We start from the raw sequence: 111,242 nt of genomic DNA on the forward strand, positions 1-111,242 counted from the left end.
ACCGGCTCGCTGGCCCGCGCGGACCGGACCGCCAAATACAACCAGTTGCTGCGCATCGAGCAGGAACTCGGCAATCAGGCGGTTTATGCAGGCCGTTCAGCGCTCAAGGCGCTGGCGTAAATCGTTATGCGCCGGAAGTCACACCGGCGCATCGCTGCATTTCATTTCCGGACGCGATTGACGGCTTGCCTTGGCAAGCCGTCGCCGTTTTGATCTGGCCACATCTGCCGGGATTCTGCCGGCACAGGAGATACGACGATGCAGGGTCCGCTGACCGGAATCAAAGTCATTGAAATCGGGCAGGCGCTCGCGGGTCCGCTGGCCGGCGCGATCATGGCCGACATGGGTGCGGACGTGATCAAGATCGAGAAGCCCGACGGCGGCGACGACGCGCGAAGCTGGGGCCCTCCGTTCATCGAGGACGCCTCGATCATGTTTCATGTCACCAACCGCAACAAGCGGTCCGTGACGCTCGACATGAAGAACGCCGCTGACATCGAGAAACTGAAGACGCTTGTCCGTGATGCCGACATTCTGATCCAGAATTTGCGTTCGGGTGTGGTCAACGATCTCGGCATCGGCCCGGAGCATATGCACGCGATCAATCCGCGCCTGATCTACTGCTCGATCTGGGCATTCGGGCCGAAGGGACCGCTGTCGAAAGCGCCGGGCTTCGATCCGCTGCTGCAGGCCTATGGCGGCGTGATGATGCAGACCGGCCGCCACGACGATCCGCCGACATTCTGCGCACCGGCGATCAACGACAAGGCGACCGCGCAATGGTGCGTGATCGGCGCGCTCGGCGCGCTGCAGCAGCGTCATGTCACCGGGAAGGGCTGCGTGATCGACACGTCGCTGCTCGACAGCGCTGCCTCGTGGGTGGATGCCTCGCTCGCGACTTATCACATCACGCAGGAACTCTCGCCACGCACCGGCGCTGCGACACCGACCATTGTGCCGTATCAGGCGTTTGAGACCGCGGATCATCCGCTGGTGATCGCGGCGGGGTATGACCGGCTGTTTCACAAGCTCGCCACCGTGCTCGGCTTTCCCGAATGGTGCACTGATCCGCGCTTTGCCAAGGGCAGGGACCGCTTCGTTCATCGCGACACGCTGATCGGATTGCTGAAGCCGGTGTTGCTGACCAAGACTCGCGCCGAATGGCTCGCCGCCTTCGAGGCAGCGGGCGTTCCGTGCGCTCCGGTCAATACCATCGCGGAATTGCAGCAGACCGAACAGTTCAAGGCGTCCGACCTGCTGCGCACCTTGCCCGGCAGCGACCTGCCGGTGGTGGGCTTGCCGATTTCCTTCGATGGCCAGCGCCCGCATCCGCATTCCGGCGCACCGCGCCTCGGGCAGCACAACGACGAACTGCTCGGGTAGGATATCGGAACACGATCTCGCGAGTGGAAGTTAATGCACTTGCATCCTTTTGGGACGAAGGCTAATTCGCCTCTGAAGGTTCGCTTTGTCCTGTTGCTTAAAAGGATCGTCCCATGGCCCATTCCGTCGCCGTCATTGTCGGTAGTCTCCGCAAGGAGTCGTTTTCGCTCAAGATCGCCAAGGCGCTTGCAAAAATTGCTCCGCCGTCGCTGAAACTGGGCATCGTGACCCTGCACGACCTGTCGTTCTTCAATCAGGACCTGGAAGCCACCCCGCCGGCGGACTGGCTCAAATTCCGCGAGACCGTGCAGAAATCGGACGCCGTGCTTTTCGTCTCGCCGGAGTACAACCGGTCCGTTCCGGGTGTGCTGAAGAACGCGATTGATGTGGGCTCGCGTCCCTACGGCAAGAGTTCGTTCCTGGGCAAGCCCACCGGAATCGTGGTCAGCTCGCCGGGACCGCTCGGCGGCGTCGCGGCGGCGATGCACCTGAAGGCGCTGCTCCCCGGCATTTGCGGCCCAATTCTGCAGCAGCCGGAAATCTACCTCAACGGGGTGGGCGACGCGTTCGACGACAAGGGCGAACTGACCAAGGAATCCCTTGAAAAGGTGCTGAGGGACTACATCACCGCCTTCGCGGCGTGGGTCGGCAAGCAGGCGGCGTGACGTTGCGATGACGAGACAGCCCGGCTGTTAGCGATGGGTTAACCGGGCTGTCCCATCGTGCGTACATGGTTTCACGCACGCGACTCAAAGCAATCATGACCGGCCTCGCGCTCTATGCGATCGCGGCGGCGCTGATTGCCTATTTCGGGGTCAATGCCTACACCGGCAAATACGGCCTCAATGCGCGGCAGGAGCTGGACCACGAAATCGTGCTGCTGACAGCCGAACTGGCCCGGCTCAAAGCCGAACGGGTGGCGGCCGAGCAGAGAGTCTCGTCGCTTCGCTCGGACCGGGTCGATCCCGACATGCTCGACGAGCGCGCACGCTACCAGCTCGACTATGTGCATCCGCGCGACCTTGTCCGGATGATCGGTCAGAACTAGTATTCCGAACTAGATGTTCGCCTGACAGTCTCGCAACACGTCTGCTTGCGAATGACGGATTTTCAAACACACCAGGAACTATGATTCTGGTGATGGTATAACGCGTAGATCTGCGATGCTCTGTGACGGCACGTTGCTTGGCGCAATTTGCCGCAACAGGTTTCAAATTTCAAAAATCCGTCGCTTTCGATTCTAAAGTTGCCCTCGCTGCATTGCGTCATAGATGAGTTCGGCGCTGACGCACGCTTTCCTTTCATGGCGGTATGAGTTGGAGTAGAGAGGATTGTATCCGCTCTCTTATCCGGACATGACATGTCGCCAAAAGAAACGGCCTCAGCGAAGAAAAGCGCAGCCTCCAAAGACGCTGGTAACGGCTCCCGCCATCCGAACAATCTGACATTTTCAAAGGATCAGGAGCTTCACGCGTTTCGCGAGATGATGCTGATCCGCCGCTTCGAGGAAAAGGCGGGCCAGCTCTACGGCATGGGGGCCATCGGCGGTTTCTGCCATCTCTATATCGGTCAGGAAGCCGTGGTGGTCGGCATGCAGATGTCGCTGGAGAAGGGCGACCAGATCATCACCAGCTATCGCGATCATGGTCACATGCTCGCTTGCGGCATGGAGCCCAAGGGGGTGATGGCTGAACTGACAGGACGTGAAGCCGGCTATTCCAAGGGGAAGGGCGGCTCCATGCATATGTTCAGCAAGGAGAAGAACTTTTACGGCGGTCACGGCATTGTCGGGGCGCAGGTTCCGCTCGGCACCGGGCTTGCTTTCGCCAACCGCTATCGCGGCAACAAGAATGTCGCGGTTGCCTATTTCGGCGACGGCGCGGCCAATCAGGGGCAGGTCTACGAGAGCTTCAACATGGCGGAGCTGTGGAAGCTCCCCGTCATCTTCGTTGTCGAGAACAATCGCTACGCCATGGGCACCTCGGTGACCCGCTCGTCGGCACAGACCGATTTCTCCAAGCGTGGCGCATCGTTCAACATTCCCGGCGAACAGGTCGATGGCATGGATGTCCGCGCGGTGAAGGCTGCGGGTGACAAGGCGGTGCAGTGGTGCCGCGAGGGCAACGGTCCCTACATTCTCGAAATGCAGACCTATCGTTACCGCGGACATTCGATGTCCGATCCCGCGAAGTACCGGACCCGCGAGGAAGTGGACAAGGTGCGTCACGACAGCGACCCGATCGAACAGGTGCGCCAGAGACTGCTGGAGTTGAAGGTGAGCGAGCAGGACTTGAAGGCGATCGACGGCGAGGTTCGCGAGATCGTCAACGAGGCGGCGGATTTCGCGCAGCACACGCCAGAGCCGCCTGTGTCAGAGCTTTACACCGACATTTACCGTTAAGCTTGCGAAAGAGAGTCCGGAGCGACCATGCCGATTCAAGTTCTGATGCCCGCGCTTTCGCCGACGATGGAGAAAGGCAACCTCGCCAAATGGCTGAAAAAAGAGGGTGACACGGTCAAGTCCGGCGATGTCATCGCTGAAATCGAAACCGACAAGGCGACGATGGAAGTCGAGGCGACCGATGAAGGCACGCTCGGGAAGATATTGATCCCCGAAGGCACCAGCGACGTTGCGGTCAACACGCCCATCGCAACCATTCTCGCTGACGGCGAAAGCGCCGCCGATCTCGGCAAGGCGCCGGCGGCGGCAAAAGCGCCCGCGCCGAATGTTCAGCAGGAAGTTGCCGAGTCCCGCGCTCCCGTCGGAGAGGGCAAGCCGCAGATCAGCGCACCCGCGACACCGGGCGTTCTGCCGATGCCTGCTCCGATTGCCGAAGCCGATCCGGAAGTGCCGCCCGGCACCGAGATGGTGAAGATGACGGTGCGCGAAGCGCTGCGCGACGCAATGGCCGAGGAAATGCGCCGCGACGAAGACGTCTTCGTCATGGGCGAGGAAGTCGCCGAATATCAGGGCGCCTACAAGATCACGCAGGGTCTTCTGCAGGAGTTCGGCGAACGCCGCGTGATCGATACGCCGATCACCGAGCATGGCTTCGCGGGTGTCGGAGTCGGCGCGGCGATGGCTGGGCTAAAACCCATCGTGGAGTTCATGACCTTCAACTTCGCGATGCAGGCCATCGACCAGATCATCAATTCCGCTGCGAAGACCCTCTACATGTCCGGCGGGCAGATGGGCTGTTCCATCGTGTTCCGCGGCCCGAACGGCGCGGCCGCGCGCGTCGCCGCCCAGCACAGCCAGGACTACTCGGCCTGGTACTCGCAGATTCCGGGCCTCAAGGTTGTATCACCGTATTCGGCGGCGGATGCGAAGGGGTTGCTGAAAGCCGCGATCCGCGATCCCAACCCGGTGATCTTCCTCGAAAACGAAATTCTCTACGGTCACTCCGGTGATGTGCCGAAGCTCGACGACTACGTCATTCCGATCGGCAAGGCGCGCATCGTGCGTTCCGGCAAGGACGTGACGCTGATCGCATGGTCGAACGGCATGACCTATGCGCTGCATGCCGCCGATGAACTCGCCAAGGAAGGCATCGAGGCCGAAGTCATCGACCTGCGTACGCTGCGTCCGCTCGACACCGAGACGATCATCAATTCGGTGAAGAAGACCGGACGCGCAGTTGCCGTCGAAGAAGGCTGGCAGCAGTCCGGTGTCGGCGCGGAAATCGCAGCAAGGATCATGGAGCAGGCGTTCGATTATCTCGATGCGCCCGTGGCGCGTGTGTCCGGCAAGGACGTGCCGATGCCGTATGCGGCGAACCTCGAGAAGCTGGCGCTGCCCTCGGTGGCCGAAGTCGTCGATGCGGCCAAGGCCGTGATGTATCGCTGAGAAAGCGGGAAGAAGATCATGCCGATCAACATTCTGATGCCCGCGCTGTCGCCGACCATGGAGAAGGGCAACCTTGCCAAGTGGCTCAAGAAAGAGGGCGACAAGGTCAAGTCCGGCGATGTGATTGCCGAGATCGAGACCGACAAGGCGACGATGGAAGTCGAGGCCGTCGATGAAGGCACGATCGCGAAGATTCTCGTGCCTGAAGGCACGCAGGACATTCCAGTCAACACCATGATCGCGGTGCTTGCCGGTGACGGCGAGGACGTGAAAGCGGCGGGAGCAGGGGCCGGATCGGCGCCCGCGAAGTCCGAAGCTCCGAAAGCCGAAGCGCCCAAATCTGAAGCACCGAAAGCTGCGGCACCTGCAACTGCGTCAGCACCTGCTGCTGCACCGGCTCCCGCGAAACCCGCTGCTGCGCCTGCCGCTGCGGCCGCTCCTGCGCAGAGCGATGGTGCACGTATTTTCTCGTCGCCCTTGGCGCGCCGTCTCGCCAAGGAAGCGGGTATCGACCTGTCGCGCGTGACCGGCACCGGCCCGCATGGCCGCGTGGTCGCCCGTGACATCGGCGAAGCCAAATCCGGCAAGGGCCTCAAGCCTGCGGCCGCTGCGGGCGCGCCTGCCGCCAGCGCAGGCGCAATCGGCGCGCCGGCGATGTCGGATCAGCAGATCCTCGCGCTGTACGAGGAAGGCGCTTACGAAAGCATCCCGCATGACTCCATGCGCCGGACGATTGCGCAGCGTCTCACCGCTGCGACCAATTCGATGCCGACGTTCTACCTCACGGTGGATTGCGATCTCGGCAAGCTCAATGCGGCGCGCGAGGAGATCAATGCTGCCGCGGGCAAGAACGCGGACGGCAAGCCACTTTACAAGCTCTCGGTGAATGACTTCGTCATCAAGGCGATGGCGATCGCGCTGCAGAAGATTCCGGAAGCCAACGTGTCGTGGACGGAAGCTGCGATGCTCCGCCACAGGCATTCGGACATCGGCGTCGCCGTGGCGCTGCCGTTCGGCCTGATTACGCCGATCATCCGGCAAGCCGAAGTGAAAACGCTCTCGGCCATCTCCAACGAGATGAAGGACCTCGCCGCGCGCGCGAAGGGCAAGAAGCTCAAGCCGAACGAATATCAGGGCGGCACATCGTCGGTGTCGAACCTCGGCATGTACGGCATCAAGGATTTTACCGCGGTGATCAATCCGCCGCAGTCCTCGATCCTGGCCGTCGGCACCAGCGAGGAGCGCGCCGTGGTCCGCAACGGTCAGATCGTCGCCGCCAGCATGATGAGCGTGACCCTGTCCTGCGATCATCGCGCGATCGATGGTGCGCTGGGCGCGGAACTGATCACGGCCTTCAAGAAGCTGATCGAAAATCCGGTGATGATGGTCGTGTAGGCCGGGAGCGCGCATGCGCCGGTTTCTGGTTATCGTTCTGGCCTGCGCGCTCGGTTTGGCCGTCGCCTTCGCTTTCGGTCTCGCAGCCGACTTGCTGCGGCCATGCACGGGCGAAGGGCTGTCCTGTTCGATGACCAAGGTGATCGGGTTTATCTACACGCCGGTCTTCAGCGCTGTTGCGCTGATCTGTTTCACGGCCGCTGTATTCTGGAAAGGCGGGCGCGCTCTGAACGTCGCGCTGCTGCTGCCGTTGGTGCCGTTTCTGTTGCTGGTCTTGGTGTTGAAGTACTCGGATATCTCGGTGCGCGAGTTTCGTGAAATTCGCGAGCACGACATTCAGGAAATCCTGCAGATCGCCATTCCCATCATCCTGACCCTGATCGTCCCATGGGCCTTGCTTCGGCGTTTTGCGACCTGGCTCGAACCCGGCAACGTCGCCGGCACATCTTTCAGCGGAGGCGTCCGCTGAGGAACTCCGCAACCATCGGATCGGAAGGCTGGGCGCTGTCCGCTGTTGCGGGCGCGGTCATGGTGCTGTGCGCGAGCACGGCAGCGCTTGCGTTGACTCGCCCGAAGGTCGCCAAACTGCCTGTCGCGCCGAAATCCGTTTTGTTCGTCGGAAACAGCTATTTTTACTACAACAACAGCCTGCACGATCATGTGCTCAATCTGTTGCGCAGCGCCGATCCCGCCGGAACATACACCGCGACCTCCGCGACCATCAGCGGTGCGTCGCTGACCATGCACGATGTGGACAGATTGCTTTCGTCGCACAGGCGCAGGGAATTCGATGCCGTCATCATGATGGATTGCAGTTGGTGCGCGGTCGATCGTACATCTGTCTTCAGGAAAACCGTTGCGAAAGACGTTGCAATCGTCCGCAGGCACCGGGCCGCGCCGGTGCTGTTCATGACATGGGCCTATGCCGACAAGCCGCAGATGATCGGTGCGCTTTCGGACGTCTATACGGCGGCAGGCAATGACAACAACGCGCTGGTCGTTCCGGCCGGGCTGGCGTTTGCACGGTCGCTGTCGCAGCGGCCAGAGCTCGCGCTCTATGTGCCGGACCGGAGCCATCCAACTCTTGCGGGAACGTATCTCGCGGCCTGCGTGGTGATGGCGTCGGTCTATCGGCGCTCGCCGGTCGGCAATGCCTATCGTGCGGGTCTCGATGACGGGACCGCGGCGTTTCTGCAAACCATCGCGTGGGACACCGTGCAGGACTACTACAGGCAATAATTGAGGGAAGCGCCGGCAGGGCGACGCCAGCCGCTTTCGATGTTAGATTTGTTCGCTACCGGGTGAATGGAGTTTGTTATGGCTGATACATCCTTCGACGTTGTCGTGATTGGCTCCGGCCCCGGCGGGTACGTGACCGCGATCCGCGCCGCGCAACTCGGCTTCAAGACAGCCATTGTCGAGAAGGCCTATCTCGGCGGCATCTGCAACAACTGGGGCTGTATCCCGACCAAGGCGCTGCTGCGCTCGGCGGAAATCTATCACTACATGAAACACGCCAAGGATTACGGCCTGTCGGCGGACAATGTATCGTTCGATCCGAAAGCGGTGATCGCGCGCTCGCGCGGCGTGGTGAAGCGCCTCAACGGCGGCGTCGAATTCCTGATGAAGAAGAACAAGATTTCGATCATCTGGGGCGAGGCCATATTGGATGCGCCCGGCAAGTTCACGGTGAAGAAGTCCGCCGCCGAAGCGCCGAAGGGATCGCTGGGTGAGGGCACCTACACCGCCAAGCATATCATCGTCGCGACCGGTGCGCGGCCGCGCGTGCTGCCGGGTCTCGAGCCGGACAAGAAGCTGGTCTGGACCTACTTCGAGGCGATGAACCCCGACAAGATGCCGAAGTCCCTGCTGGTCGTCGGCTCCGGCGCCATCGGCATCGAGTTCGCTTCGTTCTATCGCACCATGGGGGCGGAGGTGACCGTGGTCGAGGTGTTGCCGCAGATCCTGCCGGTCGAGGATGCGGAGATCGCAGCCTTCGCCCGCAAGCAGTTCGAGAAACAGGGCATCAAGGTGATGTCGGGCACCAAGGTCACCAAGCTCGACAAGAAAGCAGACAGCGTGGTCGCCACCATCGACGATGGAAAGAAGCCGTTCACGCTGGAAGTGGATCGCGTGATTTCAGCGGTCGGCGTGGTCGGAAATATCGAAGGCTTCGGACTCGAAAAGCTCGGTGTGAAGACCGATCGCGGCTGCATCGTCATCGACGGCTATGGCAAGACCAACGTGCCGGGCATCTATGCCATCGGCGATGTCGCAGGTCCTCCGATGCTGGCGCACAAGGCGGAGCACGAGGGCGTGATTTGCGTCGAGGCCATCAAGGGGCTGCATCCGCATCCGATGGACAAGACCTTGATCCCGGGCTGCACGTATTGCCATCCGCAGATCGCGTCGGTTGGCCTCACTGAAGCGAAAGCGAAGGAAGCCGGCAAGGACATCCGGGTCGGGCGCTTCCCGTTCGTCGGCAACGGCAAGGCCATTGCGCAAGGCGAAGACCAGGGCATGGTGAAGGTAATCTTCGACAAGAGGACCGGACAACTGCTCGGCGCGCATATGACGGGTCACGAAGTGACCGAACTCATTCAGGGCTTCGTCGTCGCCATGAATCTGGAAACCACCGAGGAAGAACTTTTCCACACCATCTTCCCGCATCCGACCATTTCGGAGACCATGAAGGAAGCGGTGCTCGATGCTTACGGGCGCGTGCTGAACATGTAGCCGGCGACCTGGCGCCTGATCCAGATCAAGGCGCGAGGCTTTGAAGAGGCCTGCAATCGTCAGTGTGAGGACAGTCCGACGTGCTGATTGCAGCGTTTGCCGATATCCATGCCAACCGTCAGGCGTTCGAGGCCTGCCTTGCGCGCGCGAGAAAAGATGGCGCGGAGAAAATCTATCTGCTCGGCGACATTGTGGGGTATGGCGCGGACCCGGACTGGTGCGTGCAGACGGCGATGGACCTGGTCGGGCAGGGCGCGCTAGCCGTGCGCGGCAATCATGACAACGCCATTGCCGTTCCCAATGAGCGCATGAATGCAAAGGCGCAACTCGCGATCGAATGGACGCGGAATGTGCTGGGGCAAGCCGAGCGGCGCTTTCTCGCGGAGTTACCCTTGGCGCTTGAAGACGCCGGACGTCTTCTTGTCCACGCCGATGCCACCGCGCCGGCCAGGTGGCATTATGTGACCGACGGCCAGAGCGCGGCCCAAAGTCTGGAAGCGACGCAATTGCCGCTGACGCTGTGCGGCCACGTCCACATCCCGGCGCTCTACTCGCTCTCGTCGGTTGGAAAGATCACGCCGTTCACCCCGAAGACAGGCGTGCCGATCCAGTTGTTGAAGGGCCGGCAATGGCTCGCCGTTCTGGGCTCCGTTGGCCAGCCGCGCGACGGCAATCCGGCGGCGTCCTATCTCATGCTCGACACCGATCGCAACGAGATCACCTTCTGCCGCGCGGCGTATGATATCGACGCGGCTGCCGCGCGGATTCGCGACAACGGACTGCCCCCATCGCTCGCCGAGCGATTGTACGAGGGGCATTGATGGCCAAACCAGATCTCGTTCCCGGCGAAGTGCTGGACGGGTTCCTCGTGGAGGAACAACTGCATCGCGGCGGCATGGCGACGCTGTGGCAAGTATCACATCCGGATCATCCGGAGCCGATGCTGATGAAAGTGCCGCGGTTCGGTGACAGTCCGGATCCTGCTGCCATCGTCAGCTTCGAGATGGAGCAGATGATCCTGCCGCGCCTCTCTGGCGTCCACGTCCCGAAATTCATTGCAGCCGGTGACTTCGCGACACCGCAGCCTTACATCGTGATGGAGCGCATTCCCGGCAACACGCTTTACAAGCGATTGCCGGACCTTCCGCTGCCGTATGACGAAGTTGTCGGGATCGGGATCAAGGTCGCAACGGCGCTGGACGATCTGCATCGGCAGAACGTCGTGCATCTCGACCTCAAGCCAAGCAACATCATGTTCCGGCCGACGGGCGAGGCGGTGCTGATCGACTATGGCCTGTCGCATCACGATCATCTGCCCGATCTGATGCTGGAGGAGTTTCGCGTTCCGTTCGGGACCGCGCCTTACATGGCGCCCGAACAACTGCTGGACATCCGCAACGATCCCCGCAGCGATCTGTTCGCGCTCGGTGTGCTGCTTTACTTTTTCACGACAGGCGAGCGGCCGTTCGGTGAATCGGAAACGTTGAGCGGGATGCGGCGGCGGCTTTGGCGCGACCCGGTTCCGCCGCGCCGCCTGCGGCCGGACTATCCTCCTTGGCTGCAGGAAATCGTGCTGCACTGTCTCGCGGTGCAGCCGGCATGGCGCTATTCGTCGGCCCGGCAGCTTGCCTTCGATCTCGGCAATCCCGATCAGGTCAAGCTCACCGCACGCGCCGAAAGGCTGAAACGTGACGGGCTCGCCACCGTCATCCGTCGGCGCTTCAACGACGAGCTTATGCTGGCGCAGCCGCGGCCGGATATCGCCTCGCACCTGGCCCAGGTTCCGATCGTCGCTGTCGCTATCAATCTCGATGACTCCGGTGAGGCTCTCAACGAAGCCCTTCGCACGGAGGCCGCGCGCATTGTCAGCGCCGTTCCCCGCGCGCGACTTGCTTGTGTCAACGTGCTCAAGCTCGCACGCCTTGCCGTCGATCACGCGCTGGATGAGGAGGGACACAGCAAGCATATCGGCCGACTCGCCGAGTTGAAGAACTGGGCGCGGACGCTTGGACTCGGCGAGGAGAGTTATACGGTTCATGTGATCGAAGCCTTCGATCCGGCGAACGCCATTATCGAGTTCGCCAGCTCCAATCTGGTCGATCACATTCTGATCGGAGCGCGGGAAAAGTCGTTCCGGAAGAAGGTCCTTGGCAGCGTATCGGCCAAGGTCGCGGCGGAGGCGCCGTGCAGTGTTACAGTTGTCCGTCCGACTCGCCTGCGGCCAGGTCACGATGCAGAAGGGCGGGCCTAGCGGGGTTACTCCGGCGGCGTAAGCGTGCTGCCACACCGTTCTGCTAAAATCGGGCTATGATTCAATAGGCAATGAGGGAATTCGACGATGAACGAAGCACAGGCGTTTCTGAGCCAGCCCGGGGTGGGTTTCTTCACCATGCTCCTGATCGGCGCCATCGCTGGCTGGATCGCGGAGCGGGTCACCTCGTCGGACCACGGCATCTTTACCAACATCCTTGTCGGCATTGCCGGATCGTTCGTCGGCGCGAAACTGGCCGAGATCGCGGAAGTGCCCGTGTTCGGCTTCTGGCGCACGCTGGTTTCAGCCGCCATCGGTGCGGTGATCCTGCTGTTTGCCTGGCGCATGATCCGCGGCGGGCGTTAAACCGCGCGGATGCTGAGGTCCGAAGACAGGCGCGGCTTCGTTGCCGCGCCGCAACGTATGTTGCGGCTCTACAACACTTTGTGAACATTTAACCCTTGCCCCAGCAAGCGCTTGCGCGCGCCGCTATTTAGCCACACGCCTCCATGAGATCATTTCTTCGTAGGCTGAATGCTGCGGCCTCCGCGATGACATTGGAAGAAACTCCCATTTTCAGGGGTTTTCCGGATCTTCGCGGACGGACCGCGGGACAAGGGTCACGATGGACGCGAAGACCAACATCAAGGCGCGACTGCCAAGCCGTCATGTGACGGAAGGTCCCGCGCGCGCGCCCCATCGGTCCTACCTCTATGCCATGGGCCTCACCACCGAGCAGATTCACCAGCCGTTCGTCGGCGTGGCGTCGTGCTGGAACGAGGCCGCTCCCTGCAATATCTCCCTGATGCGCCAAGCCCAGGCTGCCAAGAAGGGCGTCGCCTCGGCGGGCGGCACCCCCCGCGAATTCTGCACCATCACCGTGACCGACGGTATCGCCATGGGCCATGACGGCATGCGCTCGTCGCTTCCGTCGCGCGAAACCATTGCGGACTCGGTGGAATTGACCGTCCGCGGCCATTCCTACGATGCCCTGATCGGGCTGGCCGGTTGCGACAAGTCGCTGCCCGGCATGATGATGGCCATGCTGCGGCTCAACGTGCCGTCGATCTTCATCTATGGCGGGTCGATCCTGCCCGGCAACTTCCGGGGCCAGCAGGTCACCGTCCAGGACATGTTCGAGGCGGTCGGCAAGCACTCGGTCGGCGAAATGTCCGACGAGGATCTGGACGAAATCGAGCGGGTGGCGTGCCCGTCGGCGGGCGCCTGCGGCGCCCAGTTTACCGCCAACACCATGGCGACCGTGTCCGAGGCCATCGGTCTGGCCCTGCCGTATTCGGCCGGGGCGCCTGCGCCTTACGAAATCCGGGACAGCTTCTGCATGGCGGCGGGCGAAAAGATCATGGAATTGATCGCCAAGAACATCCGCCCGCGCGACATCGTCACCCGCAAGTCATTGGAAAACGCCGCGGCCGTCGTCGCGGCCTCGGGCGGCTCCACCAATGCCGCGCTGCATCTGCCCGCGATGGCCCATGAATGCGGCATTGAATTCGATCTGTTCGACGTTGCCGAAATCTTCAAAAAGACACCGTATATCGCGGATTTGAAGCCGGGCGGTCGTTATGTCGCCAAAGATATGTTCGAGGCTGGTGGAATACCGCTTCTGATGAAGACGCTGCTTGATCACGGATATCTGCACGGCGACTGCATGACGGTCACCGGCCGCACCATTGCCGAAAACCTCAAGAGCGTGAAATGGAATCCGCATCAGGATGTGGTGCGTCCTGCCGACAAGCCGATCACCGTGACCGGTGGCGTTGTCGGCATGAAGGGCAATCTCGCGCCGGACGGCGCGATTGTGAAAGTCGCTGGAATGTCGGTGTTGAAGTTCACGGGACCTGCGCGTTGCTTCGATTGCGAAGAAGATGCGTTCGAGTCCGTCAACAACAGGACCTACAAGGAAGGCGACGTGATCGTGATCCGCTACGAGGGCCCCAAAGGCGGCCCCGGCATGCGCGAAATGCTTCAGACCACCGCGGCGCTGACCGGCCAGGGCATGGGCGGCAAGGTGGCTCTCATCACCGACGGACGTTTCTCCGGCGCCACGCGCGGTTTCTGCGTTGGCCATGTCGGGCCGGAGGCTGCCGTCGGCGGTCCCATCGGGCTGATCCGCGACGGCGACATGATCGAACTTGATGCGGTCAACGGCACACTCCAAGTTAAGTTGACAGACGAAGAGTTGGCCGAACGCAGGAAGGCGTGGACTCCGCGCGAAACCTCGGTCGGTTCCGGCGTGCTCTGGAAATATGCCCAGCAGGTCGGCCCTGCGGTCAAGGGCGCGGTGACCCATCCGGGCGGGTCGGCTGAAAAGGTGTGCTATGCGGACATCTGAGCGCATGTACATCAGGAAGAATCTGGGCCTTGCCGCCACCCTGACGTTCGCCGTTTTCGCGGCGGCCCCAGCCATGGCCTTCGAGGGCACACAGCCGGGCGGGCAGGAGGTTGCGCTGCCGATGGTTCCTGCCCCCGGCGGCATCGGCCTCATCAAGAAGCCCGTTCCGCCAGCCGATATTCCGCAGGCGGCTCCTGCTGCCTCGCTAACGGCCCTGCAGTACGCCGCCGAAGGCGGGCATCCGATCGCGCAGTGGAAACTCGGGCGCATGTACGCCAGGGGCGACGGCGTGGCGCAGGATGACCTGCGCGCCTACGACTATTTCAGCAAGATCGCGAATGCCCATGCGGAAGATTCTCCGTCTGCGCCGCAGGCCGCGATCGTCGCCAATGCCTTCGTTGCGCTGGGTCGTTACTACGTGTCCGGCATCCCGAACTCGAAAGTGAAGCCCGATCCGGAACGGGCACGCGAGATGTTCTCCTACGCCGCCTCGTATTTCGGCAACGCCGAAGCCCAGTACAATCTGGCGCGGATGTATCTCGATGGCGTCGGCATGCCGCCCGACTCCAAGTACGGCATCCGCTGGCTTGGCCTTGCCGCGCGCAAGGGCCAGCATCAGGCGCAGGCGCTGCTCGGCCAGATGCTGTTCAACGGCAAGGGCCTGCAGCGGCAGGCCGCGCGCGGACTGATGTGGCTGACGCTCGCGCAGGACAGCGCCGCGCCGGATGAAGTCTGGATCAAGGACAGCTACAAGACCGCGATGGCCAAGGCGTCGGACGATGACCGCGCCATGGCTCTGCAGATGCTGGAGCGCTGGGTGCAGGGCCGGCGGGATTGAACCGTTCGCTTCGCGAACTGCACCGCTATCTAGTTCAGATCGAGATCGATCCACACCGGAACGTGATCTGACGCCTTTTCCCAACCGCGCACATGCTTGTCGATGCCGGCATCCATCAACCTGTCGCTGGCCTGCGGCGACAGCAGCAGGTGGTCGATCCGGATGCCGTTGTTCTTAGGCCATGCGCCGGCCTGATAATCCCAGAAGGTGTACTGTCCCGGCTGGTCATTGACCGCGCGGAACGCGTCGGTGAGGCCGAGGTTGAGCAGGGCGCGGAAACGCTCGCGGGTCTTGGGCAGGAACAGCGCATCGTTCGCCCAGGCCGCCGGGTTATAAACGTCGCCATTGGCGGGAATGACGTTGAAATCACCCGCCAGAACCAGCGGCTGCTCGCCTTTCATGCGCTCTTTCGTATAATCAAGAAGTCGTTCCATCCATTTGATTTTGTAAGGATATTTCTCTGTTTCCGGAGGGTTCCCGTTGGGCAGGTAAAGGCACGCGATCCGCAGCGAGCCGCTCGGATACGACACCACGCCTTCGAGGAAACGGGCGTGCAGGTCGTCGGGATCGCCGCCGAGACGGGGCGTGGTTTCGTCGAAACGATACTTCGACAACAGCGCCACGCCGTTGAAGGTCTTCTGCCCATGGGTGACCACGTTGTAGCCGAGCGCCTCGATCGGCTCGCGCGGGAACGCCTCGTCCATGCACTTGATCTCCTGCAGGCAGACGATGTCCGGCTCGCGCTCCCTGAGCCATGTGAGCAGGTGATCCAGCCGCTGCCGGATGGAATTCACGTTCCAGGTGGCGATCCGCATGGGCAGTCCGTTAGCTAAATGAGCGATATTTCATGTGTGTGGCGTACCACGATCCCGGCGGGTGTGATAAGCCGGATGCAAATAACGCTGGAAAACCAGTGGAAAGGGAGACAGGGCCGTCCGCCGGGAGCGGGACCGCGCCTGTAAGGCATGATGACGGGTTCAACTTTCAAGAAGCGCGGTTTGCTGATCGCCGGCCTTTGTGTCGTTGCGGTAGCCGTTTACGCGACGCGCGACATGTGGACGGGCGGCACGGCCCCGGCAAGGCAGGCGCCACGGCCGCGCGCGGTTTCCGTGGAAATCGCAAAGGCGGAGAAGAAGCAGGTTCCTGTGGACGTGGATTCCATCGGAACGGTGGTGCCGATTTCGAGTGTTGCGCTGAAATCGCGGCTGGAGACCACCATCATTGCGGTTCACTTCGAGGACGGCGCGCGGGTGAAGCAGGGCGATCTGCTGTTCACGCTCGATTCCCGCCAGATCGACGCGCAGATCGCGCAGGCCGAAGGCAACCTTGCGCGTGATCGTTCGCAGCTTGCCGCCGCTGACCGCGACATGAAGCGTTTCAACGAATTGATCGGCAAGGGCGCCACCACGCAGGTCAATGTCGACAACGCCAAGACCGCGTTCGACAACGCCACCGCGACCATTCAGGCCGATGAGGCTATCCTCGACAATCTCAAGGTTCAGAAAAGCTTCACTCTGATCAAAGCGCCGATCAGCGGCCGGATCAGCGCGGCCTCGGTCAAGGTCGGCAACTTCGTGCGGCCTGCGGACACATCGCCGCTCGCCACCATCAACCAGATGGCGCCGGTTTACGTGGCCTTTGCCATTCCGCAGCGTGTGCTGAGTGATCTGCGTGACGCGATGAAAGACGGCAAATCGTCGGTGACCGCGACCATTCCAGGCAATGACAAGTCTGAAACCGGCACCGTGGCGATGGTCGAGAATGCGGTCGACGCCACCACCGGCATGGTGACGGTTCGCGGCATGATGGGCAACGAGAGCGAGGTTCTCTGGCCCGGCGTTCTCGTCAATGCGACTCTGACGATCCGGACCGAGAGCGCTGTTGTTGTGCCTTCGGTCGCTGTGCAGCGGAGCCAGACCGGCAACTTTGTGTTCATGGTCAAGGACGGGAAGGCGCAGATGCAGCCGGTGACGGTCAATCGCACCTTCCGTGGTCATTCGGTGATCGAAAGCGGCCTTCAGGGCGGCGAGGATGTCGTCATCGACGGACAATTGCTGCTGTCCAACGGCTCGCCCGTCGAACCGCGCAGCCGCAAGGCCGGAGCGTAATTCATGAATCTGTCGGAACTCTGTATCCGCAGACCGGTGATGACGACGCTGATGACGGCGTCGATCATCGCGTTCGGCGTCTTCGGCTTCCGGCTACTGCCCGTCTCGGCTCTGCCGAAGGTGGACTTTCCCACCATTGCCGTGACGGCGACACTGCCCGGCGCCAGCGCGGATACGATGGCGGCCTCGGTCGCGGGGCCGATCGAACGCCAGTTGTCGACGGTCGCGGGCATCTCCTCGATGTCGTCGAGCTCATCGCAGGGCACGACCACCATCACGATCCAGTTCGATCTGAACCGCAGCATCGACGGCGCCGCGCTCGATGTGCAGACCGCGCTGACGGTGGCCCAGCGCCGCCTGCCGGTCGAAATGATTATCCCGCCGACCTTCCGCAAAGTGAACCCGGCCGAATTCCCGATCCTGTTCCTGTCGATGAATTCGGAGACGTTGCCGCTCTCCACCGTCAATGAATATGGCGACATCACCGTGGGGCAGGCGCTGTCGCAGATTCCCGGCGTCGCGCAGGTTCTGATTTACGGCGCGCAGAAGTTCGCCATTCGCGTGCAGGCCGATCCGGAAGTCGCAGCCGCGCGCGGACTGTCGCTGGAAGATATCCGCGCCGCGGTCTCGCGCGCCAATTCGTCGACGCCGGTCGGCACGCTCAACGGTCCCAAGCAGGACATTGCGCTGCAGGCCTCGGCGCAGTTGAACAAGGCCATCGACTACCGGCAGGTCGTGGTGGCCTGGCGGAACGGATCGCCGGTCAAGCTCGATGAAGTCGCCAAGATTTACGACAGCGTGGAGAATGACAAGATCGCCACCTGGTTCAATGGCCGGCGTGCGATCGTGCTGGCGATCCAGAAGCAGCCCGACGCCAATACCGTCGCGGTGGTCGATGCCGTGCGGGCGAAGCTGCCGTCGCTGCGCGCGCAGATCCCGCCGTCGGTGACGATGGATGTGATGCTGGATCGCTCGGTGTCGGTGCGCGAGTCCGTGGCGGACGTCGAGGAAACGCTGCTGATCGCCATTGGTCTCGTGATCGTGGTCATCTTCCTGTTCCTGAGGTCGGCATCCGCGACCTTCATTCCGGCGCTGGCGGTTCCGATCTCGCTGTTCGGCACCTGCGCCGTGATGTACACGCTCGATTATTCCATCAACAACATGACGCTGTTGGCGCTGACCCTGTCGGTCGGATTCGTGGTGGACGACGCTATCGTCATGCTCGAAAACATCGTGCGGCATATCGAAGAGGGCATGAATCCCTATGAGGCTGCGCTGAAGGGCGCGCGCGAAATCGGGTTCACGATTTTGTCGATCACGTTTTCGCTGATCGCGGTGTTCATCCCGGTGCTGCTGATGGGCGGCATCGTCGGCCGCGTGTTCCGCGAATTCGCGGTGACCATTTCCGTCGCCATCATCGTGTCGGGCTTCGTGTCGCTGACGCTGACGCCGATGCTGTGCGCGCGGGTGCTGAAGGCCCACGATCCGCACCATCGCCCCAACTTCATTCTTCGCGGCTTCGAGGCGATGTTCAACGGATGGCTGCGCGCCTACGAGTGGGCGCTCGATCGCGTGCTGGCCTACAAGTTCATCATGTTGCTGGTGACGCTGGCGACACTCGGCGCAACCGTCTGGCTGTACGTCATTGTGCCCAAGGGATTCTTCCCGCAGGAAGACACCGGCTTCCTTGTCGGCGTTACCGAGGCTGCGACTGATACGTCATTCGCGGCGATGAGCGAGCGGCAGAAGATCCTGGCCGATGCCCTGCGGGCCGATCCGGCGGTGGAATTCGTCAACAGCACGGTCGGCTCGGGCGGCCCCAACGCGACCGCCAACTACGGCCGGCTGTTCATCGGGTTGAAACCGAAGGATGAGCGGGCACCGGTTCAGCAGGTCGTCGCCCGTTTCCGCCAGACGGCGCTGCAGGTGCCCGGGATGCAGGCCTTCTTCCAGAGCATCCAGAACCTCAACGTCGGCGGACGTCCATCGAAAAGCCAATATCAGTACACGTTGCAAAGCGGCGACACGGAATCGCTGTATCGCGTCGCGCCCGAGATGCGCGACCGCATCGCCAAGGTGCCCGGGCTACTGGACGTCACCACCGATCTCTACATCAAGAACCCGCAGCTCACGGTCGAGATCGACCGCGAAAAGGCGGCGGTCTATGGCGTGACGGCGGACCAAATCCGCAACCAGTTGTTCAACGCCTATGGCGCGCGGCAGGTCGGCACGATCTACATGCCGTCGAACGACTATCAGATCATTCTCGAAGTGCAGCCCAAGTTCCGGGTCGATCCGACCGACCTGTCGAAACTGTACGTCAAGACGGCCAACAACCAGACTATCCCGCTCGAAACCGTGGCGAAGATGGTGCCAACCGTCGGTCCGCTGCAGATCAACCATCAGGGACAGCAGCCGGCGGTGACGATCTCGTTCAATCTCGCGCCAGGGACCTCGCTCGGCTATGCGGTGGACAAGATCACCCAGATCGAACAGGACTCAAATCTGCCGGCGACGATCGCCACCGGCTTCTCCGGCACCGCGCAGGTGTTCCAGGATTCGCTCCGCGGGCAGGGCGTCCTGATCCTCGCCGCCGTGTTCGCGGCGTTTGTGATCCTCGGCATCCTCTACGAGAGCTTCATTCACCCGATCACGATCATCTCCGGCCTGCCTTCGGCGGGCATCGGCGCGATCCTGACACTGATGCTGTTCAAGATGGAGCTGTCGGTGATCGCGATGATCGGCATCGTCATGCTGGTCGGTATCGTCAAGAAGAACGCGATCATGATGGTCGACTTCGCCATCGAGCGCCGCGCTGTCGGTCTCAGCGCCGAACATGCGATCCGCGAAGCGGCGTTGCTGCGGTTCCGCCCGATCATGATGACCACCTTCGCGGCGATCTTTGGCACGCTGCCGATTGCGCTGGGTGCAGGCGCGGGTGCCGAATTGCGTCAGCCGCTCGGCGTGTCCGTGGTCGGCGGTCTTCTGGTGTCGCAATTGCTGACGCTGTTCATCACGCCGGTGATCTACATCTATCTCGACCGGATCGACCGCCGGCTGCGCCGCCGTCTCGATCCGACCCTGCAGGAGCCGGCGGACGCGCCGCGCGTCGCGGCGGCCGAATAGAATGTTCGCGCGAAGGGGACAGATGAGGGCACGCGGGTGGGTCGCAATCGCCGCTATCGTGATGTGCGCCGCCGGTCCGGTGCGCGCATCCGAAGAGCCGATCGAAATCTTCGACGCGCACCTGCACTATAACTGGGAGCCGAAGCCGTATTACGAACTCGACGAAGTGCTCGTGTTGTTCAAAAAACATCGTGTCACGGGTATCCTCGCGACCAGCCGTCCCAACACCGGCACACATGCCCTGATGGACGCAAAAGCGGACGGTCTGTGGATCGTCCCGTTCATCCGGCCTTATCGCGTGCGTCCCGATATCCAGACCTGGTTCAACGATCCCACGATCTTCGATCTCGTGCAGGACGAGTTCAAGCGCGGCTACTATCGCGGCATCGGCGAGTTTCACCTGTCGGGAAAGGCGGCTGCGAGCGAGTGGGTGAAGAAGGCGGTCGATTTCGCCGTCGCCAACGATCTCTATCTGCACGCCCATGCCGACGATGAGGCCGTCGAGATTCTGATGCGTCACAACGGCCGCGCCAGGATCATCTGGGCGCATACCGGTTTCGGCCTCGCGCCGCACCGTGTTGCGGCGATGCTGGCGACCTATCCGAATTTATGGGGCGAGTTGTCCTACCGCAGCGGCATCACCGGCGCGGGCGGCGTGCTGACGCCGGAATGGCGTGCGATGTTTGAAAAATATCCGGACAGGTTTTTGCTGGGATCGGACACCTGGATCAGCGAACGCTGGTCAAGCTACGGCGCGATCATGGCCGAGTATCGCGGCTGGCTGAAGCAATTGCCGCCGGGGATCGCCAAACAGATCGCGCATGGCAACGCCAAGCGGCTCTTCGCCGAGAGGAAGTAGCCCCGCATCCTGTCGTCATCCTGAGGTGCGAGCTGTCTTTGGCGAGCCTCGAAGGATGAGAGTTTGCCTTACCTCTCCCATGGGGAGAGGTCGGCGCGCAGCGCCGGGTGAGGGGGTACGCTCTCTCGATAGATTCTACGCCCTCACCCCAACCCTCTCCCCACGGGAGAGGGAGTTAGACTGCGCTCGCGTCGGAGCAGGAGTCTAATTCAAAGAAACTAGATCGAAAAGCTGGTGCCGCAACCGCAGGACGCAGTGGCGTTCGGGTTGTTGACGCGGAACGACGCGCCGATCAGGTCGTCCACGAAGTCGACTTCCGATCCGGCGAGGAACGGCACCGATGACGGGTCGACCAGCACCACCGCGTTGTCCCGCTCGATCACGAGATCGTCGTCAGCACGGGCGCGTTCGACATCGAACTTGTACTGAAAGCCCGAGCAGCCGCCGCCTTCGACGCTGATGCGGAGCATCGCGCCGTCGCCTTCCGATTTCAGGATGGCGCCGATTCGCTTGGCGGCCCGTTCCGAAATCGTGACGTTGGTGGCGGTATCGGTCATAACAGTCTCCGAAATCACGGGTATTTAACTGGTTCCGTGTGGCATAGTTAAGTGCGCTGAACGCCAGAATCAAACACCGAAAGTAGAATAATTCGTATGTCGGTCGGAATGGCTGCCCCTCCTGCGGTCTATGGCTCCGATCCCGGTCAGAGCCGGGGCAGGCGCTATAACGAGCCGCCGAGCCTGCGCCGCAGCGCCTTTCGGCGGGATTGCGACCGGGTGATCCATTCCAACGCCTTCCGGCGCCTGAAGCACAAAACCCAGGTTTTCGTGTTCCATGAAGGCGATCACTACCGCACCCGACTGACCCATACGCTCGAAGTGGCACAGATCGCCCGCGCGCTGGCGCGGCAGCTCGGGCTCGACGAGGACCTGACCGAGACACTGGCGCTGGCTCATGACCTCGGCCATCCGCCGTTCGGCCATGCTGGCGAGCGGGCGCTGGACGAATGCCTGCGGGCGCATGGCGGGTTCGACCACAATGCGCAGAGCCTGCGCGTGGTGACGCTGCTGGAGCGGCGCTATCCGCAGTTCGACGGTCTCAATCTGACGTGGGAATCCCTTGAGGGCATCGTCAAGCACAATGGGCCGCTGATCGACCGGAATGGTGAGCCGGTTGGCCGCTATCGCGAACATGGCGTGCCGGTCGGCATATCCGAATACGTTGCGTATCACGATCTCGAATTGTGGAGTTACGCCTCGCTGGAAGCGCAGGTCGCCGCCGTCGCCGACGATATCGCGTACGACGCGCATGACATTGACGACGGATTGCGGGCAGGGCTGTTTACGGTCGATGACCTCGGCGCCATTCCGCTGATCGCGGACATCAATGCGGTGATCACGGCGCGCTATCCGGTTCTTGATGAAACCCGTCGCGGCGCAGAACTGGTGCGCGAACTGATCTCCTATCTGATCGAGGACGTGTTTTCGGAAACGCGCCGGCGGCTTGGTGCGGCAAATCCCGGCAGCGCCACCGATGTGCGCAATCACAACGCCACGCTGGTTGCCTTCTCGGCTGAGGCCGAAACCACCGAGGCGATGATCAAGCGTTTCCTCAAGACGCACATGTACCGCCACGAGCGGGTCATGCGCGTGATGCGGGACGCGGAGGCCGTGGTGCGCGATCTGTTCGCCCGCTATCAGGCCGAACCGGGCGATCTGCCCGCCGAATGGCTGCCCCATGAAGGCGAAGACGGCGAGGCGGGCCGCGCCCGCCGGATCGGCGATTTCATTGCCGGAATGACCGACAGATACGCCATCATCGAGCACCGGCGGCTTTTTGACTCGACCCCGGATTTGCGTTAGGCGGCGGCCTGAAAAAGGCCAATTCGCCGCGGATTACAGGACGTCTCATGACTTCGCCCAAGCACCCCCCGCATCTGTTCGCCGACGTGCTTTCGCGCGTGCATGCCGTGTGCGCCGCGCTCGGCCGCGAGGGCGCGCTGCCGGAGGGGATCGACCTCTCGCGCGTGGTGGTCGAGCCGCCGAAGGATGCTGCCCACGGCGACATGGCGACCAATGCCGCGATGGTGCTGGCCAAGGAGGCCAAGGCCAAGCCGCGTGACCTCGCCGACAAGATCGCCGCGAAGCTGCGTGCCGATCCGCTGATCGAGGCCGTTGATATCGCCGGTCCCGGATTCATCAACCTGACGCTGAAGACCTCCGCGTGGTTCGGCGCGCTGCGCTCCGTGCTGGAGCAGGGCACGGGCTATGGCCGCAGCAACATCGGTGCGGCTGAGAAGGTCAATGTCGAATATGTCTCGGCGAATCCGACGGGGCCGATGCATGTCGGCCATTGCCGTGGCGCGGTGTTTGGCGATGCGCTCGCGAGCCTCCTGTCGTTCGCGGGCTATGACGTCACCAAGGAGTATTACATCAACGACGCCGGCGCGCAGGTCGATGTGCTCGCGCGCTCGGCATTCCTGCGCTACCGCGAGGCCCTTGGTGAAGCCATTGGCGAAATTCCGGAGGGGCTTTATCCGGGTGATTACCTCGTGCCAGTCGGCAAGGCGCTCGCAGCGGAATACGGCGACAGGCTGACGAAGCAGCTTGAGGCCGAGTGGCTGCCGGTGGTGCGTGCAAAAGCCATCGCCATGATGATGGACATGATCAAGGGCGATCTCGCCGCGCTCAACATCCGGCACGATGTGTTTTTCTCGGAGCGTTCGCTGAACGAGAACGGCAATGACCGCGTCGGTGCGACCATCGCCGGACTGCGCGCGAAGGGTGACGTCTATGAAGGCCGCCTGCCGCCGCCGAAAGGCGCGCCGGTCGAGGATTACGAGGATCGCGAGCAGACGCTGTTCCGCGCCACCGCGTTCGGCGACGACGTGGACCGTCCGCTGAAGAAGTCGGATGGCTCCTACACTTACTTCGCGTCCGACATCGCCTATCACAAGACCAAGTTCGATCGCGGCTTCCTCAACATGGTGGACGTGTGGGGCGCCGACCATGGCGGCTATATCAAGCGTGTGCAGGCGGCGATCAAGGCCGTCACCAACGACAAGGCCACGCTGGATGTGAAGATCGTGCAGCTCGTGAAGCTGCTGCGGGGCGGCGAGCCGGTGAAAATGTCGAAACGCTCCGGCGATTTCGTCACGCTGCGCGAAGTCGTCGATGAAGTCGGCTCCGACGCGGTGCGCTTCATGATGCTGTTCCGCAAGAACGATGCGGTACTGGACTTCGATCTCGCCAAGGTGATCGAGCAGTCCAAGGACAACGCGGTGTTCTATGTGCAGTACGGGCACGCGCGCGGTTATTCGATTTTCAAGAACGCGCGCGAGACGGTTCCCTCATTGCCTGAGGACGCCATCGCGCGCGTCGCATTCCTGCGCGATGCGAAGATCGAGCGTCTGAACGATCCGGTCGAACTCAGCCTGATCCGCCAGATCGCACTGTTCCCGCGTATCGTGGAGGCGGCGGCGCTGGCACACGAGCCACACCGAATCGCGTTTTACCTGTATGATCTGGCCAGCGAATTCCACGCACTCTGGACCAAGGGGCGCGATATGCCTCATTTACGCTTCATTATCCAGAATGATGCAGAAGTAACAATCGCGCGACTTGCCCTGGTTCAGGGCGTCGTCTCGGTTCTGGCTTCAGGCCTCGCCGTGCTCGGCGTTCATGCCCCGGACGAGATGCGATAATTGGGGATTTGACCGCCGCAGGGACCGGTGGCGGTATGTGAGAAGCGGCGTTCGTTTGAATGACGGGCGAGGCGCTTCCCCGAAGGGGATGCAACATCGCAATGGCCAACCAGTATCGCGACAGACCGTTTCCGGCGGACGATGATTACGGCCGGGATCAATCTCGTGCTCCTGCACCGGGCGAGAGTGATCCGCTTGCGGAACTGGCGCGGTTGATTGGACAGACCGATCCGCTCTCGACGTTTGGCCGCGATCAGCAGCGGCAACCGCAGCAGTATCAGCCGCACGATCAGTACGACGCGCCCGAGCCGGTTGAGGAAGAGATTCCACCGCCGCCGCGTCCCTCTTGGATGCAGAACCTTGCAGCTGCGCGTCCCGCGCCGCAGGAGCCTGCGTACCGCGAAGAGCCATCCTATCGGGACGATCAATACGCGCAGCAGCAGGGTCACTACGATCCGCGCTACGCGCAGAACGATCCGGCCCAAAACAATCTCGGTTATGGTCACCAGGAACCGCAGTTCGATCACAGCGGTTACGATCCGGCAATGTCTGCGCAGGGGCGCGGTCATCAGGCCGGCGCCGGCGATCGCTACGACGATGTGCTTTACGGCCGCCCGGACCATGACCCCGCGCAGCAATACGGAGCGCAGGACGAATATTACGGCAACGGCGCTTACGACCGTCCGCCGTATGAGGAGACTTACGAGCAGGAATCGAAGCCTCGCCGGGGCGGCACCATGACCGTCGTGATGGTGCTGGCGCTCGCTGTTGTCGGCACCGGCGCCGCTTTCGCTTACCGGACCTTCATCGGGTCGCCACGCAGCGGGGAGCCGCCGGTCATCAAGGCCGATGCAGGTCCGAACAAGATCATTCCGCCCGGTGCGAGCGACGGTTCAAGCAAGCAGATCTACGACCGCGTGGGCGACAAGTCGGCTGAACGTGTTGTCTCGCGCGAGGAGCAGCCGGTTGACGTGAATGCGAAAACAGGTCCGCGCGTGGTGTTCCCGCCGCTGACCCAGAACGCAAGCCCGCCAACGGTCTCCAGCGCATCGCCGAATGTCCGGCCGACAGGCCCGGGGGTTGGCAACGGCACGCTGACGGGTGGCGAGGAACCACGGAAGATCCGAACTCTCAGCATCCGTCCCGAGCAGGACGCCAACGCCGCGATCCCGGCGCGTGGACAGCCTGCGCCGCAACAGCGCGCTGCTCCGGCTCCGGCCAGCACGGCTTCGACGCCGCCGCAATCGGCGAACGCGCCGGTCTCGCTGGCGCCTCAGGCCCAGCCTGCGCCCGAGCCCCGGACCAGAACCGCCGCGATCAATCCCGCCCAGGTGACGGGTGCGGGGGCCTATGTGCAGGTCTCGTCGCAGAAGTCCGAAGCCGATGCCAAGGCGTCCTACAAGGCGCTGCAGGGCAAATATGCGGGCATTCTCGGCTCGCGCTCGGCGACCATTCACCGGGCCGATGTATCGGGGAAGGGGACGTTCTACCGCGCGCTGGTGGGACCGTTCGCGACCAATGACGAGGCCACGCAGTTCTGTCTCAATCTGAAATCCGCCGGCGGCCAGTGCATCGTTCAGCGGCGCTGAGATAATCCGGCCACCGGGCAACTACGCGGGCAGAAGGCCTGCCGCACGGTAGTTTTCGATCAGCGCATCGTAGAGCGAGATATCGGCGCGGCTGCGCGCGACCAGTTGTGCGCCCGCAATCGCAGCGAATATGGCCCGTGCCCGCGTGTCGTGTTCGTCCGGGCCAACCAGACCGGCTGCGGACAGGACCCTGCCGAGCCAGGCGACGTTCACATCCGCGAATGTCTGGACCTCTCGTCGGACAGCGTCAGGCAGATCGTCATGTTCGGCAGCCATGAAACTGCACAGGCACATGCGGTTGCCGTTCTCGAGCGCTTTGCGGAACGTTCCGGGATATTGCCGCAGGCATGCGAGCGGATCGGGAGTGTCCGCCAGCATCGCCTCAAGGGCTGACGACGAGTCTTCCCAATAGCGCTTGGCCACCGCCGCCGCGAGATCGGCCTTGCTCGGGAAATGATGGTAGATGCTGGCGGCCTTGATGCCGACTTCGTCCGCCAACGTGCGGAAATTCAAGCCTCCGTATCCATGGGCCTGAGCGGTGCGCTTGGCGGCAGCCAGAATGGCTTCCCTGGAAGTTGTACTCATCGCGTCTGCCTCAGTGCCTGGCATCTACCAAGTGATAGATAGAGATTGACCGGCAGAGAATAGCCGATAGTGTGACACCTACCAAGTGATAGGTAGGAAGCGTCGCCATGAAAATCTATGACTGGCATACGGGGCCTTATCCGGCGCGCGTTCGCATCGCTTTGGCCGAGAAAAATCTCCGGTCGCGGGTCCAGTTTGTCTCGGTCGATCTGCGGAAAGGCGAGCACAAGACACCCGCATTTCTTGCCAAGAATTACTCAGGCACCTTGCCGGTGCTCGAACTCGAAGATGGCACCCTGATTGCCGAATGCACCGCCATCACCGAATATCTCGACAACCTGGACGGCGAACCCACGCTGACAGGAAGGACGGCCCGGGAAAAGGGCCTGATCCACATGATGAGCAAGCGTGCCGAACTCGAATTGCTCGACGCCATCAGCGTCTATTTCCATCATGCTACTCCGGGGCTTGGGCCCCATGTCGAGATTTATCAGAACGCCGAATGGGGCTTTCGCCAGCGCGACAAGGCCGTCCGGGGTATGCACTATTTCAACGGCATCCTGAGCGGGCAGCCATTCGTGGCCGGCGAGACATTCTCGATGGCTGACATCACCGTTATCGGGGGCCTGATCTTCGCGGACCTGCTCAAGGTTCCGGTGCCGGCGGAGTGCGAGGCGCTCCGCAATTGGTACGCCGCCATGCAGGCGCGTCCCAGTGTCAGGAACAGGATTGCGATGTCCGAGCCGGTGAGGGCGCCGCTCTGACGTTGGCGTCACGGTCCCGCGGCTCTTCGGCAAATCATTGGAACGATTGCGTTTGTGACTGTGGATGACCCCCACAATCCCGTGTGATTTGGCCTGCTTTCCTTGACCCTGCCGCCATGTGCGCGCTAATCGCGCAAGCATGGCCCCGCGCGCGTTCATTACCGGCGTCTCCGGAACCGCTCTCACCGACGAGGAGCGGGCGTTTTTGCGCGACCAGCGGCCTTGGGGTTTCATCCTGTTCAAGCGCAATGTGGAGACGCCTGACCAAGTTACTCGGCTGGTTCAGGAATTGCGCGCCAGCGTCGGACGGGCCGATGCCCCGGTCCTGATCGACCAGGAAGGCGGGCGTGTGCAGCGGCTGCAGCCGCCGCACTGGCCGGCCTATCCGCCCGGCGCCGTGTTCAGCGCGCTGTACGACATTGAACCGGCGGCGGGACTTGAAGCCGCTCGCCTGTCCTCGCTGCTGATTGCGGCCGATCTGGCCGATCTCGGCATCACCGTGGATTGCCTGCCGCTCGCCGATGTGCCGGTTCCCGGCGCGGACTCGGTGATCGGCGATCGGGCCTATGGCACAACGCCGGCCAAGGTGGCGGAGATCGCCCGTGCCGTCACCAAGGGGTTGGCGCAGGGCGGCGTTCTGCCGGTGCTCAAGCACATTCCCGGCCACGGACGCGCCACGGCGGACAGCCATTTCCGGCTCCCGACGGTCGACACCTCGGCGGCGGAACTTGAGGAAACCGATTTCGCAGCCTTCAGGCCGCTGGCCGATCTGCCCATGGCCATGACCGCACATGTTGTGTTTAGCGCCCTCGACCCCGCCCAACCCGCGACCACATCTGCGACAATCATTGAACAGGTGATTCGCGGGACCATTGGTTTCCAGGGTTTGTTAATGAGTGATGACGTTTCCATGAACGCCCTGCACGGTTCGATCGCCGAGCGGTCGCGCGCCAGCTTCAAGGCGGGCTGCGACGTGGTTCTTCATTGCAACGGCAAGCTCGACGAGATGGCGCAGGTGGCCGCCGAGAGTCCGGAACTCGCAGGCGAAGCTCTGACGCGCGCGGATCGCGCGCTGGCCTCGCGGCGGACGCCGCAGCCGTTCGACCGTGGCGCGGCGCGCGCTGAACTCGACCGCCTGATCGACCGGGCAGGGAGCCTGACGTCATGACCGCCGAAATCTTGTCCTTCGAGACGGGACTGCCTGCCGATCACAACGACGGCGAACCGTCGCTGGTCGTCGATGTCGAAGGGTATGAAGGCCCGCTCGATCTGCTGCTTGCGCTGGCCCGCCAGCAGAAGGTCGACCTTCACAAGATTTCAATTCTCGCGCTGGCCGACCAGTATCTCGTTTTCATCGAAGAAGCGCGCAAGCTGCGGCTGGAACTGGCCGCCGACTATCTCGTCATGGCGGCGTGGCTGGCCTATCTCAAGTCGCGCCTGCTGCTGCCCGAGCCGCCCTCGGCGGAAGGACCCAGCGCGGAGGATCTTGCGACCGCGCTCGCCAACCGCCTGCGCCGCCTCGAGCAGATCCGCGAAGCCTCCAACCGCCTGATGACCCGCCCGCAACTGCGGCGCGATATTTTCCCGCGCGGATTTCCGGAACAGATCGCGCAGGTCAAGCATCAGCGCTGGACCGCGACGCTGTACGACCTGCTCACCGCCTACGCGACGCAGCGTCAGCAGCGCGTGCTCGCGACCGTGCATCTCGCCAAGCGCACCGTTTGGTCGCTGTCGGAAGCGCGCGCCTCGCTGGAGCGGCTGGTTGGAGCGGCTGAGTCCGAAGACTGGGCCAGCCTCGATGAACATCTGATGCGCTATGTGGTCGATCCGACCCAGCGCGCCACCGTGTTCGCATCGAGCTTCGCCGCGGCGCTCGAACTGGTGCGCGAGGGCACGCTCGACCTGCACCAGAAAGAAGCATTCGCACCTTTGTATTTTCGTAAGCACGTATCGCATTTGCCGCCGGACGCTCAGGCAGCGCCGGAAGTGCAGGCCGATTAAGACGTCGCGTCAGTGGAAGAAGGAGACAGGGCCATGGCAAGTCCGGCGAGAACGACGGCGCACATCGCTCCGGTTGAAGATTCCGAGGAGTCTGTCGTGGAGACCTCTGTTGTGGAGTCGGCCCAGGAATCGTCCAGCGAGACCGCTGCGCGCCCCGAGGAACTGCGCCTTCTCGAAGCCCTGCTGTTCGCCTCCACCGAACCGCTCGAGGAATCCGCGCTGGCCAAGCGCATGCCGGACGGCGTGGACGTAAAAGCGGCGCTGTCACAGTTGCAGGCCGATTACGCCATGCGCGGGGTCAATCTGGTCCGCGTGGCCAGCAAGTGGACCTTCCGCACCGCCGGTGATCTGTCGTGGCTGATGACCCGCGAAAGCACCGAAACGCGCCGCCTGTCGCGCGCGGCGATCGAGATGCTGGCGATCATCGCCTACCACCAGCCGGTGACCCGCGCCGAGATCGAGGAAATCCGCGGCGTGGTGACCTCGAAGGGAACCCTGGACGTGCTGCTGGAAACCGGCTGGATCCGTCCGCGTGGCCGTCGCAAGACGCCGGGCCGCCCGCTGACCTTCGGGACCACCGAGGCGTTCCTTTCGCAGTTCAGCCTGGAAGCGCTGGGCGATCTGCCAGGCCTGGACGAGCTGAAGGGCGCGGGGCTGCTGGATACCCGCCTGCCGGGCGGCTTTGCTGTTCCGTCGCCGTCCGACGATCCGGCACTGCGCGAGGACGAGGACCCGCTGGAGCCGGGCGACCTCGAATTGACGCTGGCGCCGGCCGTGGAGCCGGAAAACGAGCCGGAAAAGGGCGGCGAGAGCTGAAACGCACGCGCCGGATCGACAGCGGCGCGCCTGCGGGAGCGAACATTAACTCTGGTGTCAATGCGCCGGTTTGCGCAATCCTGACGCGGGGTTAATCCTTGTTTTTGACACCTCCGGGGCCTACTTTCCGGTCAGAAATGGCCGGACGCTCCGGCCCCGTGTTTTGGAGGACGGCAGTATGGGTTCGATGAGTATCTGGCACTGGATCGTCGTGATCGCCGTGGTCCTGCTGCTGTTCGGCCGTGGCAAGATCTCGGACCTGATGGGCGACGTCGCGCAGGGCATCAAGGCCTTCAAGAAGGGCATGTCCGATGACGAGGCCAAGCCCGCCGAGAAGCCCGAGCCTGTGAAGACCATCGACAGCGCTCCGTCGGCATCGACCTCGCAGCGGACTGATGTCGGCAGCAAGGCGGTCTGAGGTTAAAACCTCGCATTCCTGAGAGAGAACGGGGCATCAAGCCCCGTCAGCGGAATCTTCCATGTTCGACATCGGGTGGAGTGAACTGGTCGTCATCGGCGTCGTGGCGCTGATCGCCATCGGCCCGAAGGAATTGCCCGGCGTGCTGCGCATGGTCGGGCAATGGATCGGCAAGGCCCGCCGCATGGCCGCTGAATTCCAGGGCCAGTTCAACGAGGCGATGCGCGAAGCCGAGATGGCGGACATCAAGAAGACGTTCGATGATGCCTCCGCCGCCGCCAAGGACATGTCGCCGACCAATCTCCTGACGTCGCTCAACAAGGACGTCGAGGACGCCATGAAGATCGACCAGCCGGTGATGACGCCGACCACACCCGAGCCGCCGACACCGGAAACCTTCGTGGAAGCCGAAGCGCATGCGCCGGCGGTTGAAACGCCGCCGCCCGCTTTACCGGACGCCAAAGCGTCATGAGTCACGAGGACATCGAAGCCACCAAGGCGCCCTTGATGGATCACCTGATCGAGCTGCGCTCGCGGCTGATCAAGGCGCTGCTGGCGTTCGGCCTTGCGTTCATTCTCTGCTTCGTCTTCGCCAAGCAGATTTACAACGTGCTGGTCTGGCCGTTCGTCTGGGTGGCGGGGCCCGAAAATTCCAAATTCATCTACACCGCGCTGCTGGAATACTTCCTCACCCAGTTGAAGCTGGCGATGTTCGGCGCGGGCTTCCTGTCGTTCCCGGTGATCGCGGCGCAGATCTACATGTTCGTCGCGCCCGGCCTCTACAAGCACGAGCGCGGCGCGTTCCTGCCGTATCTGGTCGCGACGCCGATCTTCTTCGTGCTCGGCTCGCTGCTGGTCTATTTCCTCGTGCTGCCGATGCTGATCCGCTTCTCGCTCGGCATGCAGCAGGTCGGCGGCGCCGAGACGGCGCAGATCGCGCTGCTGCCGAAAGTCGGCGAATATCTCTCGCTGATGATGTCGCTGATCTTCGCCTTCGGCATCGCGTTCCAGTTGCCGGTGATCCTGACACTGCTCGGGCGGATCGGAGTCCTCACCTCGAAGCAACTCAGGGAAAAGCGGCGCTACTTTATCGTCGTTGCCTTCGTTCTTGCCGCCGTGCTGACGCCGCCGGATGTCATCAGCCAGATGTCGCTCGCGCTGCCGCTCCTGATCCTCTACGAGGGCTCGATCATCGCCGTCGCCATGGTCGAGAAGCGGAAGGCAGCCGAGGCGTCCAGAGGCACCACGCCGCCGGCCGATACGCCGCCGACGCCGCCAGCGACCACCCCGGCGGAATAAGACCCGCCCGGCGGGGTCGGGTATCATTGCTGCAATGCCCCTCGATTCGCGGTTTCCGGGCTTGACCGGGGCGACTGCGGCTTGTTCTAACCCACCCAGATTTTGACGCAGATGGCCGGAAAACCGGTCTCGACCGGAAGCTGCCATGCACGACATCAAGTGGATACGCGACAATCCCGAGGCTTTTGACAAGGCGCTTGGCCGCCGTGGACTGGAGCCGTTGTCGTCGTCGCTGATCGCGCTGGACGAGAAGCGCCGCGTCGCCATTCAGGCCTCCGAGCAGGCGCAGGCGCGCCGCAACGCGGCATCCAAGGAAATCGGCGAGGCCAAGAAGGCCAAGGACAATGCGCGCGCCGACGCGCTGATGGCCGAAGTCGGCGAACTGAAGACCAGGTTGCCCGAGCTTGAAGCGGCGGTGAGAGAGGCCGAAGAAGAACTCAATAAAGAACTCGCGCAGATTCCGAACCTGCCGCTCGACGAAGTGCCGGACGGCGCCGACGAACACGGCAATGTCGAGCATCATCACTACGGCGCCAGGCGCAACTATGCGTTCAAGCCGAAGGAGCATGTCGAGCTTGGCGAAGCGCTGAAGTTCATGGATTTTGAGGCGGCGGCCCGGATGTCGGGCGCACGTTTCGTCGTTTTGAAAAAAGGCCTCGCGCGCCTTGAACGCGCTATCGGCCAATTCATGCTCGACCTGCACACCGAGACGCACGGTTACACCGAAGTCAATCCGCCGCTTCTCGTGCGCGACGGGGCAATGTTCGGCACCGCGCAGTTGCCGAAGTTTGAGGATGATCAGTTCAGGGCAACTCGAAAACTAAGCCTAGAAGATCGAAGGAATATATTTGCCCAGATCAACGCGGAGGACACCCAGCCGGATGCGCGCGGGAATTCAAAGTACTATGAGGTGATTGAAGAAATACCGGGGAGGCGGAAGGCAATCTTCAACGCTAAGGGGCTGGAACGAATTGAAGAACTGCGCGATGCGGCTAATTTGTTTTGGCTCATCCCGACCGCCGAAGTGCCGCTGACCAATCTCGTTCGCGAATCCATTCTCGACGAAAAAGAACTGCCGATGCGCCTGACGGCGTTGACGCCGTGCTTCCGTGCGGAAGCGGGTGCTGCGGGCCGCGACACGCGCGGCATGATCCGCCAGCATCAGTTTACCAAGGTGGAACTGGTCTCGATCACGACGCCGGAAGAATCGAAGAACGAACACGAGCGCATGTTGTCCTGCGCCGAGGAAGTTCTGAAAAAACTCGACCTGCATTATCGCGTGATGACGCTGTGCACCGGCGATATGGGCTTCGCCTCGCAGAAGACCTACGACATCGAGGTGTGGATGCCGGGGCAAGGCGAGGGCGGCATGTACCGCGAGATTTCGTCCTGCTCGGTGTGCGGCGACTTCCAGGCGCGGCGCATGGATGCGCGCTCGCGCGGACCGGACGGCAAGCCGCGCTTTGTCCACACGCTGAACGGCTCGGGCACCGCGGTCGGCCGCGCATTGATTGCGGTGATGGAAACCTATCAGCAGGAGGACGGCTCGATCGCCGTGCCGGATGTCCTGCAGCCGTATATGGGCGGCCTCAAAGTGATCGCTAGGGAAGAAAAATAAAATGCGAATTCTCTGTACCAACGACGACGGTATTCACGCGCCGGGCCTTCAGGTCATCGAGGAAATCGCGAAACAGATTTCCGACGACGTGTGGGTGATCGCGCCTGAACTCGATCAGTCCGGCGTCTCGCATTCGCTGTCGCTGAACGATCCGCTGCGCCTGCGCGAGGTGGATGACCGCCATTTCTCGGTGCGCGGCACGCCGACCGACTGCGTCATCATGGGCGCGCGCCACATCCTGAAAGACAAGCAGCCCGGCATCGTGCTGTCCGGCGTCAACAAGGGCCGCAACGTCGCCGAAGACGTGGTCTATTCCGGCACCATCGCTGGCGCCCTGGAAGGCACCATTCTCGGCCTGCCGTCCTTTGCGTTGTCGCAGGAATTTTCCATGGAGACGCGCACCAAGCCGCTGTGGGAAACAGCGCTGAAGTTCGGTCCCGATGTGATCCGCAATGTGATGAAGCTCGGCGTGCCGCGCGATACGGTGGTGAACGTCAATTTCCCCGCCTGTATGCCCGATGAAGTGAAGGGCATTGCCGTCACGCGGCAGGGCAAGCGCAATCTGGGCTTCCTGCGCATCGACAGCCGCCATGACGGGCGCGGCAATCCGTATTACTGGATCGGCTTCGAGCGGGCCGCGATGCTGGAAGAGCCGGCGGAAGGGACCGATCTCGCTGCGCTGGCGGCGAAGTACGTGTCAGTCACGCCGCTGCGGCTCGACCGCACCGACGTTGCGTTCTCGGAAAAGCTGAGAGGCGTGTTGAAGTAGGGTTTGAAAAGGATTGATGCGTCATTGCGAGGAGCGTTAGTGACGAAGCAATCCAGCTTTATCCAAGAATGGATTGCTTCGCTTCGCTTGCAATGACGATGAGTTACGCAGTCACGCCCTTGAGCGTGGCCTCGATGGTCCGCGCCAGCGTTTCGATCTGGAAGGGTTTTTGCAGCGTCGGGCGGTCGCGGAATTTTTCCGGCACGCCCTGCACGCCGTAGCCCGTCGCGAACACAAACGGAATGTCCCGCATCTGGATCGCTTCGGCGACCGGCGAGATCACCTTGCCGTTGACGTTGACGTCGAGGATCGCGATGTCGAAATCGGTCGCCTGAACAAGGCGCACGCCTTCATCAATGTCGCCGGCTTCGGCGGCGATGGCATAGCCGAGCTCTTCGAGCATGTCCGCGACCATCATGCGGATCATGACCTCGTCTTCAACCAGCAGAACCGACGTTCGCGACCCCGCTATGTACTGGCCAGGCATTCGTTCCCCAACGAGAAATCCGGATTGGCTGACAAAAGAATACCACAAATATACTGCGCGCAACGAACACCTCACGCAAAAGTTCCATGCGCAGGAACTTTCGCCCCCAAAACCGGTGCGGTGTCAGTCCGGGACCGGAAAGAACCGGCCTTTGCCGGTCGCCAGCACACTGCCTGTGCTCAGGTCTTCCAGCCGGCCCTCGACATCCACGTAGCGGCCATGGTCGGTCACCAGCGCGCCGCGCCCGACGATCGGGGTCTCGGTCGGCACCGGCTTCATGTAGCGGATGGTCAGTTCTCCGGTCACGCCGAGCCGCCCGGTCGCCCGCAGAACCGTTGCCGCCAGCACCTCGTCGAGATAGGCGGCGATGATGCCGCCATGCGCCGCGCCCGGCGGCCCCTCGTAGTGTTTCGCAATCACGATCGGCGAGGCGACGCCTTCGCCGGTCTTGAACGTGCGCACATGCAGGCCGGCCGGGTGTGACGGGCCGCAGCCAAAGCACTGATGAAAGCGATTATCGGGATCGCCTGAGAGGCGTTGCTCCTCAAGCCCGTCAAAGGTGGCGTGAAACGCTTCGTGAAGGGGAGGTGTCATCGCAGTCCTTGGCTCGCTTGAAGTGTCGATCACGCGCAACATATCTGAATTTGCGATACAAAAAGGTGGCGCATCCCGCGATCCTTGTCAAAGTAAGCCGCATCGAATCCGTTCGCTTCAAGTGTTGACCAGGCATGCAATCGTCCCAGCCCACGCCGCACGACAAGATGATGTTTCAGTTGAACCTGCGGCAGCGCGGGATCAGCGATCAGGCTGTGCTGAAGGCGATGGAAGAGGTGCCGCGCGAACTGTTCGTCTCGTCGCTGGACCGCGGCCATGCCTATCGCGACACGCCGCTCGGTATCGCCTGCGGACAGACCATCAGCCAGCCTTTCATCGTCGCCTACATGACTGAACAACTCGATCTGGAGCCGTCGCATCGCGTTCTCGAGATCGGCACGGGATCGGGCTATCAGGCCGCGGTCCTGTCGAAGCTGGCGCGGGACGTGGTGACGCTGGAGCGGTTTCGTACGCTGGCCGAACGGGCGAGGCTCGTCCTGAAAGAACTGAAATGCGGCAATGTGGACGTCATTCTCGGTGACGGCTTCAACGTGCCGGACAACCTCGGCACCTTCGACCGGATCATGGTCACTGCGGCGATGGTGGACATTCCGGAAGCGCTGCTGGCGCGGCTGGAGCCCGGGGGCGTCCTGATCGCGCCGGTTGGGCCAGTGGACGACAAGCAAGTGCTGGTCCGTGTCGCGCGGACGGGGGACGGTTTCGACCGGCAGGAGCTTGTGGCGGTCCGGTTCGTTCCGGCGCTTGAGGGGATCGCCCGCGAATTGTGAGCGCGGCGATTGCGCTTTGCAGCATGCGCCGACGGGCGCGCGGCGTTGTCAGATAAGGCGGATTTCCGGACTTAAACAGTTATTTACTCGAACTGTGTTTACTCAAATTTGTGTTAGTTGCGTACGAGTGAGTAACCATGTCCCGCTTTGTCGAGTTGTTCAACTCGCGTCGTGCACCGCATTTTGTGGTCCTGACGCTCGTCTCGGTCGGATTTGGCGGGTGTAGCGCCGATACGTCGACACGGTTCTCCGACACCTCCTTTTCAAATCCGTTCGCCTCCCGCAATGAGGCCACCGGCTCGGTGCCCAGCAATTATCGCGGCGCGCCGCCGCAGCCGTCATACCAGCAGCCTGCCTATCAACAGCAGTCGTACCAGCAGCCGCAGCGCGAGTTGCCGCAATACGCGCGCCCGCATTCGGCTCCAGTGATTTCCGCGCCGCTGTCCGCGCCTGTCGCCACCTCTGGCGGCGGACGGGGCATGGCGTCCTATTCGCCTCCTGCGTCATCGCCGATCGAGACGACTGCGACCGTTGCTCCGCGCTCGGTTGCTGCGAATTCAGGCTACAGCCGCGACGGCGGCACGACGATCATTGTCGGCACCGCTGACACGCTCGACATCATCGCGAAGCGTTACAACGTGCCGACGTCTGAAATTCTCAAGGCCAACGGCTATGGCGGGCCGCGCATGCTTCAGCCCGGCCAGCAGCTTGTCATTCCGCGCCGCATGGCCCACGCGGCTCCGCCCGCAATGTCGCCTGCGCCAAGCACGAAGGTGGCCGCCGCGCTTCCGGCCAGCGTTCATGTCGTCAAGCCCGGCGACACGCTGATGAACCTGTCCCGCCGTCACCACATTGCGCCCGCGCAACTGGCCGCAGCGAACAATATTCCGGTCACGACACAGCTCAGGATCGGCACCAAGATCAACATTCCGGGCGGCAAGGCCGCACCGGCAGCACCGGCGCCGCAGGTTCTCGCGGAAGCACCGAAACCTGCGGCTCCTGCGCCTGCCGCTAAACCCGCCGTGGTTGCCAGCGCTGAACCTCAGCAGAAGGCGCGCGTGGCCGCCGAGGCTCCCGCCGCCGAACTGCCGGAAGCCCAGTCGCCTGTGAAGGCGGCGGAGGCGACCAACGCCGTGCCGACCTTCCGCTGGCCGGTGCGTGGCCGCGTGATCGCGGGCTATGGCGCAAAGAACAACGGAAAGCAGAACGACGGCATCAACGTCGCCGTTCCGGAAGGCACGCCGGTGAAAGCCGCCGAAGACGGCGTGGTGGCTTACTCGGGCAGCGAACTCAAGGGTTATGGCAATCTGATCCTGGTGCGGCACTCCAACGGTTATGTCACCGCGTATGCCCACGCGAGTGAACTGATGGTGAAGCGCGGGGACACGATCAAGCGCGGCCAGGTCATTGCCAAATCGGGTCAGACGGGAGAGGTGGGGTCGCCGCAGCTTCACTTCGAGATTCGTAAAGGATCTTCAGCCGTCGACCCGCTTCAATTCCTGAACGGTGCGTGATCGCCGCCATCAGGGTCCAAAACGAAACCCCGGCCTTTCGGCCGGGGTTTTTCTTTGCAGAGATGTTGCATAAGGCTATTTCGCCGTCAGCTTCACGCCCATGCGGCCCGCGATTTCCTGCGTGAACTGCCAGGCCACACGGCCGGAGCGCGAGCCGCGGGTGGTCGACCATTCCAGCGCTTCGCGGGTCAACTGATCGTCGTCGATCCTGACGCCGAAGTGTTTGGCGTAACCGCGCACCATCTCCAGATACTCGTCCTGGCTGCACTTGTGGAAGCCGAGCCACAGGCCGAAGCGGTCCGACAGCGAGACCTTCTCCTCCACAGCTTCGCTCGGATTGATCGCTGTCGAGCGTTCGTTCTCGATCATGTCGCGGGAGAGCAGGTGGCGGCGGTTCGAGGTCGCATAGAGGATGACGTTCTCGGGTCGTCCCTCGATGCCGCCCTCCAACACCGCCTTCAGCGACTTGTAGGACGCATCGTTGCCGTCGAACGACAGGTCGTCGCAGAACACGATGAAATGGAAATCGGACTCGCGCAGCAGCGCCATCAGCAGAGGCAGGCTCTCGATATCCTCGCGGTGAATTTCGATCAGCTTGAGACGGCCGTTGACGGCGGGGTCGGCGTTGACGCTCGCATGCGCCGCCTTGACCAGCGACGACTTGCCCATGCCCCGCGCGCCCCACAGCAGGGCGTTGTTCGCCGGCAGGCCCTTGGCGAAGCGCTCGGTGTTCTCGATCAGGATATCGCGCATCCGGTCAATGCCCCGCAGCAGGCCCATCTCGACCCGGCTGACCTTCGGAACCGGGACCAGATGACCGTTCGGGTGCCAGACGAAGGCATCGGCCTTTTTCAGGGAATCAGCCCCGGAGGGGCCGCCCGCCGATTTGCTCAGGCTGGCGGCGATGCGCTCGAGGGCGAGGGCGATCCGGGCGGCGGTCGCTCCGTCGGCCGCAGCCGCAGGGCGTTTTGTCGCGGCCGGGGCGGACTTTGCGGAAGGGCGCTTTGTTGCGGTTTGTTTAGTTGTTTTGCGGGTCTTTTTGGCCATGATTTCCTCTTGCGGCGGCACCCTTAGCGAGGCTGGGGAGCGCCCGCAACCGCTACAGATGCATGGCAAAATCGCCTTCCCCGGTGCCGTTGCAATTGGGCGGTCTGCCGCTATAGTCCGCGCAAATTCGGCCAAAACGGCCCTCTATCTTATGCGTTTCGCCCTGATGGCGGGCGCTTTCCCGAGGACTTCTCTATGTTCATCACTCCTGCCTTTGCCCAAGCCGCCGGCGCCGCTGGCGACACCAACAGCATGCTGATGTCGCTGCTGCCCTTCGCGCTGATCTTCGTCATCATGTACTTCCTGATCCTCAAGCCGCAGCAGAAGAAGCTCAAGGACCATCAGGAACTGGTGAAGAACATCCGCCGCGGCGACACCGTTGTCACCAATGGCGGCCTCGTTGGCAAGGTGACCAAGGTGGTCGATGACGACCAGATCGAGGTGGAAATCGCCGATGGCGTGCGCATTCGTCAGATGCGCCAGATGATCTCGGGCGTCCGCACCAAGGGCGAGCCCGCCAAGGATACCAAGGAAGAAACAGCCGCGAGCTAACGCGGCGCAACGGCTGCCCAATACCGGCCTTGCCGATTTCAACTGTCTGACGGGTTATCTCGATGCTGTATTTCACGCGGTGGAAGGCGCTGGGAGTCATTCTGACTGCCCTGATCGTGTGCCTTTGCGCGGTTCCGAATTTCTTCCCCGATCATGTGGTCAAGACCTGGCCGAAGTGGGCGCAGCGCCATGTCGTGCTCGGCCTCGACCTCCAGGGCGGCTCCCACATCCTGCTGGAAGTCGATTCCAGTTCGGTGAAGAAGGACAAGCTCGATCAGGTCCGCGACGACGTGCGCCGCACGCTGCGCGATGCCAAGATCGGCTATACCGGACTTGCGATCCGCGGCGAAAGCGTCGAGGTTCGCGTCAAGGACACCGACCTGACCAACGCGCTCGCCAAGCTGCGTGAACTGTCGCAGCCGCTCGGCGGCATTCTCGGCTCATCCGGCCAGCGCAGTGTCGAAGTCAGCGATGCGGGTGGCGGACTGATCCGCCTGACCGTGCCGCCGGCTGCGATCACCGAGCGCGTGCGCCAGTCGGTCGAGCAGTCGATCCAGATCGTCGAGCGCCGCATCAACGAACTCGGCACCGTCGAACCGCTGATCCAGCGGCAGGGCGTCGATCGTATTCTGGTGCAGGTGCCCGGCCTGCAGGACCCAACCCGCCTCAAGGAACTGCTCGGCAAGACCGCGAAGCTCGATTTCCGCATGGTCGATTCCACCGTTTCGCCGGATCAGGCGCAGCAGGGGCGGCTGCCGCCGGACGACGAAATCCTGATGAGTTCGTCGTCGCCGAAGGTGCCTTACGTCATCAAGAAGCAGGTGCTGGTATCGGGTGGCGATCTCACCGACGCGCAGCCGGGTTTCGATCAGCGCTCCGGCGAGCCGATCGTCTCGTTCCGCTTCAACACGTCCGGCGCGCGCAAGTTCGCCACCGCGACGCTTGAGAATGTCGGCCAGCCCTTTGCCATCGTGCTAGACAACGAAGTGATTTCGGCCCCGGTTATCCGCGAGCCGATTACGGGTGGCTCCGGCCAGATTTCCGGCAACTTCACGGTGCAGGGTGCCAACGATCTGGCGATTCTGCTGCGCGCGGGCGCGTTGCCTGCGCCGCTGACCATCATCGAGGAACGAACGGTCGGTCCGGGGCTCGGTCAGGACTCCATCGCCGCCGGCGAACTGGCGTCCTATGTCGGCTCGGTGCTGGTCATCGTGTTCATGCTGCTGACCTACCGGCTGTTCGGCTTCTTCGCCAATGTCGCGGTCGCCATCAACGTCGCCATGATCTTCGGCATCCTGTCGCTGCTGAACGCCACGCTGACGCTGCCGGGCATCGCGGGCATCGTGCTGACGGTCGGCATCGCGGTCGACTCCAACGTGCTGATCTATGAGCGTATCCGCGAGGAGCTGCGCGCCGGGCGAACCGCGATCTCGGCCATCGACGCCGGATTCACCCGCGCGCTCGCGACCATCCTCGACTCCAACATCACCACGTTCATTGCGGCGGCGGTGCTGTTCTATATCGGCACCGGACCGGTGCGCGGCTTCGCCGTCACCCTCGGCATCGGCATTCTGACCACCGTCTTCACGGCCTTCACCGTGACCCGGCTGATTGTTGCGATGTGGGTGGCGTGGAAGCGGCCCAAGACCGTGCCGATTTGATAGCGAGTTAAAACGTGACCCATACGATCATCACCGCACTCGCCATCTTCATCGTCATTCTGACGGGCCTGAGCATCTATGGCGTGCTCCCCGCGCTTCGCATCGTTCCCGACGATACGAAGTTCGACTTCATGCGCTTCCGCCGCATCAGCTTTCCGATCTCGGCGCTGCTGTCGATGCTGGCCATCGGCCTGTATTTCGTTCACGGGCTGAATTTCGGTATCGACTTCAAGGGCGGCACGCTGCTTGAAATCCAGACCAAGTCCGGCCCCGCCGACATCGCAAAACTGCGCGCGCAATTGACGACGCTGAATTTCGGCGACGTCCAGCTTCAGCAGTTCGGTGGCCCGAGCGACGTGCTGATCCGCATCGCGGAGCAGCCCGGCGGCGACCAGGCACAGCAGGCAGCGGTGCAGAAGGTTCGCCAGTTGTTCGGCGACAGCGTGGATTATCGCCGTGTCGAAGTGGTGGGACCGCGTGTGTCCAGCGAACTTCTGGCCTATGGCACTGTCGGCCTGATGCTCGCGATCGTCGGCATCTTCATCTATCTCTGGTTCCGCTTCGAGTGGCAGTTCTCGCTGGGTGCGATGATCGCCAACGTCCACGACATCGTGCTGACGCTCGGATTCATGTCGATCACGCAGATCGAATTCGACCTGACCAGCATCGCGGCGCTGCTGACCATTCTCGGCTACTCGCTGAACGACACCGTCGTCATCTATGACCGCATCCGCGAAATGCTGCGGCGGTACAAGAAGATGCCGATGACCGATCTGCTCAACCATTCGATCAATTCGACGCTGTCGCGCTCGATCATCACCCACGTCACGGTGACGCTGGCGCTGCTCGCGCTGTTGCTGTTCGGCGGCAAGGCGATCCACTCGTTCGCAGCGACGATGACGTTCGGCGTGGTGCTGGTCGGCACCTACACCTCGATCTTCATCGCGGCGCCGCTCCTGATCTATCTCGGGGTCGGCGAGAACCGGGGCGGCGAGGACGACAAGCCGTCGAAGCCGTGACGTGACCGGCGCATCGCCCGAGGGACTGCATCTTCCGCGGTCGGCGCCGATCGAAGCCTACGGTCACGGCGGATTCCGGTTCGCGGACATGTCGCATCGCGGCTCGCTGCTGTGCCTGCCGAATGCGATCTGGGCGTGGTCCGTGACTGATCCCCAAAAGATCGACCGCCATTCGCTGGCGCGCGTGTTCGAGCACGCCAACGAGATCGACACCTTGCTGATCGGCACGGGTGACAATGTCTGGATCGCGCCCGCGCCGCTGCGTGAGGCGCTGCGCGCGGTGCACATCACGCTCGACACCATGCAGACGGGACCGGCGATCCGCACCTACAACGTGATGATGGGCGAGCGCCGCCGGGTGGCCGCCGCGCTCATCGCAGTGCCATGAGCAGCGATAAAGACCGCGCTGACGCGGCGTTCTGTGCGGATCTGGCGCGTGCGCGGGATTTTCGGAGTTATGCGGCAAGCCTGTTCGTCCCGCCTGACGTACGGCGCGCGTGGATCGCGCTTGCCGCGTTCAATGCCGAAGTTTCGTATGTGCGCGACCATGTCAGTCAGCCGTTGCCTGGCGAAATCCGGCTGCAATGGTGGCGCGATGTTCTGACGGGCGAAGGGCAGGGCTCGCGCGGCGAGGCCGAGGCCAATCCGGTCGCTGCGGAATTGCTGCGCGCCATCGCGCGCTACGATCTGCCTGTCGAGAGCTTCGTCCGCCTGATCGACGCGCATGTGTTCGATGTCTACGATGATCCGATGCCGGATATGGCTGCGCTGGAGGCTCATTGCCGCGACACGTCGGCGGCGATGTACGCCTTGCGCGCGCGCATCCTTGATGCGGCGTCGGCCGATGTGACGCGCATCGCGGATCACGCGGGGATTGCGGAAGGCTTGACCGATGTCATGCTGGCATTGCCGCGTCACGCCGCGCGGCGTCAGTTGTATCTGCCCGGCGACTTGATGAACCTTCACGGCGTCGTCGCCGAAGAGGTTTTTCTTCAGCAGAGCAACCCGCCGCTGAAGGATGCACTGGCACATTTGCGCCGTGAGGCGCGTTCGCAACATGAGCGGGCGATGGCCATGCTCGCCGACGCGCCGGGTTCTGCGCGCGCTGCATTCCTTCCACTCGCCGTGATCGGAAAAATTCTGACGCGACTGGATTCGTCGGAGCCGTTCGCGCCGCCATCGCTGTCGCGGCTTGGCATTCTCTGGACGACATGGCGCGCGGCGAGCGCAAAGCCATTCAAGGCGTGAAGCTGCGTTCAGGCTAGGTCGGTCAAGTTAATTCGCGCGCTAATCGAAACCTGAATCCCGATACGGTTGCACGCCGCAATCCGAACGCCACTTCGCCTTTTGCAACGAACTCCGTCACCATTTTGCCTTTACGAAAATTCGCACGTTTTTCGTCATGGCCGGGCTTGTCCCGGCCATCCACGTCTTCCTTGTAGCGAGCTTTCCAGCACGTGGATGCCCGGCGCAAGGCCGGGCATGACGAGTAGATAATTTCTATTGGTGGCGTCGCGGGATGCTTACGCCGCGTTCGCCGTGCGCAACCTATCAGCGATCCAGCGATCAATGTCGGACAGGGCGCGCGCGCTGATCGCCTGTTTCTTGGCGACGGTCTTTTCGTTGCCGCGCAGGCGCGAACCATCCGGCTTTTTGGTCGGCGGCGATGCGAGTGGCGGAAACAATCCAAAGTTGATGTTCATCGGCTGGAACGAGCGCGGGCCTGCGTCGATGGTTTCGATATGTCCGCCGGTGATGTGGCCGAGCAGCGCACCGAGCGCGGTCGTGGGCGGCGGGGGCGTGATGCTGCTCTGCTTGGCATCTGCCGCCGCGAACAAGCCTGCGAGCAGACCGATGCCGGCGGATTCCACGTAGCCCTCGCATCCGGTCATCTGTCCTGCGAAGCGGAGGCGCGGCTGCGCCTTCAGGCGCAGTTGCGGATCGAGCAGCTTTGGTGAGTTCAGGAAGGTGTTGCGATGCAGGCCGCCGAGACGCGCGAACTCCGCTTTCTCAAGGCCGGGGATCATGCGCAGCACGTCGGTCTGTGCGCCATACTTCAGCTTGGTCTGAAAGCCGACGATGTTGTAGAGCGTGCCGAGCTTGTTGTCCTGACGCAGTTGTACGATCGCGTAGGGCTTCACAGTTGGATCGCGTGGATTGGTCAGACCCACCGGCTTCATCGGCCCGTGACGCAGAGTCTCCCGGCCGCGAGACGCCATCACTTCAATCGGCAGGCAGCCATCGAAGTAGGGCGTATTGGTTTCCCACTCCTTGAAATCGGTTTTCTCGCCGGCGAGCAGCGCATCGACAAAGGCTTCGTATTGCTCGCGCGTCATCGGGCAATTGAGATAGTCGGCGCCGTTGCCGCCGGGGCCGACCTTGTCGTAGCGCGACTGAAACCAAGCCACATCCATGTTGATGGAATCGCGATGCACGATGGGTGCGATGGCATCGAAAAAGGCCAGAGCGTCTTCGCCGGAAAGCTGCCGGATAGCGTCAGCAAGCGCTGGAGAGGTCAGCGGCCCGGTGGCGATGACCACGTTCTGCCAGTCGGCAGGCGGAAGTCCGGCGATTTCCTCGCGTTGAATTTCGATCTTCGGGTGAGCGGCGAGTGCGGCGCTGACCGCCGCGGAGAAACCGTCGCGGTCCACAGCGAGCGCACCGCCTGCAGGCACCTGGTTGGCGTCAGCGCTGCGCATGATCAGCGAGTTCAGCCGGCGTAGCTCGGCATGCAGCAGGCCGACCGCGTTATTGGCCGCGTCGTCGGAGCGGAAGGAATTGGAGCACACGAGTTCGGCGAGGCTGTCGGTGCGGTGCGCGTCGGTTGTTCGCACCGGGCGCATCTCGTGGAGCACCACATGGACGCCCGCGTTTGCGATCTGCCAGGCGGCTTCCGAGCCGGCGAGGCCGCCGCCGATGACGTGAATTGTTTCTTGGATGGTGTCGTTGTTGTTCTGAACTGTCATCGCTCACAACTAGAACCCGTCACGCTTCGATGCAAATCATTCGGCGCAGCAGGTTCCGGATACGACAACGCCCGCACAGGGCGGGCGCAATCGTTCGTCAGTCAGTTTTACAGCGGTTAGCCGTTGTACGCACCGGCTGCGACCCGCTGGATGTCGGAGCGGTCAAGCCCGATATCGGCCAGTTCCCGATCGCTCAACTGCGACAGCTCGGCGACATTGCGCTGATAGTCACGGAACGCCTGGATAGCGCGGATAAATGAGAGCAGCATGGTCAGTCTCCTTCGTAGTCTCGATTCAGCTCTTGAAGCAGCCTCATCGCTGGAACCGAATATAGGGGACGATTCTGCGTCGCAACAGCGCGAATGTTGCGATGCAGCTAAACGATTCATGCATACCTCTGGTAAGAAGTGATTAATCTTTCAGCCTCGATTTGAGCATTTGCTCGCACTTTAGCTCCGCTTCGAACTGCGATTTAGACCAATATTTCATCAGCTTGACGCAATGGAGACATAAATTCCCGTCTTTTCCAAGTTGAAGGTGCTTGAATACGGCCGTCGTTAAGCCATGCGGTATCGAATAGGTCGATTCTCTGTTCTGGCATACCAAATAAGCGAACAATAATTCATTTCAATCCTCGTGCCGTGAACGTGTTGAACGAGTGGCTGATGTCAGATGGACGTTCCGTTCCGGGCGTGGCATAGCCGCCAGATGCGCCGCCGCCGTTCAATTCGCCAATTGCTTTTGACCATTGCGCTCTCGCAGGTCCTTGCGATCCAGGGGCTGCTATTGGTCACCGCTGGCGCTCTGGCCACGTCAGCGACGACCGACGCGGGCGGCATTGGCCTGATCTGTTCGGGCGCGCCATTTCAAGGCGACAGGGACACAAGCCCGTTCGGCCAAACGCAGCACCACGATTGTTTGGGCGCCTGCCTGCTCAGTCGTGCCGCCGGCGAGCCACCGGTCATCCATTTTATTTTCTCGCGTCCGGCACGCCATGAGCGGTCGGATCTTCCGCAGGAACTCGCTTTATCGACCATTTCGCGGGCAGCCGCTTTCCTCGCACGCGCGCCACCGATGCTGACCTGAGACGCTTGTTTCGGAATTATTATTCAGCATCATTCGAGGAACCCCATGACCATCAATATCCGTAACGTCCAGCGGCCGCTGACCGGCGCCGGTCTGGCAGCACTGGCGCTTCTGGCGTCACACTCCATTGCTTCTGCCCACATCACCCTCGCCACCGGCGAAGCGCGCACCGGCACCTATTACAAGGCGGTGCTTCAGGTCCCGCATGGTTGCGACGGCACGGCCACCCAGGCCATCCGGGTGCAAATTCCCGAAGGCGTGATCAACGTGAAGCCGATGCCCAAGCCGGGCTGGACCCTCAACATCACCCGTGGCGCCTACGCGAAGTCCTACCAGAGCCATGGCAAGGCGGTGACGGAGGGACCGAAGGAGGTCGTCTGGTCGGGCGGCTCGCTGTCCGATGACAACTACGACGAGTTCGTCTTCACAAGCTATCTGGCAGGTGATTTCCGCCCGGGACAGATGATCGCGTTCCCCACGGTTCAGCAGTGCGCCAAGGGCGAGACCCGCTGGGACCAGGTTGCGGAGGAGGGGCAAAACCCGCACAGCCTGAAGTCGCCGGCGCCAGTATTGCGGATTGCCGCGGATACAGCCACGACCGGTCAGGCGATGGATCACAGCAACATGGACCACGGCAAGATGGATCACGGTCAGATGGCCGCTGCTCCCGCCGGAGGCGACACCTACAAGGTCGGCGATCTCGTCGTCGTTTCGCCGTGGACTCGCGCCACTCCGGGCGGCGCCAAGATCGCAGGCGGCTATCTCAAGATCACCAACAACGGCAAGTCAGCCGACCGCCTGACCGGCGCGACGACGGCCGGCGCCGATCATGTGGAAATCCACGAGATGTCGATGACCGACGGCGTGATGAAGATGCGGCCGCTCGCAGACGGGTTGACCATCAAGCCCGGCGAGACCTTCGAACTCAAGCCCGGCGGTTTCCACATCATGTTCATGGACATCAAGAAGCCGCTCAAGCAGGGCGACGCGTTGAAGGCGACGCTGACCTTCGAGAAGGCTGGCAAGGTTGATGTCAGCTTCAGCGTCAATGCCCTGGGTGCGGGGGCGGGCGCAGCACCGGCGCATAAGCACTGAGCATCTCTGATGGCGCAGCATTCATGCTGCGCCATCGTGGCTACCTGCCGAGCGAAACCGCAAATGCGTCGCCATCCCTGAGGCCGAGTTCATAGGCGTTGCGGATGCCGTCCGGATTCCGGATATCGAACTGTCCGACATCGACCTTGCGGGAGGGTTGCGCATAGCTGCGCCCCTTGATCGCCGGGATGGATTTGTAGACGCGGGTCAGCAGCACAAGCGTGCGGCCGCCCGCGGCCTCGATCGGTTCGATCGGTTCGACAGGAACATTATCGACAAGCCCGCCATCGAGGGCCGGCCGCCCAGCGATAAGCGTGACCGGCATGAACGGCGGAACGCCGCTGCTGGCCATCAGCGCTTCGCGGAATTGCTGCGGATCGGTGAGGGAGCGCGCAGAAACGAATTCCGGACGAAATCCGAGGGCGCGCCCGAATCGAGGATGGACCGGATGAAATAGCTTCTTCTCTAACTGATAGGCGCCGATGCCAAGGGCGGCGCCAAGCGACGCAGGCAGGCCGCGCGGGAGGCGGGAGACCGCGGTCTGAAAGTCAGTCATCTGCTGCAGTTTTTTGAACGCATCTGCGTCAATGGTCTGGTGCAGAAGCTCGGTGTACATCGGACCGACAGGGCAAAGCGGGTCGCCGCGCCGCCACGCCGCGAAATCGAAATTTCTGAGTTGCGGGTCGCAAGCTCCGATGACCCGCGCACGGGTTTCTTCTCCGGTGCCGAGCAGTGAGTAGACGGCCGCAAAGGCGCCGGCGCTGGCGCCGACCACGCGTGCTGGCGCGAGTCCGAGGCGATGGGCGGCGGCTTCATAGAATCCGCCCTGCCAATAGCAGCGGTTACCACCGCCTGCGAAAACCACCGCGTCGAACATCAAGACCTTCGGATGCGTGCGTGAAAACACGCATCCATGCCAAACCGTGACGCGGCAGGCAACAGTCCGAAGACGGCCGGTGCAGGGCGGTCATTTATCCTTGCGGCCCCAGGTGAACAGGTTCACCGGGAAATCCGCGGCGTAGCGCCGAACTTTCGTTTGCGGCGGCGGCTCATACGGCATGGCGACCGGCTCGATGACTTTCCGGTAGAGATGCCAGGTCGCATGGCCCAGCAGCGGGATGACAACCGTCAGGCCAAGGAAGAACGGGATCGTTCCGGCAACCAGCAACGCCGCGACGACCAGGCCCCACACGGCCATCGGAATCGGGTTCCGGGCTACCGCACGCACCGACGTGAGCATCGCATCCATAGCGCTGGCGTGCCGGTCGAGCATCAGCGGAAACGAGACAACACTGACGCAGAGAGCGACAAGCGCGAACAGGAAGCCGACGCCGCATCCCATTACGATGAGCCGGTGGCCTTCCGATGTCGTCATCACACGATTGAAGAAATCAGGAAAGCTCGATGCCGGCGCGTATCCGAACGTCGCGCTGTAGATCGACTGTGCCGCGGCCAGCCAAACCAGAAAAAGGATCAGCAGCATGACGCCGAAGGCAGCCATTGCGCCGATGGACGGCGAGCGAAGCACCCCGAGGGCATGAGAGGCGGTCGGCGTTTCACCGCGCTCCCGCCGCCGGCTGAGGTCGTAAAAGCCCAGTGCTGCGAACGGTCCGAGCAGTGCAAAGCCGGCGGCCAGAGGAAAGAGCAGGGGCAGTATCGAATAACCGAGCACGGTGCGCGCAAGAACAATGCCGAGAACAGGGTAGATCAGCGCCAGCAGGATCGCGTGAGTCGGCACGGCCTTGAAGTCGTCCCATCCGAGACGGAGCGCATCCCACAGGTCGTCGATGCCTATTTTCTGAACGGTGTATTTCGACAGATCGGTCGCGACCGGAAGCGTTCTCATATTGGTGGAAGCTGGATTGCTCATGGTGACTGTCTCCTGGCGATGCTGCGTTTGTGGCGCTGCGATTGCGTGTGGGGCACCGTGCAAGCAAAGAGTCTATCACGATCATCCGGAAGCACATCCGGGAAGACATCACGATCGCTTGCGACAGGATAACTGCGCAGGCGCAGCAAAGTTCTCGGAAAGAACGAGAACAGAGGGCGGCTTGAGACAATGCGCGCTGTCACATCGCAGTCATTATGGCCTCTTTTAGGCGCATTTGATCGAATTCGCCGCAGCGCAATGTGGATGACTTGCATTGGCAAGCCACAGGCGGGCGTCTACACTCGTATGTGACTACCGGTGTGATGCGGCCGGACGTGCGGGGGAGCATCAATCAATCCACCAGTCAATCGACGGACTATCGGAGTTTTACAGATGAGCATTTTTGGAAAGATCATGGGCGCGATTTTCGGCACCAAGGCCGAAGCTGCCGAGCCTGCCGGCGGTGCCGGAGCCCCTGCTGGCGGCGGCGCGAGCGTGCCAATGGTTGACGTGGCGCCGATCCTCGACAAGGCCGTCGCGGCCAAGGGCGAAAAGCTTGAATGGCGCACGTCGATCGTGGACCTGATGAAGGCCCTCGATATCGATTCCAGCCTTTCCGCCCGCAAGGAATTGGCTAAGGAACTGAAGTACGACGGGGACACCAACGATTCCGCAAAGATGAACATCTGGCTGCACAAGCAGGTCATGACCAAGCTCGCGGCCAACGGCGGAAAGCTGCCGGACGATCTGAAGCACTGATTGCACTGGACCGAGATTGCCTTACTCAAGGTCGTCTCATTGAAGGCCCGCCTCAAAAGGCGGGCCTTTTTCTTTGCAGCGCACACATATGTTCATCTGTTCAAAGGATTGGCTACGGCATACAAAATGCCACGCTGAACGAGTCCCGCCGGTTCGCGTTGGTTCGGGATGGCATTCGGCCAACAACGATCAACAACGCAAAGCGGGAAACGACCATGACTGAACTCAATCGCAGAAACATTCTCGCCGGCGGCGCGGCGACATTGGCCGGTACGGCTGCTCTGCCCGACACAGCGGCGGCAGAGGTTGGACTGAAAGCCGTATTCCCGGTCGCGCAGGCAACGATCCCCATCGTCGGCCTGAAGGAGGTGTTTCCGGTCCGCCGCATTTATTGCATCGGCCGCAACTACGCGGCCCATGCCCGCGAAATGGGATCAGATCCGACACGCGAACCGCCGTTCTTCTTTCAGAAGCCAACGGATGCGATCCAGAACGTCGCCATCGGCACGGTTGCGGATCATCAATATCCGCCGCTGACCAAGAACTATCATTACGAGGTTGAATTGGTCGCCGCATTGCGAGCGGGCGGATCAAACATCTCTCCGGAAAAAGCGCTGGATTGCGTTTATGGCTACGCGGTCGGGCTCGACATGACCCGCCGCGATCTGCAGCGCGCAATGGGCGATCAGAAGAAGCCATGGGAAATCGGCAAGAGCTTCGACCATTCCGCTGTGCTCGGCCCGATTCATCCAGTGACGAAGACGGGACATTTCACCAAGGGCGCGATTTCGCTCGCGGTCAACGGAACGGTGAAGCAGAATTCCGATCTCAGCAACATGATCTGGAGTGTTGCCGAGCAGATTTCAAAGCTGTCGGAATCCTGCGAATTGAAGGCCGGCGACATCATCTATTCGGGCACGCCGGAGAATGTCGGGCCGGTGGTGAAGGGCGACGTGATCCTGTGCAAACTTCAGGGCCTGCCGGACATGTCGATCAAGATCGTCTAGCCGGGACTTGCCGGTTCAAACGTAAAAGCCCGCCACCGGCGGGCTTTATCTGTTGCGGATCGCAAAATCACGCGGCGATGTCCGCGAACTCCGGATGCTTGTCGAGGTAGTCGACGACAAAACCGCAGGCCGCGACCACCTTCAGCCCGTCTGCGCGGATCTGTTCCAGCGCACCTTGCACAAGCTGAGAGGCAATGCCACGGCCGCGAAGTGCAGGCGGCGTTTCGGTGTGAGTGATGATAACTTTGCCCGGCGCAAGCCGGTAATTGGCGAAGGCCGTTGTGCCGTCGACATCGAGTTCATATCGGCTCAACGCCGTGTTGTTGCGAACCATGATCTGCCCTTGTTTTTCAGCTTTGGTTATTTCAGCAGGTCGGCGTAGGCGGGATGCTTTTCGATATACGCTTTGACAAAGGGACATCGCGGAACGACCTTCAGACCGGCCGCGCGAACCTGGTCCAGTGCACCCTTGATCAGCTTCGATCCGATACCCTTGCCGCCCAGCTCGGGCGGAACCTCGGTATGAACGAATGTGATGACGCCGTCGGAAATCTCGTAGTAGGTCGCCGCGATGTGGCCCTCGGCTTCGAGCTGGTAGCGCTTTTGGGCCGGATTGTTCTGGACGGCGTCGGTCATTCCATCATTCCACGTATTGAACGGGCCGCCGGGACGGCAAGCATGACGTAAAGCAAGCCGACAAGAACCGGTTCCGGAGGTCTTGTAAAGATTGGCGTTACTCATAGGTCATTTGAAGACATACCATGAGGCGGCCACTGGTCGTTTGGACGAGGCGTGTCTGACCATCGAGCCGCCGTCGTATGCCTTCGTGAAATGGAGGTATCCATGACAGTCGATCGGTTTTTGGACATACATCGGCCTTGGGAAGATTGGGCCGGCATGGCGCTCGGGCTGCTGATAGCCCTGTCGCCCTGGATGACCGGCGAAGCGAACAACGGTCTCGGCGCACACGCCGATTCTGGAGTGGAGCTTCTGAACGCGGTTTGCGTTGGTATCCTCGTCTTCGGCTTGTCCCAGCTCGAATACATCGTCCTTCGGCGCTGGGAGGAGGCGTGCGAAATCGCCCTTGGCTTCTGGCTGATCGCGTCGCCTCACATCTTTGCCTACTCGGGCGGCGGAACGCTCAGGCTGTGGCACACGGCGTTCGGCGGCGTCGTAATCCTGCTCGGCGTCCTGAAACTCTGGCAGGATTGGGATTTGAGCGACGAGGAATTGGCCCGGCACGGGCAGTAACGGAGCAGGGAGCGCGGGCAGCGCCTGACCAGCGGCCACCAAAATCGCCGGCTTCTGGTGAAGCCGGCGATTGCGCGTTCGATGACGACGGACGGTCGAAACGAGCTATTCGGCCGCCTCGTCGGCGCTGAAAATCTTGCCGGCGCGGCCTTTCTTCAGGACAGGCGCGAGGAATTTTCCGGTGTAGCTGCGCGGCGCCTTGACGATGTCTTCCGGCGGACCCCAGGCGACGATTTCACCACCGCCATCACCGCCTTCAGGACCGAGGTCGATCACCCAGTCAGCGGTCTTGATGACTTCAAGATTATGCTCGATCACCACGACGCTGTTGCCCTGCGCCACAAGCTCGTGGAGCACTTCGAGCAGCTTGGCGACATCGTGGAAATGCAGTCCCGTAGTCGGCTCGTCGAGGATGTAGAGCGTGCGGCCGGTGGCACGCTTGCTCAGTTCCTTGGCGAGCTTGACGCGCTGGGCTTCGCCGCCGGACAGCGTGGTCGCCTGCTGGCCGACATGGATATAGCCGAGGCCGACGCGCTGCAGTGTCTTGAAGGTCTCCCGAACCCGCGGCACCGCCTTGAAGAACTCGGCGGCTTCGTCGACCGTCATGTCGAGCACGTCCGCGATGGACTTGCCTTTGAACAGCACATCCAGCGTTTCGCGGTTGTAGCGCTTGCCCTTGCAGGTATCGCAGGTGACATAGACATCCGGCAGGAAGTGCATCTCGATCTTGATCAGGCCGTCGCCCTGGCAGGCCTCGCACCGGCCGCCCTTGACGTTGAACGAGAAGCGTCCCGGCTCATAGCCACGCGCCTTCGACTCCGGCAGCCCGGCGAACCATTCGCGGATCGGCGTGAACGCGCCTGTATAGGTCGCGGGATTGGAACGCGGCGTGCGTCCAATCGGCGACTGGTCGATGTCGATGATCTTGTCGATATGCTCGAGACCCTCGATACGATCGTGCGGAGCAGGGCCTTCCGAGGCGTTGTTGAGCTTGCGGGCGATCGCCTTGTAGAGCGTGTCGATGAGCAGGGTCGACTTGCCGCCGCCGGACACACCGGTGACGCAGGTAAACAGCCCGAGCGGAATCTCGGCGGATACGTTTTTCAGATTATTTCCGCGCGCGTTGATGACCTTGATGGTGCGGCGATGGTTCGGCGGCCGGCGCTCCGGGATCGGGACATACATCTCGCCGGTGAGATATTTGCCCGTCAGCGATTTCGGGCTTGTCTTGATCTGCTGCGGCGTGCCTTGCGCGACGATGTTGCCGCCGTTCACACCGGCGCCCGGGCCGACGTCGACGACATAGTCGGCGGTCTCGATGGCATCCTCGTCGTGTTCGACAACGATGACCGTATTGCCGAGGTTGCGCAGCCGTCGCAGGGTTTCGAGCAGGCGGGCATTGTCGCGCTGGTGGAGGCCGATGGATGGCTCGTCCAGCACATAGAGCACGCCGGTCAGGCCGGAGCCGATCTGCGAGGCAAGGCGGATGCGCTGGCTTTCGCCGCCGGACAGGGTGCCCGACGAGCGCGACAACGTCAGATAGTTCAGGCCGACATCCAGCAGGAACGACAGGCGTTCGCGGATTTCCTTCAGGATTCGCGCGGCGATTTCGTTCTGCTGCTTGTTGAGACTGGCCGGTACGCTTTCAAACCATTCTCCGGCACGCATCACCGATAGCTCGGAGATCTCGCCGATGTGCTTTCCGCCGATCTTGACGCTGAGCGCCTCCGGCTTCAGGCGATGGCCGTGACAGGCTTCGCAGGGCACGTCGCTGAAATATTTGCCGAGTTCCTCGCGCGCCCATTCGCTTTCGGTTTCGCGGAAGCGGCGTTCGATATTGGTCACCACGCCCTCGAATGGCTTCTTGGTGTCGTAGGAGCGGACGCCGTCCTCATAGGAAAACTTGATCTCGTCGTCACCGGAGCCGAACAGAATGGCATTCTGCGTTTTCTTCGGCAGGTCCTTCCATTTGGTGTCGAGCGTGAATTTATAGAACTTGCCGAGCGCCTGCAGCGTCTGGACATAGTAAGGCGACGACGACTTGGCCCAGGGCGCGATCGCGCCCTTGCGCAGGGTCGCTTCCTTGTCCGGAATCACGAGTTCGGCGTCGATATGCTGCTCGATGCCGAGGCCGCCGCATTTGGGGCAGGCGCCATAGGGATTGTTGAAGGAGAACAGCCGCGGTTCGATTTCCGGAATCGTGAAGCCGGACACCGGGCAGGCGAACTTCTCCGAAAACAGAATGCGCTCGGGCCCGCTCTTGTCGTGGATTTTCGCGGTTTTCTTTTCCGGCTTCTTGTCCGATGAGGCCTCGGCGCCAGCAGGCGCATCCGCGAACTCGATGACGGCAAGGCCGTCGGCGAGTTTCAACGCCGTTTCAAACGATTCAGCGAGACGCTGCGCCATGTCCGGACGCACCACGATGCGATCGACAACGACGTCGATGTCGTGGGGGAATTTCTTGTCGAGGACCGGAGCTTCGGCAAGCTCGTAAAACTTGCCGTCGACCTTGACGCGCTGAAAGCCCTTTTTGAGGTATTCGGCGAATTCCTTCTTGTACTCGCCCTTGCGGCCCTGCACGACAGGTGCAAGCAGATAAAGCCGCGTTCCTTCAGGAAGCGCGAGAACCCGGTCCACCATCTGGGAGACGGTCTGGCTTTCAATGGGAAGGCCGGTTGCCGGCGAATACGGAACGCCCACTCGCGCCCACAACAGGCGCATGTAGTCGTAGATCTCGGTCACGGTGCCGACCGTCGAGCGGGGATTTTTCGATGTGGTCTTCTGTTCGATGGAAATTGCCGGCGACAATCCGTCGATCTGGTCGACGTCCGGCTTCTGCATCATTTCGAGGAACTGACGGGCATACGCGGAAAGCGATTCGACATAGCGGCGCTGACCTTCGGCATAGATCGTGTCGAAGGCGAGGGAGGATTTTCCCGAGCCGGACAGGCCGGTGAACACCACCAGCTTGTCGCGTGGAATTTCGAGGTCGATGTTCTTGAGGTTGTGCTCCCGCGCGCCGCGGATGGTGATGGCGCGCAGGCTCGAGCCAGCGGGGGTCTTTCGGCTTGCCTTGATCACTTCGTCCATGAGGGTTTCCGGTGGCGCGTGCTGCGCAATGAAGGCGCTATCCCGGAAAACGTCATGACCGCTCGCCGGTTTCTCGTTCTCGATCAGATTCCTGTCCGCAGAACATAGTAAGAACAGGACTGGATTTCCAGTCCTGTCTGCAATCCATCAACTGGTTGATTGCCGTCCGCGACATCCACGATATGGGGCCTGTTTTGCAAACAAAAAGGCCGGCTCAAGAGCCGGCCTTTCCGTGGTCCTGAAAACCCGGGAGGAGTTTGTCAGGTATTTAACGCTCAGTACTTTGCGACGACCGGGCCACCCCAGTTGAAGCGATAGTTCAGGCCAACCTTCACAGTGTGGAGGTCGTCCTTGTAGGACAGGGCCTGAGCGCCGCCGTTGGTGTAGGCGACATTGGTGGTGTCGAAGTTGTAGTACTGGTACTCAACCTTCGCCGACCAGGCCGGAGCGAACATGTATTCGAGGCCGCCACCGACGGTGTAGCCGGTCGACTGGCGATCGGTCACAGCCGGCAGGAAGCCAGCGGTCGCAGCGAGGCCAGCGTCGTCACGGAACGCGACACCGCCCTTGGCGTAGATCAGGCCCGGACCCCAGGTGTAGCCGAGGCGGCCGGTGACCGAAGCAAGCCAGTCGGACTTGTCGCGGAGCACGTCAACGCCGTTGGTGAAGTTGCGGTCGTTGCTCGACAGGCCGGAAATCTGGCCTTCGATACCGACCAGCCAGTTCGGAGCGAACTGGTAGTCAGCGCCGATCTGACCGCCGCCGAGGAAGGCTGCGTCACGGTTGCTTCCAGCGAGGGTTGCGTCGGTGGTGGCGAAGCCATCGTCACCGCCGAAGGCAGCGCCGATGTGCACACCGGCGTAGAAGCCGGTCCAGTTGTAGATCGGCGCGGCATAAACCGGCGCCTTGGTGTAGGTGCGGGCCGGCAGGTCAGCAGCGACTGCCGAGGCAGTGCCGAGGGCAACCAGCGCCACGGTGCCGAGCAAGAACTTCTTCATCTCATCTTCTCCAGTTTTGATCCGTTCCGATTTTTCGGGGCGGTTTTCCAAGGCGCGAACGACGGGGCGCAAACGCAATGGGATTCGATTTCGTGAATCGGAATATACCGGCTTCCGCCAAAAATGCCGTCTCCGAAATGCAACAGTCAGAAGGGAAGTGAAGGTTCCTAAGACAAGGAAATGCTTAGGATATTCGGTTCCATCGCACCATGTTTTGATCACGTTTTCGTCACATTCCGTGACGCGGCGACGGACGGTGGATTGTTCCTCAATGAGTTGTTTGTCGAGTTCCGCTTGCACGAGAACAAAAAAGGTACATATTGTGTCTGGGTTTTGTCGGCGGCTTGCGTGTGGATAACCGTCGCGCCGGGCTCATGGCACAGGCCGGAGCGTATAGGGTCAATTTCGGAGCGGGCCTTTCCTGAGGCGGGAAGCCGTCCGCGATCATAAATCCTGACAGATTCGGGCGCACCGTCTGCGTGCGCGAAAGTGGAGAGCGTCAATGGCAGGAAGCGTCAATAAAGTCATTCTGGTCGGCAATCTCGGTGCCGACCCGGAAATCAAGCGGACACAGGACGGCCGCCCGATCGCCAATCTGAGCGTTGCCACATCGGAGACGTGGCGCGACAGGAATACGGGCGAGCGGAAAGAGAAGACGGAGTGGCATCGCGTCGTGATCTTCAGCGAAGGGCTCTGCAAGATCGCGGAGCAGTACCTGAAGAAGGGATCAAAAGTTTACCTCGAAGGGCAGTTGCAGACCCGCAAGTGGCAGGACAAGGACGGCAAGGATCGCTACTCGACCGAAGTGGTTCTTCAGAACTTCAATTCGACCTTGACCATGCTGGACGGCAAGAGCGGCGGCGGCAGTTCGTTCGGCGCGGATGAGGGCGGCGATTTCGGATCGTCCGGTCCGTCGCGCTCGGCGCCTCCGCGCCGCGTTGCGGCCGGCGGCGGTCGCGACGACATGAACGACGACATCCCGTTCTGAGCCATTAGAAGAGCCGTGAGAACACGCAGAGCCGTTATCATTGCCGCGGCTCTGCGTGAGATTGCCCGCGCCATTCACTTCTGTTGAAATGAGACTTCAATCCGTTTTCGGAATGTGACCGATGAGCCTGGCGCCGCTGCTCGATGCCTCACCGGTGATCCAGTTGCATGCGTTCGCGGCGCTGGGAGCTTTGGCGCTGGGACTAGTCCAGTTTGCGTCTCCGAAAGGGACCTTACCCCATCGTGCGACAGGGTGGGTCTGGGTCGCGCTGATGGCAACCGTCGCGATCAGTTCGTTCTGGATACACGGCCGTCAGATCAAGCTGGGGGCGCCCTGGAGTGCGATCCATCTGTTGTCGATCTTCAGCCTGATCATGCTTCCGCTCGGACTCTGGTTTGCGCACCGGCATCGCGTGCGCGGTCACAGGATCACGATGATCTCGATTTTCACGGGTGGGCTCGTCATCGCCGGGCTGTTCACATTCGTCCCTGGCCGCATCATGAATGCGGTCGCTTTTGGACCGTAGCCTGGCGTCTGCGAAGCGTGGTTTTCCGCCTTCTGGAATCGTTGCTAGAATCCCGATTTTGCACCGGTCTAAATCTTTGTAAAGACTAGTGAATTCGCGTCGATTTTGGCTGCAAATGCGGTTGGCGTTGCGGGGCGAATTCGCCTATATAACAACAGCATTTCGCACTCAGGATTCGCACGTTGACCGACCAAGAAGATCCGCCGTCCGGGCCGCCCGACGCGGCTGATATCCGTCCCGTTTCAATCACGGATGAGATGAAGCGCTCCTACCTCGATTACGCGATGAGCGTGATCGTGGCGCGAGCGCTGCCGGACGCGCGTGACGGTCTGAAACCCGTTCATCGCCGCATTCTCTATGCGATGTACGAGAACGGTTTCGAGTGGAACAAACCTTACCGCAAGTCGGCGCGAACCGTCGGCGACGTCATCGGTAAATACCATCCGCACGGCGACCAGTCGGTCTATGACGCGATGGTGCGTATGGCGCAGGACTTCTCCATGCGCGTGCCGCTGATCGACGGACAGGGCAACTTCGGCTCCGTTGACGGCGATATGGCCGCGGCGATGCGCTACACCGAAGCGCGTCTGCAAAAGGTCGCGCATTCGCTGCTTGATGACATCGACAAGGATACCGTCGATTTTCAGCCGAACTACGACAGTTCCGAGCGCGAGCCGCGCGTTCTGCCGGCCAAATTTCCGAACCTTCTCGTCAATGGCGCCGGCGGCATCGCCGTCGGCATGGCTACGAACATTCCGCCGCACAATCTCGGCGAAGTGATTGATGCCTGCATTGCGTTGATCAACGATCCGGCGCTTGGGATCGACGATCTGATCAACATCGTTCCGGGACCTGATTTCCCGACCGGCGGCATTATTCTCGGCCGCCAGGGCATTCGCGCAGCGTACCATCTGGGGCGCGGCTCCATCGTGATGCGCGGCAAGGTCGAGATCGAGGACATCCGCAAGGACCGTCAGGCGATTGTGGTCTCGGAAATCCCGTATCAGGTGAACAAGGCGGGCATGGTCGAGCGCATCGCCGAACTGGTGCGCGAAAAGAAGATCGAGGGCATCGCCGATCTGCGCGACGAGTCCGACCGCGACGGTTATCGCGTCGTCGTCGAGTTGAAGCGCGATGTCGTGCCCGAGGTGGTGCTGAACCAGCTCTACAAGTTCACCCCGCTGCAGACCAATTTCGGGGCCAACATGGTGGCTCTCGACGGCGGCCGCCCGCAGGTCATGAACCTGAAGGACCTGCTGACCGTCTTTATCGCGTTCCGCGAGAGCGTGGTCTCCCGGCGGACCAAGTTCCTGCTCGGCAAGGCGCGTGACCGCGCCCACATTTTGGTTGGCCTTGCCATTGCGGTCGCAAATATCGACGAGGTGATCCGCGTTATCCGGACGTCGCCGGACCCGAATACGGCGCGAGAAACCCTGATGTCGCGTGACTGGCCCGCCAAGGATATGGCGGCCATGATCACGCTGATCGACGATCCGCGTCATCGGGTCTCCGAGGACGGCACTGCGCGGCTGTCGCTGGAACAGGCCAGGGCGATCCTCGATCTGCGCCTGCAGCGCCTGACGGCGCTGGGCCGCGAGGAAATTTCCGAGGAACTGAACAAGCTCGCGACCGAGATTGCGGACTATCTCGATATCCTGCGCTCGCGCGCACGTATTCAAAGCATCATCAAGGACGAACTCACCGCCGTGAAGGATGAGTTCGCCACGCCACGCCGGACGGTGATCATTGATCAGGAAGGCGAGGTCGAGGACGAGGACCTGATCCAGCGCGAGGACATGGTCGTGACCGTCTCCCACGCCGGCTATGTCAAGCGTGTGCCGCTGTCGACCTACCGTGCGCAGAAGCGCGGCGGCAAGGGCCGTTCGGGCATGCAGACTCGCGATGAGGACTTTGTCAGCCGTCTGTTTATCGCCTCGACGCACACGCCGGTGCTGTTCTTCTCATCGCGTGGTCAGGTCTATAAGGAGAAGGTCTGGCGCCTGCCGATGGCGGCTCCGAACTCGCGCGGCAAGGCGCTGATCAACATCCTGCCGCTGGAGCAGGGCGAACGCATCACCACCATCATGCCGCTGCCGGAAGACGAATCCTCGTGGGGCAATCTCGATGTGATGTTCGCCACCACAGGCGGCAATGTCCGGCGCAACAAGCTCTCTGACTTCGTCGACGTGCGCCGGTCGGGCATCATCGCCATGAAACTCGATGAGGGCGAGGCCATCGTCGATGTGCAGATCGCCACCGAGAATGACGACGTGTTGCTGACCGCCGCAGGCGGACAGTGTATCCGCTTCCCCGTCACCGACGTGCGTGTGTTCAGCGGACGCACCTCGATGGGCGTTCGCGGCATTGCGCTTGCCGAGGGCGACAAGCTGATCTCACTCACCATCCTCCGCCATCTCGAAGCGTCATCCGATGAGCGTGCTGCTTATCTGAAGATGCGCCGCGCGGTTGCGGGTGAAGCGGCGGCTGAGGAGAATAGCGAGACCGATGCTGAAGAGTCGTCAGCGGCCGTACAATTGAGCCAGGATCGCTACGCGCAGATGTCGGCAGCCGAACAGTTCGTGCTGACCATCAGCGAGAACGGTTACGGCAAGCGCTCCTCGTCGTTCGAGTATCGCACCACCGGACGCGGCGGCAAGGGCATCGTCGCGATGTCCGTCAACAACCGTAATGGCAAGCTGGTGGCGTCATTCCCCGTCGAGGACAGCGACCAGATCATGCTGGTGACCGATAAGGGACAGTTGATCCGCTGCCCGGTCGAAGGCATTCGCGTTGCAGGCCGCTCGACGCAGGGCGTGATTGTGTTCGACACGGCGGAAGACGAGCATGTCGTTTCCGTCGAGCACATCCCGGAAGACGAATCGGACAATGGCAACGGCGGTTAAGACCGCCGCGCTAGATTTCGATCTCGGTCCCGAACTCGACGACCTGCTTGGTCGGAACGCCGAAGAACGCCGCCGTGCGCTCGGCGTTTCGCTGCAGGAAGGCGAACACTGTCTCGCGCCACACCGCCATGCCTTCGACCTTTTCGGTGGGGACGATGGTTTCCCGGCCGATGAAGTAGCTGACATCGGCAAGGTCAATGCCGGTCAGTTTTCCCTGCGCGCATGCAAGTTCGAGTCCCTCGGAAATCGTCGGGTACTGCATGAAACCGAAATGAAGGATGACGCGCGAAACACCGTGGACGACATCGGTGATCACCACGCGATCCCCGTCGTCGACACGGGGAATTTCGTCGATCACGACCGTCACCAGCAGAACACGTTCGTGCAGCATGTGGTTATGCCGGACGAATTGGGTTAGTGCGAGGGGCACACCGTTCGGGGATGACGCGAGAAACGCCGCTGTCCCGGGCAATCGTGTTACGCATTGCCCTACGATGGTTTCGATCAGTTCCTCTTCCGGCTGACGCAGTCTTCCACGGGCCTTTTCGACAAGACGCACGCCGCTTCGCCATGTGAGCATCAAGAACGCGATGAAGCCTGCGAGCAGCAGCGGAAACCAGCCGCCCTCAAGAAACTTGGTCGAGTTTGCCGCGAAGAAGATGCAGTCGATGACGAAGAAGAGGCCATTGACGGCGATGACCAGCAGCGGCGGAAAGCCCCACTGGATGGCCACGAGCGCCGCTAGCAGCGTTGTGATGGCCATGAGCAGCGAGACGGCAATGCCATAGGCGCCGGCCAGTGCGTCCGACGTGCCGAAACCGATCACCGCGCAGAGCGTCGCGGCGGCCAGCATCCAGTTCACCAGCGGCACGTAGATCTGCCCCATCTCATGACTGGCGGTGTGCCTGATATGCATGCGCGGCAGGAATCCGAGCTGGATGGATTGCTGGGTCAGGGAGAACACGCCGGTGATGATGGCCTGCGATGCGATCACCGCGGCGATCGTTGCGAACGCAACCAGGGGATAGTGCGCCCAGTCAGGTGCGAGTTGATAAAAGGGGTTCTCGATTGCGGCGGGATCGCTGACCAGCAACGCAGCCTGTCCGAAGTAGTTCAGAACCAGCGCAGGCAATGCGACGGCAAACCATGCCAGCCGGATCGGAAAGCGGCCGAAATGTCCCATGTCCGCATACATGGCTTCGCCGCCGGTCACGGCGAGGAATGCTGCGCCAAGAATGGCGAAGGAGATGTGGAAGTTCTGGCTGAGAAGGAAGCTGACCGCATAGGTGGGGCTGAGAGCCGCCAGCACGCTCGGATTCTTCACGATGCCATGTATTCCGAGCAGCGCGAGCGTGAGAAACCAGACCAGCATGAACGGCCCGAAGATTCCACCGATGAATCCGGTGCCCTTGCGTTGCATCAGGAAGACGCAAATCAGAATGACCACTGTAATCGGAACGACAGCAGGCGCGAGTGAGGGCGCATCGACTTTCAATCCCTCAACCGCGCTGAGGACGGAGATCGCGGGCGTAATCGCGCCGTCGCCGTAGAGCAAAGCCGCGCCGATCAGGCCGACCACGAGCAGTTGCGCGCGCCAGGTGCCGGGAGCGGCATTGCGTGCTGACAGCAATGCGAGGAGTGCGACAATGCCACCTTCGCCGCGATTGTCCGCACGCATGATCAGCAGCGCGTACTTGAACGAAATGATCAGAACGAGCGCCCAGAGGATCAGCGAAACCACACCGAGGATCGCTTCGTTGGTGAGGGCGCCGCCACCGTGGTGGGTTGCAGCCTTGGCGGCTTCCTTGAGGGCGTAGAGGGGACTGGTCCCGATGTCTCCGTAGACGACACCGAGGGCGCCAACAGTCGCGGAAACAGGAAGCCCGAAGTTGCGGCCCCCAGATGCAGCATGAACGGTGGTCACGAACGCCCCCTGTAGCCTGAACGCGCGTCCACTCAGTGGCGCTGGCTGTAGTCTGCTACCGGAGGTTGGAAATTACTATGCCGGGATTTGAAATTATTCGACGGCTTCAGCCTTGACGTCCGCAGGTCTGCAGCAGAGGAGCTTTTCTAGCCGCGGTCGGTTGAAACACGGCGCACGGGCTGAATGCCGAGCCTGGAGTTTGTGCGACGCAAGCACACCTCGTCGATATTGGGCCAGTTCTGAGTCGCGCAGGAGGGACTTGTCGCCGCGATCGGCAGGCGGTCGGCTTTTGCGAGCGCCTTCGGCATGTTTGCCGTGGCGGACGGCGCGAAGCTGGGAAAAAACGTTATCGCGGTTGCTACGAATGTCGCAATCGCCGCCGCTGCCAGTGCCCTGATCATGGTCCGCGTCCCTTGCTGCAGCCGCCGTGGCTGACTGCAGGGATGACGCGCGGAGACGGGGAAAAGTTCACGCGTCCTTCAAGAAATAAACCTCACAAGGAAGCGGAACCGGTCCAGCTTGCGGCGGTCGCCGGGCCGGGTTAGGAGGATGCATGTCCCGCATCGCGCTCTATCCCGGGTCGTTCGACCCCGTCACCAATGGTCATCTGGATGTGGTCCGTCAGGCTTGCAGCCTGGTCGACCGGCTGGTCGTGGCCATCGGCATTCATCCTGGCAAAGCTCCGCTATTTCCGGTCGATGAGCGGCAGGAGATGATCCGCGAGGTGTTCGCGCCGATCGCCGCCAGCGCCAAATGCGAGATTGATTGTGTGACGTTCAGCGACCTGACCGTAACGGCTGCCCAGAGGGCGGGGGCGACGATCCTGATCCGCGGCCTGCGTGACGGCACCGATCTGGACTATGAGATGCAGATCGCCGGCATGAATCAGACCCTGATGCCGGAAATCCGCACCGTCTTCCTGCCGGCTTCCGCCACCGTCCGCCCGATCACCGCCACACTGGTGCGTCAGATCGCTGGTATGGGTGGAGACGTTTCGCATTTCGTGCCCAAGGCGGTCGCCGCGCGCCTGAAGACCAAATTTGCCGGCAAATAACCTTCTCTGATCCGGAGTTCTCATGATCCGCATTCTTGCCGTTCTCGCGGCCTTTGTTTTTGCGACGCCCGCTTTTTCGCAGGCTCTTCCGGCCGGGCTGGACAAGGCCAACGCGATTGTCATCGACACCACCAAGGGACGGGTAATCGTCAAGCTGCGTCCCGATCTCGCTCCGAAACACGCCGAACGCATCAAGCAACTCGCCCGCGACGGCTATTACAACAATGTGCCCTTCCATCGCGTGATCGAGGGCTTCATGGCCCAGACCGGCGACGGCCAGCGCTTCAACGGCACCGGTGGATCGAAGTATCCGAACCTTCCCGCGGAATTCTCCAATGTTCCGTTCAAGCGCGGCATCGTCGGCATGGCGCGCGCGGGCGACCCGAATTCGGCCAATTCGCAGTTCTTCATCATGTTCGCTGACGGCAGCTTCCTGAACGGCAAGTACACCGTGGTCGGCGAGGTGGTGTCCGGCATGGATGTCGTGGACAAGATCAAGCGCGGCGAGCCGGTTCAGGATCCCGACAAGATGGTGAAGGTGCAGGTCGCCTCCGACATCAAGTAACACGAGTCAGGCAGCCCGCAGTGATGACGGGTGCCTCAATCTGCAAAGGAAACATCATGGCAGACGCTGAAAACACCCTGATCCTCGAAACCACGCAGGGTCCGGTGACCATTGAAATGCGCCCCGACCTTGCTCCGGGCCATGTCGAGCACATCAAGAAGCTGGTGCGCGAAGGCTTCTATGACGGCATCGTCTTTCATCGCGTGATCGAGGGCTTCATGGCCCAGACCGGCTGCCCGAACGGCACCGGGACCGGTGGCTCGAAATATCCGAACCTCAAGGCCGAGTTCAACGCAGAGCCGCATGTGCGCGGCACCGCGTCCATGGCGCGCGCCGCCAATCCCGATTCCGCCAATTCGCAGTTCTTCATCTGCTTCGACGATGCACGCTTCCTCGACAAGCAGTACACCGTCTGGGGCAAGGTGACCTCCGGCATGGAGAACGTGGACAAGATCAAGCGCGGCGAGCCGGTTCAGAATCCCGACAAGATCGTCAAGGCGCATATGGCGTCCGACGCGGCCTGATCCTCGCCGTAAACCGGCTTTGCGAATGGATGGCCGGGCGTATGTCCCGGCCATCGACATTTTGAGCATCATGCGTACAGATTTATTCGATTTCGAGCTTCCGGAAGCCAACATCGCGCTGCGACCCGTCAGCCCGCGCGACGCGGCGCGCATGCTTGTCGTGAAGCCGGACCAACCGCTGATCGACGCCATTGTTTCGGATCTGCCGCGCTTCCTGCAGCCCGGTGACCAGCTTGTTGTCAACGACACAAAGGTAATTCCGGCGCAACTGACCGGCCGCCGGATTGGCCGCGAAACCGAGCCTAAAATCGAAGCGACCCTGATCAAGCGTTTTGATGGTTCGCGATGGCAGGCGCTGGTCAAACCCGCCAAGAAACTTGCTCAGGGTGATGTCATCCGCTTCGGCAACGAGGGCCGGGTGTGTCTGCTCGGAAACCTCGATGCGCAGGTCGAGCACAAGGGCGAGAACGGCGAGGTGACGCTCTCGTTTTCGTTTCACGGCCCCATTCTGGATCAGGCCATCGCCGATGTCGGCGCGCCGCCGCTCCCGCCTTATATCGCCTCGCGCCGGACGCCGGACGAGCGCGACAATGCCGACTACCAGACCATGTTTGCGGTCAGCGAGGGCGCTGTCGCGGCGCCGACCGCGGGGCTGCATTTCACCCCGGGCCTTGAAGCCGCCTTGCGCGCGCGCGGCGTCGGCCTGCATCGGGTGACGCTCCATGTCGGTGCAGGGACGTTCCTTCCGGTCAAGGCCGACGATACGGCAGAACACAAGATGCATGCCGAGTGGGGCACGGTGTCCGTTGAGACCGCCGCTGCGTTGAATGAGGCCCGCGCCAAGGGTGGCCGGATTGTCGCGGTCGGAACCACCTCACTGCGGTTGCTCGAAAGCGCCGCGGCGGATGACGGCACCATCAAGCCGTTCACCGCGGAAACTGCCATCTTCATAACCCCCGGCTACCGGTTCAAGGCGGTGGACGTGCTGATGACCAATTTCCACCTGCCGCGCTCGACCCTGTTCATGCTGGTCTCGGCCTTCAGCGGGCTGGAGACCATGCAGCAGGCCTATGCCCACGCCATCGGAAGCGGCTATCGCTTCTACTCGTATGGCGACGCATCGCTGTTGTTTCGCCGGTCAACCTGACCCATAACGTCGCGCCATGGCTGTTCCCAACCATTTCAAACTTCTCGGCCACGACGGCGAGGCGCGCACCGGCGTACTGACAACGCCGCACGGTGTCGTCCGCACGCCTGCGTTTATGCCGGTCGGCACCGCCGGCGCGATGAAGAGCATCCACTGGCGCGACATTCGTGAAACCGGCGCCGATATCGTGCTCGGCAACACCTATCACCTGATGCTGCGGCCCGGCGCCGAGCGCATTGCGTCGCTCGGAGGCTTACAGACATTCACCACCTGGAACGGACCGATGCTGACCGACTCCGGCGGCTTTCAGGTGATGTCGCTGGCGAAGCTGCGCAAGGTGACCGAGCACGCCGTGACCTTCAGTTCGCACATCGATGGAAGCAAGGTGGAATTGTCACCCGAGCGGGCCATCGAAGTGCAGCGGTTGCTCGGCTCAGATATCGCCATGCAACTCGACGAATGCGTGCGGCTGCCGGCGGAGCGCGCCGATATCGAGCGCGCGATGCTGCTCTCGATCCGATGGGCGGAGCGCAGCAAGCGCGCCTTTGAGAGTGCCCCGGAAGGCTACATGCTGTTCGGCATCGTTCAGGGCGGGGACATCCCCGAGCTGCGGCGCGACAGCGCGCACAGGCTGATCGACATCGGTTTTCACGGCTACGCCGTCGGCGGTCTCGCGGTCGGTGAGCCGCAGGCCGTGATGCTGGCGATGATCGAGGAAGTCGCGCCATTGCTGCCGCAGGAGCGGCCACGCTACCTGATGGGCGTCGGCACCCCGGACGATATGCTGGAAGCCATCGCACGCGGCATCGACATGTTCGACTGCGTGATGCCGACGCGAAACGGGCGTCATGGCCATGTGTTCACCCGGCACGGAATCATCAATCTGCGCAACGCGCGTCATGCCGACGATCCGCGTCCACTGGATGAGGAGAGCCATTGGCGCGGCGCGCGGGACTATTCGCGCGCGTACCTGCACCATCTCGTAAAGTCCGAGGAGGCGTTGGGTGCGATGCTGTTGTCGGAAATCAACGTCGCCTATTATCAGACGCTGATGAGCGGCGCCCGCGCAGCCATCGCCGCCGGAACCTTCGATAGCTACAGGGCATCAGTCCGCGACGGATGGGCGCGGGGCGACATCGCTCCGCGCTGAGTCTGAACCCTCGGTAGTTAGTTACAGACGATCCTTGTGGAATGCTTCGTCACGAAGCCATATCCGCAGTTATCGCAGGTCCACAAGTAGCTGATCATGTTGTCCGCGAGAAACGCGGATGCTTCGGCTGCGACCATCGAGTCCGAACAGATCGTGCAGATCGGGCGATCGCTCATGCGTGGCGGTAAGCGTGATGGCTTGGTCGACAGAATTGCAGCAATTGCTGGCATCGTGACCTCCCTGCCGGATTTGAGCCTTGCCCGGACTATAGACATGGGACTTTGAAGAAGTCGCAACACAAATGCGTTCCTTTTGAGAAAAGCATTTTGCGGCGCACTGCCTGGGCCAGATGCGCCACGAGGCACTTGCATGAAACCGCTCTGCTGCCCTTAATGGCGGAAGCCGATTGTTTCGCGTAACCGTCTCTGATGGTTCGCAATTAATTGAGGTGGAGAACCGCGATGGACGCAAAATCACAATCGAACGCTTCGCCCGCACGCGCGCCGGGACGCGGGCGGATTTACGACAGCATCGTTGATGCATTCGGCGATACGCCGATCGTCCGGCTTCGCAGGTTGCCCGAACAGAACGGCGTGAAAGCAACGATTCTCGCTAAACTTGAGTATTTCAATCCGGCGGCGAGCGTGAAAGATCGCATCGGCGCGGCGATGATCATCGCGATGGAGAAGGCCGGCGTCATCAATAAGGATACCGTGCTGATCGAGCCGACATCGGGCAATACAGGAATCGCGCTGGCTTTCGTCGCGGCGTCGCGCGGCTATCGCCTGAAACTGGTGATGCCCGAGTCGATGTCCATCGAGCGCCGCAAGATGCTGGCGTTTCTCGGCGCGGAAATCGTTCTGACCCCGGCGGCGCAGGGCATGAAGGGCGCTATCGCCACGGCCGAGGAATTGATCCGCAACACGCCCAACTCCGCGATGCCGCAACAGTTCAAGAACCTGGCCAATCCCGAAGTCCATCGCCGCACCACGGCGGAGGAGATCTGGAACGACACTCATGGCGACATTGACGTCTTCGTGGCCGGTGTCGGCACGGGTGGAACAATCACCGGCGTCGGCCAGATCCTGAAGCAGCGCAAGCCGTCCGTGCGTGTGGTCGCGGTGGAGCCGGTGGAAAGCCCGGTCCTGTCCGGCGGCCAGCATTCACCGCACAAGATTCAGGGCATCGGCGCGGGCTTCGTTCCCGACATTCTCGACCGCTCGGTGATTGACGAAATCGTCAAGATCGACAGCGCCACGGCGATTGCGACCTCTCGCGCGCTAGCGCGCGCCGAAGGCATTCCCGGCGGTATCTCGTCGGGCGCGGCAATCGCGGCAGCGCTCGAACTCGGCAAGAGGCCGGAGAATGCGGGCAAGACCATCCTTGCGATCATTCCTTCGTTCTCCGAACGCTACCTGTCGACGGCGCTGTTCGAGGGCATTTGACATGACATCACCTCCAAGGCGGCCGCGCACGCTCAGTGACGCGAAGACGGAAGCCGAGGCGGCGTTCAAGTCCGCCACCAAAAAGGTGGCGGAGGCTCCTCCCAAGCAGGCCGCGATCCCCGGTGTGAGGGAGCTTGTCTCGATCCGGATTGACCAGGACGTTCTCGAATACTTTCAGGACGGCGGTCCCGGCTGGCAGGACCGGATCAACGCGGCCCTGCGCAAGGCGGCCGGAAAGTCCGAGTAAGCGAGTCCGAATAGTCACGCCACGCGATTGGCGCGCGCGGCTTCCTTCTGGGCGTCGAAGTCGCGGCGGCGGCGCGCGAGTTCCTCGGGGGCCATGCGCTCTACATTGTTGTAGTCGCGCTTCCATGACGCGTCCTCGCTCCAGCGCAGCGGGGACTGGACGGTGGTCTGCGGACCCGGCGCGCTTTCCAGCACCTTGAGCGCCAGTTCCAGGGTGAAGGCCTGTGAGGCCTTGTCATGCGGTTTGCCGGCTGAATTGCCGAGCGGAAAATCACTGAACAGGAATCGCGGCACGGCGGCGTGCTCAACGATGTCCTTGGCGCAACCCATCACCACCGTGGAAATTCCGTTGGCTTCCAGATGGCGTGCCACCAGCGCCGTGGTCTGATGGCAAACGGGGCAGTTCGGCACGAGGATCGCGGCATCGACATTGTGCTCCTTGCAGCGCGCAAGGATGTCCGGCGCGTCGGTCTCGATGGTGGCGCGATGACTGCGGTTGGTCGGCGCGCCGAAGAAGCGCGGCGCAACTGATCCAATGCGGCCTTCGCGCGCGAGACGATGCAACTGTTCCAGCGGAAACCATGTGTTCATGTCCGCCGCCGACGTGTGCGCGCGGTCGTAGGCGATGTGAGAGATACGCAGGTCGTGCTTTTGAGACGTATCGCCGTCGTAGACCTGATAGAATTTTGCGCTGCCGTTGTAGGCTGCGCCCGGTCCCTGATCACCCTTGGCCGGATCGAAGCGGGCCGCAGTGGTGACGATCGCTACACGGGCCTGCGCGAGCGGCTTTTTCAGCGGCTGGAACGGCGCTGCAACATTGTGGGCCCAGCGGTACGGCGTGTCGTAGCCGATTGCGAGGTAGTAATCCCGCGTCCGTTGCATGTAAGGAACGGGCACGTCGAAATCGCGCACGGCATCTTCGGGGGCGGCAGGCGAATCCGTCATGATGGCAATCCTCGAAATCTGGCTCACAGCCGTAGCAGATAGGCATTCTGTCAGCCATATTCAGTGAAAGCGACGCAGCCATACCGGCCTGCGGGCAAGGGACGTCTCATGAGCAACAAGAAGAAGGGCAAGGCCGAGGAGCCTGCAAAGACGCGGGACAAGGACCCGACCAGGAACGCGCCATTCAAGGTCAATCCGGACAGCGAAGACTTCGTGACTCCGCGCAACGACCTGAGCGAGGACGAATTGAAGGAACAGGAGGATCGCCGCTCCTGACCGGCCCGCGTCTCATTTACAGAGCGCTGAGGTCCGTCGGGACGTTGCCGAAGGACTTCAGGACCACGGCATCCTTGAAATCGCCGGTCATGGGATCGCCCGAGCGGGTGAAAGCTACCGCTCCGATGGCTCCGAACGAGTGTGACAGGGTTTCTGCGCGCCGGATCGCGGTTGATGCGCTCTGAAATTCTTCCGCTGTTCCGGCGATGACGGAACCATCATCATCTTGGGTGAAGGGAAGGGCCACATAATAGGAAATATCGGCCATTGGCGTTCTCCGGCTGCTCGGCAATAAGTATGTTCTCTTTTCGTTCTCATGTCAATTGTTGTCGATGGACAGGAGAACGGAGGATGCCCAGCGGGGAATTCCACAGCCTGAACAAGGATGCAGGGCCGCACTTGACCCACATCCAGCCGCCACCTACACACCGCGACACGTGAGCGCGTAGCTCAGGCGGTAGAGCACGTGACTTTTAATCATGGGGTCGAGGGTTCGAGTCCCTCCGCGCTCACCATGAAAACCCTTATAAAATAGGCACTTTTTGAATTTTCAGGCCATCGGGGCTGCAATCCCGATGGCCTTTTTGGCTCTTTTTTGGCTCGTTGTCGTCTAAGCGGGCCTGCGCGCAGTGGCTGATAGCTGCTGAAGGGTCCCGCGAGTCGGCGTGCGGGTGCCAGTGCATCGCTGGCAGCGAAGCGAGTCTTCCAAGGCATGCACCGGGGTGTCGGGCGGGCGCGGCAAGATGGCTAGATCAACACTGCTGACGGCCCGACATCGTGAGCATTGAACTTCCAGCCAAGAGAAGCCGCCATTGAGAGCTTGGCCGATTGTTGGCGATGGGTCAGTCGGGCCGCCTGCGCTCCACATCTTCTCGTTCCAGCTTTCGCACGTCAGCTTGTCGGCTTCTCGGGTTAGGCGCTCGCCCTCAGCGCGTAGCTCGGCGGCGCGGTCGGCAAGGATGCCCGCCATAGCCTGCGATTTGGCGAGTTCCTTTTTTAGAGCCTTTCGGTCGCCTCCCGACAGGGGCAATGGGTGATGTTTGGGCATGATGGTCGAGTCGCGTTCCTGCTTGACCCTCAAATATCAGTTCTCTATTTGTTCTAGCGACAGTCAAGCCGGGATGACCATGGAACTCGAATATCTGCGCATCGAAATCGAAAGAATGAGGACGCAGGTCCGGCGTCAGCGCGGCGACATTCGCAAGCTTCAACACGCTGGCATTAGTACCGCGTCTGCTGAAGCGCTGCTTGAGCGCATGCAGGCCAAGGTCGATGAGCTTTGCGCTGAGCGCGACAAGCGGGTCGGTGAGACCCGCCTGAAGTACGCCGGTACGAACAAGGTGATTAAGGGACCACAGATACGGTTTAGATAACGAGTAAACAAATCTACTGTTCAAAAAAGCCATGTCGGATAAGGCTATCCATATCGCCGTCGTCTCGGCAATTCGGCGGAACGCCCGCTTCGTCCAAAATGCGTACTAAGCGCTTATCCTTGGTCTGAAAATTCTGAACAAAAAAGCCAGATGCCATTTTCTCTCGACCTAGTCCTAACAACTCCTGATTGTTAGTCGAGAGGGAAAAACCCACCATATAAATTTTAGACGATGCCAGAATGAGCCGCTTTGCGCGCGTTCGTGCTTCGTCGTCTTTGTTGTCTCCAACTCGAATGTTTGTCGCTTGCGACTCGAGGTACCGACGAACAGGATGCACTTGTTCTGGAAGAGAAGTTATGCATCCGTGTGGATATACAAACTCCACGCACTCATCCATCGGCCAATACCTTCGCTCGGCTCCGTTCCAATACATTCTCATAGACCGCTCAAGCAGGCCGTCGTAGTTGAACGATATGATTGCGAGTCTGTTCTCCGGCGAAGCAATTGGCCGCATAATGCCCACTAAACTCCGCATCCAATCCTTCTCGGGTGCTAGCGCTCCTTGCTCAAATTGCGATTTCAAGCGCCATATGCCGTTGTCGTTGCGATACATCGCCCGAAATAAAGCTATTGTTATCAGCATCGAGACAACACCTGTCATCGATGGGTGATCTCGAACGAAGTCGTCAAGATTTAACGCAACTAAGTGATTGCGAAATATCTCTGCCGTCGACAGGAAGTCGTCTAGGTCGCCGATTGATTTTAATAGCGCAAAATTCAAATCGCTCCCTTGAGCGAGATATTGATCGGTCACGCGGAAATAACCTTCCGCCCCCTCGTGGTAACGACGAATAAGAGCTTTTATCGTCTCGGCAGATTGAGCCATAAGTTCCCAAGCCAAAGGCAAGCTATAAGGAACACTTGCGCCAGCTCCTAGAATGATGGTCCGCTGGACAATTTTCTTTGCGACAATGACTTTGCTTTTCGCCATCGATGACTTCAAAAAAACAGGAGGGATGGAAATAAGGGATTAAAGGCGCTCGAAAAATCCGACGCGCCAAGGATCAGGATCATGGTCGCTGCAGACATAAGGAAAATGTTCGCGATGCCTTTTTAGCAGCGTCCAGATTGGCCTTGGTACTTCCATCGGCACATCTGATGGGCTGTAAACCTGACCATGCCTAAGCGCGACGCGAATAATGCCACGAGCTATAAGAGTATTAGCGTAACCACCATCAGCGTCAGCCGTGAAGAGTCGAAGATTGTGATGCAAAAGATAGCCAACAATCTCACGTTCTTTGCGGCTCAGACTGTCGAGGTCACTTTCGATGTTTCCCAATTCGTCCACTTGCGCAGCCTCAGAACGCATCGGTTCGGACAAGCGAATGGGAAAATTACGCTTGCTTAGTTCTACACCGACCTGCGCATCGAGATACTTGCACGCTTCAGACAGGGCATCTTCGGAAGCTGCGTTGTACAGGCCCGTCGAGATGTAACGTGAGCGCATGACATTGTCGTCGCTGTCCATAAGTCGTAGTACTTCATCGATATCATATGCAATCTGTAAGCCTTGCTCTTTCGCCATGCTGCTCAACGAAATTACGTTGTGCCTAACTTTTATGAGGTCGCTTACGGTCTTCCCGATCCCGCGAAGGTACGCCTTTAGGTAAAGCTCGATAGCGTGATAAAACAGGAACGACTTTGGAGCTTCAGGGTGAGTGACTTGCACCTTGGCAACTGACAATGCCTCGGCTGAATGCCAGTAGGAGCGCGCGTAATTGAACAGACCTACGGGCGTAGTTCGTTCATCCTGATCGAATTTTGCCGGTTGGTTCATCGAAAGTCCTCAGCCAAATCAAATCAACATCAGCATTATAGCCGATGTTGTGGGAGCCCTCTGGGGATAACGCCGATAGAACAGTGTTAGTTGGCTGGGAAAAGTATGGGCTATTGAAATTACTAGGTTATTTTCTCAAAAGTGGTGACTTCTGTGGGGTTAAACATGGCGCAGGGCCTTGCTCCCCGTAGCGTCCCATGACAATCGGTTTGGCAGCCTGATTTCCTCATTTGAAGGAATAAGCAGCCGAGGGAAGATGTCTTTCACGCGCTGAACGTATTCAAGGTCTCGATTGGCCCAGATGCGTGTCGCACGTTTTGCCAGCATCGCCCGATAACGCTCTCGCCGGGCAGACGGCTTTGTATTCTTTCTCATGTGACGTTGATGTTCGGCCCGCAAAGTTTTGCGAATGGCGGCCTGAACCGCCTTAGCAACCTTACTACTAACGAAAGTCTGCGAAACATCGAAGCAACCGCGGAAAACCGCAGCCGGGTTGATAGCGGGGGTTTCGTCCGCAAAAGCGATACCGTAAATCCGTTCGATGTTTTCAGTCCCAAGCACGCGAAGCTCGTTTTTATGCACCGGCGGGCCACTCCAGTCGCGTTTCGACACGCGGTCGAAATAAAGAAGATTATCCAGCGAGCGTTCTGAGGTGTGCGCGTTCGGAACGTAGTACACGCTACCGTTCTCAAAGGTGTTCATTATCCCGGCGGCGCGATTACGCATAATGAGATGTTGTCTGATCCAATCGGTTAGCTGGGCAAACGTCAAACGGTCGGACGTCCAATCAAATGAAAGGTCTAACCGGCGCAGAGTGCCCCCGCGTTCTCGTTGCCATAGGCCCAGCAATTCAAGCATCTCTCGTTGCGGGCACTGAACCTTCACTACGAAGCCTATGATGTCATAGCGATAGGTCATCGCGTTCCATCGGCGCGTCATATCCATGCGGACACGCCGACCGTAAATCAGTTGAAGATTTTGACGGTCGCCCGCTTGAGGCGGCCCGGAAATAAAAACGTGAAGAGTATCGATGTAGGCGCTGAGCCAAGCGACATACCGGCTTAGGCCGGTGCAATGCCGGACGCGTCGTTTTGTCGGTTCTGCAGCCCGCAACATACTTGCCCCCAAAACGCTGACTAAAGCGTTCTCCCTGTCACTCCCTCTCGGGAGTCCATTCCGGCACGCCAGCGGGAATTGGCGGTTCGGTCGGCCTGCTGAAGGCCATTTGTCGGGCGACACAAGGCGCTGTGTTGCGTTTTCGCCTAGAATTGCGCAAGCGCTGTTCGCGTCGTCACCGAACTATTGTAGCCTGCGCTCAGCGTTGTGAAAACGGTTCTAACAAAGGATGCGTGTCTGTGCGCATGCAACCAAAACGGACAACCAATTCCGGCATGCCGGAACGAGAGGATAAACGCATGGGTGCCAAGGACGACCACGATTGGTCCTACTACCGCGGTAGGCCAGCGCCAACGATACGGCGCATACCGAAGCGGCAGGCTGAGCACTCTCCGCCGCGCCGTCGTTTTCGACCTGAGAGGCTTCCTTCATTGAAATCGGAAGTTAAGCGGATGATTGCGGCGGAAGCTGACATGAGCTTGGACGACATCATGCATCGGCTGCGGCGCTTCGAGGTCACGGTATCGCGGACAACGGTCAGCGGCATCATGACCGAGTTCAGGCATTCCGTGCGCATCATGCGCGAGGCCGGGCTGCTGAAATAAAACGGCCCGACGTGCGTGGGGGTCACAGCACATCGGGCCGGATTGCCTGCCGCGCCGTTGGTTGCCAGCCGCAGACTCTAAGGAGAAGCGCAAACACCCTAGTAGTTTGCTCGTCACGCTCCGAAGGTAAGCAGAGCCACGAGTTGTCGCGGTTCGTTTCTATGAAGGGCCACTCACGACTGACGCCCCGCCAGCCTAGGTAATGTTAGACCTCGCTGGCCATTCGCCGGAGACCAGAGCGTATCCGGCGAATTCGATCACGCGGCCTTTGCCGCGCCTTTGTCCTTCAATTCCAACCCCAGCAAAGCGAAAGCCGATATGAACGGGCGATAAACAATCCGCTGCCCTTCGTTCTCCGCCATGCGGATAAGCTCGACCTCACGCCGCTCTTGGGCGAGAAGTTCAGCACGAAGCTCGGCCATCGCCTTGGCTTTGTCTTCTGCTGACATAGCGAGCGAAGGCTCAGGTAGCCGGTCGATTTCAGCATGGAGGCTTTCGCGGAATAGATCTGGAATGACGAAGTTCAGAATTGAAGCGATGGGCAGCTTGGTGGTGTACGATGCTGGATCGCTGAACTCGATACCGAACTTGCCGTGTCTGCTCGCATTGATCCGAGGCCGCGCATCGCCGGGAAGATTATCTAGCCACGCGTCGCATGCAGCCTTCTGTTCTGCGCGAGTCGGTGAAGCGTGGCGCACGCGCCGCAATTCAGCGTCGATGTCAGCAATGCGTTGGCGAGCGTCCGCAATCGCTGACAGGATCGTTTCGCCCCTGTCCAGCCGAACCCTCACATGCTTCGCGTCGACCACATCATGCTTCAAGGTTTCCTGAAACGCGCCGACCTGCGCCAGCAGTTGTGCCAGCGCATCGGCATGCTGCTTATGATCGGCCAGACTTCCTTGTAATCGCGAAATCTCAAATTCTATGGAAGCCGCGTCTGGAGGATTGTGCGGGAGCAGGCGGCGAAGCTGCGAAATGCGAGCAACAGTTGAGTCCACCAATACGGCTGCATCGTCTCGCCGCAAGCGCAACTCCAGAACCCGCGCCAGCGCTTTTTGTGTCAGGCCCGCCATCAGGCACCTGCCGTAATGTATGCCTGCTCAAGCCGCGCATTGCGGCGCGCGTATGCCGCGTCCGCATCCTGCGTGACCTGTGGCTGCGGTGCGGCCTGCGGCTTGATCTGCTCAGGCCCAGCCGATAGCGCATCTTGCCATGCGTCACTGAGGCGCTGCTTGTTTGCAAAGAAGCGTTCGGCGCGACCCGCATTGTCGGAGTCTGTGACGTAACCGGGCGCATGCCTCGGTACTGCGGGTGTCACGCTGTCCTGAACGACGAGGCGCTGCATGGCGTCGAGGCCATCAAGCATCGTAAAATCTGAGCGCAGAACTTCGCCGTCCTTCAGGACATCGTTGCCTTCCGCGTATCTCAGGAAGTTTCCGTTCGCATCGTAGATTTTGGCTTTGCGTTTCATAGTCGTCGTCCTCCTGTCATGTAGAAGTTGCGTTGCATTCGCTGGAACAGGCGAGCATCATCCTCACCGTCGGATACCCAGTTCATGCTGACGTCATAGGCGTATTTCTTCACCTGAATGTTGGTGAGCGCGCCTGCGACCACGTTAGCGACGTCGTCGTGCGCGCTGGGCGCGTGATCGATGCTGTCCTTGCCGCTGCGTGCGGTGCGGCGTTCCAGCGATGAAAGCTGGGCGACGAGTCGCGGATGGTCGAGTAAGTCGACGCGCTTTGAATTGAGCAGCGGAAGGAAATCGCGGTACAGATCTGATTTTGGCTTGGCTGACTGCTCAAGCGTGATGCTGTTGCGCTTGAATGCTTCAACCGGAAATGCGCCCGCGAATTTATCGGACAGCGCCTTGGTGATGCCGTAGCTCTTGAGCGTAGCCGCAAAATCCTGCGCGACTTGTTCGGGGCTGAACGGCGGCTTCACTTCTCGGATACAGTCCAGCACGCCCATGCCGGTTTTCTTATCCTTGTGAGCAATTGCCAGCGTGAATGAGTCCTTGCCAGAGCCGCCAGCGGGATCGACGAAGGCTGAGTAGTTGACGCCTTGTTCTGGCGCGCGCTCTCGGATGCCTTCGCTGATGCAGGCTTCGACGGCTTCGCGGGAAATGAACGACTCAATGTCGTTTCGGAACTGGCCCAGCCATTCGGCGGCAGCGGATGCTGGGTCCTTCGCCATGGCTTCGTCAATGATGGACTGGTCGATCGTGGGGTTCATCGTGCGCGTCGGCGCTTGCCAGACAAGGACGTTGTCACCGTTCTTGCCATAGTGTTCGCGATGCGCGTCGTACAGCGCGCCGCGCTTGGCGTAAGGCGAAGATGCAACCAGCAACATGCTGTTGGGAAACTGAGCCATGCCGGGCTTAACGGCGGTAATGATCTCGGAGTCGGTGCTGGCTGCGTCCTCGTCACTGGCCATGAACGCGGCCTCGTCCAAAAGGCAGGCGACAATCGCGTAGCCGCGCAACGAGCGATGCGAAGCCGTGCCGACTTCAATGCTGATGTTGGTTGAAAGGTCGAAGCCTTCGGCCCAAGTGCGGGTCACCAACCGGCTGAGCGCGGGAACGCCAGTTAGCAACGCCGTGATGTAGCGTAAGATTGTCCGGGCTTGGCGGCGGTCGGACGCAACGATGAAGATTGTCCCGCGTTCGCCGGGGGCCAGGTATTTGCGGTACGAGTGAAAACAAGCGAGCCACACAGCGACGAGCGCGAGGATGAAACTCTTGCCCGACCGCCGTCCGCAGATGAGAAAGATTTCGCGAGCAACCGATGACGGGTTTTCAGTGCGGCCGGTGCATTCGCGGAAGATGCGGGCCTGCTCGCCTGACAGCGGCAATCCGAACAGAGCTTTCAAGAATGAGAACCATGCCGTCCAGCCTGCAGGGTTGCGCGAAAACCATGGGGCGAATAGCGCATCGTCAGCGATGGCATCGAGCAACGTCAACGGCCCGGCTGGGTTGACCGCTCGGTGCGTCTGGCGCTGGTATCGGTTCGTTGAGGCCATGACGGGCCGCGCTCTCCGAACCCCTGACTAAGGGGCGTGAGGGGCGACAGACTCATACCTGCGAACGGTTCGCAAGTCCTATTTGGGGATAACCGATTGGTTTTAGACAGTTTTTCCCTGTCGAGGCCGACGAGAGGCCATACGAGCCGGGGCGCGGGGTCGGCCCGGCGGAGGCCGAAAAACGCACCCAGACCCCGTTTCTGGCCGTTTGTCCGCATGGACGGCCTATCTAGGTGCCCGGGGGGGGGCAGCCGGGCAGCCGCCGGACCTACCAAGAGGCGGTCTTGAGCCAAGAGTACAACTCGTGCGGGTCCGGAAAGCCGCTATTCCGTCAACCGCCGGTAGCCGTGATCTCGACCGGCACTTCCAATCCCTCCGGCCATTGCCCCGCCGCCTTGAGCCGCTCAATTTCCCTTCGCAGGCCGACCTTCACCGCAGAGGGCAGCCGCGCCGCTTCGGCCAACGGTATGATTTCGATCAACGACCGCGTGTGCATCCGCGAGCTTTTCTTTCGCACGAGGTCGAGAACCTTGATGCTCACACCATCGAATTTATCGACGGCAACAGCGTAGCCAATCTCTTCAAAATGGTGCAGTTCGCCCGGTGGCGGGTGAATGCGGCTCGAATAGAATGGCGGATGCTCAACCTGAGGCAGCTCTGACATTCTGGGTCCCTTAAAACGGTGTGAAGTCCTTCAGAAACTTTCCTTGCGCACCATGCTTTAGGTGCAGCGATGTCGGCGTCATCACGCCTTCGCCAAGCTCAACGATGGCAAACTCATGGGCTGCGCGGGCGGCATCGCTCCAGCTTCCCACTTCAAGAACCTTAGACAGATACGGCTCTAACTCGCCTTGGCGATACAACGAGGCAACATAAGGTTCGGGTACAGAGGTCATGTGGCGTTCTCCAATAGAGCGGCGATGAAGAACAATATGGGCAACGACCGTCAGCCGTGCAAATCTATCTAACCGGTCTAATGATGCGGCGAGGCCGCGACTCCGAGCCGTTCGCTACTGCTGCAATAGCTTCATTGATCCGGCGCGCGGGCAGCGGTTCGTCGCGCTCAGGCTCAGCATCGACAACGTCCGGCTCGGACGCGTTGCCGTTGGCGGCGTGATAGCCTTCGAGCGGAGAGGGGCCGACATGCTTGGGTCTACGCTTCAGCCCGAGCGTGCTGAGCAGGCGCATCAGCGTGTTCACCACCGGCATGTAGCTTTCCAAGTCCAGCTTCTCGCCATCGGCCATTCTGGACTCATGCTGTTCGGCAGCGACGACCAACGATGCAGCGCGCCGGGCTAGGATGAGTTCGGCCTCGCTCATGGCGTCACTGCCCCCGAGGTCGCTGACAATGGAGCCGAGGACTTCCCGGTAGCGCCGGGCGACTAGACTTCGTTCGTCAACACGCTCTAGGAATAGCTGCTTGCCCGTTGTCACACGGGTTCTGGTTGTCCGGCTAAGTGATTTGTTTGACATCGCTTTTCCCAGTCACGAATGGCGGTTTCGACGCACGTAAGTGCTAAGAACCGAGCCAAAAAAGCAAGTCCACGCAGGAAAGGCCCGTTTTGTTGGGCTTCTGCGTTTCCGCCTCATGATACGAAATCAGAAGACCGGGAATTCCGGCATGCCCGCATGGGGATAAGTCCGGTCGCGGAAGCAATGTTCGCGGGTTGGCATGCTTTTGAGGGCTTTCGGCGTTTTGGGCGTCTGTTGATAAGCGCAGGTTTTGGAGCCGATGGTCTCGGATTTTATCCTGCTAGGTCTGTCGGTTAGGTGGGTGAGCTATGTCCCGCCACTATGCGCATGCGCCTTCGGCGTGTTCGCGGATTTGGCCGTTTTGGGGCTGTTCGTGGATATGGGCTTGGGTTTGGCTTGGTGAGCGCTGGTCGGCGGGTTCTTGGGGGTAGTTTTTCGGGTGCCGAAGGTGGCGGGCAGGGCCAGGTCGATTGTCTAACCTTAGGCGAGATCGCGCCAAAAATGGAACATCTTGTTCCCGCTAGCTTGAGCCTTTCAAACAAGGGGGATAGCGATGCAGCTTACATTTGAACGTTTCGACGCCCGCCGCCTGAACTTCATCGATATTTTTGACGAGGACTCAGGCAAGCGTGTGGGCCGTATCCGCACCAATGGTACCGGTTTCACCAACTCCGGTGGCATCGAGATTGAACTGTTCGACGGAAAATACAGCGCAAACGTTTCGACCTATCGAGAATGCTGGGGCTTCGTTCGCGGTGTACAATGCGTTTTGCGACATCTGACGTTCGCAACGGATGACGGCGTCCGAATGAAAGAGCTGACAGCCGCCTAGGCTCAGCCCCTTGCCATTCTCATGATTTCCGCGTGGCTGTAGTAGACGCCGCCGCCGGGAACGTCCTTGATCGGCGTGAGCATACCAGCTTTTTCGCGCCGGATAATGGTCGACATGGATAGTCCTAAAATGGCCATCGCTTCCTTGCGCGGATAGCGAAGGCGTATCGGGCGGCGCTTGTATTGCTTAAGTTTGATAGGGGCGTCAGTCATCACACAGTCCTCAATGCGAAGTTGGCTGCGCTGTCACGGGCCGCTGTATTCTCCGGGGTTTCCGAACGTGCCGGTTAGCCGTCACGATTTTTAGGATCAGCTTAGCCAATTGCTCTAGAGCAGCCGACTTCTCATCCTCGTAATCATAGAGGTTATAAACTCGCTGAATGCCGACCACCTTATGGCCGATGGCGCGTTCGGCTGTTTGATCGCTGACTTTCGCCTCGCTCATCAGGGTGCGCGCCGTGCGCCGAATGTCATGAACAGTCCAGTGGTCCATATCAGGCGCGCGCCGATGCAGCCGTTGCTCGAACTTTGCCTTGGACTCGCTCCAAGTGTTGAAAGGACCTTTGCCGCGGCGTGCGGGAAACACATAAGGGTTGCCAGCAACGGGAATGAGTTCTTCGATGATGTCCAGCGCGAGTTGCGGCAGTTTCACTCTGCCGATGTTACCTTTTTCCTTGGCGTACTCGTTCGGTGGAATAGTCCAGACGCCGTCAACGATGTCGCTGTAGCGCATCATGCTGACTTTCTCTTTGCGCTGACCGGTTAGCAGGAGCATCCGAACAAGTGCTCCATAGACGCCGAATTCTTTTGCTTCCGTCCAGATGGCGCGGATTTCGTCCTTCGTTAGGACGCGCTGTCGTGGCGTGTTTTCCGAACGGTTCATGCCCCGAACGATAGGCGAAACGAAGTCATGATCGGTCGTCATGTACCAGTTCGCCATTTTGCGGATGATGGCGAGAACCATGTCCGCCTGACGCTTGCCGTTCCAGACCTTCTTATTGTTACGCTTCGCGCGCGCCGCGACGCTGTCCTCAATGCTGTCGAGTAGCTTGCTGACGTCGCGGCGGTTGATGTCCTTAAAGTTCCGTTCCCCCCAAACCGGGAGAACGTACTTATCTAACATGCGCTGGATTTCATCCCGCGACTTGAGGTTCTTCGACTCCACCCAACGCTTCATGAAGTTTTTCGCGACCGCGTTGGTCGTATCGTCGTTGCTGACGACGGTCACCGGGTTCAGTGCGGCCTGCGGGTTCTTCAGGAACTGGTGTGCCGCCTCACGGGCTGCCGCGACGTCCATCGCCGGGAAGTGCCCCAGTTTGAATGACGAGGTGCAGCCATGCTCCCGGTGGCGCACGCGCCAAGTCTTGGTGACCTTCCGCTGGCCGCCCGAGATGTTCAGATAGAGACCGCGCTGGGTATCGTTGACGACAAGGCTGCGCCCGGCCACAGGCTTCAAAGCCGCAACGCGCTCATCCGTCAGGCCCCGAGGCCGGGATTTTTTCTTAGCAGGCGAAGACATCTGCGGACCGGATTTGGCTCTTTTTTGGCTCTTTTTGGCACCGCCACGGACCTAAACCGATGATTTGGCGTGAGTAGCGATGACAAAGTAATTCGAGCCAAGTATTTGATTTATTGAGCGTCCGCGCAATCGCTTTGACCCCTCATGGTAAAGGGGGACAGTGCCTAAATTCTAACTTTTAATCATGGGGTCGAGGGTTCGAGTCCCTCCGCGCTCACCATGACTCCTCCATGCAACGACGGCCTGTCTCGACGGAGACACGGAATCGCAGCAACAATGGCGCCGCATCCAGATGTGGTTCTTGCTGCGAAAGGATATTGAAATGTACTTCGTTGCCGGTCTCTTGGTCGTCCTGTCCGGTCTTTTTTATGCGGCAGACCATGGCCAGTTGGGCAAGTTCGGTTCGCAGATGTGCCTGTACGGCGATATGTTCTGTCGCCATCCTGCTTACGTTCTGATTGGTGCCGGGCTCGCAGCCGTGTGGGGCACGTTCGTCAGCATGAAGTAATGCTGCGGCCCCGATTTTGGGCGGCGATCAGTTGCCGTCGGAGCGGACGTCCGACGGCACGGGCTGCTGTGCGGTGACGCCTGCAGGGGTGGCTTCGCGGCGGAGTCCGATCAGTTCGGCTGCGCGCACCGACGACGATTTCCAGAACCCGAAGGCGTTGATCCGTGAATTCTCCAGAATCGCGATCGCCACCGCCGACAGGAACGGCAGGCTCTGCAGCACCAGCACTCCCGCGAAAATATTGATCTCCCGGACTTCCTTTTGATTGAACGCGACCAGAACGATGGCGCCGATAATCAGCAGGATGCCGATGACGGCCTCCCAGAAGGCCTGGAATTCGACGGACATGCGCGACAGTCCGCCCTTTGAGGTGCGGGCGAAGGGTAGATGATCCGTGATCAGGCCATTGGCCACCGCGCGTGACACCGTCCACTGTACCGACATCGCGGTCACCATGGCGCCCAGCATCTGGCCGACCTTGATGGGTACGCGCAGCCGGTAGAGCGTCAGGAAATGTGCGAGCGAGACAATGAACGCCGCGATGATCGGCAGAGTCAGGATCTTGTCGGGAATGGCGATGTCGGCGAACGAGACGATCGGCACCCAGATGAGGTTGAGGATCGCGACCACGACACCGAGGCTTTCAGCGCCAAGCCAGTTCAGCCAGCCAAGCGCGAACTCGCGCTTCTGATCCGGCGAGAGGCGGCTCGCGTTAGGCAGGAACCGGCGCCAGTGCTTCTTGACGATCTGGAAGCCGCCATAGGCCCAGCGGTGCCGCTGTTTCTTGAACGCCTCGTAGGTGTCCGGCAGCAGGCCAAAGCCGTAGCGCTTGTTGGTATAATGCGTGAGCCAGCCTTGCTCGATGATCGCGAGACCGAGGTCGGTGTCTTCGCAAATCGTGTCGCCGGCCCAGCCGCCCGCCATGTCCATCGCCGCGCGGCGAATGAGGCACATGGTGCCGTGGACGATGATGGCGTTGGCCTCGTTCCGCTGCACCATGCCGATGTCGAAGAAGCCGGCATATTCGCCGTTCATCGCGTAGTGCATCAGTGAGCGGTCGCCGTCGCGATGCTCCTGCGGAGCCTGCACCAGGCCCACGCGCGGATCGACGAAGGCCGGAACCAGATCCTTCAGCCAGTCGGGGGTGACGACATAGTCGGCGTCGATGATGCCGATGATCTCCGCATCCGGCGCGGTGCGCTCCATCGCGATCCGCAGCGCGCCCGCCTTGAAGCCCTGCACTTTCTCGGCGTTGATGAAGATGAAGCGCTCGCCGAGCGTCCGGCAGTGATCCTGGATCGGCTGCCAGAATGCGGGATCGGGCGTGTTGTTGATGATCACCACGCATTCAAAGTTCGGGTAATCGAGCCGCGCGACGGCATCGAGCGTCTGCTTCAGCATCTCCGGCGGCTCGAAATAGGCCGGGATGTGGATCGACACTTTCGGCGCGTAGCCTTCCGGGGCGGGAAGCGCTTCAGCGATCAGGCGCGCAGGCTTGCGCCCAAAAGCAATGGTTGCGATTTCCTCGATCCGGGCCATCGCGATCAGGACCAACGGCACCAGCAGGATAAGACCAAGGGTGAGCGCAAAAGCTGAACCGAAAACGAAGTAGTGCGTGTTCCAGTAAGCGAACACGGTGGCGAACCACGCGCCCACGCCGCTTGCGGCGGCGGCGAGAACAGCGGCTTGCATGATGGTCGGACTGGCGAGCCGGAAAATCGGAAGCGACAGCAGGACGCCGACGAGCAGGGCGATGCCCGCGATCTTCCAGTAGTCGGGATCGACGATCGGGCCGGTCCATGCGAACTTCGGTTCGCGCGACGCATTAAGAACGCCCCAGTAAGGGCCGACACCGCCTTCAAAAAACTTCCACGGCTGGTCGATGGCTTCAACGATGTTGTAGTCCATGCCGATGGCTTCGGCGCGGGTCACGAAATTCCGCAACACCGACGCCTGCTCGAACGGGCCGGGATTGGCGTTCTTGAGATTGTAACCGGCGCTCGGCCAGCCGAATTCAGCGATCACGATGCGCTTGCCGGGGAAGATCTCCCGCAGATGGCCGTAGATGTACATCGCCTGATCGACGGCCTGCTTGTCGGTGAAGTTTTCCCAATAGGGCAGGATGTGCGCGGCGATGAAGTCGACCGACGAGGCAAGCTGCGGATAGTCGCGCCAGATGTTCCAGATTTCACCAGTCGTCACAGGAACATTGGTCTGCTTCTTGACGCGCTGGATCAGCTCGATCAGGTCTTCAACCTTCTGCTCGCCGCGATAGATGGTTTCGTTGCCGACCACGATGCCGATGACATTGCTGTTGCGCTTGGCAAGTTCGAGGGCGGACGCGATTTCTCGCTCATTGCGGTCGACGTTCTTGTCGATCCACGCGCCCACCGTAACCTTGAGGCCGAACTCGGCGGCGATTGCCGGCACCAGTTCGACCCCGCCCGTCGATGAGTACAGGCGGATCGCCTTGGTCATGGTCGCGAGTTTTTTCAGGTCGGCTCGGATTTTTTCCTTGTTCGGAATGTTGTCGACGTCGGGATGCCCCGTGCCCTCGAACGGCGCGTAGGAGAGGCTGGGCAGCATTCCGTTGAAGTCGGGCGCCTGCTGCTCATCACGCAGCAATCCCCAGAGGGCAGCGTGGATCGCGGTAACGCAGAACAGGACAGCGACGATGGCGCGCATTAAGGAAAACCATACGGGGCCGAACGTAGCAGATCGCGAACCTGTCCCCTCGGTTCGGCAGCGTTCAAAGCAGCTTATCTATGCTGCGCAGCTTAACAACTCATATGGCGACATGGCGTTTTGAGGGCGTCCCCACAGTTCGCGGAGCTTTGCGGGTCACGCAAAGCTCCGGTTCCAGGTGGCCCGGGCGCGTGGACTATTTACCCGGCGCCGCGGGTGTGGGGGCTGCTGCTGGGGACGCGGCAGGCGCGGCCGGTGCTGCAGGCGCCGGAGCGGCTGGCGCTGCCGCGGCCTGGGGCTGCGCGGACGGATTGATCCAGCAGGCGTGGACCCGGCCATTGAGGGTTTCGGCAACCTTCGGGTCGATGGTCGCGCCGAACCGGACCACGCAGCGGAATGCCGCCTGGATATGGCCGCCGGGGCAACCGAACCGCTCATAGAGGTCCAGATGGCGGAACGCGGTATCGAGATCGTCGCGCCACATCAGGCCGACCACACGCCGTCCCAGCCAGACGCATTCCGGGTTTCCGGCGGGGCCGTTGATGGCCTGCGCGGCTTCGACGAATTCGTCCGCTTTGCGCTTGCTTTCCTTGGCCGCATCGCCGGGAGACTGTTTGGGAGCGTTATCCTGGGCCCGGAGATCGCCACTTTGCGCAATAGCGGCCCCGATTCCGACAAGGAGAGCGAGAGCCGGAACGGCAACCCGCTGAAAAATCGCAACTCGAATTCCGTGACCAACCCGACGCATGAAATCCCCGATGAATGGCGTGCCAACCGGCAACGCTCGGCGCCAACCAGATGCCCCGCTATTGCGGCGGAAGATTGCCTTTACCGCAACCGCCTGATTCCCATGAAGGACATTTATGTTTTTGTCCAGCAAGGCAGAAGTCCAATGCGGCATGGATGAGGCCATGCGGCGAGAAGACCGGGGGCAGATGGCGTTTGGGGTCTTGGCAGCGCGCCGGTGACCGGTTATCGACGTTGCTCCCTGGAGGACGGAACCCATTTCCCTGCGCACGCCACTGGCCCTTCTGGTCATCTCCCTCAGCGCTATTGCCGCGATCTGGTGGTGGTTAGCCACACCGATCCTGCTGGCGCGCGCGCCCATCGACCCCGCCGCGAAGCTGGAATGCGTGTCCTACGCGCCGTTCCGGGACGGGCAAAACCCGCTGCAGCCGGGGCTGATCATCGCGCCCGAGCAGATGGCGCAGGATCTCGCGCAACTCGCGAAGGTAACAGGTTGCATTCGTACCTATTCGGTCGGCAACGGCCTCGACCGGGTTCCTGAGCTCGCAGGCAAGGCCGGGTTAAAGGTGATGCTCGGCGTCTGGATCGGCACGAATCGCACCGACAACCGAACCCAGATGGAAACAGCTATTGCGCTTGCGAAGCAGTATCCGGGCATCATCAGTGCCGTCATCGTCGGTAACGAGGTGCTGCTCCGCGGCGAGATGACCGCCGCCGATCTGACGGCCAACATCCGCTATGTGAAGTCCAAGGCCGGCGTGCCGGTGACCTACGCCGACGTCTGGGAGTTCTGGCTGAAGAACCGCGACGTCTACGATGCGGTCGATTTTGTCACGATCCACATCCTGCCGTACTGGGAAGACTTCCCGATCCGGGCGCGCCATGCCGCGAACCACGTCGATTCGATCCGCAAGCGGATGGCCGTGGCGTTCCCCAACAAGGAAATCCTGATCGGCGAAACCGGCTGGCCGAGCGCGGGGCGCATGCGCGAAGGCGCGCTGCCGTCGCGCGCCAATCAGGCGCGCGTGGTGTCCGAAATCCTTCAACTGGCGCGTCAGGAAAAGTTCCGGGTCAACCTGATTGAAGCCTACGATCAGCCCTGGAAGCGGATGTGGGAAGGAACCGTCGGCGGTCACTGGGGCCTGTTCGATGCCGGTGGATCGCGCGATTTGAAGTATCCGGCCGGTGAGCCGATCACCAATTTCCCGCTCGCGAAAATCTACGCGGCGGCGGGCATGATTTTTTCGGTTCTGGTGTTTGGCGTCGCGCTGCTGACCCTGCGTCGCAGGCCGTGGTCTCCGCGTCTCAGTTCATGGATCACGGTGGGACTGAGCGCCACCGCAGGCGGTGCGCTGCTTGGCGTCGCCTTCGACAAGCTGATCGTGGAAAGCCTGGGCGTGGGCGGATGGACGGTGGGCATCCTGCTGTTCGGTGTCGCGCTGCTCTCGCCAATCATCGTGGCCAACACGGTGATGTATGGCCGCAGCCTGCCGACATTCCTCGAGCTTCTCGGGCCGCGCGACTATCGCACGAGCTCACGCATGCAGACGATACTCGGCATCGTGCTGCTGGTCACGACCGTGCTTGCCACACAGACCGCGCTCGGCTTCGTGTTCGATCCGCGCTATCGCGATTTTCAGTTTGCGGCCCTGACCATGGCGATCGTGCCGTTCCTGCTGCTCACGGCGGTGAACAGGTCGGCCGCCGGCAAGCGCCCGATCGCGGAGTCGATCTTCGCAGGCACGCTTGCTCTGTCAGCGATTTATGTCGGATTCAACGAAGGACCAGCCAACTGGCAGTCGCTCTGGACCTGCGGCCTCTATCTGTTGCTGGCGCTTACGCTGTCGCGGGCGCGGGTCGCGCAAACCCAAGAATAAGCAATCCGATCGCCACGCCCGACAGGCCGATGTTGTAGAGCACGATCCCGAAGCAGGCCGCCACCAGTCCGGCGGTAAGGGTCACGATCGACGGCCGGATGATATGCAGGGTCGCAATGACCAGCGCACTCACGCCGAACACGTAATGCTTGAACAGATACATCATGGTCTGCCGCGTCTTGCAGAGCATCGTCTGCAGACCGGATTCGCATTCGAGCCGCACCTGCGCGAACTCGATGGCCATGTAACGCAGGTAGAGGGCGTATCCGATGGTGAGAAACCCCACGACCAGAATCCATTGCACCTGATACGGGGTCAGTCTGAACGGCTGCTTTTTCATGCGCCGAATATGGTTCGGATCGGACGGCGACACAACCCGCTGAACGCGGGTTTGAACCTTATCTATTGCCGAAAAACGAGCTGAACGCCGACGGTTTCGGCCGTTCTTCCGGCGCAGCTTCAGTGCGCTGCCTGCTCTTTCGTTTGGAGCGGTGCGGACGCGCCTCCGGCTGCTTCGCCTCCGGCTGCTCGCTGACCATGCTGAGGCGCTGACCCTCATACACCGCAGTTTCGCACGGCCGGTTGCTTTCCGTCAGAAATCCCGCGCACAGCCTGGCGGCTTCGGCAGCGTCCGAGAGTGGACCCGCAACCAGACGCAACTGCATGCCCAGGCCGTCGTGACGCTCACGGACAACGATGACGGGTTGCAGCGGCTCGAGCTGTTTTGCGTAGACCTTGAGCGCACCGCGCCAAACAGCCCGAAGCCCTTCGATCGACTTGGCGCCGCCGAGATCCACGCCGAACTCGGTTTTGCGAACAATATTGGCCGGTTGCGATTCAGCGGTCACCGGTTCGGATGCCGGGATCGCCGCGGTCACCGTCGGCGCCGGCTCGGGGGGCGGCGTTTCCGCTTTCTGCTCTACCGGCTTGGCCGGTGTGGGAGAGGGCGCAGGAGCCGGTGCCGGCGCAGCGGTGGAGACAGGCGCGACCCTCGGCGGCGGAGCCGATGGCACAGCTTTAGCCTCGGCTTTTGCCTCGATGGGCCGGGACGGTCCGATCTGCTCGGGGTCGAAAGGCGGGGTCGAAACCGCGGCCTGCACAAGCGCTGGAGCCGCGACCGGAATCGGCGGCAATGCCGCGGCAGACGGTTTCGCCAGCGCACCCGTGACCGAGTCGAGCCCTTGCTCAAGTACAGTCACGCGCGCATAGAGCCGGTCACGGTCGCCGTTGAGCGTTGCGACCGCTGCGGCAAGTTCTCTCGCCTTGTTCTGGCTTTCCTTCGCGATCCACTGAACCTGCTGGGATTGCCGCGCCAGTTCCGCCGACGCCAGTTGATCGCGGTTGATCGCAGCCGGAGATCGTGTCGCCATGATCGCAATAATCAGGACGCCGACCGAGCCGACGCCCCACGATGCGAGCCGCCACATCGACCGTCCGTCGAATTCATCCTCTTCCGCGAGGAAACGAGTGATCCAGCCGGCGCCATCGTCGTCGGCGAGATCATCGCGGAATTGGTTGCCGTCCTTGGTCATGGTGCAGGCGTGGCCCTCCCGAGGCCCGGGCGAATCATTGTGTAAAGATTAACAGAAGCGGGAGACTATGAGTGCGGCGGGCGGCGTCCAAAACGCTTTTGTCCCTTGGCGCTCTCGGGTAAGACGGCGCCGTTGCGGCGACCAGGGAAAACGCATGTCCGGCAGAACCACCCTCACCATCGTGCTTGCTGCGGGAGAAGGCACCCGCATGCGCTCGAGCCTGCCGAAGGTCCTGCATCCGGTCGCGGGGCGGCCGCTGATCTCGCATGTGCTCGCGGCCGCGCCGGGCGACAGGGGCGATGCGGTCGCCGTGGTGGTCGGGCCTGATCATCAGGCGGTGATCGACGAGATCGCGCGCGTGCGGCCCGGGACCAAAACCTACGTCCAGCGCGAACGCCTCGGCACGGCCCATGCGGTGCTCGCCGCGCGCGAAGCGCTTGAAGCAGGCGCGGACGACCTGCTCATCGCGTTCGGCGATACCCCGCTGATCGACGCCACAACATTCGCGCGTATGCGCGCAGCCTTAAAGGACGGCGCGGCGCTGGCCGTGCTGGGATTCCGCGCTGCTGACCCGACGGGTTATGGGCGGCTGCTGGAAGACAACGGGCAGCTTGTCGCGATCCGCGAACATGCCGACGCCAGCGAGGCCGAGCGGGCGGTGAAGCTCTGCAACGCCGGCGTGATGGCCTTCGCGGGCAAGACGGCGCTGCACATTCTCGACCGGATCGGCAATGGCAACAGCAAGGGCGAGTACTATCTCACCGATGCTGTCGCTATCGTGCGCGAACTCGGTTTGCGCGCGGTGGTGATCGAAACCAGCGAGGACGAAGTGCGCGGAATCAACACAAAAGCCCAACTCGCCGAAGCCGAGCAGGTGATGCAGCGCAAGCTGCGGCAAGCCGCACTCGATGCCGGCGTGACGCTGATTGCGCCGGAAACGGTTTTCCTGTCGGCGGACACGACGTTCGGCAAGGACGTCACCATCGAGCCGTTCGTTGTGATCGGTGCGGGCGTCAGCATCGGCGACGGCGCGGTGATCCACTCCTTCTCGAACATCGTCGGCGCACGGATTGGCAAGGGCGCGTCCATCGGTCCGTACGCGCGGCTGCGGCCAGGTACGGTGCTGGGCGAGGGCGTCCGCATCGGCAACTTCGTCGAGACCAAGGCTGCCGATTTGGAAGCCGGCGTGAAGGTCAATCACCTGACTTATATCGGCGATACCCATATCGGCGAGAACGCCAACATCGGCGCGGGCACCATCACCTGCAACTACGACGGCTTCGACAAGCACCGCACCGAAATCGGCGCCGGGGCGTTCGTCGGCTCCAACTCATCGCTGGTGGCGCCGGTAAAGATCGGCGCCGGGGCCTATGTCGGCTCGGGATCGGTCATCAGCAAGGACGTGCCGGACGATGCGCTGGTGGTGGAGCGCAGCCCGGTGTCGCTCCGCGAGGGCTGGGCCAAGCGATTCCGCGAGATGAAAATGCTCAATCGGAAGCCGAAAAGTCCGAAATAGGGCATTTCGGCGTACCGTGCTGATTTCGTTAACGCTTTACCCTGTTTCAATCCGCAACAATTGTTGAGGCGGAAACGTGGTAATCCTCGGTACATAAGGCCGCATTGAGGCGGCTGGAGATTACAAACCGCATGTGCGGAATCGTTGGAATTCTTGGGAAAGGGCCGGTTGCGGAGCAACTGGTCGATTCCCTCAAGCGGCTTGAATATCGCGGATATGACTCCGCGGGCGTCGCGACGCTGGAAGGCATTGCGCTCGATCGCCGCCGCGCCAAGGGCAAGCTGAAGAATCTCGAAGCGGTGCTGAAGACCTCGCCGCTCGCGGGGCACATCGGCATCGGTCACACCCGCTGGGCGACCCACGGCAAGCCGACCGAAAGCAACGCGCATCCGCATGCGACCGACAATGTCGCGGTGGTTCACAACGGCATCATCGAAAACTTTCGCGAACTGCGGGCAAGGCTCGAAGCCGAGGGCGCGAAGTTTTCCAGCGAGACCGACACCGAGGTCGTCGCCCATCTGGTCAATTCCTATCTCGCCAAGGGCCTGTCGCCCGCGGACGCCGTCAAGGCGACGCTGCCGCAACTGCATGGCGCGTTCGCGCTCGCCTTCATCTTCAAGGGCGAACAGAACCTGATGATCGGCGCCCGCAAGGGCTCGCCGCTCGCTGTCGGTTATGGCGACGGCGAAATGTATCTCGGCTCCGATGCGATTGCGCTCGGACCGTTTACCGACACCATCAGCTATCTCGACGATGGCGACTGGGTTGTGCTGTCGCGCAACGAGGCGACTGTCTATGACGACAAGAACGCCGTTGTGGAACGCGAGATCGTCCGCCACAACACCGCGACCTCGCTGGTGGACAAGGCCAACTACCGCCACTTCATGGCGAAGGAAATTCACGAGCAGCCCGAAGTTGTCGGTCACACGCTGGCGCACTATGTCGACATGGCCACGGAAAAGGTGGCGATGCCGGTCAAGCTGCCGTTCGACTTCAAGGACATCCAGCGCGTTTCGATCACCGCCTGCGGCACTGCGAGCTATGCGGGCTTTGTCGCGAAATACTGGTTCGAGCGCCTGGCGCGTCTGCCGGTCGAACTCGATGTCGCATCCGAATTCCGTTACCGCGAAGCGCCACTGCGCAAGGGCGATCTGGCGATCTTCATTTCGCAATCCGGCGAGACTGCCGATACGCTGGCGGCGCTGCGCTATGCCAAGTCGCAGGGCCTGCACACCATCTCCATCGTCAACGTGCCGACCTCGACCATTGCCCGCGAAAGCGAGACCGCGCTGCCGACGCTGGCCGGTCCTGAAATCGGCGTGGCCTCGACCAAGGCGTTCACCTGTCAGCTTGCGGCGCTGGCGGCGCTGTCGATTGCGGCTGGCAGGGCACGCGGTGAACTATCCGAATCCGACGAGACGAAACTCGTCCACGCGCTGATCGAAGTGCCGCGCCTGATGACGCAGGCACTGGCGCTTGAGCCGCAGATCGAGAAACTGGCGCGCGACATCGCCAAGAGCCAGGACGTGCTTTATCTCGGCCGCGGCACCAACTATCCGCTGGCGCTGGAAGGCGCGCTCAAGCTCAAGGAAATCTCCTACATCCACGCCGAAGGCTATGCCGCTGGCGAACTCAAGCACGGCCCCATCGCGCTGATCGACGAGAAGATGCCGGTGGTGGTGATTGCGCCGTATGACCGCGTGTTCGAGAAGACCGTCTCCAACATGCAGGAAGTCGCGGCGCGGGGCGGGCGGATCATCCTGATGACCGACGCGCAGGGCGCCAGGGACGCGACCGTGGAGTCGCTGGTGACGATCATCCTGCCGGACATGCCGGCGACGGTAACGCCGCTGGTCTATGCCATTCCGGTGCAGATGCTGGCCTATCACACCGCCGTGGTGATGGGCACCGACGTCGACCAGCCGCGGAACCTCGCCAAGTCCGTGACCGTCGAGTAGGTCGCCGATCAGACAATCGGTCGCAAGACGGGCCGGTTGCGCCCGGAAAAGTCTGATACAGTGCTGTCGCAACGATTTGCGATGGTGTTTCACCATTCTGGATGAAGATGGCTCTGGATAAGGATAGCCTGGCGCTGCGATGAACGAGACTTCGCCCAACATGCTTCCGGGAGGCCTGCCGCCCGTGCCGCAGGATGCGCCGCGCGGCCTCATGGCGCGGCTACGCCGCTATTTCCTCACCGGCCTGATCATCGCCGGCCCGATTGCGATCACGATCTATCTGATCTGGTGGTTCGTCACCTGGGTGGACGGGATCGTGCGGCCGTTCGTGCCGGTCGCCTATCGTCCCGAGACTTATTTGCCGTTCGGCTTGCCGGGCTACGGCCTGATCGTCGCGTTCTTCGCGCTAACCATGCTCGGATTCCTGGCCGCCAACCTGATCGGCCGGACGCTGGTTGATTTCGGCGAAAACCTGCTGGGGCGCATGCCCGTCGTGCGCGCGATCTATCGCGGCCTCAAGCAGGTGTTTGAGACGCTGTTCTCGGCCAACGGCTCCAGTTTCCGCAAGGTCGGTCTGGTGGAGTTTCCCTCGCCGGGCATGTGGTCCATCGTGCTGATCTCGCAGCCGCCGAGCGTGGAGATTTCGGCGAAGCTCCCGCAGGATGACGAGTTCATCTCGGTATTCCTGCCGTGCGCGCCGAACCCGACCACGGGATTTTTCTTCTACGTGCCGAAGTCCAAACTGATTGAAGTCGATATGAGCACCGATGCCGCCGCGACCCTGATCATGTCGGCAGGCGTGGTGCAGCCCGGCAGCGATGCGCAGAAGAAGGTCAACGCGCTGGCCGAGATGGCCAACGCCAAGCGTGCGGCGACGGCCGCTCCGCAGGCCCCCGCCAAGGTGGATTGAGCAGAACACGCATCCGTGTGGGTGCGGCGCGGCTAAAGACCGTCTCGGGCGGCGATTCCATGCTAGCCTCGCAGGCATAACAGACTGCGGTGATGGCGATGCTGGACTCCGACACGGTGTTCGCGGGCTCGGTTCCGGAAAATTACGACCGCTACATGGTCCCCTTGATTTTCGAGCCTTACGCCGCCGACCTCGCGCAGCGGGTCGCGGCCTTGTCGCCGGGTGCAGTTCTGGAAATCGCCGCGGGCACCGGCGTTGTGACCCGCGCACTGGCGCCGAAGCTGTCACCCGTTGCGCGCTATGTCGCCACTGACCTGAACCAGCCAATGCTCGACTATGCCGCTTCGCGGCAGCCTCCCGATAGCCGCATCACATGGCGTCAGGCAGATGCGATGAAACTGCCGTTCGACGATGCGAGTTTCGATGTCGTCTGTTGCCAGTTCGGCGCGATGTTCTTTCCCGATCGCCCGTCGGCCTATCGCGAAGCCAGGAGGGTTCTCAAGCCCGGAGGGCATTTCCTGTTCAGCGCGTGGGACCGCATCGAGGAGAATGTGTTTGCAGACGATGTCATCAACGCGCTCGCGCAGATGTTTCCCAACGATCCGCCGCGCTTTCTGGCGCGCACACCACACGGCTATCACGATACGGCACTCATCCGCCGCGATCTCGAAAGCGCAGGATTCTCCAGCATCGCGATTGAGACGAGAGCCGAGCAAAGCCGCGCGTCCTCGCCGCGCATTCCGGCGCTGGCCTATTGTCAGGGAACGCTTCTGCGCGACGAAATTCAGGCCAGAGAGGCCGGAGCCCTTGAAGCCGCGACCGACCGTGCCGAGGCGGCGATTGCCAGCAGGCACGGGAGCGGGGCGGTGTCCGCCAAAATTCAGGCGCACATCATCACGGCCGCGGCTTAGGCGCGATCTTTGGTCGATGGGCTGATCTCGGGGCACGCACATTCACGTCGAAGTTTCGCGTTCGACCGTGAGTGCAAAGGAAAGCCGCCTGATGAGAGGCGCCGCCAGCACAACGACCGGCAACATCGTAACCCACGATACGATCCAGGACGCGAGCCAGTGACTGACCGAGGGATAGCTGGCGATGCCCGACGCTATCAGGCAGGTCAGTCCGGATTGCAGAACGCCAAAGACGAGATGGCTGTGTTTCCTCGAGATGCCTGGCATAGTCCCTCCTTGCCAAGCCTATCGTAGCAATCTTCGTGCCGAAGGCCGCGTCGTGTTTTCAAGAGACATGCGGCATGTCATCGCGGCGACGGTCTAGCCCGCACCGATCAGCGGCAGGGCTTCGTCGCGCTCGTAGAGATAGAGCAGGCACCGCAGAGCTTCTCCGCGCTCGCCCTTCAGTCTCGGATTGTCCTGCATGATCCGCACCGCTTCGTCGCGCGCCTGTGCGATGAGTTGTGCGTGGACCTCGGGCCGCGCGATGCGATAGCCGGGCAGGCCGCTCTGGCGCGTGCCGAGCACTTCGCCTTCGCCGCGCAGGCGAAGGTCTTCCTCGGCTATCCGGAATCCGTCAGTCGTCTCGCGGATAACCTTCAAGCGCGCGGCGGACATCTCTGTGAGAGGCTCGTGATAGAGCAGGAGGCAGGTCGAGGCTTCCGAGCCGCGTCCGATACGCCCGCGCAACTGATGCAACTGCGCAAGGCCGAAGCGCTCGGCATTCTCGATCACCATGATGGTCGCCTGCGGGACATCGACGCCGACTTCGACAACGGTGGTCGCCACAAGGAGCTGGATTTCACCGGCGGCGAATTGCGCCATCACGCGATCCTTCTCGGTGCCTTTCATCTGGCCATGCACGAGACCGACGCGGTCGCCGAACCGCTTTTGCAAAATCTCGAAGCGTCTGGTGGCATTGGTGAGGTGTTCGATACCTTCGGCTTCGGATTCCTCGACCAGAGGACATATCCAGTAGACCAGCTTGCCAGCGTCGATGGCGCGTCCGACGGCATCGACGATCTCGCCTGTACGGCTGTCGGCGACGGTACGGGTGTCGATGGGCTGGCGGCCTGCGGGCTTTTCGCGCAGTTCGGAAATGTCCATGTCACCGAAATAGGTGAGGACCAGCGTGCGGGGGATCGGCGTCGCGCTGAGGACCAGAACATCCACCGCATCGCCTTTCTCGGTGAGCGCAAGGCGTTCGCGCACGCCGAAGCGATGCTGCTCATCGACAATGGCGAGCGCCAGATCCTTGAAGATCACGTCGTCCTGGATCAGCGCGTGCGTGCCGACCAGCAGGTCGATCTCGCCGCTGGCGAGGCCCGCGATGATCTCGCGGCGCTCCTTGCCTTTCTCGCGGCCGGTGAGAATGGCGACATTCATGCCGGCACGCTCGGCCAGCGGCGCAATGGTCTTGATATGCTGGCGCGCGAGGATTTCCGTCGGCGCCATCAGCGCGGATTGCTTGCCGGTTTCCGCCACGGCTGCGGCGGCGAGCAGCGCCACCACCGTCTTGCCCGAGCCGACGTCGCCCTGCAGGAGCCGCAGCATCCGCACCGGCTCATTCAGGTCGCTTGCAATAGACTTCGCCGCTTCCTGCTGCGATTTCGTCAGCGCGTAGGGCAGGGCGTCGATGATCTTGTGGCGCAGATGCCCGTCACCCGCGTTGCGAACGCCGGCGGGGCGGCGCAACTGCGCGCGCACCAGCGCCAGCGCCAGTTGGCCCGCGAGCAGTTCGTCGAAGGCCAGCCGCGACCAGAACGGATTCTGGGGCAGGATATCGGTCAGTTCCTGCGGCTCATGGACCCGATGCAGCGCTTCGCTGATCGGAGGAAACGAGCATCGGCGCAACACTTCGGGACTGATCCATTCCGGCAGCTCCGGCAGCTTTTGCAGCGCCTGCGCCATGGCGCGGCGAATCGAGCCGATGGCAAGACCTTCGGTCAGCGGATAGACCGTGTCGATCTGCGGCAGTTTGGCGAGACCGGCCTCGTCCACGACGCGGTCGGGATGCACGATCTGCAAGGTGCCGTCGAACATCTGCGCGGCGCCGGAGACGAAGCGCTTCTCGCCTTTCGGCAGCAGCTTTTCGATGTATTCGGGCTTGGCGCGAAAGTAGGTCAGCACCACGTCGCCGGTTTCGTCGCTGGCATAGACCAGATGCGGCGCGCGGGAGCGGCCGGGAGGCGCAGGGCGGTGGCGGTCGATGGTGACTTCCAGTGTCACCACGGTTCCGGGGACGGCTTCGGCGATCGTCGGGCGCGTGCGGCGGTCGATGACATTGGTCGGCAGATGCAGCAGCAGATCGACCAGCCGCGGCGTCTCGCTGCGGTCCAGCAGATAGCGAAACAGCTTGTCCTGCTTCGGCCCGACGCCTGTGAGGCTGGTGACCGGTGCGAACAGGGGATTGAGCAGGGACGGGCGCATCAAGGACCAACAGCGGATTTCGGGGCGGATTGCCACCCTTCGTCATTGCGAGCGAAGCGAAGCAATCCAGTTCTTTTGTATCATACATGAAGGAGTGGATTGCTTCGTCGCAAGTGCTCCTCGCAATGACGGATTTCGGAACGGGCCGTGTCATGTCCCGAAAGCACGGTATCCGTGCACAAGAAGATACTGACAGCATCGATTCCGATGGCTATATCAGCCTCCCCGGCATCGTCCGGGCTTTTTGCGTTGGAGAAGGTGACGGACATGACGGGAACGACAAGATCGAGCGCCGGCCTCGATGATCGGCGCAAGCGCCTGCTGTTCCGCTGCTGGCACCGCGGCACGCGCGAAATGGACCTGATCCTCGGCGGCTTTGCCGATGCGCAGATCGCTGACCTGTCGGATCAGGACGTGGCTGAACTGGAAAATCTGCTCGAAGTGCCGGACCCCGATCTTTATGCCGCGTTCAGCGGCGGCGCGCCGCTTGCTGCCGAGCACGCGACCGGCATTTTCACCCGCATCCAGCGTTACGTCGATGAGGCCCATCGCCGATGAAGTCGCCTGCCAAATCTCCTGCGCAGGCGCTGCGGCCCGGCCATGTGCTGACCCTCGCCAATGTCGCCGACGGCGCGGAAGCGCTGGTCGTCTCGGACCTGGCGCGTGCGGTTGCAGCCAGGCCGAATCCGCCCGCCGTCAGTCTTGCCGTCGTTTGCCGCGACGGACCGCGCATGGCGCAACTGGCGCGCGCGCTGGAGTTCTTCGCACCCGATCTGCCGGTGATGCAGTTTCCGGCATGGGACTGTCAGCCCTATGACCGCGTCTCGCCCCATGGCGGCATTCTTGCGCAGCGCCTGACCACGCTGGCGAAACTCTCGCGCCTGCAGGGCAGCGAAAAGCCGCTGATTGTGCTGACCACGGTCAATGCCATCGTCCAGCGCGTGCCCGCGCGCGATGTGGTGGCGGCGCAGGCGCTCTCCGTCGCGCCGGGGCATCGCCTCGCGATGGACAACATCGCTGCGTGGCTGGAGCACAACGGCTATAACCGCACCTCGACGGTGCGCGAGCCGGGCGAATATGCCGTGCGCGGCGGCATCCTCGATCTGTTTCCGGCGGGACTCGACCAGCCGGTGCGGTTCGATTTCTTTGGCGATACGCTGGAATCGATCCGCACCTTCGATGCGGAATCCCAGCGCACGCTGCATGACATGCGCGGGCTCGACCTCGTGCCGGTGTCGGAATTCCAGCTCGTCACCGAGACCATCAAGCGTTTCCGCATGGGCTATGTGGCGCAGTTCGGCGCGCCGGATCGCGACGACATGCTCTATGAAGCGGTGAGCGAAGGCCGCCGCCATCCCGGCATGGAGCACTGGCTGCCGCTGTTCCAGGAGCGGATGGACACGCTGTTCGATTATCTCGGCGCCGCACCCGTGGTGATGGAGCCGCTGGCCGAAGATGCCGCGCGCGAACGTTTCACCCAGATCAACGATTACTACGAGGCACGGCGCGAGGCGATGGACACGCCGGGCGGCGGCGCCATCTACAAGCCGCTGCCGCCGGACCGGCTGTATCTGACGGAAACCGAGTGGACGCAGCTTCTGGCCGACGGAGCGCTGGCGCGAATGACGCCGTTCGCTTTGCCGGAAGGCGAGGGCATTATCGACATCGACGCGCGGCAAGGCCGCGACTTCGCGCCCGAGCGCGGCGACGGCAAAGTCAATGTGTTCGAGAGCGTTGTGGCGCATATCAACGGTCTGCAGAGCGCGCGCAAGAAGGTCGTCGTCGCACTGTGGAGCGAAGGCTCGCGCGACCGCATGGCCTCGATGCTCAAGGACCACAAGCTGCTCAACACCACCAGCGTCAATTCATGGCGCGCGGTGCAGGCGACGCCGCGCAACGAGACCATGCTGGCGGTCGTCGGCCTCGAATCCGGCTTCGAAACCGATGCCATTGCCGTCATTACCGAGCAGGACATTCTCGGCGATCGTCTGGTGCGTCCGCGCAAGGCCAGCCGCAAGCTGGAAAATTTCATCTCGGAGGTAACGTCGCTCGCCACCGGCGACATTGTGGTTCATGTCGAGCACGGCATCGGGCGGTTTGTCGGCCTGCAGACGCTGCAGGTCGGCGGCGCGCCGCATGACTGCCTCGAACTGCACTACGCCAACGACACCAAGCTGTTTCTGCCGGTCGAGAACATCGAACTGTTGTCGCGCTACGGCTCCGATCAAACCCATGTCGAACTCGACAAGCTGGGCGGCGGCGGATGGCAGGCGCGCAAGGCCAGGCTCAAGAACCGCATTCGTGAGATCGCGGGCGAATTGATCAAGATCGCCGCCGAGCGGCATATCCACGAAGCGCCGAAATTCCCGATCCATCAGGGGACCTACGACGAGTTCTGCGCGCGTTTCCCGTATGAGGAAACCGAGGACCAGCTCGGCGCGATCACCTCCACGCTGCACGATCTCGATGCAGGCAAGCCGATGGACCGCCTGATCTGCGGCGACGTCGGTTTCGGCAAGACCGAAGTGGCGCTGCGTGCGGCGTTTGCCGCCGCGATGGACGGCAAGCAGGTCGCCGTCGTGGTGCCGACCACGCTGCTGGCGCGGCAGCACACCAGGACGTTCACCGAGCGCTTCAAGGGCTTTCCGGTGAATGTGGCGCAGGCCTCGCGCCTTGTCGCGCCCAAGCAGATGACGCAGGTCAAGAAAGACCTGGCCGACGGCAAGATCGATATCATCGTCGGCACGCACGCGCTGCTTGGCAAAAGCATCAAGTTCAAGGATCTCGGCCTCCTGATCGTGGACGAGGAGCAGCATTTCGGCGTCTCGCACAAAGAGCGCCTGAAGCAACTGCGCGCCGAAATCCATGTGCTGACGCTCTCTGCGACGCCGATCCCGCGTACGTTGCAGCTTGCGCTCACGGGTGTTCGCGAATTGTCGATCATCGCATCGCCGCCGGTCGATCGCCTTGCGGTGCGCACCTTTGTCGCGCCGCACGATCCGCTGATGATCCGCGAAGCCCTGCTGCGCGAGCGCTATCGCGGCGGTCAGGCGTTCTATGTCGTTCCGCGCATCGAATATCTCGCCGAGGTAAAGGAATTCCTCGACAAGCATGTGCCGGAAATGAAGGTCGCGGTCGCGCATGGCCAGATGCCGCCGACCGTGATCGAGGACATCATGTCCGCGTTCTATGACGGCAAGTATGACGTGCTGCTATCGACCACGATTGTGGAATCCGGTCTCGACATTCCGTCCGCGAACACGCTGATCGTGCATCGCGCCGACATGTTCGGCCTCGCGCAGCTCTATCAGTTGCGTGGCCGCGTCGGCCGCTCCAAGCTGCGGGCCTATGCGCTGTTCACGCTGCCGTCCACGCACAAGATCACCGGGCAGGCCGAGCGCCGCCTGAAGGTTTTGCAGTCGCTGGAAAACTTAGGTGCAGGCTTCCAACTGGCCTCGCACGACCTCGATATTCGCGGCGCGGGCAACCTCCTTGGCGAGGAACAGTCCGGGCACATCAAGGAAGTCGGATTCGAGCTGTATCAGTCCATGCTGGAGGAGGCGATCACCAGCCTCAAGGCCGGCATTTCCGAGCCGGTTGCGGACCGCTGGTCGCCGCAGATCACGCTCGGCATGCCGGTGCTGATTCCGGAGGATTACGTTCCCGATCTTTCCATTCGCCTGTCGCTGTATCGCCGCCTTGCCGATCTGGACACCGACGACGAGATCGAGAATTTCGGCGCAGAGCTGCGCGACCGCTTCGGACCGCTGCCGGATGAGGTGCGCTGGCTGTTCAAGATCGCCGCGATCAAGGCCTATTGCCGCCGCGCCAACATCGAGAAGGTCGATGCCGGGCCGAAGGGCGCGGTCATCACCTTCCGCGACAACTCGTTCGCGCACCCGGACAAGCTGGTGTTCTTCATCCGCAGCCACGGCCATGCGGCGAAGGTCCGCCCCGACATGAAGGTGGTGTTCTTCCAGGAATGGGAGACCGCGGAAGAGCGCGTCGAAGGCACGACGACGATCCTGCGCGATCTGGCCAATCTGGCGGAGGGGAAGAAGGCGGCGTGATCGTCATCGCGAACGGAGCGAAGCAATCCATGGGCTTAAACAAAGCTGGATTGCTTCGTCGCTTACGCTCCTCGCAATGACAGGTTTGTCATCCCGGCCTTCGCCGTGACACCGCGGATTCTACGACGCCGCGCGGCGCCCTTCGGCATTCAGCCGCCCGAGGATCGCTTCGGCGCTGTCGCCGGGCATCAGGGTCGCGATAGCGACCTGCGGATCGAGCCGCTGATCACGTTTGTCGCTGTGCATGGTGTGTTTCAGCACGCTGGTCAGCCGCCGCGCGATGGCGTGCGCGTTGCGCAGATCGGTTTCGGCGAACACCACGAGGATGGCGCCTCGCTCATCAAGCGTGGCAAAATCCATCCGCCGCATCAGGCGGCTGAGAATGCGCGCGGCATCGAGGCGCATCCGTTCGGAAATCGAGCCTTGCGCAAACGAAATGCGGGCGATTGAAAGTCCCGCGCCGCGGGTCTGTGTCTCGACGACGGCTGTCTCGAAGTCACGCTTGAAGGCCTCTTCGGTCAGAAGACCGGTGCGCGGATCGAGCAGTCCGCCGACGTCAATGGACTTGAGCGCGCGGTTGATCCGGGACTCGAAGGCCTGCTGGCGGATCAGCGGAACAGCATGGGCGGCGAGTATTTGCGGCTCGGTGTCGGCGACCTCGAGGTTCGGCAGATCGTAATCGTCTTGCAGGCCGGAGAGGCTCCGCACCACGACGGGAAGATTGCGGAAGCGGGAGTCTTCGGACAGCACTGTAAGGAACGCATCCAGCACGCGCGGCGTGAAACCGTCGCCAATGATGATGCCGTCGAGTTCGCGAGCATTGAGATGCTTGGCGGCAGCTTCGATGCTGAGAGCGCCGACCACACCCATCTGCTCGCCGAGCGCAACCGAAAGGGCTGGATACGAGCCGCCACGGCCGAGCAGCAGCACGGTCGCATCGTCGAGCGGATCGTTCGCCGGCATCCGGGTGGATGTGCGGCGGTCATTCGACAGGCGGCGGAGAAGGGTGGCGTGGAGCGCCCTGACACGCAGCGCGGCGTTGAGGCGGCTGACAAGCCGCTCCGGATTTCGTCCCGTCTGGGTGAAAGGCAGAACATTTCGCGGCAGCGTTGCGCCGGGGTCGAGCGCGATCAGCGGCATATAGGGTTCTATGCTGGCCGCGCGATCGGCGAAGCCGGTCAATGTCGCCGCATGTCCATCAAGATCGGTTGCGATCACAGCGGCAGGACGCAGGCGTGTCAGCGCATCGAGGGCATTAGACCAGCCGGAATCCAGCAGCGGAAACGCCTTCACCTTCGCGATGGCGTCCGTTACGGCATGGCCTTCCCGATTTGAGACAACAACGATCGGGCCTTGCTGCGACATGGTGCTGCAAACTCTCGAGGAATTCGGTTCGCCGAACATGCCGACGTTGCGCAAACCCTACCGCCATGCCTCTTAATGGCAGGTCAATGCGACCGATGAAAACCGCGATTCAGGTTCCGCTGGAGCGGTCGCGAAATGCATCCACCATCAGCGGATTGAGTCCGAGTTCGCCGAGCGCTTCGCGGGCGCGGCCGTTATCGCTGGCGCGGCCGGCGAGGCGGAAGCCGTTGAGTTGGTCCGGCAATGCGGTCAACATCGCGCCGGCACTGAGCCGCTTCGCCCACGAGTCGAGATCCTGCGCCAGGAAGCGATAGCCGCCGACACCGACAAGGCCAGCGGGCGGAGCGGTAATGCCGACATTGCCGGTCGCACGGTCGACATGCGCCGCAAAGCCGGTGTCGACGTAGTCGGGAGCGGCGGCTTCCTTCAGCGGATCGTCGGATGGAATGCGATAGGCCGCGATGGGCACCATGGAGCCGCGCAGCGCGAGCGTGGTTTTCGGCGTCACGATGATGTCGCCGATGGTCTTTGAGCTTGCAGCCCCGCGCGGCGCTGCGAATGGGCCGGGCTTGATGGGCGCAGGCGCGCCATCCTCGCCGCGCCGCGCCGCAAACAGGCCAATCTCGCCAAACAAGTAGACGTCGGTCAGCGTCGTCCCGGTGTCCCGCCAGTCGTCGCTGGCCGCGACGCGATCCGGCGTGCGCCACAGTCCTATCACATGCCGGATCGACACCTGCGGCCGCGCCAGCGTGCCGCTATCCGCCAGCCGCAGCGCGAGCGGAGCGGGGGCGATCAGGGTGTCGTGGTGTTCGTCGACGATCTGGCTTTCCAGAACCTGCAGGTCCGCAGGATGATGCAGGGCCAGCGATCCGCCGCTCAGAAGCCAGGTCACCACCGAGGAGACGAAACCCGCGAACGAGCACGGCGCGATCGACGAGAGCAACCGCGCGCCCTGCGGAAGCGCGGCTTCGAGAAAAATCGCAAGACCACCCGAGATCAGTTGCAAATGGTTGCGCGGGATCGCGCGAAAACCTTCCGACGTCGTATCGAAGGAAATGATCGCGGGCTTGCGCGCGTCCGGCGGCACCGGCGGCAGCCAGCCATTCATGCCGCTGGTGACAATCTCCAGCGGCGTCATCCCTTCGGGCAGATTGTTGCCGAAGCCGAACACATGACGGATCGAGAAGGCTTCCACGGCCGCGTGAAGCGCCAGTTCGCCGTGATCGACGATTTCGATCCGTCCGACCCCGACCAGCGCCCGCGCGCCGACGCGATTGAGTGCGATGGTCAATTCCGATTGCCGCCAGAGCTGCGGCAGCAGCGCCACGATCAGCCCGGCGCGCAGCGCGGCCATCACCGTCACCACGAACTCGACGGTGTTCGGCATTTGCACGGCAATGACCGATCCCGGCGGCAATCCGGCCTCGACAAAGCGGGCGGCGATGGCGGAGATCGCCTGATCGGCCTGCGCGAAGGTCAGTTGCAGGGGCGCATCGCCGGTGACGCGATGCTTGTTCGGCGGATCGGTCAGCGCGACATCGTCGGGCTGGCGCAAAACCGTGCGGCGGAACAGATCGTCGAGCGTCAGCGCCGGTCCGGAGGACGTCGCTGCGGAGGATGGCGCGGTCTGCAAGGTGTCGCTCACGGTCTCACTGCTTCACGGCCGGCGGCTTGATGCCGGATTTCTGCCACCACGTCTCCGGCAGGATGCCGGTAAGCGCGGTTGCCTTAGGGCGTTCTATCCGATTCCACCGCGCGAGCCATTGCTGCGGATGGTTATAAAGCGGAATTGCGTAGAAGCCGGCGATCAGCGCCCGGTCCAGCGCCCGCACGGCGGGGACGAAATCCGCCCGATCGCGGGCCTCCAGCAGGGCGGCGATCATCGCGTCGATGGCGGGAGACTTCGCGCCCATGTAGTTGCGTGTGCCCGGATTGTCGGCGGCGGCGCTGCCCCAGTAGAAGGCCTGCTCATTGCCCGGCGACAGCGACTGGTCCCAGCGGTTCTGGATCATGTCGAATTCGTAGCTCAGGCGGCGCTGGTCGAACTGGACGGCGTCGACGGCGCGCACGGATGCGGTGATGCCCGCGCGCTTGAGATCGCGCTGATAGGCCAGCGCGATGCGCTCCTGATCGCGCGTGGTAACGAGGATTTCAAAGGTCAGCGGATCGCGCGTGCCTTTCCGGCGCAGCACCGTCCCGTCGAGATGGTATCCGGCCTGATCGAGCAACCCGAGCGCGCTGCGCAGCGTGGCGCGGTCGCGGCCCGATGCGTCGGTCACGGGCAAGCGATAGGTGCCGTTCATGATGTCGGAACGAATACTCGCGGCGTAGGGCGCGAGCAGCCTTTTCTCGCGGTCATCCGCCGGCCGTGTGTAGGCGGACAGATCGGAGCCCGCGAAGAAACCGGCGGCGCGTCCGTACAGGCCGAAGAAGTAGTTGCGGTTGACCCATTCAAAATCGAACAGGAGCGTCAGCGCCTGCCGCACGCGAATATCGGCAAAGACAGGTTTGCGCGTATTGAACACCAGAAACTCGGAGGGCTGCGGCGTGCCGGGCTTGATCTCCTCGCGGATCACCTCGCCGCTGCGGGCTGCGGCGAAATCGTAGCCCTCGTGCCAGCGCAGCGGTTCGTTCTCGATCCGGAAGTCATAGAGGCCGCGCTTGAAGGCCTCGAATGCGCCGTTCGCCTCGCGATAGTAATCGAGACGCACCTCGTCGAAGTTCCACTGCCCCCGGTTCACCGGCAGATCGCGGCCCCAGTAATCCGGGTTGCGGGTCAGGGTGACGCTGGCGCCGGCCCGGACGCCGGTGACCCGGTAGGGGCCAGAGCCCATCGGACCGGTGAGGGAGGTTTCCTCGAAGGTCGCGACATCAACCGCATGTTTCGGGAAGATCGGCATCAGGCCGAGGATCAGCGGGAGTTCCCGGTCGTTTGCGCCGCCAAAGTCGAACCGGACCGTGCGCGGGTCGAGCGCTTCGGCTTTTTCGACCTTGGCGTAATACAGCCGATGGTTGGGGCGGCCCTTGTCGCGCATCAATTGCCACGAGAACAGCACATCGTCCGCCAGCACCGGCTGGCCGTCGGAAAACTTCGCCAGCGGGTTGAGCCGGAAAGTGACATAGCTGCGCGCAGCGTCGGTCTCGACGCTTTCGGCAAGCAGTCCGTACAGCGTAAACGGCTCGTCGTTGCCGCGCGCCATCAGGCTTTCGATCACATAGCCGCGCACCTGCTGCACGGCGATGCCCTTCACGATGAAGGGATTGAGGCTGTCGAAGGTTCCGAGCAGCCCGAAGATGATCCGCCCGCCCTTTGGCGCGTCCGGATTGACATAGGGCATGCTGGTGAAGCCGGCGGGTAGCGCGGGACGTCCGTGCATGGCGATGCCATGCGCCGGGACAGGCGCGAGCTGGGCCCCGGCAGGAGCCGCCGCGAGGAGGGACAAAACGGCAGTCAGCAAACCGAACCGGCGCGCAGCCGTCCGGGCACTGCGGCGCAGCGGAGGTGGTGCAGCGTTTGATTCGGCGAACCTCACGCCAAAATTTACCACGGCAGGCTCAGATATTGAGGTTGAAGACCCGCAAATATCGCTGTTGGCATTGATCTTTTTGTCGACCGATGTATTGAAAGCGGGCACTTCGAGGAGGGCTGCGCGGTCTGTCACGTATCCGCCTTATTTGGCTCCGAGACAGCCGCCGAACAAACAAGCATCCGCGCCCCGGGTGGGAACGGGCGTTAAGGTTCAGAAAGGGTTTTCCACAATGAATTTCCGTGTCTTGTCTGCGCAGGCTCTGCCGCGCGGCCGGGTATTCGCCGCTTTGACCGCCGGCGCCTTTTTGGCCGCTGCGACCGTCTCTGTTCAGGCGCAGGCCCCCGCACCGGGCGCTCCTCACAAGGCGGCTCCGAAAGCCGCTCCGAAGGCTGCGCCGAAGGCCCAGGCTCCGGCGCCCGCCCAGCAGGCTCCCGCTGCCCAGCAGCAGGCTCCGGCCGAGCAGCAGGTCCAGTTGATCTATCAGCCCTGGACCAAGTTCTGCATGAAGGGCCAGGACGCCAACGCCAAGCAGGTGTGCTTCACCGGCAAGGACGGTCGCATCGAATCCGGTCAGCCGGTGGTGGCCGCGGTCATCATCGAGCCGGAAGGCGAGCCGAAGAAGCTGCTGCGCGTGACGCTGCCGCTCGGCATGCAGCTCGTTCACGGCACCCGCATCATCGTCGACCAGAATCCGCCGCTGCAGAGCCCTTACGTGATCTGCTTCGCCAACGGATGCATGTCGGACTACGAAGTCAGCCCGGACCTGCTCGGCCAGATGAAGAAAGGCCAGAATCTGGTTGTGCAGGCGATCAACGCCAACGGCGCGCCGCTGACGCTGGCGCTTCCGCTCGCCGAGTTCGCCAAGGCCTATGACGGCCCGCCGACCGATCCGAAGGTGTTCGAGGAAACCCAGAAGAAGCTGCAGGAAGAGCTGCAGAAGCGCGCGGCGGAAGCCCGCCAGAAGCTGGAAAACGCGGCTCCGCCGGCCAATCCCGCCGCGAAGTAACGCGATCCGCATGACACTCGAAAAGGCGCGCAGCGATGCGCGCCTTTTTGTTTTGCATCAAGCGAACCAAAACCGGCTCTGTGCTATTGTCGGTTGCGGCCCCTGTCAGCCGCCACCGCTTATGCCTGCCCGAAGGAGACATCGCGTCATGTCCGACTACAGTGCGCTTTCGCTGCCCGAACTCGAAGATCGTATCGCCATCACCCGGGACAATATCCGGCAGTTGATCGAGCAGGCGGCGGCGGTCTCCGGCGGACAGAACGAGGAGCGCAATGCCGACCGCATCGCGCAGCAGACCGAAGAGCTTGAAGCGCTGGTGAAGGAGAGGGACGGGCGTAAACGCGGCTAACTGAAGCCGATCAGTTCAGCGACGGATTGCGCGGGCGGTAGCCGCCCGACTTGTCCTTGATGAAAATCTCGGCGACCTGCGAATGCCGGATCGGCTCGCCCGACTCGTCGGGCAGCAGGTTCTGTTCCGACACGTAGGCGACGTATTCGGATTCCGAATTCTCGGCCAGCAGGTGATAAAACGGCTGATCCTTGTGAGGACGCATTTCCTCGGGGATCGACAGCCACCATTCCTCGGTATTGTTGAATACCGGATCGATATCGTAAATCACGCCACGGAAAGAGAAGATCCGGTGGCGGACGATCTGGCCGATCTGAAATTTGGCGGTTCGCGCTTGTATCATCCTCCGTCGAATAGACCATGATTGTGGCCGATGCTAGGGGATATTCGATGAATCCGCCCCGCGAAGGGCACCTCTGCACGGGAGCCGGTTCTCGGTTAAGTCCCGGTACAATAAGCATATCCCCATGATCGACATTCTGAATCTTGCCCTCCCGTATTTCGGGCTGATCTTCATCGGCTATGCCTGCGGAAAGTATAAAAGGCTGCCGGAAGCGGGGCTGGAATGGATGAATTTCTTTCTGCTCTACGTCTCGTTGCCCGCTCTTTTCTTTAGAACGCTTGCAAAGACGCCGCTCGAGGAACTGAACAATCCGCCATTCGTGGTCGCCACCACGCTGGCGACCGCAAGTGCGTTCTTCATCTCGATGTTCGGTGTGAAATACATCGCGAAGCTGTCCACGCGGGAGTCCGCGATGGCAGGACTCGGCGGCGGCTACGGCAATATCGGCTATATGGGGCCGGGCCTAGCGCTCGCGACGCTCGGTGCAAAAGCAACCGCGCCGGTCGCGCTGATTTTCTGCTTCGACACCATCTTCCTGTTCACGGCTGCGCCGCTCCTGATGGTGCTGACCGATGGCAAGCAGCGTCCGCTGCTGCCGACCATCCTGCTGGTCGCAAAACAGATACTGCTGCATCCGCTGATCGTCGCATCCTATCTCGGCGTGCTGGTGGCGGCGCTGCATGTGCCGGTGCCGGTCGCGGTCGACAACACGTTCCAGTTCCTGCAAAGCGCGGCTGCGCCGGTTGCCTTGTTCGCGCTCGGCGTCACCGTGGCGCTACGCCCGTTCGAGCGCGTGCCGTGGGAGGTGCCGGGCGTGATTCTCGTGAAGCTGATCCTACATCCGCTGATAGTGTCCGGGCTGCTGCTGCTACTTGGACCGTTTCCGCCGGCATGGGCCGCGACGGCGCTGCTGCTGGCCTCGCTGCCGCCCGCGCTCAATGTATTTGTCATCGCGCGTCAATACGACACCTGGATCGAACCCGCATCGACGCTGGTTCTGGTCGGCACCTTCGTGTCCGTGGTGACGCTGACCAGCGTGATGTGGATGATCAAGACCGGCGTGATCGTATTTCCGTGAGACTCACGCTCGAAAGATCGTGAACCCGAGGATCAGCAGGATCAGGAAGATCACGCCGAAGATGTAGAACAGCACGCGCGCGATATCCGCTGATGCTGCCGACAATCCGGTGAATCCGAACACTCCTGCGACAAGCGAGATCAGGAAGAAGATCAGAGCCCATTTCAGAATAGACATTGTGAAACCTTTGACATTGTTCCTGCCGATAACCGGCGGCGCGGCTTCGGGTTCCACGATGACGGAACATCTTCCAGTGCTGCTGATTGATCTGCGGCTAATCTACTGGGAGAAAGCGCATGAGATTGATGGTTGCAGGTTTAGTGCTTGCGCAGATTTGCGTTTCGACCGCCGTCTATGCGCAAGGCTCCGGCGGAACGGGCGGACCATCCGGCGGCTCGCCGGGTGCAGCCAGCGGCGGCGCACTCGGAACCAGTGCCGGTGCACCGGGCACCAATTCACTCGGCACAGCCGCGCCATCGGGTTCAGGCACGACCGGCGCTGCGGCGACCGGGACCGGCGATCCTCAGGTGGACAAGCAGGACAAGAACGTCGACAGGAAGATCAAAAGCATCTGCAAGGGATGCTGACCTTGGCGCTCTATCGCTGACGCCACGACGGCGATAATCCTTCGCGCATCGCAAGGCGGCGGATCGGGCCAACCCGATCCAGCAAGTGCATGCCGGCGGCACGCAGTGACTGCGCGGGCAGGAAGTCACTGAGCAGTGTGCGGTTCGCCATGTCCACCGCGAAGGTGCGGCTGAACACGTCGGCGCGCCGCGCACGCGCATAGCGTTGCAGCAAGTCGTCGCTGCCCGGATCGGCGCCCATCAACAACGCATCGCGTACCGTCTCGGCGAGATCGGCTGCATCGCGCAGACCCATGTTGAGACCCTGTGCGCCAATGGGCGGCAGCACATGGGCTGCTTCGCCCACAAGTGCGATGCGCTTTGCCGCGAGGGTGTCGGGATTTTCGATGGCCAGCGGAAACACATGACGCCCGGGCGCGACCGCCAGTTTGCCAAGGATCGAGTGCGCCTGCTTCTCGGCGGCGAGGGCGAGAGCATCGTCATCGAGTGCCGTCAGCCGCTCGGCCTCATCCGGCTTCAGCACCCAGACGATACTGGACCGGTTGCCGGGCAGCGGCACGAACACGCAGGGGCCGGATTCTGTATGAAACTCCGTCGAGCAATTGCCATGCGGACGGGTGTGGGTCACGTTCAGCGTCAGCGCCGACTGGCCGAGATCGCGCCGCTTGACTCCGATGCCGGCGGCTTCGCGGCACAGCGAATGGCGGCCATCCGCGCCGACAGCAAGAGCCGCCATCAGCGTCTGTCCCTGTCTGGTGACAACCCTGACGGCCGTTTCGCCTGTACTGACTGACTGCGCCTCGTCATCGATACGCGTGAGATTTTCTAACTCCGCCGCGCGCGCCTCCATCGCCACCATCAGCAGGCGATTTTCGATGTTGTAGCCGAAGGCCTCCATGCCGATTTCGTCGGATGAAAACTTCACTTCCGGCGAGCGGATCAGGCGGCGGGTATCGTCCACCAGCCGCATCGTGCGCAGGGCCGCCGCGTCGGCGCTGCAACGCTGCCAGACGCCGAGGGATTCAAGAAAATCCACTGAGCCGCCGAGCAGGGCCGTGGTCCGATTATCGGCATAAGGCACGCGGCGTGCGACGAGGGCTGTCGTCACGCCGGCCTGGGCCAAGGCGATGGCGGTGGCGAGGCCTGCGGGGCCGCCGCCGACCACGGCAGCCTGATACACAAGCGTGGTGGGTGAGGTCTCGGTCATGGCTTACTCTATTGCCGGATTTTTCCGGCGTCACAATGGATTTCAGGTTGTCGTCGCATGGCGCATTTGAGGCAAATCCGGTTCGGCGCGGTCACATGCAAAGCCGCCGCATATACAAAACGCCGGGAATCCTGTTAGTGGGCTGCATATGAGTGAGCCCGGCCCGCAGGACCAGCCCCCGTTTTCCGCCGCAATGCGCGTGCGCGCTTTCAGCGTTCACATTTTCACGGCGCTCGGCGGGGCGATCGCGCTGATCGCGATGCTGGAGGCGGTGAGGGAACATTGGGCCGCGATGTTCGGCTGGCTCGGGCTGGCGCTCCTTGTTGACGCTCTCGATGGGCCGATTGCCCGCCGGCTTAACGTCGGCCATGTGCTGCCCAACTGGTCCGGCGACACGCTGGACCTCGTGGTCGATTTTCTCACCTACGTCTTCGTGCCCGCCTACGCCATCACTGCCAGCGGCCTTCTGGTCCCGCTGGCGACATATGTGCTGGGCGCGGCGATCGTCATTTCCGGTGCGCTGTATTTTTCTGACCGGCGGATGAAAACCGACGACAACCATTTTCGCGGCTTTCCGGCGCTATGGAACGGCGCGGCGTTCTACCTGTTCCTGCTCAAACCGCCGGCCGCCGTGGGCAGCATCGCGCTTGCGATCCTTGTGGTGCTGACCTTTGTGCCATTCCATGTGATGCATCCGATCCGCACGACCCGTTTCCGCGCGTTCAACATTGCGCTGCTGGCGATCTGGGCGATGCTGGCGGTGTTCGCGATTGCCACCAACTTCCAGACGCCGCTGTGGGCAACGGTCGCGCTATGTGCGATCGGCGGCTACATTCTCTTGAGTGACCTTCTGATCCGGTCGATAGGCGGAACACGTACATGATGGAATT

Annotated in this window: 111 protein-coding genes and 1 tRNA gene (2 of these 112 running past the window's edge); 71 read left to right on the forward strand and 41 right to left on the reverse strand. The window is 61.8% G+C overall.

From position 1 onward, the window contains the following. From eno to HMPREF9696_RS03975, 15 genes are all read left to right on the forward strand, one after another. Window positions 1–120, forward strand: the 3' portion of a protein-coding gene (eno, locus tag HMPREF9696_RS03905) for a phosphopyruvate hydratase (RefSeq protein ID WP_002711648.1). Its footprint begins 1,164 nt before the window's first position; the window shows 120 of its 1,284 coding nt (coding positions 1,165–1,284); its start codon lies off the left edge, out of view; its stop codon occupies window positions 118–120. 138 nt (window positions 121–258) lie between these two features. Then, window positions 259–1,383, forward strand: a complete 1,125-nt coding sequence (locus HMPREF9696_RS03910; protein WP_002711649.1) for a CaiB/BaiF CoA transferase family protein — start codon at window positions 259–261, stop codon at window positions 1,381–1,383. Window positions 1,384–1,496: 113 nt separating this feature from the next. Further along, window positions 1,497–2,048 carry an NADPH-dependent FMN reductase gene (locus HMPREF9696_RS03915; RefSeq protein ID WP_002711650.1) on the forward strand — a complete coding sequence of 184 codons (552 nt, stop codon included), beginning with the start codon at window positions 1,497–1,499 and terminating at the stop codon, window positions 2,046–2,048. Window positions 2,049–2,113: 65 nt separating this feature from the next. Next, on the forward strand, window positions 2,114–2,431 hold the full coding sequence (locus HMPREF9696_RS03920) for an FtsB family cell division protein (RefSeq protein WP_085946803.1): 318 nt from the start codon (window positions 2,114–2,116) through the stop codon (window positions 2,429–2,431). Between the two features lie 312 nt (window positions 2,432–2,743). Continuing rightward, window positions 2,744–3,784 carry a pyruvate dehydrogenase (acetyl-transferring) E1 component subunit alpha gene (pdhA, locus tag HMPREF9696_RS03925; RefSeq protein ID WP_002711652.1) on the forward strand — a complete coding sequence of 347 codons (1,041 nt, stop codon included), beginning with the start codon at window positions 2,744–2,746 and terminating at the stop codon, window positions 3,782–3,784. 27 nt (window positions 3,785–3,811) lie between these two features. Further along, window positions 3,812–5,230: a pyruvate dehydrogenase complex E1 component subunit beta gene (locus HMPREF9696_RS03930; protein ID WP_002711653.1), complete on the forward strand. Its 1,419-nt coding sequence runs from the start codon at window positions 3,812–3,814 to the stop codon at window positions 5,228–5,230. Window positions 5,231–5,248: 18 nt separating this feature from the next. Next, window positions 5,249–6,625 (forward strand): pyruvate dehydrogenase complex dihydrolipoamide acetyltransferase, encoded by a 1,377-nt coding sequence (locus HMPREF9696_RS03935; protein ID WP_002711654.1) that lies wholly within the window; start codon window positions 5,249–5,251, stop codon window positions 6,623–6,625. Between the two features lie 13 nt (window positions 6,626–6,638). Next, the gene (locus tag HMPREF9696_RS03940) at window positions 6,639–7,094 is read left to right on the forward strand and encodes a hypothetical protein (RefSeq protein ID WP_002711655.1); all 456 of its coding nucleotides are present in this window, start codon (window positions 6,639–6,641) and stop codon (window positions 7,092–7,094) included. 59 nt (window positions 7,095–7,153) lie between these two features. Continuing rightward, window positions 7,154–7,864, forward strand: a complete 711-nt coding sequence (locus tag HMPREF9696_RS03945) for an SGNH/GDSL hydrolase family protein (protein WP_002711656.1) — start codon at window positions 7,154–7,156, stop codon at window positions 7,862–7,864. 78 nt (window positions 7,865–7,942) lie between these two features. Further along, entirely contained in the window at window positions 7,943–9,361 is a 1,419-nt protein-coding gene (lpdA, locus tag HMPREF9696_RS03950) for a dihydrolipoyl dehydrogenase (RefSeq protein WP_002711657.1), read from the forward strand. Between the two features lie 80 nt (window positions 9,362–9,441). Next, window positions 9,442–10,182: a metallophosphoesterase family protein gene (locus HMPREF9696_RS03955; protein ID WP_002711658.1), complete on the forward strand. Its 741-nt coding sequence runs from the start codon at window positions 9,442–9,444 to the stop codon at window positions 10,180–10,182. Beyond that, window positions 10,182–11,612 carry a serine/threonine protein kinase gene (locus HMPREF9696_RS03960; RefSeq protein ID WP_002711659.1) on the forward strand — a complete coding sequence of 477 codons (1,431 nt, stop codon included), beginning with the start codon at window positions 10,182–10,184 and terminating at the stop codon, window positions 11,610–11,612. Before HMPREF9696_RS03955 ends, HMPREF9696_RS03960 begins: the two co-directional genes overlap by 1 nt. Before the next feature lie 87 nt (window positions 11,613–11,699). After that, window positions 11,700–11,978: a GlsB/YeaQ/YmgE family stress response membrane protein gene (locus tag HMPREF9696_RS03965; protein WP_002711660.1), complete on the forward strand. Its 279-nt coding sequence runs from the start codon at window positions 11,700–11,702 to the stop codon at window positions 11,976–11,978. Between the two features lie 259 nt (window positions 11,979–12,237). Beyond that, a complete protein-coding gene (ilvD, locus tag HMPREF9696_RS03970; RefSeq protein WP_002711661.1) occupies window positions 12,238–13,962 on the forward strand; it encodes a dihydroxy-acid dehydratase in 1,725 nt (574 codons plus the stop codon). Further along, window positions 13,949–14,800: a tetratricopeptide repeat protein gene (locus HMPREF9696_RS03975; RefSeq protein ID WP_002711662.1), complete on the forward strand. Its 852-nt coding sequence runs from the start codon at window positions 13,949–13,951 to the stop codon at window positions 14,798–14,800. Before ilvD ends, HMPREF9696_RS03975 begins: the two co-directional genes overlap by 14 nt. 29 nt (window positions 14,801–14,829) lie before the next feature. On the opposite strand, the gene xth is transcribed toward HMPREF9696_RS03975, so the two are convergent. After that, the gene (xth, locus tag HMPREF9696_RS03980; protein WP_002711663.1) at window positions 14,830–15,615 is read right to left on the reverse strand and encodes an exodeoxyribonuclease III; all 786 of its coding nucleotides are present in this window, start codon (window positions 15,613–15,615) and stop codon (window positions 14,830–14,832) included. Window positions 15,616–15,765: 150 nt separating this feature from the next. Between xth and HMPREF9696_RS03985 the strand changes: the two genes are divergently transcribed. Genes HMPREF9696_RS03985 through HMPREF9696_RS03995 form a run of 3 tightly spaced genes read left to right on the forward strand, consistent with a single transcriptional unit; the run spans window position 15,766 to window position 20,893 of the window. Then, window positions 15,766–16,908: an efflux RND transporter periplasmic adaptor subunit gene (locus tag HMPREF9696_RS03985; RefSeq protein WP_002711664.1), complete on the forward strand. Its 1,143-nt coding sequence runs from the start codon at window positions 15,766–15,768 to the stop codon at window positions 16,906–16,908. A gap of 3 nt (window positions 16,909–16,911) precedes the next feature. After that, on the forward strand, window positions 16,912–20,034 hold the full coding sequence (locus HMPREF9696_RS03990; protein ID WP_002711665.1) for an efflux RND transporter permease subunit: 3,123 nt from the start codon (window positions 16,912–16,914) through the stop codon (window positions 20,032–20,034). A gap of 22 nt (window positions 20,035–20,056) precedes the next feature. Continuing rightward, window positions 20,057–20,893: an amidohydrolase family protein gene (locus tag HMPREF9696_RS03995; RefSeq protein WP_002711666.1), complete on the forward strand. Its 837-nt coding sequence runs from the start codon at window positions 20,057–20,059 to the stop codon at window positions 20,891–20,893. Between the two features lie 218 nt (window positions 20,894–21,111). On the opposite strand, the gene erpA is transcribed toward HMPREF9696_RS03995, so the two are convergent. Then, window positions 21,112–21,450 (reverse strand): iron-sulfur cluster insertion protein ErpA, encoded by a 339-nt coding sequence (gene erpA, locus HMPREF9696_RS04000; RefSeq protein WP_002711667.1) that lies wholly within the window; start codon window positions 21,448–21,450, stop codon window positions 21,112–21,114. A 96-nt stretch (window positions 21,451–21,546) separates the two neighbouring features. Here erpA and HMPREF9696_RS04005 point away from each other — a divergent pair, with 96 nt between their 5' ends. From HMPREF9696_RS04005 to HMPREF9696_RS04015, 3 genes are all read left to right on the forward strand, one after another. Next, window positions 21,547–22,755 carry a deoxyguanosinetriphosphate triphosphohydrolase gene (locus HMPREF9696_RS04005; protein WP_002711668.1) on the forward strand — a complete coding sequence of 403 codons (1,209 nt, stop codon included), beginning with the start codon at window positions 21,547–21,549 and terminating at the stop codon, window positions 22,753–22,755. Between the two features lie 47 nt (window positions 22,756–22,802). After that, window positions 22,803–24,596 (forward strand): arginine--tRNA ligase, encoded by a 1,794-nt coding sequence (gene argS / locus HMPREF9696_RS04010; RefSeq protein WP_002711669.1) that lies wholly within the window; start codon window positions 22,803–22,805, stop codon window positions 24,594–24,596. Window positions 24,597–24,697: 101 nt separating this feature from the next. Continuing rightward, window positions 24,698–26,185, forward strand: a complete 1,488-nt coding sequence (locus tag HMPREF9696_RS04015; protein ID WP_002711670.1) for an SPOR domain-containing protein — start codon at window positions 24,698–24,700, stop codon at window positions 26,183–26,185. A gap of 21 nt (window positions 26,186–26,206) precedes the next feature. Here HMPREF9696_RS04015 and HMPREF9696_RS04020 read toward each other — a convergent pair whose 3' ends face one another. Continuing rightward, entirely contained in the window at window positions 26,207–26,770 is a 564-nt protein-coding gene (locus tag HMPREF9696_RS04020; protein WP_002711671.1) for a TetR/AcrR family transcriptional regulator, read from the reverse strand. A 107-nt stretch (window positions 26,771–26,877) separates the two neighbouring features. On the opposite strand from HMPREF9696_RS04020, the gene HMPREF9696_RS04025 reads away from it, so the two are divergent. The 9 genes from HMPREF9696_RS04025 (at window position 26,878) to surE (ending at window position 34,455) form a co-directional block, all read left to right on the forward strand. After that, a complete protein-coding gene (locus HMPREF9696_RS04025) occupies window positions 26,878–27,534 on the forward strand; it encodes a glutathione S-transferase (RefSeq protein WP_002711672.1) in 657 nt (218 codons plus the stop codon). 139 nt (window positions 27,535–27,673) lie between these two features. After that, entirely contained in the window at window positions 27,674–28,702 is a 1,029-nt protein-coding gene (gene nagZ / locus HMPREF9696_RS04030) for a beta-N-acetylhexosaminidase (protein WP_002711673.1), read from the forward strand. Continuing rightward, window positions 28,699–29,535: a segregation and condensation protein A gene (locus HMPREF9696_RS04035; protein WP_002711674.1), complete on the forward strand. Its 837-nt coding sequence runs from the start codon at window positions 28,699–28,701 to the stop codon at window positions 29,533–29,535. The genes nagZ and HMPREF9696_RS04035 overlap by 4 nt, the downstream gene beginning before the upstream one ends. A gap of 33 nt (window positions 29,536–29,568) precedes the next feature. Then, window positions 29,569–30,351, forward strand: a complete 783-nt coding sequence (scpB, locus tag HMPREF9696_RS04040; protein WP_002711675.1) for an SMC-Scp complex subunit ScpB — start codon at window positions 29,569–29,571, stop codon at window positions 30,349–30,351. A 178-nt stretch (window positions 30,352–30,529) separates the two neighbouring features. Next, complete coding sequence (locus HMPREF9696_RS04045; RefSeq protein WP_002711676.1) at window positions 30,530–30,769, forward strand: twin-arginine translocase TatA/TatE family subunit; 240 nt, start codon at window positions 30,530–30,532, stop codon at window positions 30,767–30,769. A 61-nt stretch (window positions 30,770–30,830) separates the two neighbouring features. Next, a complete protein-coding gene (tatB, locus tag HMPREF9696_RS04050; RefSeq protein WP_002711677.1) occupies window positions 30,831–31,241 on the forward strand; it encodes a Sec-independent protein translocase protein TatB in 411 nt (136 codons plus the stop codon). After that, window positions 31,238–32,068 (forward strand): twin-arginine translocase subunit TatC, encoded by an 831-nt coding sequence (gene tatC, locus HMPREF9696_RS04055; RefSeq protein WP_002711678.1) that lies wholly within the window; start codon window positions 31,238–31,240, stop codon window positions 32,066–32,068. The genes tatB and tatC overlap by 4 nt, the downstream gene beginning before the upstream one ends. Before the next feature lie 145 nt (window positions 32,069–32,213). After that, entirely contained in the window at window positions 32,214–33,686 is a 1,473-nt protein-coding gene (serS, locus tag HMPREF9696_RS04060) for a serine--tRNA ligase (protein ID WP_002711679.1), read from the forward strand. 1 nt (window position 33,687) lies between these two features. Then, complete coding sequence (surE, locus tag HMPREF9696_RS04065; protein ID WP_002711680.1) at window positions 33,688–34,455, forward strand: 5'/3'-nucleotidase SurE; 768 nt, start codon at window positions 33,688–33,690, stop codon at window positions 34,453–34,455. Between the two features lie 103 nt (window positions 34,456–34,558). On the opposite strand, the gene HMPREF9696_RS04070 is transcribed toward surE, so the two are convergent. Together HMPREF9696_RS04070 and HMPREF9696_RS04075 are read right to left on the reverse strand one after the other, a co-directional pair. Then, window positions 34,559–34,942, reverse strand: coding sequence for a response regulator (locus HMPREF9696_RS04070; protein WP_002711681.1), 384 nt, complete (start codon window positions 34,940–34,942; stop codon window positions 34,559–34,561). A 123-nt stretch (window positions 34,943–35,065) separates the two neighbouring features. After that, the gene (locus HMPREF9696_RS04075; protein ID WP_002711682.1) at window positions 35,066–35,536 is read right to left on the reverse strand and encodes a PaaI family thioesterase; all 471 of its coding nucleotides are present in this window, start codon (window positions 35,534–35,536) and stop codon (window positions 35,066–35,068) included. 134 nt (window positions 35,537–35,670) lie between these two features. Between HMPREF9696_RS04075 and HMPREF9696_RS04080 the strand changes: the two genes are divergently transcribed. Both HMPREF9696_RS04080 and HMPREF9696_RS04085 read left to right on the forward strand, forming a co-directional pair. Then, entirely contained in the window at window positions 35,671–36,324 is a 654-nt protein-coding gene (locus tag HMPREF9696_RS04080) for a protein-L-isoaspartate(D-aspartate) O-methyltransferase (protein WP_002711683.1), read from the forward strand. Window positions 36,325–36,461: 137 nt separating this feature from the next. Next, complete coding sequence (locus HMPREF9696_RS04085) at window positions 36,462–37,838, forward strand: peptidoglycan DD-metalloendopeptidase family protein (protein WP_002711684.1); 1,377 nt, start codon at window positions 36,462–36,464, stop codon at window positions 37,836–37,838. Window positions 37,839–37,913: 75 nt separating this feature from the next. Here HMPREF9696_RS04085 and HMPREF9696_RS04090 read toward each other — a convergent pair whose 3' ends face one another. Continuing rightward, window positions 37,914–38,885, reverse strand: coding sequence for an ATP-binding protein (locus HMPREF9696_RS04090; protein ID WP_002711685.1), 972 nt, complete (start codon window positions 38,883–38,885; stop codon window positions 37,914–37,916). A gap of 195 nt (window positions 38,886–39,080) precedes the next feature. On the opposite strand from HMPREF9696_RS04090, the gene yajC reads away from it, so the two are divergent. The 5 genes from yajC (at window position 39,081) to HMPREF9696_RS04115 (ending at window position 43,365) form a co-directional block, all read left to right on the forward strand. Then, on the forward strand, window positions 39,081–39,437 hold the full coding sequence (gene yajC / locus HMPREF9696_RS04095; RefSeq protein ID WP_002711686.1) for a preprotein translocase subunit YajC: 357 nt from the start codon (window positions 39,081–39,083) through the stop codon (window positions 39,435–39,437). Between the two features lie 62 nt (window positions 39,438–39,499). Further along, a complete protein-coding gene (gene secD / locus HMPREF9696_RS04100; protein WP_002711687.1) occupies window positions 39,500–41,098 on the forward strand; it encodes a protein translocase subunit SecD in 1,599 nt (532 codons plus the stop codon). A 14-nt stretch (window positions 41,099–41,112) separates the two neighbouring features. Next, window positions 41,113–42,117, forward strand: coding sequence for a protein translocase subunit SecF (secF, locus tag HMPREF9696_RS04105; protein WP_002711688.1), 1,005 nt, complete (start codon window positions 41,113–41,115; stop codon window positions 42,115–42,117). 1 nt (window position 42,118) lies between these two features. Continuing rightward, window positions 42,119–42,505 carry an Mth938-like domain-containing protein gene (locus HMPREF9696_RS04110; RefSeq protein WP_002711689.1) on the forward strand — a complete coding sequence of 129 codons (387 nt, stop codon included), beginning with the start codon at window positions 42,119–42,121 and terminating at the stop codon, window positions 42,503–42,505. Then, a complete protein-coding gene (locus HMPREF9696_RS04115) occupies window positions 42,502–43,365 on the forward strand; it encodes a phytoene/squalene synthase family protein (RefSeq protein ID WP_002711690.1) in 864 nt (287 codons plus the stop codon). Before HMPREF9696_RS04110 ends, HMPREF9696_RS04115 begins: the two co-directional genes overlap by 4 nt. Window positions 43,366–43,640: 275 nt before the next feature. On the opposite strand, the gene trmFO is transcribed toward HMPREF9696_RS04115, so the two are convergent. Both trmFO and HMPREF9696_RS21165 read right to left on the reverse strand, forming a co-directional pair. Next, entirely contained in the window at window positions 43,641–45,083 is a 1,443-nt protein-coding gene (gene trmFO / locus HMPREF9696_RS04120) for a methylenetetrahydrofolate--tRNA-(uracil(54)-C(5))-methyltransferase (FADH(2)-oxidizing) TrmFO (protein ID WP_002711691.1), read from the reverse strand. Between the two features lie 116 nt (window positions 45,084–45,199). Further along, window positions 45,200–45,352 carry a DUF1127 domain-containing protein gene (locus tag HMPREF9696_RS21165; protein WP_002711692.1) on the reverse strand — a complete coding sequence of 51 codons (153 nt, stop codon included), beginning with the start codon at window positions 45,350–45,352 and terminating at the stop codon, window positions 45,200–45,202. A 403-nt stretch (window positions 45,353–45,755) separates the two neighbouring features. Here HMPREF9696_RS21165 and HMPREF9696_RS04125 point away from each other — a divergent pair, with 403 nt between their 5' ends. Together HMPREF9696_RS04125 and HMPREF9696_RS04130 are read left to right on the forward strand one after the other, a co-directional pair. Then, window positions 45,756–46,169 carry a hypothetical protein gene (locus HMPREF9696_RS04125; protein WP_157169993.1) on the forward strand — a complete coding sequence of 138 codons (414 nt, stop codon included), beginning with the start codon at window positions 45,756–45,758 and terminating at the stop codon, window positions 46,167–46,169. Between the two features lie 45 nt (window positions 46,170–46,214). Next, entirely contained in the window at window positions 46,215–47,264 is a 1,050-nt protein-coding gene (locus tag HMPREF9696_RS04130; RefSeq protein ID WP_002711693.1) for a DUF1775 domain-containing protein, read from the forward strand. A 40-nt stretch (window positions 47,265–47,304) separates the two neighbouring features. Here HMPREF9696_RS04130 and HMPREF9696_RS04135 read toward each other — a convergent pair whose 3' ends face one another. Continuing rightward, window positions 47,305–48,171 (reverse strand): patatin-like phospholipase family protein, encoded by an 867-nt coding sequence (locus tag HMPREF9696_RS04135; protein WP_245259198.1) that lies wholly within the window; start codon window positions 48,169–48,171, stop codon window positions 47,305–47,307. A gap of 60 nt (window positions 48,172–48,231) precedes the next feature. After that, complete coding sequence (locus HMPREF9696_RS04140) at window positions 48,232–49,134, reverse strand: DUF2189 domain-containing protein (RefSeq protein WP_002711695.1); 903 nt, start codon at window positions 49,132–49,134, stop codon at window positions 48,232–48,234. Between the two features lie 393 nt (window positions 49,135–49,527). Between HMPREF9696_RS04140 and HMPREF9696_RS04145 the strand changes: the two genes are divergently transcribed. Together HMPREF9696_RS04145 and HMPREF9696_RS04150 are read left to right on the forward strand one after the other, a co-directional pair. Then, a complete protein-coding gene (locus tag HMPREF9696_RS04145) occupies window positions 49,528–49,893 on the forward strand; it encodes a DUF3597 domain-containing protein (protein ID WP_002711696.1) in 366 nt (121 codons plus the stop codon). Window positions 49,894–50,108: 215 nt separating this feature from the next. Further along, entirely contained in the window at window positions 50,109–50,900 is a 792-nt protein-coding gene (locus HMPREF9696_RS04150; protein WP_002711697.1) for a fumarylacetoacetate hydrolase family protein, read from the forward strand. Between the two features lie 67 nt (window positions 50,901–50,967). On the opposite strand, the gene HMPREF9696_RS04155 is transcribed toward HMPREF9696_RS04150, so the two are convergent. Both HMPREF9696_RS04155 and HMPREF9696_RS04160 read right to left on the reverse strand, forming a co-directional pair. Further along, window positions 50,968–51,234, reverse strand: a complete 267-nt coding sequence (locus tag HMPREF9696_RS04155; protein ID WP_002711698.1) for a GNAT family N-acetyltransferase — start codon at window positions 51,232–51,234, stop codon at window positions 50,968–50,970. A 26-nt stretch (window positions 51,235–51,260) separates the two neighbouring features. Beyond that, window positions 51,261–51,536: a GNAT family N-acetyltransferase gene (locus tag HMPREF9696_RS04160; protein ID WP_002711699.1), complete on the reverse strand. Its 276-nt coding sequence runs from the start codon at window positions 51,534–51,536 to the stop codon at window positions 51,261–51,263. Between the two features lie 207 nt (window positions 51,537–51,743). Here HMPREF9696_RS04160 and HMPREF9696_RS04165 point away from each other — a divergent pair, with 207 nt between their 5' ends. After that, the gene (locus tag HMPREF9696_RS04165) at window positions 51,744–52,151 is read left to right on the forward strand and encodes an SPW repeat domain-containing protein (RefSeq protein ID WP_002711700.1); all 408 of its coding nucleotides are present in this window, start codon (window positions 51,744–51,746) and stop codon (window positions 52,149–52,151) included. A 105-nt stretch (window positions 52,152–52,256) separates the two neighbouring features. Here the strand turns inward: HMPREF9696_RS04165 and uvrA are convergent, their stop codons facing one another. Together uvrA and HMPREF9696_RS04175 are read right to left on the reverse strand one after the other, a co-directional pair. Then, window positions 52,257–55,241, reverse strand: a complete 2,985-nt coding sequence (uvrA, locus tag HMPREF9696_RS04170; RefSeq protein WP_002711701.1) for an excinuclease ABC subunit UvrA — start codon at window positions 55,239–55,241, stop codon at window positions 52,257–52,259. Window positions 55,242–55,516: 275 nt separating this feature from the next. Beyond that, window positions 55,517–56,239 (reverse strand): outer membrane protein, encoded by a 723-nt coding sequence (locus HMPREF9696_RS04175; protein ID WP_002711702.1) that lies wholly within the window; start codon window positions 56,237–56,239, stop codon window positions 55,517–55,519. 502 nt (window positions 56,240–56,741) lie between these two features. Between HMPREF9696_RS04175 and HMPREF9696_RS04180 the strand changes: the two genes are divergently transcribed. The 3 genes from HMPREF9696_RS04180 (at window position 56,742) to gyrA (ending at window position 60,656) form a co-directional block, all read left to right on the forward strand. After that, window positions 56,742–57,227: a single-stranded DNA-binding protein gene (locus HMPREF9696_RS04180; protein ID WP_002711703.1), complete on the forward strand. Its 486-nt coding sequence runs from the start codon at window positions 56,742–56,744 to the stop codon at window positions 57,225–57,227. Window positions 57,228–57,348: 121 nt separating this feature from the next. Next, on the forward strand, window positions 57,349–57,753 hold the full coding sequence (locus HMPREF9696_RS04185; RefSeq protein ID WP_002711704.1) for a DUF2306 domain-containing protein: 405 nt from the start codon (window positions 57,349–57,351) through the stop codon (window positions 57,751–57,753). A gap of 182 nt (window positions 57,754–57,935) precedes the next feature. Then, window positions 57,936–60,656, forward strand: a complete 2,721-nt coding sequence (gene gyrA / locus HMPREF9696_RS04190) for a DNA gyrase subunit A (protein ID WP_002711705.1) — start codon at window positions 57,936–57,938, stop codon at window positions 60,654–60,656. A 10-nt stretch (window positions 60,657–60,666) separates the two neighbouring features. Here gyrA and HMPREF9696_RS04195 read toward each other — a convergent pair whose 3' ends face one another. After that, the gene (locus tag HMPREF9696_RS04195; RefSeq protein WP_002711706.1) at window positions 60,667–62,580 is read right to left on the reverse strand and encodes a potassium transporter Kup; all 1,914 of its coding nucleotides are present in this window, start codon (window positions 62,578–62,580) and stop codon (window positions 60,667–60,669) included. A gap of 553 nt (window positions 62,581–63,133) precedes the next feature. Here HMPREF9696_RS04195 and coaD point away from each other — a divergent pair. The 5 genes from coaD to tgt all read left to right on the forward strand — a co-directional run bounded on the left by coaD (window position 63,134) and on the right by tgt (window position 67,020). Further along, complete coding sequence (gene coaD / locus HMPREF9696_RS04205; RefSeq protein WP_002711708.1) at window positions 63,134–63,634, forward strand: pantetheine-phosphate adenylyltransferase; 501 nt, start codon at window positions 63,134–63,136, stop codon at window positions 63,632–63,634. A gap of 22 nt (window positions 63,635–63,656) precedes the next feature. Then, window positions 63,657–64,199: a peptidylprolyl isomerase gene (locus HMPREF9696_RS04210; protein WP_002711709.1), complete on the forward strand. Its 543-nt coding sequence runs from the start codon at window positions 63,657–63,659 to the stop codon at window positions 64,197–64,199. A gap of 56 nt (window positions 64,200–64,255) precedes the next feature. After that, complete coding sequence (locus tag HMPREF9696_RS04215; RefSeq protein ID WP_002711710.1) at window positions 64,256–64,723, forward strand: peptidylprolyl isomerase; 468 nt, start codon at window positions 64,256–64,258, stop codon at window positions 64,721–64,723. 70 nt (window positions 64,724–64,793) lie between these two features. Next, window positions 64,794–65,870, forward strand: coding sequence for a tRNA preQ1(34) S-adenosylmethionine ribosyltransferase-isomerase QueA (gene queA, locus HMPREF9696_RS04220; RefSeq protein WP_040301797.1), 1,077 nt, complete (start codon window positions 64,794–64,796; stop codon window positions 65,868–65,870). Between the two features lie 16 nt (window positions 65,871–65,886). Then, the gene (gene tgt / locus HMPREF9696_RS04225; RefSeq protein WP_002711712.1) at window positions 65,887–67,020 is read left to right on the forward strand and encodes a tRNA guanosine(34) transglycosylase Tgt; all 1,134 of its coding nucleotides are present in this window, start codon (window positions 65,887–65,889) and stop codon (window positions 67,018–67,020) included. Between the two features lie 17 nt (window positions 67,021–67,037). Here tgt and HMPREF9696_RS04230 read toward each other — a convergent pair whose 3' ends face one another. Continuing rightward, window positions 67,038–67,250 (reverse strand): hypothetical protein, encoded by a 213-nt coding sequence (locus HMPREF9696_RS04230; protein ID WP_002711713.1) that lies wholly within the window; start codon window positions 67,248–67,250, stop codon window positions 67,038–67,040. A 231-nt stretch (window positions 67,251–67,481) separates the two neighbouring features. On the opposite strand from HMPREF9696_RS04230, the gene cysK reads away from it, so the two are divergent. Together cysK and HMPREF9696_RS04240 are read left to right on the forward strand one after the other, a co-directional pair. Next, entirely contained in the window at window positions 67,482–68,465 is a 984-nt protein-coding gene (gene cysK / locus HMPREF9696_RS04235; RefSeq protein ID WP_002711714.1) for a cysteine synthase A, read from the forward strand. A gap of 1 nt (window position 68,466) precedes the next feature. Beyond that, complete coding sequence (locus HMPREF9696_RS04240) at window positions 68,467–68,712, forward strand: BrnA antitoxin family protein (protein ID WP_002711715.1); 246 nt, start codon at window positions 68,467–68,469, stop codon at window positions 68,710–68,712. Between the two features lie 14 nt (window positions 68,713–68,726). Here the strand turns inward: HMPREF9696_RS04240 and HMPREF9696_RS04245 are convergent, their stop codons facing one another. Beyond that, the gene (locus HMPREF9696_RS04245) at window positions 68,727–69,656 is read right to left on the reverse strand and encodes a glycine/sarcosine/betaine reductase selenoprotein B family protein (RefSeq protein WP_002711716.1); all 930 of its coding nucleotides are present in this window, start codon (window positions 69,654–69,656) and stop codon (window positions 68,727–68,729) included. Between the two features lie 108 nt (window positions 69,657–69,764). Between HMPREF9696_RS04245 and HMPREF9696_RS21760 the strand changes: the two genes are divergently transcribed. Next, window positions 69,765–69,932 (forward strand): hypothetical protein, encoded by a 168-nt coding sequence (locus HMPREF9696_RS21760; protein WP_002711717.1) that lies wholly within the window; start codon window positions 69,765–69,767, stop codon window positions 69,930–69,932. A 16-nt stretch (window positions 69,933–69,948) separates the two neighbouring features. Here HMPREF9696_RS21760 and HMPREF9696_RS04255 read toward each other — a convergent pair whose 3' ends face one another. Further along, window positions 69,949–70,200 carry a hypothetical protein gene (locus HMPREF9696_RS04255; protein WP_002711718.1) on the reverse strand — a complete coding sequence of 84 codons (252 nt, stop codon included), beginning with the start codon at window positions 70,198–70,200 and terminating at the stop codon, window positions 69,949–69,951. Between the two features lie 171 nt (window positions 70,201–70,371). Here HMPREF9696_RS04255 and HMPREF9696_RS04260 point away from each other — a divergent pair. Both HMPREF9696_RS04260 and HMPREF9696_RS04265 read left to right on the forward strand, forming a co-directional pair. Further along, window positions 70,372–70,447: transfer RNA gene (locus HMPREF9696_RS04260), tRNA-Lys, on the forward strand. Window positions 70,448–71,059: 612 nt separating this feature from the next. After that, complete coding sequence (locus tag HMPREF9696_RS04265; protein WP_002711719.1) at window positions 71,060–71,305, forward strand: hypothetical protein; 246 nt, start codon at window positions 71,060–71,062, stop codon at window positions 71,303–71,305. 13 nt (window positions 71,306–71,318) lie between these two features. Here the strand turns inward: HMPREF9696_RS04265 and HMPREF9696_RS04270 are convergent, their stop codons facing one another. The 3 genes from HMPREF9696_RS04270 to HMPREF9696_RS04280 form a co-directional block, all read right to left on the reverse strand. After that, complete coding sequence (locus HMPREF9696_RS04270) at window positions 71,319–72,296, reverse strand: hypothetical protein (protein ID WP_002711720.1); 978 nt, start codon at window positions 72,294–72,296, stop codon at window positions 71,319–71,321. A gap of 39 nt (window positions 72,297–72,335) precedes the next feature. Next, window positions 72,336–73,142, reverse strand: coding sequence for a hypothetical protein (locus HMPREF9696_RS04275; protein ID WP_002711721.1), 807 nt, complete (start codon window positions 73,140–73,142; stop codon window positions 72,336–72,338). Between the two features lie 159 nt (window positions 73,143–73,301). Then, complete coding sequence (locus tag HMPREF9696_RS04280) at window positions 73,302–74,060, reverse strand: hypothetical protein (protein WP_002711722.1); 759 nt, start codon at window positions 74,058–74,060, stop codon at window positions 73,302–73,304. Window positions 74,061–74,557: 497 nt separating this feature from the next. Between HMPREF9696_RS04280 and HMPREF9696_RS21550 the strand changes: the two genes are divergently transcribed. Continuing rightward, complete coding sequence (locus tag HMPREF9696_RS21550) at window positions 74,558–74,863, forward strand: hypothetical protein (RefSeq protein ID WP_157169994.1); 306 nt, start codon at window positions 74,558–74,560, stop codon at window positions 74,861–74,863. 257 nt (window positions 74,864–75,120) lie between these two features. Here the strand turns inward: HMPREF9696_RS21550 and HMPREF9696_RS04285 are convergent, their stop codons facing one another. The 6 genes from HMPREF9696_RS04285 to HMPREF9696_RS04305 form a co-directional block, all read right to left on the reverse strand. Continuing rightward, the gene (locus tag HMPREF9696_RS04285) at window positions 75,121–75,936 is read right to left on the reverse strand and encodes a hypothetical protein (protein ID WP_002711724.1); all 816 of its coding nucleotides are present in this window, start codon (window positions 75,934–75,936) and stop codon (window positions 75,121–75,123) included. Continuing rightward, complete coding sequence (locus HMPREF9696_RS04290; protein WP_002711725.1) at window positions 75,936–76,334, reverse strand: hypothetical protein; 399 nt, start codon at window positions 76,332–76,334, stop codon at window positions 75,936–75,938. The genes HMPREF9696_RS04285 and HMPREF9696_RS04290 overlap by 1 nt, the downstream gene beginning before the upstream one ends. Beyond that, window positions 76,331–77,881: a hypothetical protein gene (locus tag HMPREF9696_RS04295; RefSeq protein WP_002711726.1), complete on the reverse strand. Its 1,551-nt coding sequence runs from the start codon at window positions 77,879–77,881 to the stop codon at window positions 76,331–76,333. Before HMPREF9696_RS04295 ends, HMPREF9696_RS04290 begins: the two co-directional genes overlap by 4 nt. A gap of 331 nt (window positions 77,882–78,212) precedes the next feature. Then, a complete protein-coding gene (locus tag HMPREF9696_RS04300; protein WP_002711727.1) occupies window positions 78,213–78,545 on the reverse strand; it encodes a hypothetical protein in 333 nt (110 codons plus the stop codon). Window positions 78,546–78,555: 10 nt separating this feature from the next. Continuing rightward, entirely contained in the window at window positions 78,556–78,777 is a 222-nt protein-coding gene (locus tag HMPREF9696_RS21555; RefSeq protein WP_002711728.1) for a hypothetical protein, read from the reverse strand. Between the two features lie 64 nt (window positions 78,778–78,841). Continuing rightward, window positions 78,842–79,201 (reverse strand): hypothetical protein, encoded by a 360-nt coding sequence (locus HMPREF9696_RS04305; RefSeq protein WP_245259199.1) that lies wholly within the window; start codon window positions 79,199–79,201, stop codon window positions 78,842–78,844. Between the two features lie 706 nt (window positions 79,202–79,907). On the opposite strand from HMPREF9696_RS04305, the gene HMPREF9696_RS04310 reads away from it, so the two are divergent. Beyond that, window positions 79,908–80,186, forward strand: coding sequence for a hypothetical protein (locus HMPREF9696_RS04310; protein WP_002711731.1), 279 nt, complete (start codon window positions 79,908–79,910; stop codon window positions 80,184–80,186). Window positions 80,187–80,188: 2 nt separating this feature from the next. On the opposite strand, the gene HMPREF9696_RS04315 is transcribed toward HMPREF9696_RS04310, so the two are convergent. Both HMPREF9696_RS04315 and HMPREF9696_RS04320 read right to left on the reverse strand, forming a co-directional pair. Then, window positions 80,189–80,398 (reverse strand): hypothetical protein, encoded by a 210-nt coding sequence (locus HMPREF9696_RS04315; RefSeq protein WP_002711732.1) that lies wholly within the window; start codon window positions 80,396–80,398, stop codon window positions 80,189–80,191. A 10-nt stretch (window positions 80,399–80,408) separates the two neighbouring features. Continuing rightward, the gene (locus tag HMPREF9696_RS04320; protein WP_002711733.1) at window positions 80,409–81,704 is read right to left on the reverse strand and encodes a tyrosine-type recombinase/integrase; all 1,296 of its coding nucleotides are present in this window, start codon (window positions 81,702–81,704) and stop codon (window positions 80,409–80,411) included. Window positions 81,705–82,026: 322 nt separating this feature from the next. Between HMPREF9696_RS04320 and HMPREF9696_RS04325 the strand changes: the two genes are divergently transcribed. Then, the gene (locus HMPREF9696_RS04325; protein WP_002711734.1) at window positions 82,027–82,212 is read left to right on the forward strand and encodes a hypothetical protein; all 186 of its coding nucleotides are present in this window, start codon (window positions 82,027–82,029) and stop codon (window positions 82,210–82,212) included. Between the two features lie 27 nt (window positions 82,213–82,239). Here HMPREF9696_RS04325 and HMPREF9696_RS04330 read toward each other — a convergent pair whose 3' ends face one another. Both HMPREF9696_RS04330 and HMPREF9696_RS22010 read right to left on the reverse strand, forming a co-directional pair. Then, window positions 82,240–84,897, reverse strand: coding sequence for a glycosyltransferase (locus HMPREF9696_RS04330; RefSeq protein ID WP_002711735.1), 2,658 nt, complete (start codon window positions 84,895–84,897; stop codon window positions 82,240–82,242). Between the two features lie 196 nt (window positions 84,898–85,093). Next, the gene (locus HMPREF9696_RS22010; protein WP_040301801.1) at window positions 85,094–85,645 is read right to left on the reverse strand and encodes a hypothetical protein; all 552 of its coding nucleotides are present in this window, start codon (window positions 85,643–85,645) and stop codon (window positions 85,094–85,096) included. Window positions 85,646–86,030: 385 nt separating this feature from the next. On the opposite strand from HMPREF9696_RS22010, the gene HMPREF9696_RS04340 reads away from it, so the two are divergent. After that, window positions 86,031–87,521, forward strand: a complete 1,491-nt coding sequence (locus HMPREF9696_RS04340) for a glycoside hydrolase family 17 protein (protein ID WP_002711737.1) — start codon at window positions 86,031–86,033, stop codon at window positions 87,519–87,521. Here the strand turns inward: HMPREF9696_RS04340 and HMPREF9696_RS04345 are convergent. Together HMPREF9696_RS04345 and HMPREF9696_RS04350 are read right to left on the reverse strand one after the other, a co-directional pair. Next, window positions 87,481–87,861, reverse strand: coding sequence for a hypothetical protein (locus tag HMPREF9696_RS04345; RefSeq protein ID WP_002711738.1), 381 nt, complete (start codon window positions 87,859–87,861; stop codon window positions 87,481–87,483). The two genes, HMPREF9696_RS04340 and HMPREF9696_RS04345, sit on opposite strands and share 41 nt — an antisense overlap. Before the next feature lie 58 nt (window positions 87,862–87,919). After that, window positions 87,920–89,053 (reverse strand): hypothetical protein, encoded by a 1,134-nt coding sequence (locus HMPREF9696_RS04350; protein WP_002711739.1) that lies wholly within the window; start codon window positions 89,051–89,053, stop codon window positions 87,920–87,922. Between the two features lie 154 nt (window positions 89,054–89,207). Here HMPREF9696_RS04350 and glmU point away from each other — a divergent pair, with 154 nt between their 5' ends. The 4 genes from glmU to HMPREF9696_RS04370 all read left to right on the forward strand — a co-directional run bounded on the left by glmU (window position 89,208) and on the right by HMPREF9696_RS04370 (window position 94,348). Beyond that, window positions 89,208–90,569: a bifunctional UDP-N-acetylglucosamine diphosphorylase/glucosamine-1-phosphate N-acetyltransferase GlmU gene (gene glmU / locus HMPREF9696_RS04355; RefSeq protein WP_002711740.1), complete on the forward strand. Its 1,362-nt coding sequence runs from the start codon at window positions 89,208–89,210 to the stop codon at window positions 90,567–90,569. 131 nt (window positions 90,570–90,700) lie between these two features. After that, a complete protein-coding gene (glmS, locus tag HMPREF9696_RS04360; protein ID WP_040301154.1) occupies window positions 90,701–92,527 on the forward strand; it encodes a glutamine--fructose-6-phosphate transaminase (isomerizing) in 1,827 nt (608 codons plus the stop codon). 139 nt (window positions 92,528–92,666) lie between these two features. After that, the gene (locus HMPREF9696_RS04365) at window positions 92,667–93,437 is read left to right on the forward strand and encodes a DUF502 domain-containing protein (RefSeq protein WP_002711742.1); all 771 of its coding nucleotides are present in this window, start codon (window positions 92,667–92,669) and stop codon (window positions 93,435–93,437) included. Between the two features lie 98 nt (window positions 93,438–93,535). Continuing rightward, window positions 93,536–94,348 (forward strand): class I SAM-dependent methyltransferase, encoded by an 813-nt coding sequence (locus HMPREF9696_RS04370; protein WP_040301805.1) that lies wholly within the window; start codon window positions 93,536–93,538, stop codon window positions 94,346–94,348. Window positions 94,349–94,390: 42 nt separating this feature from the next. On the opposite strand, the gene HMPREF9696_RS04375 is transcribed toward HMPREF9696_RS04370, so the two are convergent. Continuing rightward, window positions 94,391–94,615 carry a DUF2798 domain-containing protein gene (locus HMPREF9696_RS04375; RefSeq protein ID WP_002711744.1) on the reverse strand — a complete coding sequence of 75 codons (225 nt, stop codon included), beginning with the start codon at window positions 94,613–94,615 and terminating at the stop codon, window positions 94,391–94,393. A 93-nt stretch (window positions 94,616–94,708) separates the two neighbouring features. Continuing rightward, window positions 94,709–96,817 (reverse strand): ATP-dependent DNA helicase RecG, encoded by a 2,109-nt coding sequence (gene recG / locus HMPREF9696_RS04380; protein ID WP_002711745.1) that lies wholly within the window; start codon window positions 96,815–96,817, stop codon window positions 94,709–94,711. A gap of 267 nt (window positions 96,818–97,084) precedes the next feature. Between recG and HMPREF9696_RS04385 the strand changes: the two genes are divergently transcribed. After that, a complete protein-coding gene (locus HMPREF9696_RS04385) occupies window positions 97,085–97,375 on the forward strand; it encodes an FAD assembly factor SdhE (RefSeq protein ID WP_002711746.1) in 291 nt (96 codons plus the stop codon). Further along, entirely contained in the window at window positions 97,372–100,887 is a 3,516-nt protein-coding gene (gene mfd, locus HMPREF9696_RS04390; RefSeq protein WP_002711747.1) for a transcription-repair coupling factor, read from the forward strand. Before HMPREF9696_RS04385 ends, mfd begins: the two co-directional genes overlap by 4 nt. A 120-nt stretch (window positions 100,888–101,007) precedes the next feature. On the opposite strand, the gene HMPREF9696_RS04395 is transcribed toward mfd, so the two are convergent. The 3 genes from HMPREF9696_RS04395 to HMPREF9696_RS04405 all read right to left on the reverse strand — a co-directional run bounded on the left by HMPREF9696_RS04395 (window position 101,008) and on the right by HMPREF9696_RS04405 (window position 105,629). Continuing rightward, window positions 101,008–102,252 carry a hypothetical protein gene (locus HMPREF9696_RS04395; RefSeq protein WP_002711748.1) on the reverse strand — a complete coding sequence of 415 codons (1,245 nt, stop codon included), beginning with the start codon at window positions 102,250–102,252 and terminating at the stop codon, window positions 101,008–101,010. A 109-nt stretch (window positions 102,253–102,361) separates the two neighbouring features. Continuing rightward, window positions 102,362–103,885 (reverse strand): AMP-binding protein, encoded by a 1,524-nt coding sequence (locus HMPREF9696_RS04400; RefSeq protein WP_002711749.1) that lies wholly within the window; start codon window positions 103,883–103,885, stop codon window positions 102,362–102,364. A gap of 16 nt (window positions 103,886–103,901) precedes the next feature. After that, window positions 103,902–105,629: an extracellular solute-binding protein gene (locus tag HMPREF9696_RS04405; protein ID WP_040301157.1), complete on the reverse strand. Its 1,728-nt coding sequence runs from the start codon at window positions 105,627–105,629 to the stop codon at window positions 103,902–103,904. A 382-nt stretch (window positions 105,630–106,011) separates the two neighbouring features. On the opposite strand from HMPREF9696_RS04405, the gene HMPREF9696_RS04410 reads away from it, so the two are divergent. Beyond that, window positions 106,012–106,788, forward strand: a complete 777-nt coding sequence (locus tag HMPREF9696_RS04410; RefSeq protein ID WP_002711751.1) for an invasion associated locus B family protein — start codon at window positions 106,012–106,014, stop codon at window positions 106,786–106,788. 148 nt (window positions 106,789–106,936) lie between these two features. After that, on the forward strand, window positions 106,937–107,137 hold the full coding sequence (locus tag HMPREF9696_RS04415) for a hypothetical protein (protein ID WP_002711752.1): 201 nt from the start codon (window positions 106,937–106,939) through the stop codon (window positions 107,135–107,137). 10 nt (window positions 107,138–107,147) lie between these two features. On the opposite strand, the gene hspQ is transcribed toward HMPREF9696_RS04415, so the two are convergent. After that, window positions 107,148–107,480, reverse strand: coding sequence for a heat shock protein HspQ (gene hspQ, locus HMPREF9696_RS04420; RefSeq protein WP_002711753.1), 333 nt, complete (start codon window positions 107,478–107,480; stop codon window positions 107,148–107,150). A gap of 124 nt (window positions 107,481–107,604) precedes the next feature. On the opposite strand from hspQ, the gene HMPREF9696_RS04425 reads away from it, so the two are divergent. After that, entirely contained in the window at window positions 107,605–108,558 is a 954-nt protein-coding gene (locus tag HMPREF9696_RS04425; RefSeq protein WP_002711754.1) for an AEC family transporter, read from the forward strand. Window positions 108,559–108,561: 3 nt separating this feature from the next. Here the strand turns inward: HMPREF9696_RS04425 and HMPREF9696_RS04430 are convergent, their stop codons facing one another. Continuing rightward, on the reverse strand, window positions 108,562–108,735 hold the full coding sequence (locus HMPREF9696_RS04430; RefSeq protein ID WP_002711755.1) for a DUF1328 domain-containing protein: 174 nt from the start codon (window positions 108,733–108,735) through the stop codon (window positions 108,562–108,564). 119 nt (window positions 108,736–108,854) lie between these two features. Here HMPREF9696_RS04430 and HMPREF9696_RS04435 point away from each other — a divergent pair, with 119 nt between their 5' ends. After that, the gene (locus HMPREF9696_RS04435) at window positions 108,855–109,145 is read left to right on the forward strand and encodes a hypothetical protein (protein ID WP_002711756.1); all 291 of its coding nucleotides are present in this window, start codon (window positions 108,855–108,857) and stop codon (window positions 109,143–109,145) included. A 10-nt stretch (window positions 109,146–109,155) separates the two neighbouring features. Here the strand turns inward: HMPREF9696_RS04435 and HMPREF9696_RS04440 are convergent, their stop codons facing one another. Next, on the reverse strand, window positions 109,156–110,352 hold the full coding sequence (locus HMPREF9696_RS04440; RefSeq protein ID WP_002711757.1) for a UbiH/UbiF family hydroxylase: 1,197 nt from the start codon (window positions 110,350–110,352) through the stop codon (window positions 109,156–109,158). A 148-nt stretch (window positions 110,353–110,500) separates the two neighbouring features. Here HMPREF9696_RS04440 and pcsA point away from each other — a divergent pair, with 148 nt between their 5' ends. Then, complete coding sequence (pcsA, locus tag HMPREF9696_RS04445) at window positions 110,501–111,235, forward strand: phosphatidylcholine synthase (protein ID WP_002711758.1); 735 nt, start codon at window positions 110,501–110,503, stop codon at window positions 111,233–111,235. Next, window positions 111,232–111,242, forward strand: the start of a protein-coding gene (locus tag HMPREF9696_RS04450) for a TerC family protein (RefSeq protein ID WP_002711759.1). Its footprint extends 721 nt past the window's final position; the window shows 11 of its 732 coding nt (coding positions 1–11); it begins with the start codon at window positions 111,232–111,234; its stop codon lies off the right edge, out of view. Before pcsA ends, HMPREF9696_RS04450 begins: the two co-directional genes overlap by 4 nt.

This window comes from Afipia clevelandensis ATCC 49720, assembly GCF_000336555.1.
Classification (GTDB): Bacteria; Pseudomonadota; Alphaproteobacteria; order Rhizobiales; family Xanthobacteraceae; genus Afipia; species Afipia clevelandensis.

Coding starts and splice junctions, on each gene's coding strand:
- HMPREF9696_RS03910 (WP_002711649.1), top strand. CDS start 259: ATGCAGGGTCCGCTGACCGGAATCAAAGTCATTGAAATCGGGCAGGCG.
- HMPREF9696_RS03915 (WP_002711650.1), top strand. CDS start 1,497: ATGGCCCATTCCGTCGCCGTCATTGTCGGTAGTCTCCGCAAGGAGTCG.
- HMPREF9696_RS03920 (WP_085946803.1), top strand. CDS start 2,114: ATGGTTTCACGCACGCGACTCAAAGCAATCATGACCGGCCTCGCGCTC.
- pdhA (WP_002711652.1), top strand. CDS start 2,744: ATGTCGCCAAAAGAAACGGCCTCAGCGAAGAAAAGCGCAGCCTCCAAA.
- HMPREF9696_RS03930 (WP_002711653.1), top strand. CDS start 3,812: ATGCCGATTCAAGTTCTGATGCCCGCGCTTTCGCCGACGATGGAGAAA.
- HMPREF9696_RS03935 (WP_002711654.1), top strand. CDS start 5,249: ATGCCGATCAACATTCTGATGCCCGCGCTGTCGCCGACCATGGAGAAG.
- HMPREF9696_RS03940 (WP_002711655.1), top strand. CDS start 6,639: ATGCGCCGGTTTCTGGTTATCGTTCTGGCCTGCGCGCTCGGTTTGGCC.
- HMPREF9696_RS03945 (WP_002711656.1), top strand. CDS start 7,154: ATGGTGCTGTGCGCGAGCACGGCAGCGCTTGCGTTGACTCGCCCGAAG.
- lpdA (WP_002711657.1), top strand. CDS start 7,943: ATGGCTGATACATCCTTCGACGTTGTCGTGATTGGCTCCGGCCCCGGC.
- HMPREF9696_RS03960 (WP_002711659.1), top strand. CDS start 10,182: ATGGCCAAACCAGATCTCGTTCCCGGCGAAGTGCTGGACGGGTTCCTC.
- HMPREF9696_RS03965 (WP_002711660.1), top strand. CDS start 11,700: ATGAACGAAGCACAGGCGTTTCTGAGCCAGCCCGGGGTGGGTTTCTTC.
- ilvD (WP_002711661.1), top strand. CDS start 12,238: ATGGACGCGAAGACCAACATCAAGGCGCGACTGCCAAGCCGTCATGTG.
- HMPREF9696_RS03975 (WP_002711662.1), top strand. CDS start 13,949: ATGCGGACATCTGAGCGCATGTACATCAGGAAGAATCTGGGCCTTGCC.
- xth (WP_002711663.1), bottom strand. CDS start 15,615: ATGCGGATCGCCACCTGGAACGTGAATTCCATCCGGCAGCGGCTGGAT.
- HMPREF9696_RS03985 (WP_002711664.1), top strand. CDS start 15,766: ATGATGACGGGTTCAACTTTCAAGAAGCGCGGTTTGCTGATCGCCGGC.
- HMPREF9696_RS03990 (WP_002711665.1), top strand. CDS start 16,912: ATGAATCTGTCGGAACTCTGTATCCGCAGACCGGTGATGACGACGCTG.
- HMPREF9696_RS03995 (WP_002711666.1), top strand. CDS start 20,057: ATGAGGGCACGCGGGTGGGTCGCAATCGCCGCTATCGTGATGTGCGCC.
- erpA (WP_002711667.1), bottom strand. CDS start 21,450: ATGACCGATACCGCCACCAACGTCACGATTTCGGAACGGGCCGCCAAG.
- HMPREF9696_RS04005 (WP_002711668.1), top strand. CDS start 21,547: ATGTCGGTCGGAATGGCTGCCCCTCCTGCGGTCTATGGCTCCGATCCC.
- argS (WP_002711669.1), top strand. CDS start 22,803: ATGACTTCGCCCAAGCACCCCCCGCATCTGTTCGCCGACGTGCTTTCG.
- HMPREF9696_RS04015 (WP_002711670.1), top strand. CDS start 24,698: ATGGCCAACCAGTATCGCGACAGACCGTTTCCGGCGGACGATGATTAC.
- HMPREF9696_RS04020 (WP_002711671.1), bottom strand. CDS start 26,770: ATGAGTACAACTTCCAGGGAAGCCATTCTGGCTGCCGCCAAGCGCACC.
- HMPREF9696_RS04025 (WP_002711672.1), top strand. CDS start 26,878: ATGAAAATCTATGACTGGCATACGGGGCCTTATCCGGCGCGCGTTCGC.
- nagZ (WP_002711673.1), top strand. CDS start 27,674: ATGGCCCCGCGCGCGTTCATTACCGGCGTCTCCGGAACCGCTCTCACC.
- HMPREF9696_RS04035 (WP_002711674.1), top strand. CDS start 28,699: ATGACCGCCGAAATCTTGTCCTTCGAGACGGGACTGCCTGCCGATCAC.
- scpB (WP_002711675.1), top strand. CDS start 29,569: ATGGCAAGTCCGGCGAGAACGACGGCGCACATCGCTCCGGTTGAAGAT.
- HMPREF9696_RS04045 (WP_002711676.1), top strand. CDS start 30,530: ATGGGTTCGATGAGTATCTGGCACTGGATCGTCGTGATCGCCGTGGTC.
- tatB (WP_002711677.1), top strand. CDS start 30,831: ATGTTCGACATCGGGTGGAGTGAACTGGTCGTCATCGGCGTCGTGGCG.
- tatC (WP_002711678.1), top strand. CDS start 31,238: ATGAGTCACGAGGACATCGAAGCCACCAAGGCGCCCTTGATGGATCAC.
- serS (WP_002711679.1), top strand. CDS start 32,214: ATGCACGACATCAAGTGGATACGCGACAATCCCGAGGCTTTTGACAAG.
- surE (WP_002711680.1), top strand. CDS start 33,688: ATGCGAATTCTCTGTACCAACGACGACGGTATTCACGCGCCGGGCCTT.
- HMPREF9696_RS04070 (WP_002711681.1), bottom strand. CDS start 34,942: ATGCCTGGCCAGTACATAGCGGGGTCGCGAACGTCGGTTCTGCTGGTT.
- HMPREF9696_RS04075 (WP_002711682.1), bottom strand. CDS start 35,536: ATGACACCTCCCCTTCACGAAGCGTTTCACGCCACCTTTGACGGGCTT.
- HMPREF9696_RS04080 (WP_002711683.1), top strand. CDS start 35,671: ATGCAATCGTCCCAGCCCACGCCGCACGACAAGATGATGTTTCAGTTG.
- HMPREF9696_RS04085 (WP_002711684.1), top strand. CDS start 36,462: ATGTCCCGCTTTGTCGAGTTGTTCAACTCGCGTCGTGCACCGCATTTT.
- HMPREF9696_RS04090 (WP_002711685.1), bottom strand. CDS start 38,885: ATGGCCAAAAAGACCCGCAAAACAACTAAACAAACCGCAACAAAGCGC.
- yajC (WP_002711686.1), top strand. CDS start 39,081: ATGTTCATCACTCCTGCCTTTGCCCAAGCCGCCGGCGCCGCTGGCGAC.
- secD (WP_002711687.1), top strand. CDS start 39,500: ATGCTGTATTTCACGCGGTGGAAGGCGCTGGGAGTCATTCTGACTGCC.
- HMPREF9696_RS04115 (WP_002711690.1), top strand. CDS start 42,502: ATGAGCAGCGATAAAGACCGCGCTGACGCGGCGTTCTGTGCGGATCTG.
- trmFO (WP_002711691.1), bottom strand. CDS start 45,083: ATGACAGTTCAGAACAACAACGACACCATCCAAGAAACAATTCACGTC.
- HMPREF9696_RS21165 (WP_002711692.1), bottom strand. CDS start 45,352: ATGCTGCTCTCATTTATCCGCGCTATCCAGGCGTTCCGTGACTATCAG.
- HMPREF9696_RS04125 (WP_157169993.1), top strand. CDS start 45,756: ATGGACGTTCCGTTCCGGGCGTGGCATAGCCGCCAGATGCGCCGCCGC.
- HMPREF9696_RS04130 (WP_002711693.1), top strand. CDS start 46,215: ATGACCATCAATATCCGTAACGTCCAGCGGCCGCTGACCGGCGCCGGT.
- HMPREF9696_RS04140 (WP_002711695.1), bottom strand. CDS start 49,134: ATGAGCAATCCAGCTTCCACCAATATGAGAACGCTTCCGGTCGCGACC.
- HMPREF9696_RS04145 (WP_002711696.1), top strand. CDS start 49,528: ATGAGCATTTTTGGAAAGATCATGGGCGCGATTTTCGGCACCAAGGCC.
- HMPREF9696_RS04150 (WP_002711697.1), top strand. CDS start 50,109: ATGACTGAACTCAATCGCAGAAACATTCTCGCCGGCGGCGCGGCGACA.
- HMPREF9696_RS04155 (WP_002711698.1), bottom strand. CDS start 51,234: ATGGTTCGCAACAACACGGCGTTGAGCCGATATGAACTCGATGTCGAC.
- HMPREF9696_RS04160 (WP_002711699.1), bottom strand. CDS start 51,536: ATGACCGACGCCGTCCAGAACAATCCGGCCCAAAAGCGCTACCAGCTC.
- HMPREF9696_RS04165 (WP_002711700.1), top strand. CDS start 51,744: ATGACAGTCGATCGGTTTTTGGACATACATCGGCCTTGGGAAGATTGG.
- uvrA (WP_002711701.1), bottom strand. CDS start 55,241: ATGGACGAAGTGATCAAGGCAAGCCGAAAGACCCCCGCTGGCTCGAGC.
- HMPREF9696_RS04175 (WP_002711702.1), bottom strand. CDS start 56,239: ATGAAGAAGTTCTTGCTCGGCACCGTGGCGCTGGTTGCCCTCGGCACT.
- HMPREF9696_RS04180 (WP_002711703.1), top strand. CDS start 56,742: ATGGCAGGAAGCGTCAATAAAGTCATTCTGGTCGGCAATCTCGGTGCC.
- HMPREF9696_RS04185 (WP_002711704.1), top strand. CDS start 57,349: ATGAGCCTGGCGCCGCTGCTCGATGCCTCACCGGTGATCCAGTTGCAT.
- coaD (WP_002711708.1), top strand. CDS start 63,134: ATGTCCCGCATCGCGCTCTATCCCGGGTCGTTCGACCCCGTCACCAAT.
- HMPREF9696_RS04210 (WP_002711709.1), top strand. CDS start 63,657: ATGATCCGCATTCTTGCCGTTCTCGCGGCCTTTGTTTTTGCGACGCCC.
- HMPREF9696_RS04215 (WP_002711710.1), top strand. CDS start 64,256: ATGGCAGACGCTGAAAACACCCTGATCCTCGAAACCACGCAGGGTCCG.
- queA (WP_040301797.1), top strand. CDS start 64,794: ATGCGTACAGATTTATTCGATTTCGAGCTTCCGGAAGCCAACATCGCG.
- tgt (WP_002711712.1), top strand. CDS start 65,887: ATGGCTGTTCCCAACCATTTCAAACTTCTCGGCCACGACGGCGAGGCG.
- HMPREF9696_RS04230 (WP_002711713.1), bottom strand. CDS start 67,250: ATGCCAGCAATTGCTGCAATTCTGTCGACCAAGCCATCACGCTTACCG.
- cysK (WP_002711714.1), top strand. CDS start 67,482: ATGGACGCAAAATCACAATCGAACGCTTCGCCCGCACGCGCGCCGGGA.
- HMPREF9696_RS04240 (WP_002711715.1), top strand. CDS start 68,467: ATGACATCACCTCCAAGGCGGCCGCGCACGCTCAGTGACGCGAAGACG.
- HMPREF9696_RS04245 (WP_002711716.1), bottom strand. CDS start 69,656: ATGACGGATTCGCCTGCCGCCCCCGAAGATGCCGTGCGCGATTTCGAC.
- HMPREF9696_RS21760 (WP_002711717.1), top strand. CDS start 69,765: ATGAGCAACAAGAAGAAGGGCAAGGCCGAGGAGCCTGCAAAGACGCGG.
- HMPREF9696_RS04255 (WP_002711718.1), bottom strand. CDS start 70,200: ATGGCCGATATTTCCTATTATGTGGCCCTTCCCTTCACCCAAGATGAT.
- HMPREF9696_RS04265 (WP_002711719.1), top strand. CDS start 71,060: ATGGAACTCGAATATCTGCGCATCGAAATCGAAAGAATGAGGACGCAG.
- HMPREF9696_RS04270 (WP_002711720.1), bottom strand. CDS start 72,296: ATGGCGAAAAGCAAAGTCATTGTCGCAAAGAAAATTGTCCAGCGGACC.
- HMPREF9696_RS04275 (WP_002711721.1), bottom strand. CDS start 73,142: ATGAACCAACCGGCAAAATTCGATCAGGATGAACGAACTACGCCCGTA.
- HMPREF9696_RS04280 (WP_002711722.1), bottom strand. CDS start 74,060: ATGACCTATCGCTATGACATCATAGGCTTCGTAGTGAAGGTTCAGTGC.
- HMPREF9696_RS21550 (WP_157169994.1), top strand. CDS start 74,558: ATGGGTGCCAAGGACGACCACGATTGGTCCTACTACCGCGGTAGGCCA.
- HMPREF9696_RS04285 (WP_002711724.1), bottom strand. CDS start 75,936: ATGGCGGGCCTGACACAAAAAGCGCTGGCGCGGGTTCTGGAGTTGCGC.
- HMPREF9696_RS04290 (WP_002711725.1), bottom strand. CDS start 76,334: ATGAAACGCAAAGCCAAAATCTACGATGCGAACGGAAACTTCCTGAGA.
- HMPREF9696_RS04295 (WP_002711726.1), bottom strand. CDS start 77,881: ATGGCCTCAACGAACCGATACCAGCGCCAGACGCACCGAGCGGTCAAC.
- HMPREF9696_RS04300 (WP_002711727.1), bottom strand. CDS start 78,545: ATGTCAGAGCTGCCTCAGGTTGAGCATCCGCCATTCTATTCGAGCCGC.
- HMPREF9696_RS21555 (WP_002711728.1), bottom strand. CDS start 78,777: ATGACCTCTGTACCCGAACCTTATGTTGCCTCGTTGTATCGCCAAGGC.
- HMPREF9696_RS04305 (WP_245259199.1), bottom strand. CDS start 79,201: ATGAGCGAGGCCGAACTCATCCTAGCCCGGCGCGCTGCATCGTTGGTC.
- HMPREF9696_RS04310 (WP_002711731.1), top strand. CDS start 79,908: ATGCAGCTTACATTTGAACGTTTCGACGCCCGCCGCCTGAACTTCATC.
- HMPREF9696_RS04315 (WP_002711732.1), bottom strand. CDS start 80,398: ATGACTGACGCCCCTATCAAACTTAAGCAATACAAGCGCCGCCCGATA.
- HMPREF9696_RS04320 (WP_002711733.1), bottom strand. CDS start 81,704: ATGTCTTCGCCTGCTAAGAAAAAATCCCGGCCTCGGGGCCTGACGGAT.
- HMPREF9696_RS04325 (WP_002711734.1), top strand. CDS start 82,027: ATGTACTTCGTTGCCGGTCTCTTGGTCGTCCTGTCCGGTCTTTTTTAT.
- HMPREF9696_RS04330 (WP_002711735.1), bottom strand. CDS start 84,897: ATGCGCGCCATCGTCGCTGTCCTGTTCTGCGTTACCGCGATCCACGCT.
- HMPREF9696_RS22010 (WP_040301801.1), bottom strand. CDS start 85,645: ATGCGTCGGGTTGGTCACGGAATTCGAGTTGCGATTTTTCAGCGGGTT.
- HMPREF9696_RS04345 (WP_002711738.1), bottom strand. CDS start 87,861: ATGAAAAAGCAGCCGTTCAGACTGACCCCGTATCAGGTGCAATGGATT.
- HMPREF9696_RS04350 (WP_002711739.1), bottom strand. CDS start 89,053: ATGACCAAGGACGGCAACCAATTCCGCGATGATCTCGCCGACGACGAT.
- glmU (WP_002711740.1), top strand. CDS start 89,208: ATGTCCGGCAGAACCACCCTCACCATCGTGCTTGCTGCGGGAGAAGGC.
- glmS (WP_040301154.1), top strand. CDS start 90,701: ATGTGCGGAATCGTTGGAATTCTTGGGAAAGGGCCGGTTGCGGAGCAA.
- HMPREF9696_RS04365 (WP_002711742.1), top strand. CDS start 92,667: ATGAACGAGACTTCGCCCAACATGCTTCCGGGAGGCCTGCCGCCCGTG.
- HMPREF9696_RS04370 (WP_040301805.1), top strand. CDS start 93,536: ATGCTGGACTCCGACACGGTGTTCGCGGGCTCGGTTCCGGAAAATTAC.
- HMPREF9696_RS04375 (WP_002711744.1), bottom strand. CDS start 94,615: ATGCCAGGCATCTCGAGGAAACACAGCCATCTCGTCTTTGGCGTTCTG.
- recG (WP_002711745.1), bottom strand. CDS start 96,817: ATGCGCCCGTCCCTGCTCAATCCCCTGTTCGCACCGGTCACCAGCCTC.
- HMPREF9696_RS04385 (WP_002711746.1), top strand. CDS start 97,085: ATGACGGGAACGACAAGATCGAGCGCCGGCCTCGATGATCGGCGCAAG.
- mfd (WP_002711747.1), top strand. CDS start 97,372: ATGAAGTCGCCTGCCAAATCTCCTGCGCAGGCGCTGCGGCCCGGCCAT.
- HMPREF9696_RS04395 (WP_002711748.1), bottom strand. CDS start 102,252: ATGTCGCAGCAAGGCCCGATCGTTGTTGTCTCAAATCGGGAAGGCCAT.
- HMPREF9696_RS04405 (WP_040301157.1), bottom strand. CDS start 105,629: ATGCACGGACGTCCCGCGCTACCCGCCGGCTTCACCAGCATGCCCTAT.
- HMPREF9696_RS04410 (WP_002711751.1), top strand. CDS start 106,012: ATGAATTTCCGTGTCTTGTCTGCGCAGGCTCTGCCGCGCGGCCGGGTA.
- HMPREF9696_RS04415 (WP_002711752.1), top strand. CDS start 106,937: ATGTCCGACTACAGTGCGCTTTCGCTGCCCGAACTCGAAGATCGTATC.
- hspQ (WP_002711753.1), bottom strand. CDS start 107,480: ATGATACAAGCGCGAACCGCCAAATTTCAGATCGGCCAGATCGTCCGC.
- HMPREF9696_RS04425 (WP_002711754.1), top strand. CDS start 107,605: ATGATCGACATTCTGAATCTTGCCCTCCCGTATTTCGGGCTGATCTTC.
- HMPREF9696_RS04430 (WP_002711755.1), bottom strand. CDS start 108,735: ATGTCTATTCTGAAATGGGCTCTGATCTTCTTCCTGATCTCGCTTGTC.
- HMPREF9696_RS04435 (WP_002711756.1), top strand. CDS start 108,855: ATGAGATTGATGGTTGCAGGTTTAGTGCTTGCGCAGATTTGCGTTTCG.
- HMPREF9696_RS04440 (WP_002711757.1), bottom strand. CDS start 110,352: ATGACCGAGACCTCACCCACCACGCTTGTGTATCAGGCTGCCGTGGTC.
- pcsA (WP_002711758.1), top strand. CDS start 110,501: ATGAGTGAGCCCGGCCCGCAGGACCAGCCCCCGTTTTCCGCCGCAATG.